This is a genomic window from Variovorax sp. DXTD-1 (assembly GCF_003984625.1).
Lineage (GTDB): Bacteria > Pseudomonadota > Gammaproteobacteria > Burkholderiales > Burkholderiaceae_C > Variovorax.
In genome coordinates this window covers 1-94,226 of record NZ_RWKH01000024.1, presented here as the reverse complement: position 1 = coordinate 94,226, position 94,226 = coordinate 1, and the positions used below count along the sequence as shown (strand labels likewise).

General features: G+C 65.8%; 92 protein-coding genes and 2 tRNA genes. 54 read left to right on the top strand and 40 right to left on the bottom strand.

The features are described 5' to 3' along the window. Nucleotide 1 precedes the first annotated feature (1 nt). The gene (locus tag EJI00_RS21100) at nucleotides 2–961 is read right to left on the bottom strand and encodes a 23S rRNA (adenine(2030)-N(6))-methyltransferase RlmJ (RefSeq protein WP_126749435.1); all 960 of its coding nucleotides are present in this window, start codon (nucleotides 959–961) and stop codon (nucleotides 2–4) included. 221 nt (nucleotides 962–1,182) lie between these two features. Between EJI00_RS21100 and rplM the strand changes: the two genes are divergently transcribed. The 3 genes from rplM (at nucleotide 1,183) to erpA (ending at nucleotide 2,563) form a co-directional block, all read left to right on the top strand. Next, a complete protein-coding gene (rplM, locus tag EJI00_RS21095) occupies nucleotides 1,183–1,614 on the top strand; it encodes a 50S ribosomal protein L13 (RefSeq protein ID WP_028259766.1) in 432 nt (143 codons plus the stop codon). 12 nt (nucleotides 1,615–1,626) lie between these two features. Beyond that, nucleotides 1,627–2,019: a 30S ribosomal protein S9 gene (rpsI, locus tag EJI00_RS21090; RefSeq protein WP_126749434.1), complete on the top strand. Its 393-nt coding sequence runs from the start codon at nucleotides 1,627–1,629 to the stop codon at nucleotides 2,017–2,019. Between the two features lie 178 nt (nucleotides 2,020–2,197). Further along, nucleotides 2,198–2,563 carry an iron-sulfur cluster insertion protein ErpA gene (erpA, locus tag EJI00_RS21085; protein ID WP_126749433.1) on the top strand — a complete coding sequence of 122 codons (366 nt, stop codon included), beginning with the start codon at nucleotides 2,198–2,200 and terminating at the stop codon, nucleotides 2,561–2,563. Between the two features lie 105 nt (nucleotides 2,564–2,668). On the opposite strand, the gene EJI00_RS21080 is transcribed toward erpA, so the two are convergent. Continuing rightward, nucleotides 2,669–3,796 carry an anhydro-N-acetylmuramic acid kinase gene (locus tag EJI00_RS21080; protein ID WP_126749432.1) on the bottom strand — a complete coding sequence of 376 codons (1,128 nt, stop codon included), beginning with the start codon at nucleotides 3,794–3,796 and terminating at the stop codon, nucleotides 2,669–2,671. 56 nt (nucleotides 3,797–3,852) lie between these two features. Further along, nucleotides 3,853–5,193 (bottom strand): peptidoglycan DD-metalloendopeptidase family protein, encoded by a 1,341-nt coding sequence (locus tag EJI00_RS21075; RefSeq protein ID WP_126749431.1) that lies wholly within the window; start codon nucleotides 5,191–5,193, stop codon nucleotides 3,853–3,855. A gap of 157 nt (nucleotides 5,194–5,350) precedes the next feature. On the opposite strand from EJI00_RS21075, the gene tyrS reads away from it, so the two are divergent. Next, entirely contained in the window at nucleotides 5,351–6,583 is a 1,233-nt protein-coding gene (tyrS, locus tag EJI00_RS21070) for a tyrosine--tRNA ligase (RefSeq protein WP_126749430.1), read from the top strand. 39 nt (nucleotides 6,584–6,622) lie between these two features. On the opposite strand, the gene EJI00_RS21065 is transcribed toward tyrS, so the two are convergent. Both EJI00_RS21065 and EJI00_RS21060 read right to left on the bottom strand, forming a co-directional pair. Beyond that, nucleotides 6,623–7,234 carry an OmpA family protein gene (locus EJI00_RS21065; RefSeq protein ID WP_409514037.1) on the bottom strand — a complete coding sequence of 204 codons (612 nt, stop codon included), beginning with the start codon at nucleotides 7,232–7,234 and terminating at the stop codon, nucleotides 6,623–6,625. A 2-nt stretch (nucleotides 7,235–7,236) separates the two neighbouring features. Next, the gene (locus EJI00_RS21060; RefSeq protein ID WP_126749429.1) at nucleotides 7,237–7,731 is read right to left on the bottom strand and encodes a FecR domain-containing protein; all 495 of its coding nucleotides are present in this window, start codon (nucleotides 7,729–7,731) and stop codon (nucleotides 7,237–7,239) included. A gap of 143 nt (nucleotides 7,732–7,874) precedes the next feature. On the opposite strand from EJI00_RS21060, the gene EJI00_RS21055 reads away from it, so the two are divergent. Then, on the top strand, nucleotides 7,875–8,786 hold the full coding sequence (locus EJI00_RS21055; RefSeq protein WP_126749428.1) for a cation diffusion facilitator family transporter: 912 nt from the start codon (nucleotides 7,875–7,877) through the stop codon (nucleotides 8,784–8,786). Then, complete coding sequence (dtd, locus tag EJI00_RS21050) at nucleotides 8,783–9,226, top strand: D-aminoacyl-tRNA deacylase (RefSeq protein WP_126749427.1); 444 nt, start codon at nucleotides 8,783–8,785, stop codon at nucleotides 9,224–9,226. The genes EJI00_RS21055 and dtd overlap by 4 nt, the downstream gene beginning before the upstream one ends. 10 nt (nucleotides 9,227–9,236) lie before the next feature. Here the strand turns inward: dtd and EJI00_RS21045 are convergent, their stop codons facing one another. Genes EJI00_RS21045 through EJI00_RS21035 form a run of 3 tightly spaced genes read right to left on the bottom strand, consistent with a single transcriptional unit; the run spans nucleotide 9,237 to nucleotide 11,250 of the window. Beyond that, nucleotides 9,237–9,836 carry a class I SAM-dependent methyltransferase gene (locus tag EJI00_RS21045; RefSeq protein ID WP_126749426.1) on the bottom strand — a complete coding sequence of 200 codons (600 nt, stop codon included), beginning with the start codon at nucleotides 9,834–9,836 and terminating at the stop codon, nucleotides 9,237–9,239. 3 nt (nucleotides 9,837–9,839) lie between these two features. Further along, complete coding sequence (ybeY, locus tag EJI00_RS21040; RefSeq protein ID WP_126749425.1) at nucleotides 9,840–10,301, bottom strand: rRNA maturation RNase YbeY; 462 nt, start codon at nucleotides 10,299–10,301, stop codon at nucleotides 9,840–9,842. A gap of 1 nt (nucleotide 10,302) precedes the next feature. Continuing rightward, nucleotides 10,303–11,250, bottom strand: a complete 948-nt coding sequence (locus EJI00_RS21035) for a PhoH family protein (RefSeq protein WP_126749424.1) — start codon at nucleotides 11,248–11,250, stop codon at nucleotides 10,303–10,305. Between the two features lie 169 nt (nucleotides 11,251–11,419). On the opposite strand from EJI00_RS21035, the gene ruvA reads away from it, so the two are divergent. Beyond that, entirely contained in the window at nucleotides 11,420–11,992 is a 573-nt protein-coding gene (gene ruvA / locus EJI00_RS21025; protein WP_126749423.1) for a Holliday junction branch migration protein RuvA, read from the top strand. An 18-nt stretch (nucleotides 11,993–12,010) separates the two neighbouring features. Here ruvA and EJI00_RS21020 read toward each other — a convergent pair whose 3' ends face one another. The 7 genes from EJI00_RS21020 to EJI00_RS20990 are packed head-to-tail and all read right to left on the bottom strand — an operon-like array spanning nucleotide 12,011 to nucleotide 18,505. Beyond that, a complete protein-coding gene (locus EJI00_RS21020; RefSeq protein WP_126749422.1) occupies nucleotides 12,011–12,631 on the bottom strand; it encodes a YdeI/OmpD-associated family protein in 621 nt (206 codons plus the stop codon). Further along, nucleotides 12,628–13,581 (bottom strand): phosphatidate cytidylyltransferase, encoded by a 954-nt coding sequence (locus EJI00_RS21015; RefSeq protein WP_126749421.1) that lies wholly within the window; start codon nucleotides 13,579–13,581, stop codon nucleotides 12,628–12,630. The genes EJI00_RS21020 and EJI00_RS21015 overlap by 4 nt, the downstream gene beginning before the upstream one ends. After that, the gene (locus EJI00_RS21010; protein ID WP_260590800.1) at nucleotides 13,578–14,294 is read right to left on the bottom strand and encodes a 1-acyl-sn-glycerol-3-phosphate acyltransferase; all 717 of its coding nucleotides are present in this window, start codon (nucleotides 14,292–14,294) and stop codon (nucleotides 13,578–13,580) included. The genes EJI00_RS21015 and EJI00_RS21010 overlap by 4 nt, the downstream gene beginning before the upstream one ends. Beyond that, nucleotides 14,291–14,731, bottom strand: coding sequence for a hypothetical protein (locus tag EJI00_RS21005; RefSeq protein WP_126749420.1), 441 nt, complete (start codon nucleotides 14,729–14,731; stop codon nucleotides 14,291–14,293). Before EJI00_RS21005 ends, EJI00_RS21010 begins: the two co-directional genes overlap by 4 nt. After that, entirely contained in the window at nucleotides 14,724–16,073 is a 1,350-nt protein-coding gene (locus EJI00_RS21000; protein WP_126749419.1) for a phosphatase PAP2/dual specificity phosphatase family protein, read from the bottom strand. The genes EJI00_RS21005 and EJI00_RS21000 overlap by 8 nt, the downstream gene beginning before the upstream one ends. A gap of 19 nt (nucleotides 16,074–16,092) precedes the next feature. Next, nucleotides 16,093–17,862: a bifunctional alpha/beta hydrolase/class I SAM-dependent methyltransferase gene (locus tag EJI00_RS20995; protein ID WP_126749418.1), complete on the bottom strand. Its 1,770-nt coding sequence runs from the start codon at nucleotides 17,860–17,862 to the stop codon at nucleotides 16,093–16,095. Nucleotides 17,863–17,902: 40 nt separating this feature from the next. Continuing rightward, on the bottom strand, nucleotides 17,903–18,505 hold the full coding sequence (locus EJI00_RS20990) for a CDP-alcohol phosphatidyltransferase family protein (RefSeq protein ID WP_126749417.1): 603 nt from the start codon (nucleotides 18,503–18,505) through the stop codon (nucleotides 17,903–17,905). Between the two features lie 85 nt (nucleotides 18,506–18,590). Here EJI00_RS20990 and ruvB point away from each other — a divergent pair, with 85 nt between their 5' ends. The 3 genes from ruvB (at nucleotide 18,591) to EJI00_RS20975 (ending at nucleotide 21,591) form a co-directional block, all read left to right on the top strand. Beyond that, nucleotides 18,591–19,655, top strand: a complete 1,065-nt coding sequence (ruvB, locus tag EJI00_RS20985; RefSeq protein ID WP_126749416.1) for a Holliday junction branch migration DNA helicase RuvB — start codon at nucleotides 18,591–18,593, stop codon at nucleotides 19,653–19,655. A 9-nt stretch (nucleotides 19,656–19,664) separates the two neighbouring features. After that, entirely contained in the window at nucleotides 19,665–20,627 is a 963-nt protein-coding gene (gene dmeF, locus EJI00_RS20980) for a CDF family Co(II)/Ni(II) efflux transporter DmeF (protein ID WP_126749415.1), read from the top strand. A gap of 94 nt (nucleotides 20,628–20,721) precedes the next feature. Further along, nucleotides 20,722–21,591: a UDP-2,3-diacylglucosamine diphosphatase gene (locus tag EJI00_RS20975; protein WP_126749414.1), complete on the top strand. Its 870-nt coding sequence runs from the start codon at nucleotides 20,722–20,724 to the stop codon at nucleotides 21,589–21,591. A gap of 59 nt (nucleotides 21,592–21,650) precedes the next feature. On the opposite strand, the gene EJI00_RS20970 is transcribed toward EJI00_RS20975, so the two are convergent. From EJI00_RS20970 to EJI00_RS20960, 3 genes are read right to left on the bottom strand one after another with little or no spacing between them, the layout of a single operon-like run. Beyond that, nucleotides 21,651–22,931: a cytochrome c gene (locus EJI00_RS20970; RefSeq protein ID WP_185868180.1), complete on the bottom strand. Its 1,281-nt coding sequence runs from the start codon at nucleotides 22,929–22,931 to the stop codon at nucleotides 21,651–21,653. 16 nt (nucleotides 22,932–22,947) lie between these two features. Next, entirely contained in the window at nucleotides 22,948–23,655 is a 708-nt protein-coding gene (locus EJI00_RS20965; RefSeq protein ID WP_126749440.1) for a c-type cytochrome, read from the bottom strand. After that, nucleotides 23,655–23,843, bottom strand: a complete 189-nt coding sequence (locus tag EJI00_RS20960; protein ID WP_126749412.1) for a DUF2970 domain-containing protein — start codon at nucleotides 23,841–23,843, stop codon at nucleotides 23,655–23,657. Before EJI00_RS20960 ends, EJI00_RS20965 begins: the two co-directional genes overlap by 1 nt. 97 nt (nucleotides 23,844–23,940) lie before the next feature. Here EJI00_RS20960 and EJI00_RS20955 point away from each other — a divergent pair, with 97 nt between their 5' ends. Both EJI00_RS20955 and alkB read left to right on the top strand, forming a co-directional pair. After that, complete coding sequence (locus tag EJI00_RS20955; RefSeq protein ID WP_126749411.1) at nucleotides 23,941–25,392, top strand: PLP-dependent aminotransferase family protein; 1,452 nt, start codon at nucleotides 23,941–23,943, stop codon at nucleotides 25,390–25,392. Then, on the top strand, nucleotides 25,389–26,048 hold the full coding sequence (gene alkB, locus EJI00_RS20950) for a DNA oxidative demethylase AlkB (RefSeq protein WP_126749410.1): 660 nt from the start codon (nucleotides 25,389–25,391) through the stop codon (nucleotides 26,046–26,048). Before EJI00_RS20955 ends, alkB begins: the two co-directional genes overlap by 4 nt. A 24-nt stretch (nucleotides 26,049–26,072) precedes the next feature. On the opposite strand, the gene EJI00_RS20945 is transcribed toward alkB, so the two are convergent. Continuing rightward, nucleotides 26,073–26,984, bottom strand: a complete 912-nt coding sequence (locus tag EJI00_RS20945; RefSeq protein ID WP_126749409.1) for a c-type cytochrome — start codon at nucleotides 26,982–26,984, stop codon at nucleotides 26,073–26,075. A 127-nt stretch (nucleotides 26,985–27,111) separates the two neighbouring features. Here EJI00_RS20945 and EJI00_RS20940 point away from each other — a divergent pair, with 127 nt between their 5' ends. Further along, entirely contained in the window at nucleotides 27,112–27,855 is a 744-nt protein-coding gene (locus EJI00_RS20940; RefSeq protein WP_126749408.1) for a TetR/AcrR family transcriptional regulator, read from the top strand. 210 nt (nucleotides 27,856–28,065) lie between these two features. Here EJI00_RS20940 and EJI00_RS20935 read toward each other — a convergent pair. Next, nucleotides 28,066–28,142 (bottom strand) — tRNA-Met (locus EJI00_RS20935). A 149-nt stretch (nucleotides 28,143–28,291) separates the two neighbouring features. Between EJI00_RS20935 and EJI00_RS20930 the strand changes: the two genes are divergently transcribed. Together EJI00_RS20930 and EJI00_RS25460 are read left to right on the top strand one after the other, a co-directional pair. After that, the gene (locus tag EJI00_RS20930; protein WP_126749407.1) at nucleotides 28,292–28,957 is read left to right on the top strand and encodes a sigma-70 family RNA polymerase sigma factor; all 666 of its coding nucleotides are present in this window, start codon (nucleotides 28,292–28,294) and stop codon (nucleotides 28,955–28,957) included. Next, nucleotides 28,954–30,315 (top strand): hypothetical protein, encoded by a 1,362-nt coding sequence (locus EJI00_RS25460; protein ID WP_260590799.1) that lies wholly within the window; start codon nucleotides 28,954–28,956, stop codon nucleotides 30,313–30,315. Before EJI00_RS20930 ends, EJI00_RS25460 begins: the two co-directional genes overlap by 4 nt. Before the next feature lie 25 nt (nucleotides 30,316–30,340). Here the strand turns inward: EJI00_RS25460 and EJI00_RS20915 are convergent, their stop codons facing one another. The 4 genes from EJI00_RS20915 to EJI00_RS20900 form a co-directional block, all read right to left on the bottom strand. Beyond that, on the bottom strand, nucleotides 30,341–31,120 hold the full coding sequence (locus tag EJI00_RS20915; protein ID WP_126749405.1) for an enoyl-CoA hydratase: 780 nt from the start codon (nucleotides 31,118–31,120) through the stop codon (nucleotides 30,341–30,343). Between the two features lie 111 nt (nucleotides 31,121–31,231). Further along, on the bottom strand, nucleotides 31,232–33,085 hold the full coding sequence (locus EJI00_RS20910; RefSeq protein ID WP_126749404.1) for a M61 family metallopeptidase: 1,854 nt from the start codon (nucleotides 33,083–33,085) through the stop codon (nucleotides 31,232–31,234). Continuing rightward, nucleotides 33,085–33,807, bottom strand: a complete 723-nt coding sequence (locus tag EJI00_RS20905) for a DsbC family protein (protein WP_126749403.1) — start codon at nucleotides 33,805–33,807, stop codon at nucleotides 33,085–33,087. Before EJI00_RS20905 ends, EJI00_RS20910 begins: the two co-directional genes overlap by 1 nt. Before the next feature lie 20 nt (nucleotides 33,808–33,827). Further along, on the bottom strand, nucleotides 33,828–34,979 hold the full coding sequence (locus EJI00_RS20900) for an FAD-dependent monooxygenase (RefSeq protein WP_126749402.1): 1,152 nt from the start codon (nucleotides 34,977–34,979) through the stop codon (nucleotides 33,828–33,830). Between the two features lie 90 nt (nucleotides 34,980–35,069). Here EJI00_RS20900 and EJI00_RS20895 point away from each other — a divergent pair, with 90 nt between their 5' ends. Both EJI00_RS20895 and EJI00_RS20890 read left to right on the top strand, forming a co-directional pair. Continuing rightward, entirely contained in the window at nucleotides 35,070–35,951 is an 882-nt protein-coding gene (locus EJI00_RS20895; RefSeq protein ID WP_126749401.1) for an MOSC domain-containing protein, read from the top strand. After that, on the top strand, nucleotides 35,948–36,961 hold the full coding sequence (locus EJI00_RS20890) for a glycerophosphodiester phosphodiesterase family protein (RefSeq protein WP_126749400.1): 1,014 nt from the start codon (nucleotides 35,948–35,950) through the stop codon (nucleotides 36,959–36,961). Before EJI00_RS20895 ends, EJI00_RS20890 begins: the two co-directional genes overlap by 4 nt. A gap of 13 nt (nucleotides 36,962–36,974) precedes the next feature. Here EJI00_RS20890 and rbsD read toward each other — a convergent pair whose 3' ends face one another. The 6 genes from rbsD to EJI00_RS20860 form a co-directional block, all read right to left on the bottom strand. Continuing rightward, nucleotides 36,975–37,367, bottom strand: coding sequence for a D-ribose pyranase (rbsD, locus tag EJI00_RS20885; protein ID WP_126749399.1), 393 nt, complete (start codon nucleotides 37,365–37,367; stop codon nucleotides 36,975–36,977). Continuing rightward, nucleotides 37,364–38,332: a ribokinase gene (gene rbsK, locus EJI00_RS20880; protein WP_126749398.1), complete on the bottom strand. Its 969-nt coding sequence runs from the start codon at nucleotides 38,330–38,332 to the stop codon at nucleotides 37,364–37,366. Before rbsK ends, rbsD begins: the two co-directional genes overlap by 4 nt. Next, a complete protein-coding gene (locus tag EJI00_RS20875) occupies nucleotides 38,329–39,420 on the bottom strand; it encodes a LacI family DNA-binding transcriptional regulator (RefSeq protein ID WP_126749397.1) in 1,092 nt (363 codons plus the stop codon). Before EJI00_RS20875 ends, rbsK begins: the two co-directional genes overlap by 4 nt. 27 nt (nucleotides 39,421–39,447) lie before the next feature. Beyond that, the gene (locus EJI00_RS20870; protein WP_126749396.1) at nucleotides 39,448–40,431 is read right to left on the bottom strand and encodes an ABC transporter permease; all 984 of its coding nucleotides are present in this window, start codon (nucleotides 40,429–40,431) and stop codon (nucleotides 39,448–39,450) included. Beyond that, a complete protein-coding gene (locus EJI00_RS20865) occupies nucleotides 40,428–42,059 on the bottom strand; it encodes a sugar ABC transporter ATP-binding protein (protein ID WP_126749395.1) in 1,632 nt (543 codons plus the stop codon). Before EJI00_RS20865 ends, EJI00_RS20870 begins: the two co-directional genes overlap by 4 nt. 108 nt (nucleotides 42,060–42,167) lie before the next feature. Then, entirely contained in the window at nucleotides 42,168–43,124 is a 957-nt protein-coding gene (locus tag EJI00_RS20860; protein ID WP_126749394.1) for a sugar ABC transporter substrate-binding protein, read from the bottom strand. A gap of 191 nt (nucleotides 43,125–43,315) precedes the next feature. Between EJI00_RS20860 and ychF the strand changes: the two genes are divergently transcribed. From ychF to EJI00_RS20840, 4 genes are all read left to right on the top strand, one after another. Then, complete coding sequence (gene ychF, locus EJI00_RS20855; protein WP_126749393.1) at nucleotides 43,316–44,407, top strand: redox-regulated ATPase YchF; 1,092 nt, start codon at nucleotides 43,316–43,318, stop codon at nucleotides 44,405–44,407. 65 nt (nucleotides 44,408–44,472) lie between these two features. Beyond that, nucleotides 44,473–47,307 carry a TrlF family AAA-like ATPase gene (locus EJI00_RS20850; RefSeq protein ID WP_126749392.1) on the top strand — a complete coding sequence of 945 codons (2,835 nt, stop codon included), beginning with the start codon at nucleotides 44,473–44,475 and terminating at the stop codon, nucleotides 47,305–47,307. A gap of 13 nt (nucleotides 47,308–47,320) precedes the next feature. Next, nucleotides 47,321–48,592, top strand: a complete 1,272-nt coding sequence (locus tag EJI00_RS20845; RefSeq protein ID WP_260590797.1) for an ATP-binding protein — start codon at nucleotides 47,321–47,323, stop codon at nucleotides 48,590–48,592. Between the two features lie 30 nt (nucleotides 48,593–48,622). Continuing rightward, nucleotides 48,623–49,297, top strand: a complete 675-nt coding sequence (locus tag EJI00_RS20840; protein ID WP_126749390.1) for a glutathione S-transferase — start codon at nucleotides 48,623–48,625, stop codon at nucleotides 49,295–49,297. A gap of 26 nt (nucleotides 49,298–49,323) precedes the next feature. On the opposite strand, the gene EJI00_RS20835 is transcribed toward EJI00_RS20840, so the two are convergent. Then, nucleotides 49,324–49,794 carry a YqaA family protein gene (locus EJI00_RS20835; RefSeq protein WP_126749389.1) on the bottom strand — a complete coding sequence of 157 codons (471 nt, stop codon included), beginning with the start codon at nucleotides 49,792–49,794 and terminating at the stop codon, nucleotides 49,324–49,326. 181 nt (nucleotides 49,795–49,975) lie between these two features. On the opposite strand from EJI00_RS20835, the gene dusB reads away from it, so the two are divergent. Genes dusB through purH form a run of 3 tightly spaced genes read left to right on the top strand, consistent with a single transcriptional unit; the run spans nucleotide 49,976 to nucleotide 52,918 of the window. Further along, a complete protein-coding gene (dusB, locus tag EJI00_RS20830; protein WP_126749388.1) occupies nucleotides 49,976–51,034 on the top strand; it encodes a tRNA dihydrouridine synthase DusB in 1,059 nt (352 codons plus the stop codon). Between the two features lie 23 nt (nucleotides 51,035–51,057). Beyond that, a complete protein-coding gene (locus EJI00_RS20825) occupies nucleotides 51,058–51,294 on the top strand; it encodes a Fis family transcriptional regulator (protein ID WP_007838304.1) in 237 nt (78 codons plus the stop codon). Between the two features lie 16 nt (nucleotides 51,295–51,310). Continuing rightward, nucleotides 51,311–52,918 carry a bifunctional phosphoribosylaminoimidazolecarboxamide formyltransferase/IMP cyclohydrolase gene (gene purH, locus EJI00_RS20820; RefSeq protein ID WP_126749387.1) on the top strand — a complete coding sequence of 536 codons (1,608 nt, stop codon included), beginning with the start codon at nucleotides 51,311–51,313 and terminating at the stop codon, nucleotides 52,916–52,918. A gap of 96 nt (nucleotides 52,919–53,014) precedes the next feature. Here the strand turns inward: purH and hemL are convergent, their stop codons facing one another. Then, nucleotides 53,015–54,310: a glutamate-1-semialdehyde 2,1-aminomutase gene (hemL, locus tag EJI00_RS20815; protein WP_126749386.1), complete on the bottom strand. Its 1,296-nt coding sequence runs from the start codon at nucleotides 54,308–54,310 to the stop codon at nucleotides 53,015–53,017. Next, a complete protein-coding gene (locus EJI00_RS20810; protein ID WP_126749385.1) occupies nucleotides 54,310–55,275 on the bottom strand; it encodes a hydroxymethylpyrimidine/phosphomethylpyrimidine kinase in 966 nt (321 codons plus the stop codon). The genes hemL and EJI00_RS20810 overlap by 1 nt, the downstream gene beginning before the upstream one ends. Before the next feature lie 111 nt (nucleotides 55,276–55,386). Between EJI00_RS20810 and EJI00_RS20805 the strand changes: the two genes are divergently transcribed. From EJI00_RS20805 to EJI00_RS20780, 6 genes are all read left to right on the top strand, one after another. Further along, nucleotides 55,387–55,557 carry a rubredoxin gene (locus EJI00_RS20805; RefSeq protein WP_007838397.1) on the top strand — a complete coding sequence of 57 codons (171 nt, stop codon included), beginning with the start codon at nucleotides 55,387–55,389 and terminating at the stop codon, nucleotides 55,555–55,557. 83 nt (nucleotides 55,558–55,640) lie between these two features. Further along, complete coding sequence (locus EJI00_RS20800) at nucleotides 55,641–56,039, top strand: PleD family two-component system response regulator (RefSeq protein WP_126749384.1); 399 nt, start codon at nucleotides 55,641–55,643, stop codon at nucleotides 56,037–56,039. Then, nucleotides 56,039–56,404 carry a PleD family two-component system response regulator gene (locus tag EJI00_RS20795; RefSeq protein ID WP_126749383.1) on the top strand — a complete coding sequence of 122 codons (366 nt, stop codon included), beginning with the start codon at nucleotides 56,039–56,041 and terminating at the stop codon, nucleotides 56,402–56,404. Before EJI00_RS20800 ends, EJI00_RS20795 begins: the two co-directional genes overlap by 1 nt. A gap of 19 nt (nucleotides 56,405–56,423) precedes the next feature. Beyond that, entirely contained in the window at nucleotides 56,424–56,957 is a 534-nt protein-coding gene (locus EJI00_RS20790; protein ID WP_126749382.1) for a chemotaxis protein CheW, read from the top strand. A gap of 43 nt (nucleotides 56,958–57,000) precedes the next feature. Next, nucleotides 57,001–59,322, top strand: a complete 2,322-nt coding sequence (locus EJI00_RS20785) for a methyl-accepting chemotaxis protein (protein ID WP_126749381.1) — start codon at nucleotides 57,001–57,003, stop codon at nucleotides 59,320–59,322. Between the two features lie 28 nt (nucleotides 59,323–59,350). Next, nucleotides 59,351–65,410: an Hpt domain-containing protein gene (locus tag EJI00_RS20780; protein WP_126749380.1), complete on the top strand. Its 6,060-nt coding sequence runs from the start codon at nucleotides 59,351–59,353 to the stop codon at nucleotides 65,408–65,410. A 43-nt stretch (nucleotides 65,411–65,453) separates the two neighbouring features. Here the strand turns inward: EJI00_RS20780 and EJI00_RS20775 are convergent, their stop codons facing one another. Next, entirely contained in the window at nucleotides 65,454–66,953 is a 1,500-nt protein-coding gene (locus tag EJI00_RS20775; RefSeq protein ID WP_126749379.1) for a cryptochrome/photolyase family protein, read from the bottom strand. Between EJI00_RS20775 and EJI00_RS20770 the strand changes: the two genes are divergently transcribed. The 7 genes from EJI00_RS20770 (at nucleotide 66,954) to EJI00_RS20740 (ending at nucleotide 72,504) form a co-directional block, all read left to right on the top strand. Beyond that, nucleotides 66,954–67,553 carry a YqgE/AlgH family protein gene (locus EJI00_RS20770; RefSeq protein ID WP_126749378.1) on the top strand — a complete coding sequence of 200 codons (600 nt, stop codon included), beginning with the start codon at nucleotides 66,954–66,956 and terminating at the stop codon, nucleotides 67,551–67,553. Next, nucleotides 67,553–68,005, top strand: coding sequence for a Holliday junction resolvase RuvX (ruvX, locus tag EJI00_RS20765; protein WP_126749377.1), 453 nt, complete (start codon nucleotides 67,553–67,555; stop codon nucleotides 68,003–68,005). Before EJI00_RS20770 ends, ruvX begins: the two co-directional genes overlap by 1 nt. Nucleotides 68,006–68,144: 139 nt before the next feature. Then, the gene (gene pyrR / locus EJI00_RS20760) at nucleotides 68,145–68,645 is read left to right on the top strand and encodes a bifunctional pyr operon transcriptional regulator/uracil phosphoribosyltransferase PyrR (RefSeq protein WP_126749376.1); all 501 of its coding nucleotides are present in this window, start codon (nucleotides 68,145–68,147) and stop codon (nucleotides 68,643–68,645) included. Beyond that, nucleotides 68,645–69,607 carry an aspartate carbamoyltransferase catalytic subunit gene (locus EJI00_RS20755; protein WP_126749375.1) on the top strand — a complete coding sequence of 321 codons (963 nt, stop codon included), beginning with the start codon at nucleotides 68,645–68,647 and terminating at the stop codon, nucleotides 69,605–69,607. Before pyrR ends, EJI00_RS20755 begins: the two co-directional genes overlap by 1 nt. After that, a complete protein-coding gene (locus tag EJI00_RS20750; RefSeq protein ID WP_126749374.1) occupies nucleotides 69,604–70,887 on the top strand; it encodes a dihydroorotase in 1,284 nt (427 codons plus the stop codon). Before EJI00_RS20755 ends, EJI00_RS20750 begins: the two co-directional genes overlap by 4 nt. A gap of 25 nt (nucleotides 70,888–70,912) precedes the next feature. After that, entirely contained in the window at nucleotides 70,913–71,659 is a 747-nt protein-coding gene (locus EJI00_RS20745) for a lysophospholipid acyltransferase family protein (RefSeq protein WP_126749373.1), read from the top strand. A 383-nt stretch (nucleotides 71,660–72,042) separates the two neighbouring features. Continuing rightward, complete coding sequence (locus EJI00_RS20740; protein ID WP_126749372.1) at nucleotides 72,043–72,504, top strand: hypothetical protein; 462 nt, start codon at nucleotides 72,043–72,045, stop codon at nucleotides 72,502–72,504. A gap of 430 nt (nucleotides 72,505–72,934) precedes the next feature. Here EJI00_RS20740 and EJI00_RS20730 read toward each other — a convergent pair whose 3' ends face one another. Then, nucleotides 72,935–73,852 carry a LysR family transcriptional regulator gene (locus EJI00_RS20730; RefSeq protein WP_221885058.1) on the bottom strand — a complete coding sequence of 306 codons (918 nt, stop codon included), beginning with the start codon at nucleotides 73,850–73,852 and terminating at the stop codon, nucleotides 72,935–72,937. Between the two features lie 110 nt (nucleotides 73,853–73,962). On the opposite strand from EJI00_RS20730, the gene EJI00_RS20725 reads away from it, so the two are divergent. Next, nucleotides 73,963–74,853, top strand: coding sequence for an NAD(P)H-binding protein (locus EJI00_RS20725; RefSeq protein ID WP_185868179.1), 891 nt, complete (start codon nucleotides 73,963–73,965; stop codon nucleotides 74,851–74,853). A 14-nt stretch (nucleotides 74,854–74,867) separates the two neighbouring features. Here EJI00_RS20725 and EJI00_RS20715 read toward each other — a convergent pair. Continuing rightward, nucleotides 74,868–74,942: transfer RNA gene (locus EJI00_RS20715), tRNA-Arg, on the bottom strand. A gap of 70 nt (nucleotides 74,943–75,012) precedes the next feature. Next, entirely contained in the window at nucleotides 75,013–75,252 is a 240-nt protein-coding gene (locus EJI00_RS20710; RefSeq protein WP_126749368.1) for a hypothetical protein, read from the bottom strand. A 292-nt stretch (nucleotides 75,253–75,544) separates the two neighbouring features. Between EJI00_RS20710 and EJI00_RS20705 the strand changes: the two genes are divergently transcribed. From EJI00_RS20705 to EJI00_RS20690, 4 genes are all read left to right on the top strand, one after another. Beyond that, the gene (locus EJI00_RS20705; RefSeq protein WP_409514036.1) at nucleotides 75,545–76,567 is read left to right on the top strand and encodes a Bug family tripartite tricarboxylate transporter substrate binding protein; all 1,023 of its coding nucleotides are present in this window, start codon (nucleotides 75,545–75,547) and stop codon (nucleotides 76,565–76,567) included. Nucleotides 76,568–76,689: 122 nt separating this feature from the next. Then, nucleotides 76,690–77,211, top strand: coding sequence for a tripartite tricarboxylate transporter TctB family protein (locus tag EJI00_RS20700; protein WP_126749366.1), 522 nt, complete (start codon nucleotides 76,690–76,692; stop codon nucleotides 77,209–77,211). Between the two features lie 21 nt (nucleotides 77,212–77,232). Further along, entirely contained in the window at nucleotides 77,233–78,762 is a 1,530-nt protein-coding gene (locus EJI00_RS20695; RefSeq protein ID WP_126749365.1) for a tripartite tricarboxylate transporter permease, read from the top strand. A 16-nt stretch (nucleotides 78,763–78,778) separates the two neighbouring features. Continuing rightward, nucleotides 78,779–79,615, top strand: a complete 837-nt coding sequence (locus tag EJI00_RS20690; protein ID WP_126749364.1) for a cytidylate kinase family protein — start codon at nucleotides 78,779–78,781, stop codon at nucleotides 79,613–79,615. A 25-nt stretch (nucleotides 79,616–79,640) separates the two neighbouring features. On the opposite strand, the gene EJI00_RS20685 is transcribed toward EJI00_RS20690, so the two are convergent. Continuing rightward, a complete protein-coding gene (locus EJI00_RS20685; RefSeq protein ID WP_015867259.1) occupies nucleotides 79,641–80,249 on the bottom strand; it encodes a Crp/Fnr family transcriptional regulator in 609 nt (202 codons plus the stop codon). 156 nt (nucleotides 80,250–80,405) lie between these two features. On the opposite strand from EJI00_RS20685, the gene oxc reads away from it, so the two are divergent. From oxc to EJI00_RS20630, 11 genes are all read left to right on the top strand, one after another. After that, nucleotides 80,406–82,226: an oxalyl-CoA decarboxylase gene (gene oxc, locus EJI00_RS20680; protein ID WP_126749363.1), complete on the top strand. Its 1,821-nt coding sequence runs from the start codon at nucleotides 80,406–80,408 to the stop codon at nucleotides 82,224–82,226. 26 nt (nucleotides 82,227–82,252) lie between these two features. Then, a complete protein-coding gene (gene frc / locus EJI00_RS20675) occupies nucleotides 82,253–83,524 on the top strand; it encodes a formyl-CoA transferase (protein ID WP_126749362.1) in 1,272 nt (423 codons plus the stop codon). A gap of 72 nt (nucleotides 83,525–83,596) precedes the next feature. Continuing rightward, entirely contained in the window at nucleotides 83,597–84,034 is a 438-nt protein-coding gene (locus tag EJI00_RS20670) for a PAS domain-containing protein (protein ID WP_126749438.1), read from the top strand. Continuing rightward, nucleotides 84,034–85,281, top strand: a complete 1,248-nt coding sequence (gene frc, locus EJI00_RS20665) for a formyl-CoA transferase (RefSeq protein ID WP_126749361.1) — start codon at nucleotides 84,034–84,036, stop codon at nucleotides 85,279–85,281. Before EJI00_RS20670 ends, frc (EJI00_RS20665) begins: the two co-directional genes overlap by 1 nt. Before the next feature lie 150 nt (nucleotides 85,282–85,431). Then, a complete protein-coding gene (locus EJI00_RS20660; protein ID WP_260590796.1) occupies nucleotides 85,432–85,815 on the top strand; it encodes a hypothetical protein in 384 nt (127 codons plus the stop codon). A gap of 7 nt (nucleotides 85,816–85,822) precedes the next feature. After that, nucleotides 85,823–86,995, top strand: a complete 1,173-nt coding sequence (sucC, locus tag EJI00_RS20655; protein ID WP_126749360.1) for an ADP-forming succinate--CoA ligase subunit beta — start codon at nucleotides 85,823–85,825, stop codon at nucleotides 86,993–86,995. A gap of 334 nt (nucleotides 86,996–87,329) precedes the next feature. Next, a complete protein-coding gene (gene sucD / locus EJI00_RS20650) occupies nucleotides 87,330–88,229 on the top strand; it encodes a succinate--CoA ligase subunit alpha (protein WP_126749359.1) in 900 nt (299 codons plus the stop codon). Between the two features lie 43 nt (nucleotides 88,230–88,272). After that, on the top strand, nucleotides 88,273–89,058 hold the full coding sequence (locus EJI00_RS20645; protein WP_126749358.1) for a fumarylacetoacetate hydrolase family protein: 786 nt from the start codon (nucleotides 88,273–88,275) through the stop codon (nucleotides 89,056–89,058). Nucleotides 89,059–89,099: 41 nt separating this feature from the next. Then, complete coding sequence (locus EJI00_RS20640; protein WP_126749357.1) at nucleotides 89,100–90,113, top strand: 2-dehydropantoate 2-reductase; 1,014 nt, start codon at nucleotides 89,100–89,102, stop codon at nucleotides 90,111–90,113. A 65-nt stretch (nucleotides 90,114–90,178) separates the two neighbouring features. Further along, nucleotides 90,179–91,594, top strand: a complete 1,416-nt coding sequence (pyk, locus tag EJI00_RS20635) for a pyruvate kinase (protein WP_126749436.1) — start codon at nucleotides 90,179–90,181, stop codon at nucleotides 91,592–91,594. A 68-nt stretch (nucleotides 91,595–91,662) separates the two neighbouring features. Next, entirely contained in the window at nucleotides 91,663–92,610 is a 948-nt protein-coding gene (locus EJI00_RS20630; protein WP_126749356.1) for a LysR family transcriptional regulator, read from the top strand. 21 nt (nucleotides 92,611–92,631) lie between these two features. Here EJI00_RS20630 and EJI00_RS20625 read toward each other — a convergent pair whose 3' ends face one another. Further along, entirely contained in the window at nucleotides 92,632–92,868 is a 237-nt protein-coding gene (locus tag EJI00_RS20625) for a hypothetical protein (RefSeq protein WP_126749355.1), read from the bottom strand. A 120-nt stretch (nucleotides 92,869–92,988) separates the two neighbouring features. On the opposite strand from EJI00_RS20625, the gene EJI00_RS20620 reads away from it, so the two are divergent. Beyond that, a complete protein-coding gene (locus EJI00_RS20620; protein ID WP_126749354.1) occupies nucleotides 92,989–93,849 on the top strand; it encodes a LysR family transcriptional regulator in 861 nt (286 codons plus the stop codon). Here EJI00_RS20620 and EJI00_RS20615 read toward each other — a convergent pair. After that, nucleotides 93,846–94,151, bottom strand: a complete 306-nt coding sequence (locus EJI00_RS20615; protein WP_126749353.1) for a hypothetical protein — start codon at nucleotides 94,149–94,151, stop codon at nucleotides 93,846–93,848. The two genes, EJI00_RS20620 and EJI00_RS20615, sit on opposite strands and share 4 nt — an antisense overlap. Nucleotides 94,152–94,226: the final 75 nt, after the last annotated feature.

The following is a 94,226-nucleotide window of genomic DNA, read 5'->3' as shown; positions in this document are numbered from 1 at the left end:
TCTAGCCGCCCGAATCGAGCGAGAAGGCTGCGTGCTTGTCCTGGGCCAGCCGCTCCACCAGCTGGGGCAAGGCGGCTGCCAGCAGCGGCTTCAGCGTATAGGGTGGGTTGATCAGGAACATGCCGCTGGCGGGCAGCCCCGGGCGCTGGGTTTCACCGGTGGTCGTGGTGATCAGCTTGCTCGACTTGACCGTGAGCGTGGCATGCAGCCACGACTTTCCGGCCTTGGTCGCCAGCGTTTTCAGCCGCCGCGGGAGGTCGTGCGCCTCGGGCCGCGGAATGATCGGGTACCAGATCGCATAGGTGCCGGTGGCAAAGCGCTTGAGCGCGTCGGCTGCGAAGTCGAGCACGCGGCCGTAGTCGCTCTTGATTTCGTAGCTCGGGTCCATCAGCACCAGCGCGCGACGCGACGGCGGCGGCAGGAACTTGGTGGCGCTGCCGAAGCCGTCTTCGCGCAACACGGCTATCTGGCGGCCCGCCTCGAGCTGCGCGATGTTGGCATCCAGCGTACGCGCGTCGGTCGGGTGCAGTTCGAACAGCTTGAGCTTGTCGTGGTCGCGCAGCAGGTGCTGCACGATGAACGGCGAACCCGGGTAGACGCGCGCGCCGCCCTTGGGGTTGAAGTCGTGAATCACGCTGAGGTAGCGCGCAATCGCGTCGGCCAGGGATGCTTCGGCTTCGGGCGCTAGCTTTTTGGTAGCGGACTTTGCAGCCGGAGCCGGTGGCGACGTGGGAGCCACAGCTTTCTTGTCCGAAAGCAGGCGCAATATGCCTTCGGCCGCTTCACCGCTGGTGCCGGCGTAGTCCCCGTCGAGACGGTACAGGCCGGCGCCGGCGTGGGTGTCGATGACGGTCAGGGCTGCTTCTTTTTCAAGCAGGTGGTCGAGCGTGGCAATCAGCACCGTGTGCTTGAGCACGTCGGCGTGGTTGCCGGCATGGAAGGCGTGGCGGTAACTGAACATAGGGTGAGGATGGTAACGTCTCGGGCCCTTCGGCAGGCTTCAATTTGCTTCGATGGCCCGATTCTTCGTATAATCGCGGGCTTCGCAGCGTTTTTGTAGTCCCGCGGCGAAGGCATGCAACCTGTTCTCCAGGACGCGTGAAACCCACCTAAGAGATTCCCGTCAGAGGAACGCCGACCGTGGAAAAGGGCTCGCCAAACCCTCTTTTCAAGAGAAAACTCATGACCAAAACGTTCAGCGCCAAGCCCGCTGACGTGACGCACGAGTGGTTTGTGATTGACGCGACCGACAAGGTCCTCGGACGAGTAGCCAGCGAAGTTGCTCTCCGTTTGCGCGGCAAACACAAGGCCATTTACACGCCTCACGTCGATACCGGTGACTTCATCGTCATCATCAACGCAGCCCAGTTGCGCGTCACCGGCGCCAAGTCGATCGACAAGGTGTACTACCGTCACTCGGGCTATCCGGGCGGTATCACGGCAACCAACTTCCGCGACATGCAATCCAAGCACCCGGGCCGCGCCCTGGAAAAGGCTGTCAAGGGCATGCTGCCCAAGGGCCCGCTGGGCTACGCGATGATCAAGAAACTCAAGGTGTACGGTGGCGCTGAGCACCCGCATACCGCCCAACAGCCCAAAGTGCTGGAACTGTAAGGAGCCTTGAGAATGATTGGTGAATGGAACAATGGCACCGGCCGTCGCAAATCGAGCGTCGCCCGTGTGTTTCTGAAAAAGGGCTCGGGCAAGATCACGGTCAACGGCAAGGACATTCAAGAGTTCTTCGGCCGCGAAACCTCGATCATGATCGCGAAGCAACCCCTCGTGCTGACCAACAACCTCGAAGCTTTCGATGTGATGGTCAACGTGAACGGCGGCGGTGAATCGGGCCAGGCCGGCGCAACGCGCCATGGCATCACCCGTGCGCTGATCGACTACGACGCAAGCCTGAAGCCGGTGCTGAGCCAGGCTGGCTTCGTTACCCGCGACGCGCGTGAAGTCGAGCGTAAGAAGGTCGGTTTGCACTCTGCTCGCCGCCGCAAGCAGTTCAGCAAGCGCTGATACTGTCCGCTGCAAGCAAGAGCCGCCTTCGGGCGGCTTTTTCATTGTGGCCCTTGGCGGGGACGGTTTTCGACCCCACTTGTGTTGGGTGCTCGCCAATGCCGCCCTGCCGAGAATGCCGCATTGCAGTAGCATTGGTTCATTGGCCGCCTGTTCGGCCCTCAAGGAGTTATCCCACATGAGCGTTGTTGCCGAAAACATCCAGACCCAGATGCCCGAACCGATCGTCTTCACGGACAGTGCGGCCGCCAAGGTGGCCGACCTGATCGCCGAGGAGGGCAATCCCGACCTCAAGCTGCGCGTGTTCGTGCAGGGCGGCGGCTGCTCGGGCTTTCAGTACGGCTTCACTTTCGACGAAATCACGAATGAAGACGATACGACCATGACCAAGAACGGCGTGTCGCTGCTGATCGATGCCATGAGCTACCAGTACCTGGTCGGCGCTGAAATCGACTACAAGGAAGACCTGCAGGGCGCGCAATTCGTGATCAAGAATCCGAATGCCACCAGCACCTGCGGCTGCGGATCCAGCTTTTCGGCTTGATTTCATTCTGTTGCTGACGGTAAAAGCCGCCTTCGGGCGGCTTTTTGTTGTCTGGCGCTATTAGTCTTGCCCGCAATCGACGAGCGTGCTCCGCTTGCGGCAGTCTCAAGCCGGGTAAACAGCGCCCAACACGCGGGGCCCGCGCGCACCGGTCACGCTGGCAAGGTTGCCTGCCTCGCGCCGCGCGGTGCTGCGCGCCAGCCATGCAAAGGCCGCAGCTTCGACCTGCAGCGGCGGCAGGCCGTGCTTCGTGGACGCGTCCACTTCCACACCCGGCAGCCACGCGCGCAAGCGCTTGAGCAGGTGGTCGTTCAAGGCGCCACCGCCGCAAACGATCAGCAGCTTGCTAGCGTTTCCATAGCGCAGCATGTCGGCTGCGGAAACGCTGGCGGTGAATTCGGTCAGGGTCGCTTGCACGTCAGCAGGCGCAGCGCCCGTAGCCGTGCCAAGGCGCGCTGAAAGCCAGGGCGGATTGAACAGGTCGCGACCCGTGCTTTTGGGCGGTGCCTTTGCGAAATAGGGCTCGGCCTGCAGCGTGGCAAGCAGCTCAGGCAGTACCTGCCCACTCGCGGCCCATTGCCCGCTGCGATCGAACGGCTGGCCTGTATGAAGCTGGCACCAGTAATCCATCAAGGCATTGCCTGGCCCACAGTCGAAACCCAGCACGGCGGGCTCTCCCGGTGCATCGGCGGCGGGCAGCAGGCTCAGGTTCGAAATGCCGCCGATGTTCAGCACCGCCACAGGTTCGCCGGCGCGCGCGAAGAGCGCACGGTGGAACGCCGGCACCAGTGGGGCGCCCTGACCGCCTGCGGCGAGGTCGCGGCTGCGAAAGTCCGCAACCACGTCGATACCGGTCAGTTCAGCCAGCAGCGAGGGGTTGTTGATCTGCAGCGTGTAGCCAACGGCGTCGAATTCGGTGGGGCGGTGGCGAACCGTCTGGCCATGAGAGCCGAGCGCTGTAACGGCACTGGCAGAAGTCCCGCTGTCGGCGAGGAGCTGGCCGACGACGCCTGCATAGATGCGGGCCAGGCCATTGCCGGCAAGCGCGGCGCGGTGCAGTTCGTTGTCGCCGGGCGTGTTGAGCCCCATCAGCTCCGCCCGCAGCTCGGCGGGGAAGGGGGCCGTAGCGTAGGCCAGTACCGCGATGCGGCCTTCGGAAAAGTCGGCCAGAACGCCATCGACGCCGTCGAGCGACGTGCCGGACATCAACCCGATGAACAGTTCGGCGGCCATTGCTGAACGGGGCGAACGGGGCGTTTGTTGTGCCGCCGCTATTGCCCCGCGGGTGCTCAGTCTGCGCTGGCCTGAATGACCGAGAACGCCGCGGCCAGTTCGGTGCGTGCACCGACGGCAACGCGTTCGAAGGCCGGACGCAGGGCTGCGGTGATCGGCGCGCCGCCTTCCTGGGCGATGGAGGCTGGGTCCTGGTATTCGCCGTTCACGCGAAACTCGAAGTGCAGGTGCGGCCCGGTGGCCCAGCCGGTGGACCCCACCGCGCCGATCGTCTGGCCCTGGCTGATGCTTTCGCCGGCCTTGACGTCCACGCGGCTCAGGTGGGCGTAGGCCGTCTGCTGGTTGTTGCGGTGCTTGATGATGACGATGTTGCCGTAGCCGCTTTGCGTGCCGGCGAAATCGACCGTGCCGTCGCCGACGCTGCGCACCGCTGTGCCCGTGGGGGCTGCGAAGTCGATACCGTTGTGCTGGCGCCAGCTGTTCAGGATCGGGTGCATGCGCATCGCGAAGCCGCTCGATACGCGCGAAAACTCCACCGGCGAGCTCAGGTAGGCCTTGCGCAGGCTGTCGCCGTTCGGGCGGTAGTAGCTGCCCTTTTGGCCCGGGGGCTGGAACCACACGGCTTGGTGCACCTTGCCGCCGCTCTCGAACTCGGCCGAGAGCACGCGGCCGCTGCGCAGCGCCTGGCCATCGGCTTCGAAGGTTTCGTACACCACGGCAAAGCGGTCGCCCTTTCGCAGGGAGCGCACGTCGACGTCGCCGGCGAAGATGTCGGCCAGCTGGCTCGCAACCGAGTCGGGAACGCGGGAGTCGTCGGTGGCTGCGAACAGCGAGGTGCGGATGGTGCCGCTGGCCAGGCGCGTGCCCGGTGTGAGCGTGTCGCGCTCGGTGAGCGCAACGAAGCCGACCGCCGTGCGTTCGATCACGAAGCGCTTGAAGCCGCCGTCGCCGTCGGGAATCCAGCGGGCGCTGAGCTTCTTGAGCTGGTTTTCCTGCGTGGCTTCGGCTGTGATGGTGCGTCCCGCGCGTGCGAACAGCGCATTGCGGGCTTCGCCGCTCGCGCGCACGAAGGCGGTGGCGGCGGGGTCGGAAATGCCCAGGCGCTTCAGCAGGGCCTCGGCCGTGTCGCTCGAGCGCGTGATGTCGGTTCGAAACAGCGTAAAGCTGAAGTTCTCGAGCGATTCGCTCTGTTCTGCAAAAGACAGGGGCGCGGTCGCTTCAAGCACCTGTTGGACCGGGAGGTCGGACGCATCGGGACCGAGGGAGGCCACGGCCAGGGTGCCAGCGCTCAGCAGGGCCGCCGCGATGGCCGCGGTGATCTGCTTGGGATAGGTCCGGAATGTAAAGGCCACGCGGGAAGCCAGGAGCTCCTCGGCGGCGAGAATGCCGTTGATCAAACTTTGAATTCCAGCTCAGGTTCTGCAAATCCGTGCTGCAAAGCCCAGAACGGAAAGGGCGGCAGAACGGTGCGGAAAAAAGCGCCGCTTAGAATCCGGCGCTTGAAAAGTCGGGCTGAGTATAGCTTCGGCAACCTGAAAATCAGCCCAAAAGCCTATGAATGCCGAATCTGTTACATCCAATGGCCTGCCCGATGGTGTAAGACGAGCGCTTGAAATCTCCCTCCGGGGCGCCGACGAGCTCCTGCCGCAGGACGAGTGGGTGCGCAAGCTGCAGCGCTCGGAGGCCAGTGGAACGCCGCTGCGCATCAAGTTGGGGCTCGATCCGACCGCCCCTGATATCCATATCGGCCATACGGTTGTGCTCAACAAGATGCGCCAGCTTCAGGACTTGGGGCATCGGGTGATTTTCCTGATCGGCGACTTCACGACCACGATCGGTGACCCTTCGGGCCGCAACAGCACCCGGCCGCCGCTCACGCGCGAGCAGATCGAGGCCAACGCCCAGACCTACTACCGGCAGGCCAGCCTGGTGCTGGACCCCGAAAAGACCGAGATTCGCTACAACTCCGAATGGAGCGACCCACTGGGCGCGCGCGGCATGATCCAGCTGGCCGCCAAGTACACCGTGGCCCGCATGATGGAGCGCGACGATTTCAACAAGCGCTTCAAGGCCGGCCAGTCGATCTCGGTGCACGAGTTCCTCTACCCGCTGATGCAGGGCTACGACTCGGTGGCGCTCAAGAGCGACCTCGAACTGGGCGGCACCGACCAGAAGTTCAATCTGCTGGTTGGCCGTCACCTCCAGCAGGAATACGGCCAAGAGCCGCAGTGCATACTCACTATGCCTCTGCTGGAAGGGCTCGACGGCGTCGAGAAGATGTCCAAGAGCAAGAACAACTACATCGGCATCAGCGAAGACGCCAACACCATGTTCGCCAAGGTGCTGTCGATTTCCGACGAGTTGATGTGGCGCTGGTACACCTTGCTGAGCTTCCAGTCGCTGGAGCAGATCGAGGCGCTCAAGGCCGAAATTGCGGGCGGCCGCAATCCCAAGGACGCGAAGGTGGCGCTGGCCAAGGAAATCACCGCGCGCTTCCACAGCGCGGCGGCGGCCGAGGCGGCGGAGCAGGATTTCATCAACCGCAGCAAAGGCGGCGTGCCGGACGACATTCCCGAGGTGTCGCTTGGCGGTGCGCCCCTGGGTATCGCGCAGCTGCTCAAGCAGGCCGGGCTGGCGCCTTCGAACTCCGAAGGCAACCGGCTGGTCGATGGCGGCGGCGTGCGCGTCGATTCGGTCGTGATCAGCGACAAGGCGCTGAAACTGCCGGCGGGCAGCTACGTGGTGCAGGTCGGCAAGCGCAAGTTTGCGCGCGTGACCGTCAGCTGATCAGATCAAAGAAGCGGCCGCGCTGGCCGCCAGCTGCCTTTACCGGACTTCGATGGTGACGCGCCGGTTGCGCGGCTCGTCCACCTCGTCGGCCGTGGACACGGCAAGTTCGCGCTCGCCGCGGCCTACGGCCTCGATGCGCTTGGCCGGAAACTGCCGATCGATGAAGAGTTGCACCACTTCCTGCGCCCGGCGCTGCGAAAGCATGTCGTTCTGCTCCAGCGCGCCCTTGGTGTCGGTGTGCCCGGTCACCACGATGTCGCTTCCGCTGCGGGTTTGAGCCGCAACCAGCGCCTCGTTCATGACCTGCTGCGACGCGGGCGTGAGCGTGGTGCCCCCCGCGTCGAAAAACACCGTGTAGCGCTGCGGCGGAGGCGGGCGCATGTCGAACAGTGCCTTGTTCTCGGCGCGCACCTTGGCCGAGTCGGCCTGGTCGACCACGGGGGCGCCCGAAGCGCCGACCGCTGCGGTTGCACGCTGATAGGGCCTGAAAAGAACTTCTTCGCCGTCCTTTGCGCGCACCACCACCGCCGAGGGCTTGTCGTCCGCCTGGGGCAGCAGCACCACGCGGGTACCCGGCGTGCTGCAGGCGGCAAGCAGCGCTGCGGTCAGGGCGGCAAGAAGGGTGGAGGCGTGAGGACGCAACTTCATCATCATGGCTGGCCGTCGGTCTGCACGATGAAGTCGGTTCCGCGGATTCCGATCGTGGCCGTTTGCGTTTCCACGCGGATCGCATCGGGGTTGCTCTTGCCGATCAGGCCCGTGATCATGCGCATGGAGCCGCGCAGCAGCGACACGAGCACGCCGCCTTCATGCGTGGTGGCGTTGAAGTGAAATTCCTTCAGGTCCAACCGCGACGAAGGTCCGACGACGAGCGTCGTGTCGTCGCGCAAGACCACGGCAGCGGAAGAGTCCGGGCCTGTCACGATACGGTCCACGGCGGTGAGCGCGTCGCCTGCGCTCGCGGCGCGCGGCGTACCGGCCGAGCTGAGCAGTTGCACGTTGCCGCGCACAGACTTCACGAAGCCTGCCTGGAGTTCGGCGACCGGCGCGGCTGCCGGTGCGGTGGAAGTTGTTTGTGCGTGGACCAGCGCCACTGCGCCCCAAAAGGCGAAGCCTCCCAGGGCGGTCAGGAATTTTTTCATCATCACTCTCTGCGAATGTCTCGCGGTGACACAAATATTAAATTGAACCTGTTACAAGCGGAGGCCGTATTTGTTACCTCGGCTAAAAAGATGCGGCCTTTTGCCGCACTTTTGTCGTTTTTCTTGCTCAACGTCTCTCGCCGCACATGATTCTTACGCCCAAGACGCTGCTTCGCGTTTCAGTCGCCGTTGCCCTCGTCACGATCCTGCTCAAGGGCCTGGCAGGCTACGTCACGAATTCGATGGGCCTGATCTCCGACGCCATGGAGTCTTTCGTCAATCTTGCCAGCGCGATGTTCGCCCTGGCCATGGTGACGGTAGCGGCCCGGCCCGCCGACGAGGACCATCCCTACGGCCACCACAAGGCCGAGTACTTTTCATCGGGCTTCGAAGGCATCCTGATCGTTGGTGCGGCGGCTGCCATTCTCTGGGTTTCCGTGCAGCGGCTGCTTTCTCCCCAGCCGCTCGAGCAACTGGGCTGGGGGCTTGCGCTTTCGGTGCTCAGTTCCGCCTTCAACGCCGGCCTGGCCTATGCGCTGTTTCGCGCGGCGCATACCCACCGGTCGATCGCGCTGGAGGCCGATGCGCGGCATCTCATGACCGACGTCTGGACCTCGGCCGCCGTCGTCATCGGCATTGTGGCCGTGCACTTCAGCGGATGGCTCTGGCTCGATCCGCTGCTGGCCATCGGCGTGGCGCTCAACATCGTGCGGGAGGGCGTGAAGCTCGTGTGGCGCTCGTCGCAGGGCCTGATGGACGAGGCGCTCGAGCCTGAAACCATCGCCACGCTGCGCACCACGCTCGACCAGTTCGCCGCACGCTTGCCCGAAGGTGGGCGGCTTCGCTTCGACGACATGGTCACGCGGCGCGCGGGCCAGCGCCGGTTTGCCGACCTGCACATGCACGTGCCGGGCGACTGGACACTGCAGCAGGCCGCCGCCATGCGCGACGAACTGGAGCAGGCACTGATGGACGCGGTGCCCGGCCTGCGCGTGACCATCCAGCTGCTGCCGCTGGGCATGGAAGCGCGCGCCACGCAGATGGAGGAAGAAGCATGAAAGCCGTGATTCAGCGCGTGGCAAGCGCGCGTGTCGAGATCGGCGGGCAGACCGCCGGTGCCATCGAGGCCGGCCTGCTCGTGCTGCTCTGCGCCGAGCGCGGCGATGTGGACGCGCTCGCCGACCGCATGCTCTTAAAGATACTGAAAATGCGCATCTTTTCAGATGACGCGGGCAAGATGAACCGCAGCCTGCAGGACATCGGCGGCGGCCTGCTCGTGGTGAGCCAGTTCACGCTGGCGGCCGATGTGAGCGGCGGCAACCGCCCCAGCTTCACGCAAGCAGCGGTACCCGACGAGGGGCGGCGGCTCTACGATTATTTCGTGGCGCAAGCCCGTGCTGCGCACCCCGTGGTTGCAACGGGCGAGTTCGGCGCCGACATGCAGGTGCACCTGGTCAACGACGGCCCGGTCACCATTCCCATGCAGATGACGGCCTAGCGCGCTGCCTTCATTCGCGTTCGAGCACGGCTTCCCAAAGCACCTTCGGCTGCTCGTAGCGCTCAACCGCGAGTTCCTCCAGGTGCAGCATGCGCCAGCTGTCGGCGAAGAGCCGCTCCACCGCCGCACGGTCGAAAAAGCGCTTGGGCACGCCGTCCACCAGATAGAAGGAATCTTCGCCGTCCGGTGGCGGGCCGCTGGCGCCGTGGTGAAAGTCGTTGACTGAATTCAACCGGCACAGCAGCACGCCGCCGGGGCGAAGCACGTCGTGAATCCGCCGTGCCAGGGCCAGTGTTTCATCCCAGGCAAAGTAGTGCAGCGAAAGACTCGCGAGCACCGCGCCCACGCTGCCGTCAGCCGTCGGAAAGGGCGCGCGGAAATCGCTGCAAAGAAACTCCGCGCCGTGCGGCACCCGTGCCCGCGCGGCCGCCACCGACTCGGTCGAGAGCTCGATGCCCACCACGCGCAGCCCCACGCCCGCCAACACCGCGCTGTCCCGGCCTGTTCCGCAGCCCAGCTCGAGCACCGGGTCCGTTCCGGCGCGCTCGGCAAGCAGAGGAAGCCAGCGCTGTAGCCACGGATCGGTGTTCGCACCGGGCGCTGCGGTCATATCTCACCGCCCGTAGGGATTGCGAATGCCGAGGCCGGCCAGAATTTCGATCTCGCGCGCTTCCATTTCCTCGGCGTCGGCTTCGCCGGTCTCGTGGTCCCAGCCCTGCGCGTGCAGCGCGCCGTGAACGAGCAGGTGCGCGTAGTGCGCGGCCAAGGTCTTGCGCTGTTCCTTCGCCTCGCTGGCGACCACCGGCGCGCATAGGACCAAGTCGGCCATCACCACGGGGCTTTGCGCATAGTCGAAGGTCAGTACGTTGGTTGCGTAGTCCTTGCCGCGGAACTCGCGGTTCAGGCGCTGGCCTTCCTCGGCATCGACGATGCGCACGGTGATCTCGCCGTCAGCGTCGAGCGCATGGCGGATCCAGCGGGCCACGCTGTGCCGCGGCAGCGCGGCGCGATGCCGCTCGATGCCCTTGAAGCGCGGTGCGAACTGCAGCGAAAGCGAAAGCTGGGCCAGCGCCATGTCAGTGCGACCCCGCGCGCTTGCGCTGGCCGTCGTAGGCATCGACGATCTTGGCGACCAGCGGATGCCGCACCACGTCGGCACTGGTGAAGTGCGTGATCGCGATGCCGCTCACGCGCCGCAGCACGCGCTCGGCGTCGATCAGCCCGCTCAGCTGCTGCTTGGGCAGGTCGATCTGGCTCACGTCGCCCGTCACCACCGCCTTGGCGCCGAAGCCGATGCGCGTGAGAAACATCTTCATCTGCTCGACCGTGGTGTTCTGCGCCTCGTCGAGGATGACGAAGGCATTGTTCAGCGTGCGCCCGCGCATGAAGGCCAGCGGCGCGATTTCGAGTGCGTTGCGCTCGAACGCCTTCTGTACCTTCTCATAACCCATCAGGTCATAGAGCGCGTCGTACAGCGGGCGCAGGTAAGGGTCGACCTTCTGCGTCAGGTCGCCCGGCAAGAAGCCGAGCCGCTCGCCGGCTTCCACCGCCGGGCGCGTGAGCACGATGCGCTGCACCGCGGCGCGTTCCAGCGCATCGACCGCGCAGGCCACGGCCAGGTAGGTCTTGCCGGTGCCGGCCGGACCGATGCCGAAGGTGATGTCGTGCTTGGCGATGTTGTCGAGGTACAGCGCCTGCGTGGGCGTGCGCGCGCGCAGGTCGGCGCGGCGGGTGACGAGCATGGCCGCGTCCTCGTCGCCGTCGATCATGGAACCGTCACCCGCCAGCGTGAGCTGCACCACGGCCGGGTCGATCGGGCGCTGGGCAATTTCGTACAGCGCCTGCAGCACATCCATCGCCCGCTGCGCGGAGGCCTTGGGGCCGTCGACCTTGAACTGCTCGTGGCGGTGCGCGATCTTCACGCCCAGGGCCTCTTCGATGCGGCGCAGGTGCGCGTCCAGCGGTCCGCACAAGTGGCCGAGGCGCGAGTTGTTGGGTGGGGCAAAAGTGTGTCGCAGAATCACGCGGTATCCATTTCCATCTTTTTGGCAGCCCTATGCAAGACCAGCCATGCTCGAAAAAACGCAGTTCAAAGCGGGGAACACCGCGGAACCGGCTTTGCCGGGCCGCCGGTGTTGCCCCCTTGAGGGGGGAGGCGGCTACACGAAGTGAGCAAGCAACGGGGGTGGGCCAATGATAGGCAAACTCACCGGCATCCTGGCCGAGCGCAACCCACCGCAAGTGGTGGTGGACTGCAATGGCGTCGGTTACGAGGTCGATGTGCCGATGAGCACGTTCTACAACCTGCCCGGCACCGGAGAGCGCGTTTCGCTGCTCACGCACTTCGTGGTGCGCGAGGATGCGCAGATTCTCTACGGTTTCGGCACCGCCGAGGAGCGTGCGGCTTTTCGGCAACTCATCAAGATCACCGGCGTGGGCCCGCGCACGGCGCTCGGCCTGCTGTCGGGCATGAGCGTGGGCGAGCTGTCGCAGGCCATCACCACGCAGGAGCTCGGCCGGCTGGTGAAAATTCCAGGCATCGGCAAGAAGACCGCCGAACGGCTGCTGCTGGAGCTCAAGGGCAAGCTGGGTGCCGACATCGGCCTGCCTGCGCATGCGGCCTCCGATGCGCAGGCCGACATTCTGCAAGCGCTGATCGCATTGGGCTACAGCGACAAGGAAGCCGCGCTGGCGCTCAAGGCGCTGCCGAAGGACGCGACGGTGAGCGAGGGCATCAAGCTGGCGCTGAAAGCACTGGCGAAGTAGGGCGCCACCCGATCTGGCTCAGGGATGGATCTTCTCGCTCTTCGCGAGCATTTCCACGAATTTCGCGATGCTCCGCGCCCGGGTCTCGGGCTTCTTCGCGCCTTGGGTGCGAAACAGCACTGCATAGCGGTTGCGCGAATCCAGCTTGGCGAAGAAGGCGGCGGCCTTGGGGTTTGCGTCGAGGGCGGCCTGCAGGTCGGGCGGCACGGTGGCGATGCTTTGGGCGTCGTGGGCCGCATCCCAGCGGCCATCGGCGCGAGCGCGCTCGACCTCGGCCAGGCCGGCCGGCTGCATGCGGCCTTCGTCGATCAGCCTCAGTGCCTTGGCGCGGTTGATCTTCGACCAGGTGCTGCGCAGAGTGCGCGGCGTGAAGCGCTGCAGAAAGTGCTTGTCGTCTTCTGCCTTGCGCTGCCCGTCGATCCAGCCGTAGCACAGCGCAACCTCGAGTGCCTCTGGGTGGTTGACCGACGCAATGCCGCTGTCCTTCTTGGCCATTCGCAGCCACACGCCGGCCGCGTCGGCATGGTGCCGCTTGAGCCAACGCTCCCATGCGGCGGCGGTGGTGCATTCGACGGGCGTGTCATGCGGTACGCGCTCGGCCACCGCCGCTTTCTTTGCGCTTGTGCGCCCCGTGCTCATGGCACCCACCAGTAGCGCAGCGCGTGAAAGTAGATCGGCGCTGCGAAGATCACCGAGTCGAGCCGGTCGAGCATGCCGCCGTGGCCCTCGATCATCGAGCCCCAATCCTTCACGCCGCGGTCGCGCTTGATGGCCGACATCACGAGCCCGCCGAAGAAACCCATGAGGCAGATGGTGAGCGCCATCAGCGCGGCCTGCCAGGGGTTGAACGGTGTTGCCCAATAGAGCGCCGCGCCCAGCGTGGTGGCGCTGACGACGCCGCCGACCAGGCCTTCCCAGGTCTTGGAGGGCGAAAGTTCGGGCGCCACCTTGCGCTTGCCGAAGAGCTTGCCCCAGACGTACTGCAGCACGTCGCTGCCCTGCACCACGATCACCAGAAAAGCAATCAGCAACAGGTTGCGGCCTTCGAAGCCGGGAATCTGCAAGGTGAGCAGCGCGGGCACATGGCTGATGCAGAACACGCAGATCATCAGGCCCCATTGGATCTTGGAGGTGCGCTCCAGAAAGCGCTGCGTATCGCCGCCCACGGCCGCGAGAATCGGCAGCACCAGAAAAGCGTAGACCGGAATGAAGATCGAATAGAGCCCGTACCATTCGATCCACACAAGAAAGTACTGCACCGGCAGCCCGATGTAGAACGCCGCGGCAATCGCATGGTGGTCGCCGCGCCGCGTGTAGGCCAGGCTGATGAACTCGCGCAGCGCATAGAAAGAGATCAGATAGAACAGCACGATCACGCCGCCCTTGCCGAATGCGAAGGCAATGCCGATCACCGCCACCATCACCCACCAGGCGTTGACGCGCGCGTTGAGGTTGTCGATCACAGAGCTCGGCTGGCCCTGCGCCACGCGCCACTTGAGCATTGCGCCGATGGCCGAGGCAAGAATCAGCACGCCGGCGACGCCGCCGAACAATTGCAGCGTGGTCTGGGTGGAGGGCGAGATGTTCATGGCGTCGTTGCTGTTTTTTCTTGTTCTGGCACGCGGTCGTATTCAGGGCGCAGGTCGAGCATGGCGGCGCGCGCGCGGGCGAGAAAGCCGGTTTTGTCTTCGCCTTCGGCCAATTGAATGGGCGCGCCGAAGCGGACCGTGCAGGCGAGCGGAATCGGCACCAGCGTGCCCTTGGGCAGCACGCGCTTCAGGTTCTCTATCCACACCGGCACCAGCCGCACGGTGGGGCAGGCGCGCGCCAGGTGATAGAGGCCGCTCTTGAGCGGCAGCAGGATCTCGTCGCCGGTGTTGCGCGTGCCCTCGGGAAACATGATGAGCGAGTCGCCGCCTTCCAGCGCTTCTTTCATCTGGTCGACGGGGTTGCCGCCCTGGCCCGAGCCGTCGCGGCGGATCATCAGCGCGTTGAACACATCCACGCCGATGAACTGGCGCACCTTCGACGCCATCCAGTAGTCCTGCCCCGCCACCGGCCGCGTCAGCGCGCGAAGGTCGGGCGGGAGCGTGGCCCACAGCAGCACGAAATCGCCGTGGCTCGTGTGGTTGGCGAAGTACAGCGTTTGCTCGGCCTTGGGCGTGGTGCCGCTCCAGATGGCGCGCACGCCTGTCAGCAACCCGGCCGCGCCGATGATCAGCTTGCCGGCAACAACGGCGAGGGCGCGGCGCAGCACCGTGCTTTGGGGCCGGTGGTCTTTGTTGTTGTCTTCTTCGGTCAAGAGAGGTCCTGTGTCATCAAGGCGAGGAGAAACATGGCGGTCTGGCAGGCAATCACGACGGCGTGGCGCTGCATGAGCTGGCGGGTTCCCTGGATGCGGTCGTCGAGCGGCCGGGCGACTTTCGTTGCCGGTGCATTGCGCAGGCCGAGCCGATCGAGCGCGGTGTCGAGCGCATCGAGCGATGCGATGGCACCGCGTGACAAGTCGGCGAACAGCGCCTGGTCGAGCCGCAGCCTGAATGCGAAGTAGCGTTCGAGCGTTCCCAGCACCACCACCGCGCCAAAGCCCATGGCAGCCGTGGTCGAGAGCGAGCGCATGGTGAGCGCGAGCACCAGCGCCGCAATGCACATGAGCGCGAAGCCCCAGACCGCCAGCACCGCTGCGGCGCGCAGCAATCCGGCCAGCGCCGCGCAGGTGGCGCGTTCGGTGTCAGTCATGGGGTGGCAGTCCCGGAGCAGTGGTGCCCAGAGGTTCGAGCGAAACCCGCCACCCGGCGCGCAGGACGATCTGCGGGCGGGCAAGTCGCACCGTGTCTTCGGCTTGTATCAAGCCGCCCGATCCGCCGTAGCGCCCCAGCCATGCGATGGCCGCCGCGGCGCTGCGCGAGAAACCCAGCGCGCAGCAGACCCATACCGGCGCGCCTTCGGCATGGAGGCGCTGCCCTTCGATGACCGCGGCCGCGCGCTGCAGCCGCACGGTGGGCGGCACGGTCAGGTCGAGCATCGGCACGCAACGCGCATGCGGAACGCCGGCCGGCGCCTGCAGCTCGGCGCACAGGCTCACGAGCTGCGGCCGCCCGGCGTCGATCCATTCGGCCTTCGTCGGCAAGCGCCCGAGGCGCAGGCCCGGCACCACTTCGACCGAAGCCGGCAGCTTGCGCGTCCAGAGCCACGCGTTGGCCGCCGCGCCAAGGCGATAGGGCGCGAACAGCCATTGCGCAGCCCAACTCATGCGACCCACCCCGTTCATCTGGAAGCCGCGCGCGCCAAAGCCGATGTAGTTGAGCGCCACCAGCGCCAGCGAAACCGCGGGCCAGGCGAGCCACAGCCACATGCCACCGCCATACAACGCGGCTGCAAGAAACAAGGCTGCGCCCACTGCGTAGAAGCCCCCGAGCTTCCAGCGCTGCGCATCGCGCGCGCATTGCCAGGCGTGCGGTATCGATACCGTGCGCTCCAGCGGCCACAGCCAAACGCAGAAGATTCCGAGCAGCGCACCCGTGGGAATGTCGATGAAGTGGTGCTGCCAGGTGGTGAGCACCGACGCGCAGATCGCGAACGCCCACACATGCAGAACCAGCCTTGCCCACGTGGCACGCAGGAACTGCCGGTACCAGTCCCACAGGATCACCGCCAGCGCAATGTGCAGAGAAGGCGCCTGGTTGTAGGGCTGATCGAAGCCGCGCAGCGCATTGAACAAAAAGGCCGGTGCGCCTTCGACTGCCGGCTGCCCGAAGCTGAAATGCAGCGGCCAGACGACGAAGCACGTGCAGGCGATGAGCGTTGCACTCACCAGCCGCAGCGCATGCCTGTCCAGCGTGTGCTTGCTGCGCGCCAGAAAGAGCGAGAGCGCGTAGAAGACGTTGATCGTCCAGTACGGAAAGATCGTCCAGGCCCAGAACGGCACCTGCCGCTCCCATTCGAAGGCCATCGAAGGCACCTGCGCGCGCGTGGTGGCCCACCAGTTGGCAAGGCCGTAGGTCGTGTAGAACAGCGGCCCCAGAAACACCAGCCATGCAGCGGCCCGCTTCCACGGTCGCTGTGCCAGCCAGTGCTTCATTTCGCGCCAACCCCGGGGGTCATGCCACCCGCACCGCAAGCGAGACGGTGAAGATGCCCCACTCGTCGATGCGCTGGTCGATCTTGCGGAAGCCCGCTTCCTCCGCCAGCTGGTCCATTTCGGCCTGCGTGCGGCGTCGCATCACCCAGGCTTCGCCCTGGCGGTGGCTGGTGAGCGCGCGCGCAATCATCTCGAGCTGCGGATGCCACGGCTGGCCGGTGTAGACCAGGTAGCCGCGGTCTTCCACCGCATCGCCCACGCCCGCGAGCGAGCGGCGCACCATTTCGTTGTCGGGAAAGAGTTCGTAGAGGCCCGACACCACGGCCAGCGTGGGTCGCGGCGTTACGGTGGCCAGGCTGATGCGGTCGAAGGCATCGGCCTGAACGAACTGCGCGACGTCTTCCAGGCCCTTTTCGGCGATGAGCGCGCGACCGTCGCGCACGTTGATGTCGCTGTAGTCGCGCAGCAGGATCGAGCTGGCCTTGACCGGGCTTGCGGTCACTGCGTCGAGCACGTAGCGGCCGTGGCCGGCCGCAATGTCCATCACGCGCACCTCGCGGTGCATTTCGGCCAGGCGTTCCATCGCGATGCGGATCAGTTCCTCGACATGGATCTTGCGCTGCCGAATGCCGCGCCAGCCGATCGAGTTCAGGTAGGTCTTGTCGATGGAGCGGCCGAGCGCCCCCTTGCCTTCCGGATGATTGCGGTAGACGTAGTCGAGCGTGCTGCCCGAATCGAAGCCGGTGTCGTGCCCCAGCTTCACGCCGCGCGAAAGGGTGCCGCCAAAGCGCAGCCCGGCGCGCGTCAGCCCCCAGTAGGCGCCGCGCGGAGACAGCGGTGCCAGCGGCTCGGCCAGCGCGCGCGATTCGTCGGCCGTGTTGCCGCTCAGGTGCGCCGCGCGCAGGTCGACCGGCGCCGGCGCCTCGTCGAACAGCCTCAGCACGAACTCGCGGATGGCCTGCACCGCCGGCGCGCGGTCCTTCTCGCCCAGCGTGTCGTGAAAGAAGCCCGGCAGTTCCATCTTGGTCTTGATGGCGCTGCCCAACCGCTCGAAGAACTGGTGCTGTGGCTTGTGGTGCACCACCCAGTCGGCGCCCGAGATCAGCAGTTGCACCGGCTGCGTGATGGCATTGGCGTCGGCCACCACGCGGTCGGCGGCTTCGTAGAGGCCCAGCAGGATGTTGACGGCGATGGGCCGCGAGATCAGCGGATCGCTCTCGTAGCTCGCAATGCGCTCGGGGTCGTGCGTGAGGAACTTCGCCTTCACGTAGCTGTTGACGAAGAACAGCCCGCGCAGCTTGTGCATCAGCCCCAGTCCGGCGCGCGCAAAAGGCACGTAGAGCTTGACCTTGAAGGCCGGCGAGGCCAGCGTGAGCCCGCGCACCTTGGGGGCGTAGTCGTGCGCCCAGGTGGAGACCAGCACGGCGCCCACGCTCTGCGCAACAACGTGGATGTCTTGCTCGGCCACGCCGTGCGCGCTGCCGATGTGCTGCACGAAGGTCTGCACGTCGCGCACCGAGGTGGCAAAGCTCGGGCTGTAGCCGCGCTGGCCCGGCGAGCGGCCATGGCCGCGCGCGTCCCAGGCGAAGAAGTCGAAGTCGGGCAGATCGAGCTCGTCGACCAGGTGCGCCATGCGCGCGCCGTGCTCGTGCCCGCGATGAAACAGCACGATGGCGCCGCGGCGCGTGGCACCCGTGGCCGGCCAGTGCCGGTAGAAGAGCGATTCGCCGTCGTGCGTGCGGAACTGGCGCTCTTGCACCATGCGTTGGTGGGTGTTGATATCGGTCATTGAATGCAGATCGCTGTTCTTTTGTTTGTTGTGCATGGGTTCATGCGGCTTCGGCCAGCGCACGCCGCACGCGGTTGGCCACCGTCCAAGCGACCAGCGCGGCGAGAAGCGGCATCAGCCAGGCCGTCCAGCCCGGCAGCGGCCAGCCTAGCGCCACGTAAAGGCCCAGCGCACTGAACACGAAGGCGCGGTCGCTCTTGCCGAGCGGGCCGTCGTAGCGGCGAGAGGCGCCCACCGTGGGGCCGAGTGCGCCGGCAAACTCGCTCAGGCCCGCGAGCATGATCACCATGCCGACCCAGAAGGGGCTGAACGGCTGCACCAGCGCAAACGGCAGGTACAGCGCAGCATCGGAGACCACGTCGGTCAATTCGTTGAGAAAAGCCCCGAGCTTGCTCTGCTGCCCATGCTCGCGCGCCAGCATGCCGTCGATGGCGTTGAAAGCCATGCGCACGAACATCCAGGCGGGGATGAGCGCGAAGGCCGAGAGGGACGGCGCCGCGAAGAACAGCCAGAGCCCGAGGGCGACTGAAACCACGCACGCAGCCAAGGTGACCTGGTTGGCGGTGATGCCCATGGCGTGCAGCCGGCCGACGAGCGGCCGCAGCAGCGCCTGGAACCGGGGCTTCAGTTCGTAGATCGACACCCTTGGCTTCCCCTCGTTTGTTATATGGCCGGAGCATTCTGCCAGTGTGGCAGGCACTAAACTTGCCATCGCAGCTCCTCATTTCATGACCATCCAAACCGACGATTTCGCCCCCGCACCGCCTCGCGTGGTGTCCGCCGCCCCTGCGTCGCCCCAGGAAGAGGCGATAGAGCGGGCATTGCGCCCCAAGCTGCTCGACGAATACGTCGGCCAGGCCAAGGTGCGCGAGCAGCTCGAAATCTTCATTGGCGCGGCGCGCAAGCGCAAGGAAGCCCTTGACCACGTGCTGCTGTTCGGCCCGCCCGGCCTCGGCAAGACCACGCTGTCGCACATCATCGCGGCCGAACTGGGCGTGAACCTGCGCCAGACCTCCGGGCCGGTACTCGAAAAGCCCAAGGACCTGGCGGCGCTGCTGACCAACCTGGAGCCCAACGATGTACTCTTCATCGACGAGATCCACCGCCTGAGCCCGGTGGTCGAGGAAATCCTCTACCCCGCGCTGGAGGACTACCAGATCGACATCATGATCGGCGAGGGCCCCGCGGCGCGCAGCATCAAGCTCGACCTGCAGCCCTTCACGCTGGTGGGCGCCACCACGCGTGCCGGCATGCTCACCAACCCGCTGCGCGACCGCTTCGGCATTGTGGCGCGGCTGGAGTTCTACACGCCCGAGGAACTGGCGCTCATCGTGCGGCGCAGCGCCGGGTTGCTCAAGGTCGAGACCGACGAAGCCGGCGGCTTCGAGATTGCGCGCCGTTCGCGCGGCACGCCTCGCATTGCCAACCGCCTGCTGCGCCGCGTGCGCGACTACGCTGAGGTGAAGGGCAACGGCCGCATCACCGAAGACATTGCGCACAAGGCGCTCGCCATGCTGGACGTCGATCCGCAGGGCTTCGACCTGATGGACCGCAAGCTGCTCGAGGCCGTGATCCACCGCTTCGACGGCGGCCCGGTGGGCCTGGACAACGTGGCGGCCAGCATCGGCGAGGAGCGCGACACCATCGAGGACGTGATCGAGCCGTACCTCATTCAACAGGGCTACCTGCAGCGCACTCCGCGCGGGCGCATCGCGACACTGGCCGCCTACCGCCACCTGGGCGTGACGCCGCCTTCGAGCCGCTCCGACGGACAAGACCTTTTCGGAATCTGATTTTTATCCATGCATACCCATGACCTGAGTGCCTGGCAGCACGACCATCATTTCGGCGCAGGCAACGAATCGGCCGAGCGCAGCACTCGTCTCGTGATGTGGATCACCGTCGCCGCGATGGTGGTGGAGATCGGCGCCGGCTGGTGGTTCAACTCCATGGCGCTCTTGGCCGACGGCTGGCACATGAGTTCGCATGCGCTAGCCATCGGCCTGAGCGCCTTTGCCTATGCGGCGGCACGGCGCTACGCGCACGATCCGCGCTTTGCGTTCGGCACCTGGAAGATCGAAGTGCTGGGCGGCTTTGCGAGCGCGCTGATGCTGCTCGGCGTTGCGGTGCTGATGGTGGTGGGCTCCATCGAACGGCTTCTCTCGCCTTCGGCCATCCACTATCGCGAAGCCGTGGCGGTGGCCGTGCTGGGGCTGGTGGTCAACCTGGTCTGTGCGCGGCTGCTCGGGTCGGCGCACCACCACGGGCATGGGCACGACCATGGCCACGGACATGCTCATCATGGCCATGCACAGGGCTCGCACGGCCATGACCTGAACCTGCGCTCCGCCTACCTGCACGTGGTGGCCGACGCCGCCACTTCCGTGCTCGCCATCGCAGCGCTGCTGGGCGGCTGGTTCTTCGGGTGGGCCTGGCTCGACCCGATGATGGGCATCGTCGGCGCGGTGCTGGTGTCGGTCTGGGCCAAGGGGCTGCTCAAGGAAACCGGTCGCGTGCTGCTCGACCGCGAAATGGACCATCCCGTCACGGCCGAAATCCGCGATGGCGTGGAGACCATGCTGGCCGATTCGGAAACGCGCGTGGTCGACCTGCATGTGTGGCGCGTGGGGCGCGAGGCCTACGCTTGTGCGCTTACTGTGGTGACCCATTCGCCCACGCTCTCGGCCGACGAGGTGCGTGCCTGCTTCTCGATGCACGAGGAAATCCGCCACTCGACTGTGGAAATCCAACGCTGCGCAGCTTGAGCTGACCGCGTGGCGTGGCGTTCTGGCCACGCGTCACTGGAGTGTCACGGGAACGCCATCGCGCCGTCACGCCGCGGTGGGAGCCTACCCGTCCATGCAACGCGACGACGCTTTCCTCCGCGCATGGCGCGACACCGCGACCCGGGCCCCTGAGCCGGAGGACGACGATCTTGCGCGCCCGCCGCTGCGCTATCGCACCCTCTGGATCTCCGATTTGCACCTGGGCACCCCCGGCTGCCAAGCCCGCGCGCTGCTCGACTTCCTGAAGCACACGGAGTGCGAAACCCTGTTCCTGGTCGGCGACATCATCGACGGCTGGCAGCTCAAGCGCCACTGGTACTGGCCGCAGGCGCACAACGACGTGATCCAGAAGCTGCTGCGCAAGGCGCGCAAGGGCACCCGCGTGATCTTCATCCCGGGCAACCACGACGAGTTCGCGCGCAAGTACCTGCACCACAACTTCGGCGGCATCGACGTGGCCGAGGAATGGATCCATGAGACGGCCGATGGCCGCAAGCTCTGGATCATTCATGGCGACCTGTTCGACGGCGTGATCCAGTGCGCCAAGTGGCTCGCACACGTGGGCGATTCGCTCTACGAGTTCACGCTCAAGCTCAACCGGCACCTCAACTCGCTGCGCGCGCGCATGGGGCTGCCGTACTGGTCGCTTTCCAAGTACCTCAAGGGCAAGGTCAAGCGCGCCGTGAGCTACGTGGGCGACTTCGAGAACGCGGTGGCGCGCGAAGCCCGCAAGCGCGGCGTGCAGGGCGTGGTCTGCGGCCACATCCACCACGCCGAAATGCGCGACATCGACGGCATCCTCTACTGCAACGACGGCGACTGGGTCGAAAGCCTCACCGCCCTGGCAGAGCATGCCGACGGCACCTTGGAGATCATCGACTGGGCGCAGCACATGCCGGTGCCCGCGAAGGCCGGCGCGCAGCGCGAGCCTGTGGCGGCCTGAACGAGGGGCGGCCCCCGCGCCAGGCATCGACGGATTCAGGGCGTTTTGCCCCGCCCCGCTCAGCGCCGCATGGTGTCGAGTTGCGTCACTGGCGGGCTGTCGTTGCCCCACGAGCCTCGAATGAAGGTGAGCACCGCAGCCACGTCGCCCGCGTCCAGCAGGTGGCCGAACGGCGGCATGCCGTAGGGGCGCGGATTGCCTGCGGTGGAGGGCAGGTAGCCGCCGTGCGCGATCACCTGGATCAGGTTTGCCGTCTGCGCCATGTTCACGGCGCGGTTGCCTGCCAGCGGCGGAAACGCCCCCGGCACTCCCTGGCCCTGGTCGCCGTGGCAATAGGCGCAGCGCTGGTCATAGATCTTTGCGCCGCGCACCATGGTGCCGGCGTCCCGGCGCACGGCGATGGCGGGGCGCGCGGGTGCGGCGGACGGAGCCGGCGCGCCGGGCAGGTCCTTCAAATAGCTCGCCATCGCGGCCAGATCGGCTTCGCTCAGGTACTGCGTGCTGCGAAACACGACGTCGGCCATCGGCCCCATGACGGAGCCGCGCGGTGCGACGCCGCTCTTGAGCAACGCGACCACTTCGGCCGTGGGCCAGTCGGCCACGCCCGCCTCGTGCGGGTCGGCAAGCGAAGGCGCATACCAGTTCTCCACCGCGATCAACCCGCCCGAAAGGCCGAGTTGGGTCTGCGTTGCGCCCAGCGAATCGCGCGGGCCATGGCAGGCGATGCAGTGGCCCAGCCCGCCGACCAGGTACGCGCCGCGGTTCCATTCGGCGGGCTTGCCGGCGTTCGCGACGAAGCTCTCGGGCTTGAAGGAAAGGGCCCGCCACACCGCCAGCGCGGCCTGCGTGTCGTAGGGAAAGCGCAGCCGGTGCGCCAGGTTTGGCGCCGGCGCGGGCGGCACGCTGCGCAGGTAGGCGTAGATGGCGTCCGAATCTTCACGCGTGACCTGCGTGAAGTTGGGATACGGGAACGCGGGATACAGCAGCCGGCCGTCCTTGCTGCGGCCGTTGTGCATGGCGCGCCAGAAGTGCGCGCTGCTCCAGCTGCCGATGCCGGACTTTTCGTCGGGCGTCAGGTTGCTCGAGTACACGGTGCCGAAGGGCGTTTCGATCGGCAGGCCACCCGCATAGGGCTGGCCGCCCCGCGTGGTGTGGCAGCCGGCGCAGTTGCCGGCCAGCGCAAGATAGCGCCCGCGCTCGACCTGCTGGGGCGTGGCGTTGAAGGCCTCGGCCTGCTCCGGCAGCGGGTCTTCGCCGCGCAGGTTCAGCGCCACGATGCCGCCGGCGGCGCCGCCGAGCAGCAGCACCACAACGAGCAATGTCCAGCCGAGGTATCGCATCTTCTTCATGGCCGTCTCACTTCGGCATGCCGCCGCAGGCGATCGGCAGGGGGGCGGGCAAAGATGACACGGGCTTCGGGTCGGCCGGCATGGGCTGCACCGCGAGCCAACTGGCCACGGCGTTGATGTCGGCGGTGGTCATGCGGCGGCCGATCTCGGCCATGCAGTCGGGCGCGAGCGCATGCCGCTCGCTGGTCAGCCAGGCGCCGAGCTGCGACGACACATAGAGGCGCGGCAGCCCGAGCAGCCCCGGAATGGCCGGCTGCACGCCGGTGAGTGCTGCGCCGTGGCATTGCACGCAGGCCGGAATGCGGCGGGCCGCATCGCCTTCGAGCGCCAGCTGCCGGCCGCGCGCCAACTGCGCGGGCGTTGCATCGCTCGCGGACGAGACGGGCGGGTAGGGCAGGTCCAGACCCGCAAAGTATTCGGCCATTTCCATCAGGTACGCATCGGAGAGGTGCTGCACCATGTAGGTCATATCGGCATTGAAGCGCCGGCCGTCGCGAAAGCTCCGCAACTGGTTGAACAGGTATCCGGCGGGTTTGCCCGAAAGGCGCGGAAAGTAGCCGGCGTTTGTCGTGGCGCCTTCGCGTCCGTGGCAGGCAATGCAGGCGGCCACGCGCTGCTCGATGCCGCCGGCCGCCATGGCAGCCCCGTGGCCGCCGAGCAGCAACAGCAATGCGATTCCTGCAAGGCCTCTGAAGAAGTGGCAAACGGCCTTCATCATGTGCCGGCCGCAAAGTGCGCAAGCGCCACCAGCCCCGCAATGAGCAGCAGCACCGTGACCAGCGCCACGCCGATCAGCGGCAGCACCCCGACCTGCTCGGTGCGCCGGTCGGCGTCCGCGCGGCGGCCGCCCAGCCCGATGAAACTCCAGAGAACGGCGCGTACCGCGCGCATGAGATTGACCATGCACCGACTGTGCCGCAACCGCAGGCAAAAAAACAGATGCAGTTCCGGGTCAAATCACCAGTGCAGATAAAGTCCCCCGGATGAAAGCAGCCCCGCGATGAAGCGCTACGAAGCCCTTGCCGCCGACATCGAGACATCGATCCGTCAGGGCACGCTGAAGACCGGCGACCGCCTGCCTTCGGTGCGGCAGACCGGCGAGAGCCGGGGCGTGAGCGCGTCCACCGTGTTCCAGGCGTATTACCTGCTGGAGGCGCGCGGGCTGGTGCGCGCGCGGGACCGTTCGGGCTACTACGTCACGGCCGGCGGGCTGCGCGATGCCCCGCCCGAGGCCAACCTCACGTCGCGCCCGGCCGAAGGGCCGAAATCGCTCGACGTGAGCGGCCACGTGTTCGACATTCTCGAAGCCAGCATGTCGCGCAAGGTGGTTCCTTTCGGCTCGGCGTTCCCGAGCCCGCTGCTGTTTCCGCTCGCGCGGCTGGGCCAGTTCATGGCTGCCAGCGCCAAGTCGCTCGACCCGTGGAGCACGGTGGACGACCTCACGCCCGGCAGCGCGGCGCTGCGCCGGCAGATTGCGCTGCGCTACCTGGGCGACGGCATGCAGGTTCCGGCCGATGAAATCGTCGTTACCAACGGCGCGCTGGAGGCGCTCAACCTGTGCCTTGCGGCGGTGACGCGGCCCGGCGATTCGGTGATCGTCGAATCGCCGACCTTCTATGCGGCCCTGCAGGCGCTGGAGCGCATGGGGTTGCGCGCCATCGAGGTGCCGACGCATCCCGGCGAAGGCATCGACCTGGGCGCGCTGGAGCTCGCCATTGCGGCCCACCGGCCCAAGGCCTGCTGGCTGATGACCACCTTCCAGAACCCGCTCGGCAGCCTGATGCACGACGCGAAGAAGAAGGCCGTGGTGGAGCTGCTCGCACTTCACGCGCTGCCGCTGATCGAAGACGACGTGTACGCAGAGCTCTATTTCGGCGACCGGCGCCCGCCTCCGGCCAAGGCCTTCGACACGCAGGGCCTCGTGCTGCATTGCTCTTCATTCTCCAAGTGCCTTGCGCCGGGCTACCGCATCGGGTGGGCATCGGCAGGGCGCTTTGCGCACTCGGTGGCGCGGCTGAAGCTGACCACCACGCTCAGCACCTCGGTGCCTGCGCAGCTTGCGTTGGCAAGCTATCTGGAGAAGGGCGGACTCGACAAGCACCTGCGCAAGCTGCGCCAGACGTTGGCTGTTCAGCAGGCGAGCTTTGCGCAAGCCGTCGGTCACTACTTTCCGGCGGGTACGCGTGCCACGCGGCCGCTCGGCGGGTACTTCATGTGGGTCGAGTTGCCGGCGCACGTGAATGCGCTCGATATTCATCGCCAGGCGCTGGAGCTCGGCATCAGCGTGGCGCCGGGGCCGATCTTTTCGGCGACGCGCGGCTTTGCGCATTGCCTGCGCCTGAACTACGGCCATGCGTGGGACGCGCAGGCCGAAAAGGCGATGCAAGCCTTGGGGCATTTGGTGGCCGAGGCAGCGGCCGGCAGCCCGGTGCGCGAGAAAATCGCGCCGTGACGCTCGATCTTTTTTCCGATGCTCCAGATGCCGACCTGCCGCGCGGCAGAGAGGCCATCGGCCCGGGGGCGTTCGTGCTGCGTGGCTTCGCGCTGCCCTTCGTGCACGAACTTCTTCCGGCATTGAACGAGGTCGAACAGCGCGCCGCATTCCGGCACCTCGTGACGCCGGGCGGCCTCACCATGTCCGTGGCAATGACCAACTGCGGTCGCCTCGGCTGGATCTCGGACCGGCGCGGCTACCGCTACGGCGAACTCGATCCCGAGACCGGCCGGCCTTGGCCGCCGATGCCCGCCGTGTTCGAGCGCCTGGCGCGAGCGGCCGCCGCCGAAGCGGGGTACGAAGGCTTCGCGCCCGACGCCTGCCTGGTCAACCGCTACGAGCCCGGCACGCGGCTGTCGCTGCACCAGGACAAGGACGAGCGCGACTACGGCGCGCCCATCGTTTCGGTTTCACTCGGCATGCCCGCCACGTTTCTTTTTGGCGGGCTCGCGCGCGGCGACAAGACCGTCCGAATTCCGCTCGGGCACGGCGATGTCGTCGTCTGGGGCGGGCCGGACCGGCTGCGCTACCACGGCGTGCTGCCGCTCGCAGACCGGCCGCATGCGCTGCTGGGCAGCCGGCGCGTCAACCTCACTTTCCGCAAGGCGGGCTGAGCAAGGTAACGAGCGGGCCGCTCGCTAGCCTTTGGGGCTTGCCGGCAGGCTTTTCAGGTACAGGTGCAGCGCTCGCACGTCGGTCTCGTTCATCTCGCGGAGCGATTCGAAGGGCATGACCTTCACCGCCGATCCGTCGGGCCGCTTGCCGGTCTTGAACAGCGCCAGCAGCGCGTCCGCATCCGGATAGCGCACCATGGCGCTTCCTTCGCCTGGCGTCAGGTTGGAGGCCGCAGGCCATTCCGGCGGACCACCGGGAATCTTGCCGCCGCCGAGCTTCGCGCCGTGGCAGCCGATGCACATGTTGGCCACATACGCGCCGTGCTTCACCGTCACGCTCTCGGGCACGGGCTGTTCGGGTGGCCGGGTATGGTCGATCTTTGCTGCGGCATCCTGCATCCAGCCAAATCCGTAGAGGGCCCGCACCGGCAACGGCAGTTCGACCACGGCGCCTGTGCCGCTCGCAGGTTCCTTGAAGCGCAGGTAGGCCACCAGTGACGCGAGGTCGTCGTCGGTCCAGCGGTTGTAGTCCTCGCTGGGCATCACCATGAGCGGCCGGCCACTGCGCGAGACGCCATGCCGGATGGCGCGCACCCAGTCCACGGGGGTGTAGCCCGCCACCACGCTGCCCGGCCCGGGGCTGATGTTCGGCCCCGCGATGCGCATCCCGTTGCCGTCGTCCAGGAACATGCGGCCATTGGCCGCTGCACCGTGGCAATCGACACAGCCGCGGGACGCATACAGGTAGCGCCCCCGCTCGAGCGCTGCGCTGTCGCTCGCACTGCGGAAGGCGACGGGCTGCGCCGCGACTTCGACCGTACGCCGCATCTTGCGCGTAGCAAGCTCGTTGCCGACCCACAGCGCCGCGGCGGCAACAGCAACCAGAATGGCCACGAGCACCGCCGCGCGCTTTGCCCATTTGACGCCGGCACTCATGCGAGCCTCCGGAGCGGGTGTGCGGAACGGCGCACTGCAAAGGCCGGCGGGCGACGGCGGGGATTGGATTGCATGGCAAACTCTCGTTATTGCATGAGTGAATCAAAAATGAACATTGCGTTCAAAAATGGATAGTACGATCGGCTTCATGGCGCCGTCCATACCACTTCCGGCCGCCCTGGCCGAAAGTCTTGTGGCGCCCCGGCCGGGCCTCTTGAAGCGCGAGCGCACGCGGCTGCAGCTGGTGCAGGCCGCCATCAAGGTATTCAGCGCACGCGGCTACGCGGCGGCCACCATGCTGGAGATTGCGGCGGTGGCTGGCATGACGACCGGCACCGTCTACAACCACTTCAAAACCAAGGAAGAGCTGGCCGGCGCCGTGGCGCTGTGGCTAGCGGACACGCTGTGCCAACGCATTTCGGGCAGCCAGGCCGGCGTGGCCGAAGGGGCGCAGCGCATGGCGATCGGTATCCAGCGCTACATCTGGCTAGCGCACGAAAGCCCCGCATGGGCGCTGCTGATGCTGGATGTCGCCGCGGCGGCGCCGTCGCTGCTGCTCGAGATCCAGCACTACGCGCTGGCCGACATGCGCCTTGGCATCAAGCAGAAGAGCTTTCGGGTGCCGAGCGAAGCGGCCGCCATGGACGTGTTGAACGGCGCCGTGACCCAGGCCATGCGCAGCGTGGCGATAGGGGGCTTGCCCGCCGCCCATGGGCGAGAAGTGGCAACCTGTCTGCTGCGGGCATTCGGCATGGAACCAACCGCCGCCAAGCAGGTGGCCTGCCGTCCCCTGCCGCCTTTTCCGGCGCTGGCCGATGCGCCGGTCAAGGCGCCGGGGCGCGCCAAGCAGCCGCGCAAGTCCAGCGGATGACTTGTCCCGCTTTTCTGTGCACAACTCTGTGGGTTGTCTGAGGACCCAGGTCGCCGGAGCAAGCACTGGCGCGGGTTTGCACCACATTGCCCGCTGAACGGGCACCGGGCCCGGCAGTGGAAAAAATAGGGTCGAAAGGGACGGAACCGGCACGCCGCGGAAAACAAAAAAGCCTTGCAAGTCGTTGACTTGCAAGGCTTTTAATGATCTTGGTGGCTCTTCACGGATTCGAACCGCGGACCTGTGGATTATGATTCCATCGCTCTAACCGACTGAGCTAAAGAGCCGTTCGGCGCAGTTTTGTGCCGAGCCCAAGATTATAGCGCAGGCTGCGGGCCTTCGATCAAGCTCCGGCAAGCCGAATGCGGTGTCTTTTTTGCGACGCCCAACCCCGAAGCCGGCTGCCGCCCGTACAAGCCCGGGTGAGAATCCTCCGATGTCCGCGCTCCCCCGCGCCCCTTCCGCCAAAGCCGCCACCGAGCGCGACGCCATGCCCGACGACCAGTTGATGCTGGCCTACGCGCGCGGCGACGGCGCCGCGTTCGACGTGCTCTACGCGCGCCACGAGGGCGGGCTGTTCCGCTTCGTCAAGCGGCTGCTGGGCGCGCGGCTGGCGGCGCAGGCCGACGAGGTGTTCCAGGACACCTGGGTGCGCATCATTTCCGCGCGCGACAGCTTTTCGCCGCAAGGCGCCGCCTGGAGAACCTGGGCTTTCACCATTGCGCACAACTTGGCCATGGACCGGCTGCGCGTGAGCGGCCGCGAGGTGGCGCTCGACGCCCATCCGGACGACGGCGACGATGCCATGCCTACGTTGGACCGTGGCGTGCGCGGCGCGGTCGATGCCGCGGCGCATCCTTCGGCCGAGGAGCTCGCGTTCTGGCGCGCCGCCGGCCGCCGGTTGTTGGCCTGCCTCGACGAACTGCCGCCTGAGCAGCGCGCCGCATTCCTGCTGCACCATGAAGACGGGTTGACGGTCGAGGCGCTCGCGGCCAGCCTGGAAATCGGTTTCGAAACCGTGCGCAGCCGCCTGCGCTACGGGCTGCAGAAACTGCGTGGCTGCATGGAGCGCTATCTGTCGGTGCTGGAGCAGCGCGCATGAGCAGCGGCGGCAAGAACAGCAGCGGTTTCGAGCGCGGCGACAACGACGGCGCGTTGCACGACCCGGTGCTGCGTCGCGCCCTCGACCATGCGCCCGACAGCGGCGCCGTGCCCGATCCGCGCATCCGGGATGCAATCAGGAAGATGGCGCACAACTTGGCGCCTATTTCCAATACGGCGCCGGCATCCGACAGCGAGGGCTCCGCACCGTGGTGGCGCCGTTTGTTCGGCGCAGGAGAAGCGCATTCCGGCATGCCGTGGAATGCGGCCTTTGCAACCGTGCTCGTAGCCACCTTCGTGACCGTGCTCTGGTACCGCGAGCCGATTCCCGATGCGCGGCTCGACGGAGAGGCGCAGGTTGGCGGAGTCGCGGCGCCGGCACCTGTGCAACCTTCGGCGCCCAGTCCCGCAGTTGCCGCACCGGTGCCGCAAGCACCGGCGACACGTGAAGCTGCGCCCGTCCATCCGGCCCCGCAAGCCGCCGAACCTGCGCGCAATGCAGCGAACGAGGAGTCGGCCAGGAGCCGGGCCGATGCGTTGCGCCGGCCCGCACCGGCGCCGTCCGGCAAGCAGGCCGCGGCCACGCCGGAGATGGACAGGAAGACATTGGAGGTGCCGCCGCCCGTGGCCGCCGCGGCGCCTCCAGCACCAGCACCAGCACCAGCACCAGCACCAGCACCAGCACCAGCACCAGCACCAGCACCAGCACCAGCACCAGCACTACCGCCTTCCGTTGCGGAGCAATCCACGGCTGAGCCCCGGGCGTTCCCGCGCACGGAGGATCGCCGTTCAACCGAACCGGAAAGTGACCGCGCCAGCGGGGCCATCGGTGGCTCGCCCGCGATTGCATCCGCTCCACCCGACGCGCCCATGGCCCTGCCAGGCCCGCCGTCAGTTCAGCGCGGATCTGCGGACAGCAGCGCGCCGGCGTTGTCCGCACAACGCAACGCCAATGCGGAGTCTTCCCCCGCCATGCGCCAGGCGCCCGCTCCGCGCGCAGCAGCCGCCGCCAAGGGTGCAAGCCCGCAGGGCGATACATCGCAGTTCTCGGCGCTGGACGGCTGGACGTCATTCAACTACGTGCGCGCCGGGCAAGCCGTGCGCCATGCGCGCGGCGACGTCGAAGGACTCGCGGCATCGGTGAATTCGGTGGCGCGTTCGGCCACGGTTCCCGGCGGCGACCTGGCCGCGCCGGTCGAGGCGCGCCTGGAGCTCTACCGCGGCGCGACCTTGCTCGCTGTGCTCGAGATCGCGGGCGACCAGGTGCGATGGACGCCGCAAACGGGCGGCCGTCCATCGGTCGGTACGCCGCCGGCATCGGCGCTCGCTGCGCTGCGGGTGCAGCTCGCGCGGCAATAGCAGGCAAGCTGGCGCCGCGGCGCCGTCAGGCGTTCTTGAAGTCGGGCTGGCGCTTGTTGAGGAAGGCGTCCATGCCTTCCTTCTGGTCGGCCGTGGCAAACAGCGCGTGGAACAGGCGGCGTTCGAACATCACGCCGTCGGAGAGGCCGCTTTCGAAGGCGCGGTTGACCGATTCCTTGGCCGCCATCACCGCGATCTGCGAGTAGCCCGCAATGACCAGCGCGGCGCCCAGCGCCTCGTCGGCCAGCTTTTCGTAAGGCACCACGCGGCTTACGAGGCCCGCGCGCTCGGCTTCGGCCGCGTCCATCATGCGGGCGGTGAGCGCCATGTCCATGGCCTTGCTCTTGCCCACCGCGCGCGGCAGGCGCTGTGTGCCGCCGGCGCCGGGGATCACGCCGATCTTGATTTCGGGCTGGCCGAACTTGGCGTTGTCGGCCGCAATGATGAAGTCGCACATCATCGCGAGCTCGCAGCCGCCGCCCAGCGCAAAGCCGCTCACGGCCGCGATCACCGGCTTGCGGATCGAGCGGATCGTTTCCCAGTTGCGCGTGATGTAGTCGCCCTTGTAGGTGTCGATGAAGCTGTACTTGGCCATGGCCGCGATGTCGGCGCCGGCCGCAAAGGCGCGCTCGCTGCCGGTCAGGATGATGCAGCCGATAGCGTCGTCGGCATCGAAGGCGTTGAGCGCGGTGCCCAGCTCGGTCATCAGTGCGTCGTTGAGCGCATTCAGTGCCTTGGGACGGTTGAGGGTGATGATGCCGACCTTGCCTGCTTCGGTCCGCACTTCGATGTTTTCGTAGCTCATGGTGTCTCCGGGAGAAAGAAAATGCCTCGCTTCACTATACCCAGCATCAGGCGCAGGCGCCTTTGCGGCCACGCTGGGCAAGACTTACTTGAGAATTTGAGCGTCTGTAGTTCAGCGCCGCACCGGCGCGAGCCAGGCCGCCACTTTGGCCGCGTCGTGCAGGAACAGCCGCCACGTGGTGGCACCCTCCGGCCGCACGAGAGGTAGCCTCAGCAGCTTGCGGTCGCGCGCCACCAGCGCGGTAAAGCGCGTGGCATCGCCCAGATACAGCGCCAGGTCGTCCAGCTTGGTAATGCGCCAGGCCTGCGCGGGCCGCTGCTGTCCCTTCTTGCCGGCTGCAGGCAGCTCGATGCCGATCCATTCGTCATTGGCCGAGAAGCCGGCCTTTTCAGCCGCGCCGCCGCGCAGCACCACCTTGACCTGAACACTGCCGTTGGCTTCGGCCACGCGCAGGCCCAGCGCCTGCGCCGGCTGCGAGGGGTCTTCGAGTGCGGCCACGCCATGCGCGCGCAGCAAGTCCGAAAGCGGCAGCTCGTCGGTGGAATGCACCCATTGCGCAATTTCCGCTGCATAAGAGCGGCCGCCCACGGCTTCGAGCGCAGCGGCCATGTCGGCTTCGCTGATCGGACCGCCGCCGCTTTGCATCCACAGGTGGCGCATCACGTCGTCGAGCGTGCCCTTGCCTTCGCGCCGGAGCGTGAGGTCGAAGCACAGCGCCACCAGCGCGCCCTTGGTGTAGTAGCTCACGGTGCTGTTGGGCGTCTGCTCGTCCTGCCGGTAGTACTTGATCCAGGCGTCGAAGCTTGCGTCGGCCACCGGCTGAACCAGCCGGCCGGGCGTCTGCAGCACCTGGTTGATGGTCTTGTTGAGCAGGCGCAAGTAGCCGGCGTCGTCGATGCGGCCCGCGCGGCGCAGCAGCAGGTCGTCGTAGTAGCTGGTAAAGCCTTCGAAGAACCAGAGCAGCTGCGTGTAGTTTTCGCGGCCGTAGTCGTAATGCGCGAACTCCGCCGGGCGCATGCGCTTGACGTTCCAGGTGTGGAAGTACTCGTGGCTGATCAGCCCCATCAGCGTGGTGTAGCCGTCGGGCTGCTTCTTGGCGTTGCGCTGCGGCAGGTCGCGCCGGTTGCAGATCAGCGCCGTGGAGTGCCGGTGCTCGAGGCCGCCGTAGCCGTCGTCCACCGCGTTGAGCATGAACACGTAGCGGTCGATGGGCAGCTTGGGCCCGCCGCGCTTGCCCGCCTTGTCGCCATGCCAGAAGCGGATCTCGGCTTCGCAGATGGCCTGCGTGTCGGCGATCAGCCGCTCGCCGTCGAACGAGGCCGCGGCGCCCGCGATGACGAAGCGGTGCGGCACGCCGCAGGCCTCGAACTCCGCGCTCCAGAAGGCGCCCATCTCGACCGGGCTGTCGGCCAGCTCGTCGTAGCCCGCTGCCAGGTAGCTGCCGAAGCCGTGCTTGTCGGTCTTCGACGGAACAAGGGCGGTGGCGCACGACCAGCGGGCGTTTTCAGGCAACAGCGCAGGCGCAACGATGTCCAGCGCATGCGGCGCATCGGTCTGGCCCTCGACCCGCAGGCACAGGCTCGTGCCATTGAAGAAGCCGCGCTCGGCATCGAGCCACGCGGTGCGCACTGAGTTGTCGTAGGCGCACACCTGGTAGTACAGCACCAGCGGCTGGTCCGGCACGCAATCGATCTGCCAGCTGCATTTGTCGAGCTGCGTCAGCACCGGCTTGCGGCGCCCCTGCACGGCGCGCAGGCCCTGCAGGTTCTTGGCGAACTCGCGCACCAGGTAGCTGCCCGGAATCCACACCGGCAGCGTCACACGCTGCTGCGCGGAAGGCGCCTCGATGGTCAAAGTCACGGCGAACAGGCGCGCATGCAGGTCCGCGCATTCGATGCGGTAGCGCACCGCGGCGGCCGGCGCAGCCGCTCGCGCGCGCCGAGAAGCGGTCGTCGGCGCGGCCATCAGTTGGTGGAAGCGGTGAGTTGCTTTTCGACCTGCTCTGCCGGAATGGCGCCCGGCGTGCGGGTGCCGTCGGCGAAGATCAGCGTGGGCGTGCCGGTGATGTTGTACTTGCGACCGAACTCCACATTGCGCTGCAGCGCCGTCACGTCGCAGCTGCTTGCCGCGGCGGTGGGCTTGACGTTGGCTTCCATCCAGTCGCCCCAGGCCTTGCCCTTGTCCTTGCTGCACCAGATGTCGCGCGACTTGGTGGCCGAATCGGGGCCGAGCACCGGGTAGAGGAACAGGTAGACGGTGACGTTGTCGACCGTCTTCATGTCCTTCTCGAAGCGCTTGCAGTAGCCGCAGTTCGGGTCCTCGAACACCGCGAGCTTGCGCTTGCCGTTGCCGCGCACGATCTTGATCGCGTCCTTCACGGGCAGCTTGTCGAACGACACCTGGCTGAGCTTCTCGATGCGCTCCTCGGTCAGGTTCTTGCGCGCATTCACGTCGATGAGGTTGCCCTGCAGCAGGTAGTTGCCCTGCTCGTCGGTGTAGTAGATCTGGAAGCCGTTCACGCGCACTTCATACAGGCCCGGCAGCGGCGACTTGGTGACTTCGTCGATGGCCGGAAACTGCGGAATGCGGGCCTGCAGGTTCTTGCGGATCTCGGCCTCGCCGGCAAGGGCTGTGACAGCCGCGCCCAGGGTGCAGGCGGCGAGAAGAAGGTGGCGTGCGAGTTTCATTGAAAGTCCGGTCGATGGATTCATGCCCTCAAGCCCATCGCCTGGTTGGCGATCCAGTGCTTGAGGAGGCGCGTGCGGTCGAAACCGCGCATGCCCCAGTTGCGCAGCGCGGGCAGGGGCCCCGTGCTGTGCGAAAAAAGTTGCTGCAGGCCGTCGGTGGCCAGGCTCATCTGGAACACGTCGGCGCGGCGGGCGCGCTCGTAGCGGCGCAAGAGGCGCGCATCGCCCACGCTGCGCCAGTACTCGCGCTGCTTGATCACCTCGGCCAGCATGGCCGCATCGGCCAGGCCCAGGTTGAGGCCCTGGCCCGCGAGCGGATGCACGGTGTGGGCGGCGTCGCCAGCCAATGCCCACGATTGCGCGGGTTGCAAAGAAGAAGCGCCCTGCGCCGGGTTGGGCATGGCGCCGGTCCAGCGGTCGGCAATGGCGCGCGCGAGCGGCCAGGCGGCGCGTTCGCTCGTGAGTTGCAGCGTGCCCAGCGCGCCATGGCTGGCCTCGGTCACGGCGGCGTTGAATTCTTCAGTGCTCTGCGCCAGCAGCGCGGGCGCGCGAAGCTGGTCGACCGACCACACCAGCGCGACCGAGCGGCCGTGCACGCCGCCCATCGGCAGCAGCGCCATCACCTCGCCCTTGTCGTTGAACCACTGGCGCGCCACGCCGTCGTGCGACTGCGCCGCTTCGAGCCGCGCGGCAATCGCATGCTGCGGATAGCGCGTGACCGCGTAGCTCACGCCGAGCGCCTCGCGCGTGGTGCTGGACTTGCCCTCGCACACCACCGTGAGCGGGGCCGGCACCGGGTCGGCCACCACTTCGACCTGGGGCTGGAAGCGGACCGCGTCTGCCAGTTGCCTTTCGAGCGCGGGCACATCGACGATCCAGGCCAGCGCCTCGACCTTCTGGCGCACGGCGTTGAACTCGACGCGGCCGCCCTCGTCGCCGTTCACGAGCATTTCTCGCACCGGCGTGGCATGGGCTGCATCGGGCCAGGCGCGCAGCGATTCGAGCAGCTTCTTCGATGCGGTGTTGAGCGCGTAGGCGCGGATGTCGTCCTTGCCCGCCGTGGCGGGCGGCGCCACCAGCGCAACGCGCACGCGTTCGCGCGCAAGCAACAGGGCCAACGTCCGGCCGACGATGCCGGCACCGCGTATGCAAACTTCAGGGGGGAGGGCCATCGGCCCATTGTAAGAACTATGCCCGGGCCCGGGGCTCGCCCCGGAATGGCCGATGCGGGAGAATCTGCGCCGAATTCCAAGGAACCCCACGTGCCACAGCCCGCTTTCGATCTTCAGGCCACCATTGCGCGCCTGTTCGTCTACCCCGTCAAATCATGCGCGGGGGTCGAGCTCCCCGAGGCGCTGCTGACCGAAACCGGGCTCGAGTTCGACCGCGCCTGGATGGTGGTCGATGCACAGGGCGAGTTCGTCACCCAGCGCCAGTTGCCGCGCATGGCGCTGATCAAGCCGCAGATGAAGCAGATGGAAGTGGTGCTGCGGGCGCCCGGCATGCTGGCCCTGCACCTCGCGTTCGACAAGGTCGAAAAGCCGGTGCGCGCGAAGGTCTGGAAGGACGAGGTCGCCGCCTACGACATGGGCGACATCGCCGCGCAATGGTTCAGCGACTTTCTCTCCGAGCCGGGCAAGCCGCAGACGCTGCGCCTGGTGCGCTTCGATCCTGAGCAAAAGCGCCTCTCAAGCCTGGATTGGACGGATGGCGTGGAGGCGACCAACGAGTTTGCCGACGGCTACCCGCTGCTGGTGGCCAGCGAGGGTTCGCTGGCCGAACTCAACGAGCGGCTGGCCGCCGCGGGGCACGATGCAGTCGGCATCGAACGCTTCCGCCCCAACATCGTGCTGGCCGGCATCGAGTCGCATGACGAAGACCGCGTCGACGCGCTGCACGTCGAAACAGCCGAGGGCGAGGCCGAGCTCAAGCCCGTGAAGCCCTGCACGCGCTGCCCAATTCCGGACATCGACCCGGCCACCGGCGTCAGCAGCCCCGAGGTCGGCGACATGCTGCGCACCTACCGGGCGGATGCGCGCGTCGACGGGCGGATCACCTTCGGCATGAACTGCATCGTGCTGCAGGGCGTGGAGCACATGCTCAAGGTGGGGCAGGCCGTGGGCGCGAACTATCGGTTCGAATGAAGGGCAGCCGGAAAGGCAGCCGCACGCTGCGCGGGCTGGCAGTGCTTTTGGCGGTCGTCGCGCTGGCGTCGGTGCTGCTTTTTGCCGGCAACCAGTCGCGATGGCTCCAGCCGCCTGCCGCGCGGCCCTTTTTGCTGTCCCACCGCGGCGTGCACCAGACTTTCGATGTGCGCGGCTTGCGCCGCGACACTTGCACCGCCGCTCAGATTCACACGCCGACGCATGCGTTGATCGAAAACACGCTGCCGTCGATGCGGGCAGCTTTCGACGCCGGCGCGGACATGGTGGAGTTCGATGTCCATCCCACCAAAGACGGCGCATTTGCGGTGTTCCACGACTGGACGCTCGAATGCCGAACCGAGGGGCGAGGCGTCGTGCGCGATCACACGCTGGCGCAACTGCAGGTGCTGGACGTCGGCTACGGCTATACCTCCGACGGAGGCAAGACCTATGCGTTGCGAGGTAAGGGCATCGGGTTGATGCCGAGCCTGTCGCAGGTACTGGGCGAGTTCCCGACGAGGCGCTTTCTCATTCACATGAAGAGCCGCGACGCGGAAGAAGGCCGGCTGCTTGCAGGCCGCCTCGCCGCTCTGGATGCCGTGCAGAGAAGCCGACTCGTGGTGTACGGCAGCGACGAGCCGGTCAGCGCGCTCAACCAGGCATTGCCGGACATTCGCGTCGCGCCGCGCAGTGCGCTGGTGCAGTGCCTGCTGCGCTACGCGGCGCTTGGCTGGTCGAGCTACATGCCCGAAGCATGTCGAAACGGCTTGATGCTGGTGCCGGTCAATGTGGCGCCATGGCTCTGGGGCTGGCCGCATCGGTTGCAGCGGCGGCTGGAGATGGCCGGCACCCGGCTGGTGGTGGTGGGGCCGTATGCGGGCGGCGACTTCAGCAGTGGCATCGACGACACCGAGACGCTTGCGGAGCTGCCCGCCGACTATCGCGGCGGGCTGTGGACCAATCGCATCGAGCGCATCGGTCCGGCCGTGCGCTCTCGCGTGCCGGACTGAAGCCGACGGCGGCTCAGAAGCTCACGCCGGCGATCAGCATGATGTTGGCGTAGGGCGTGCATTCGCCCGTGCGCACGATGGCGCGTGCAGCAGCGCTGCGGCGCTTGAACTCTTCGTGGGACACGGTCTGCGGCGCAATGCCAAGCGATTGCGGATACCAGGCGGGCAGGGCCTTGGCGCCGTTCAGGGCCTCGTCGGCCACCACCACGCTCTCGACTTGCATCTCCGACAGAACGGCTTGAAGCACATCGGTGAGCAGCGGCACACCGCGCGTCACCGCAAGATCGATGCGCCGCGGACCATCGGGAATCGGCAGGCCCGCATCGCCGATCACCAGCATGTCGCCGTGGCCCAGCGAGGCGATGACCTGGGAGAGTTCGGCGTTGAGCAGGGCGGTACGTTTCACAGCGCGGTCCAGTCGGGGGGCATCGGGCTCCGCAGCACGGCGTCGCGCTGCGGGATGGAAGGTTGGGCGCCGGGCTGCTGAATGCACAGCGCGGCGGCACGGATGCCCAGGCGCACGGCTTCGTCGAACGATTGGCCTTCGCCCAATGCAACCGCCAGCGCACCGAGGAAGGTGTCGCCGGCCGCGGTGGTGTCGACCGCCTGCACTTTGGGTGCGGGATGATGGCGCGCGCCGTTGGCGTCGACGGCCACAGCGCCGCGCGCACCGAGCGTGACGACCACGCGCGCGACGCCTCTGGCACGCAAGGCCTGGCCGGCCAGGGCGGCTTCCGGGGGGCTGTCGGCGACCTGTCCGCACAGCGCCTCGGCTTCGATTTCGTTGACGACCAGCGTATCGATGCGCGGCCACAGCGGCTCGGCGATGGGCTGCACCGGCGACGGGTTGAGCAGCACCTTGCAGCCTGCGTCGTGCGCCACCGTGATGGCACGGGCGACCTGGTCCATCGGTGTCTCGAACTGCGCCACCAGAAAGGCGGCGCCTTGCAGCTGTTGCCGCAGCGCCGCCTCGTCGATCTCTACCTTTGCGTTGGCGCCGGGGATCATCACGATGCGGTTCTGGCCGCTGTCCTCCACCAGGATCAGCGCCGTGCCGGTGGGCTGGCTGCCATCCGTGCGCAGTGCGGCGGTGTCGATGCCGTCTTGCGTGAGCGCGGCGCGCAATGCTTGGCCGTGCGCGTCGTTGCCGACGCAGCCGATCATGCTGACCCTGCCGCCTTCGCGCGCACAGCTCACGGCCTGGTTGGCGCCCTTGCCGCCGGGAATGTGGGCGATCGAGCGACCCAGCAGGGTTTCGCCGGCGGACGGCGCCTGCGGCACGCGCAGCACGATGTCCATGTTCAGGCTGCCGAGCACCACGATGCGCGGCTGCTGCTGCGCAGCGCTGGGAGAAGAAGGCTGGGAACTCACGGGGCGCGGGACTTTCGGTTTTCCGTTGGAGAAGAAGCAGGCGTGGTGGCAGGAGCGGGCGCGGCCGCCTCGCGGAAGCTGGCATGCCGCGCCGTCGAGGCGCGCACGCGCAGCTCGGGCTGCAGCACCACCTTGCGCGCATCGCGCCGCTTGCCGCCCACGCGCTCCAGCAGCATGTCGACCGCCAGTGCGCCGATGCGCTCCTTGGGTTGCGCCACGGTGGTGAGCGGCGGGCTGGTGTAGGCCGAGAGTTCGATGTCGTCGAAGCCGACGATCGACAGGTCGTCGGGCACATGCACGCCGCTTTCATGCGCCGCGCGCAGGGCGCCGATGGCCATCAGGTCGTTGCACACGAACACGGCCGAAAGCGCCTGCTCGGTACGCAGGATGGCGTGCATCGCCTCATAGCCGCCCTGGCTCGTGAAGCCGCCGCGCCACAGTAGCGCATCGGCGTTCGGCGTGGCGCCGTTCTCGGCCAGCGCCATGCGCCAGCCTTCGATGCGCTGCTCGCTCGGCATCACGCCCACCGGCCCGCCAATGCAGGCAATGCGCTTGTGACCGAGCGACAGCAGGTGCCGCACCGCGAGCAGGCCGCCCTGCATGTGGGCGGTTTCCACCAGGTCGCAGGCCGGGTCCGCAATCTCGCGGTCGACCAGCACCGTGGGAATGCGCAGGCCGTGCAGTTGGGTGACCAGCGAGTCGTCGTCGCCCGCGCCCGTGGACACCACGATCAGTCCGTCGATGCGGCGCTCGGCCAGCACCTGCAGGTACACGCTCTGGCGGCGGGGCTCGTCGTCGGTATTGCACAGCACCAGCGTGTAGCCGGCGCCAAAGCAGCGGTCTTCCACGATGCGCACGATCTCGGCAAAGTACGGATTCGAGCTGTTCGGAATCAGCATGCCCAGCGTCGACGTGGTGTTGCTCTTCAGGCTGCGCGCCATCGCGTTGGGCACGTAGCCCAGTTCGCGGATGGCCTGCTCCACGCGCTCGCGCCCCTTGGCGCTCACGTGGCGCGTGTCGTTGACCACATGCGAGACGGTGGTAACCGAAACTCCCGCGCGCAGCGCGACGTCCTTGATGGTGGCCATGGCGTGTTCCCTTTTTTCTTGAAGGCGTCAGGCCAGGCGGCGGTCGGCCCGGCGCTGGCGCAAGGTGTCGATGATCACCGCAACCACGATCACCGCGCCGGTGATGATGCGCTTGCTCGGCTCGCTCGCACCCACTTGTGCGAGCCCGGCTTCGAGCACCGCGATGATGAGCACGCCGAAGAAGGTGTTGACCACCGAGCCGCGTCCGCCCATGAGGCTGGTGCCGCCGATCACCACGGCCGCGATCACCTGCAGCTCGATGCCGACGCCGGCATTCGGGTCGGCCGCCTCGAGCCGTGCCGACTGCATCAGCCCCGCCAGCCCGGCCAGCAGGCCGGTGGCGGCAAACACGATGATGCGGATCGGCCGCGGGTCGATGCCGGCAAGCCGCATGGCTTCTTCATTGGTGCCGATGCCCACCACATGCCGGCCGAACACCGTGCGCGTGAGCACCAGCTGGCCCGCAACCACCAGCACCACCGCCAGCACGAAAGCCGCCGAAATGCCGCCGACCCAGGGCGCAGCCAAGCCGGAGATCGCGTCGCCCACGTACTGCGTGCGCGAATCGGTCACCAGGTACGCACCGCCGCGTACCGCTTCGAGCATGCCCAGCGAAACGATGAAGCTCGGAAGGCGCCATGCGACCGACACCGCGCCCGTGACCGTGCCGCATACCAGCCCGGTCGCCAGGCCCAGCGCGGCAGCCACGGGCACCGGGAGCTGCCACTGCAGGATGGCCGCGGCCGTGACCGCGGCGCTGAGTGCGAGCACCGAGCCCACCGAAAGATCGATGCCCGCGATGATCAGCACGAAGGTCATGCCGACGGCCATCACCGCCAACGCGGGAATTTCGTTGGCAATGGAAATGAAGGTTTCGCGGGTAAAGAAGTACTCGCTCAGCGAACCGAAAAGCACGACCATGCCCACGAGCACGACCGTGAGGCCAAGATAGGTGCCCAACTGGCCCTTGAGAGCGGAGGGTTGGGCGGATGTAGCGGCGGCTGCGTTCATGGTGTCTGGGAGGAGGCCGGTCGGGCCGTATTCGAATCGGAAATGGCGGCTCCCGCCATCGGAGCCGTCGGCGAGGTGGCGCGTCCTGCCGCGTCGCTGAATGCGGCGGCGAGCAGCGATTGTTCGCTCCATTGACCGCGCTCGAACACTGCGACCAATCGGCCGGCGCTCATCACGCCGATGCGGTCGCACATCGCCATCAGCTCGCGCAGGTCGCTCGACACCATCAGGAGCGCCTTGCCGGCCTCGGTCATGCGGTCGAGCTCGGCATAGAGATCGGCGCGCGCGCCCACGTCCACGCCGCGCGTGGGCTCGTCCAGAAGCAGCACCTTGCATTCGCGGTGCAGCCAGCGCGCGAAAACCACCTTCTGCTGATTGCCGCCGCTCAGCGTGGCAACGGGCTGCTCGATGCTGCGCGAGCGGATGCGCAGCAGGTCCACCAGCCGTTTGGCGATGCCACGCTCCTTGGCGCGCTGCAGCCAGCCGGCGTGCGAGATGGCGCCCAGGTCGCTCAATGTGGCGTTGACGCGAATCGGCTGCGTGAGCAACAGGCCTTGCGACTTGCGATCTTCAGTCACCAGGCCGATGCCCGCGCGAATGGCCTGCATCGGCGACCGCCAGCCCTTGGGCGCGCGCTGCACCGGCTGCGTGCTGGCGATGCCGTCGTAGAGAAGAATTTCGCCGCGGTCGGCACGGTCCGCGCCGAACAGCAGACGCACCAGCTCCGTCCGGCCCGAGCCGACCAAGCCGGCCAAGCCCATGACTTCGCCCGCATGCAGGTCGATGTCCACGCCCTGCACGACCTCAGCGCGGCCGATGCCGCGTGCGCTCAGCAAGACGGGGCCGGCCACGCGGCGGTCGCGCCCTTCGTGCTCGTGCACCGCGCGGCCCACCATGCGCTGCACCAGTTCGGATTCACGCACGCCGGCCATCGGGCGCACGTCGACCAGCCGGCCGTCGCGCAGCACCGCCACGCGGTCGGCAATGCGCTGCAATTCCTCCAGCCGGTGCGACACATAGACGATGGCCACACCGCGCGCCTTGAGCAGTTCGATCTGCTCGAAGAGGTGCGAGGTTTCGCGGGGCGTGAGCATGGCGGTGGGCTCGTCGAGCACCAGCACGCGCGTGTCGTCCTGCAGGTTGCGCGCAATCTCGACCATCTGCTGCTGGCCGATCCCGAGCCGCGCGACGGGCGTGGCCGGGGCGATGTTCTGCATGCCGATTTTCGCGAGCTGCTGCGCGGCCAGTTCGTGCAGCTTGCCGCGGCGGATCCAGCCCGTCTGGTTGGGCAACCGGTCGAGCAGCAGGTTCTCGGCCACCGACAGCGTGTTGACCAGCCCCAGTTCCTGCATGACCATTCGCACGCCCAGCCGCTCGGCGTCGCGGCGCGAGGCGGGCTGGAACGGTGCGCCGCCCAGCAGCATCTGGCCGCGCGTCGGCTGCACCAGGCCGCAGACGATTTTCGACAGCGTGCTTTTGCCGGCACCGTTCTCGCCCGTGAGCGCTAGAACCTCGCCGGCATTCAGCTCCAGCGAAACGTCGTCGAGCACCGGCGCCGCATAGTCCTTGCCAAGCGCGCTCAGCGAGAGCGCGGACGTATTGCGACGGGCGTCAGTCACGATGACCACCTCAGTCCAGAAACACCGAGGAACCGGCTTTGCCGGGCCTCAGGTGTTGCCCCCGGTAGGGGGTTGGCGAAGCGACACGAAGTGCGCGAAGACTGGGGGCGAGCAACATTACTTCGCGGACGACTTGGTGACCAGCACCACGTCGGTCTTCACTTCGGCCGGCATGCTCGACTGCGGCTTTTTCTCGGCCAGCGCCTTGAGCGCGGTCTCGATGCCGAACACCGCCTGCTTGGCCGCGAACTGGTCGGCGGTGGCAAGCACCCGGCCGTCCTTCAGCATCGGCTTGATGGCGCCGATGTTGTCGTAGCCCACCACCAGCACCTTGCCGGTCTTGCCCGCGGCCTTGACGGCAGCCACCGCGCCGAGCGCCATGCTGTCGTTGCCCGCGAGCAGCGCTTTCAGGTCGGGGTGCTCGCGCATCATGCCGGCGGCCACCGTGTTGCCCTTGTCGATTTCCCACTGGCCCGACTGCACACCCACCACCGTCACGCCGGCAGCCTTCATCGCGTCCTGGTAGCCGAGGGTGCGCTGCTGCGCATTGAAGGTGGTCGAAACGCCTTCGATGATGCCGACCTTGTCGCCCGCCTTCAGGCTCTTGGCCAGCTCGTCGCCGACCAGCTTGGCGCCGGCACGGTTGTCCGGGCCGACGAAGGGCACCTGGATGCCCTTTTCCTTCAGCGCGGCGGCGTCGAACTGGTTGTCGATGTTGACTACCAGGATGCCCCGGTCGATGGCCGCCTTGACCACCGGCACCAGCGCCTTCGAATCGGCTGGCGCAATGACCAGCGCATTGATCTTCTGCGCCATCATCTGCTCGACCATCTTGATCTGGGCGGCCGTGTCGGTCTCGTCCTTGATGCCGTTGGCCACCAGCGTGTATTGCGAGGCGTTGGCTTTCTGGTGCGCCTTGGCGCCGTCTTCCATGGTGCGGAAGAATTCGTTGGCCAGCGACTTCATGACCAGCGCCACCTTGGGTTTTTCCTGGGCGAGGGCGGGCGTGACGGCAAAGGCGCCCAGCAACGTCAGTGCGGCTGCGCTTTGCAGCGTACGGCGGGTGAACTTCATGGGATGTGTCTCCTGAGGTGGTTGAGCGGGCGCCGGTCTTGGCCGGGGGGTCCGATAATAACGAACGAAAACGTTTGCGCAAACGTTTGCTTCCTGGGTTTAACCCTGATCAGCCGGAGCCGTCTTGCAAACCCGGCAAGCAGCGCCCAAGCCGGGTCGCCTAAAATCGTGGGTTACCCAGAGGACCCCCCATGAGTTTGCAATGCGGCATCGTCGGCCTGCCCAACGTCGGTAAATCCACCCTTTTCAATGCGTTGACCAAGGCCGGTATCGCAGCGGAAAACTATCCGTTCTGCACCATCGAACCCAACGTGGGCGTGGTGGAAGTGCCCGATCCGCGGCTCGCGCAGCTCAGCGAGATCGTCAAGCCCGAGCGCGTGGTGCCCGCCATCGTCGAGTTCGTCGACATTGCCGGCCTGGTGGCCGGTGCCAGCACGGGCGAGGGCCTGGGCAACAAGTTTCTTGCGCACATCCGCGAAACCGACGCGACGGTGAACGTGGTGCGCTGCTTCGACGACGAGAACGTGATCCACGTGGCCGGCAAGGTCGACCCGATCTCCGACATCGAAGTGATCCAGACCGAGCTCTGCCTAGCCGACCTGGCCACGGTGGAGAAGGCGCTGCACCGCCACACCAAGGTGGCCCGCTCGGGCGACAAGGACGCGCAAAAGCTCGTCGGCCTGCTCGAGCGCTGCCAGGCCGCGCTGAACGAGAACACGCCGGTGCGCGCGCTAGAGTTCACCAAGGAAGAGCAGCCGCTGGTCAAGAGCTTCACGCTCATCACCGCCAAGCCCGCGATGTTCGTCGGCAACGTGGCCGAAGACGGCTTCGAGAACAACCCGTACCTCGACCGCCTGCGCGAGTACGCGGCCAAGCAGGGCGCACCCGTGGTCGCCATCTGCGCCAAGATCGAAGCCGACCTGGCCGAGATGGACGACGAAGACAAGAAGATGTTCCTCGCCGAAATCGGCCAGGACGAACCGGGCCTGAACCGCCTGATCCGCGCGGCGTTCAAGCTGCTGGGCCTGCAGACCTACTTCACCGCCGGCGTGAAGGAGGTGCGCGCCTGGACCATCCACATCGGCGACACCGGCCCGCAGGCGGCCGGCGTGATTCACGGCGACTTCGAAAAGGGCTACATCCGCGCCCAGACCATCGCGTTCGAGGACTACATCGCCTACAAGGGCGAGCAGGGCGCGAAGGACGCGGGCAAGATGCGTTCGGAAGGCAAGGAATACGTCGTGAAAGACGGCGACGTGATGAACTTCCTGTTTTCGAGCTGATTCGAGCGAACTCACAGCTGGATCAATTGTTCGGCTGTGTGTGTGCCCTGAGAGTGAGGAAAGTTATGAACCTGTGGAATAGATATCCTGGTGCGCGTTGGTGGAAGTTTGACTTCCACACGCACACGCCAGCATCCAAAGACACGGGTGCTTGGCAGACCGCTATGGGCACGCCACAGGAGTTGACGCCGGAAGCCTGGTTGCGGAGGTACATGGCCGCAGAGATCGACTGCATCGCCGTGACCGATCACAACAGCGGTGAATGGATCGACAAGCTGAAGACGGCCTACGCAACGATGAAGCAGGCCGACGCGGCCGGCACCTCGCTGGCGGGCTTTCGAGAGCTGCATTTGTTCCCTGGCGTCGAAATCTCCGTGCAAGGCGGGATCCACTTGCTGGCGATTTTTGACCCGACAGCCAACGCATCGACCATCGCGAGCGTGCTGGGAGGTGTGGGCTTCCCCGCGCATCTGCATGGAGAAACCGACGACAAAGAGGGTGCAGCAATCACCCGAGAATCTTTGCTGCAGGTGATTGAAGAGGTTCAACGGTGTGGCGGAATCGCCATTCCGGCTCACGTCGATGATGGTGGGAAAGGCTTGCTCCGACTCGCACCTGGCACTAGACGCTGCACCCTCGAGGCGGCCATGGTCAAGCAAGCGCTGCAAGCGCCCGGATTGTTGGCACTGGAATGGAAGACGGGCCGCCCCGCATACCCTTCGATCTGGGACGAGATAAAGCCAAATCTCGCCAGTGTGGTCGGCAGCGATTGCCACTCCTTTCAGGGCGTGGCTGTCCCTGGCTCGCGCTACACATGGATCAAGATGGCCGCCCCGCCCGATTTGGAAGGCTTGCGCCTCGCCTTGTTGGACGGTCAAGGTGTGTCGGTTCGTCGCAGTGACGACGGCGATGATTTCAAGCCATTCAGAACTCCGGAACATTTCATTGAATCCATCGAAATCACGGACGCTCGATTCATGGGACGGCGCACGCCCGCCGTACTAGCTTGCAATCCCTATTTCAATGCGTTGATTGGTGGCCGAGGAACAGGCAAATCGACCGTCGTGCACGCCTTGCGATTGGCATACCGGCGAGAGAAAGAACTCCCCGTGGGCTCGGAGGCTGGTCAGACCTTTGCCCGATTCAGCAAGGTGGCGAAGAGTCGTGTCGATGAGGGTGGGCTGCGCGCAGAGACAAAAATTTGTATCCAGGTCTGCAGGGATGGCATCAGCTACCGCCTGCTCTGGGCGCAAGACGGTCAAGGGTTCGTCGTCGAGGAGTGGGACGAGACAGCGAGGGCATTCAAACCATCGACCAGTCAGGCCATCAACGAACAGCGCTTCCCGATTCGGTTGTTCAGCCAGGGGCAAATCGCAGCGCTGGCGGGCGACAGCCAGCAAGCCCTGCTGAAGGTCATCGATGATGCTGCGGCTACTGGCACGCAGCAGGCAGCATTGGACGAGGCCAAGCAAGCCTTCTTCGCAACGCGTGCTCAGCGGCGTGAACTGGATGGAAAACTACGGGCCCGTGATGCACTGGTGGTGAGCCTGCAGGACGTTCATCGCAAACTCGCGCGCTTCGAAGAAGCTGACCATGCTGTGATTCTGAAGAACTATCAGCGGACCAGTCGGCAAAGCCGTGAGGTTGAGCGTCAGTTCGAGGGCGCGGCCAACTTGGCCAGCCGATTCAAAGCCTTTGCGCAGGAGTTGGTGGCGGAAGATTTGCCCGATGGACTTTTCGACCCCATCGCAGACGAGCCTGTGCTGCAATTGATCCATAAGCTTCAAGCTGCGATCACAACGGTGCGTTCAGAAGTCGAGCGGGCCGCCACAACCCTTGACGAGCGGAGTCGGGTACTTCAAGCGGAGTTCAACGGTTCTGGCTGGATGGCACAAGCGGTCGAAGCAAGGTCTGCCTACGACAGGCTGAAGGCCGACCTGCAGCAACAGGGCGTGGACGATCCAAGTGAGTACGGCCGGCTGGTTCAGGAGAAGCAGCGCTTGGACACCGAGATCAAGCGTCTGGATTCGCTGCAGAAGCAGCGTGACGGCCTCGAAGAAAAAGCAAAGGTACAAATTGCCGAGGTCCAGGCCGCGCGGCAAGCGATCAGCGCTCGCCGAGTCGAATTCCTGCAGCCCACGCTCGAAGGCAACCCGCATGTGCGGATGGCGCTAAAGCCATTTGACAGCCAGCCGAATGAAATCGAGCGCTCACTCAGAGAGCTACTGGACATCACCGACGGGCGGTTTGTGAAAGACATCTACCGCGAGGACGGTGCAATCGGACCGGAAGGGTTGGTCGCAGAAATTGCAGGCAGTCAAGACAAGCTGGCCGCAATTGAGAGCGTGCAGCACCAACTTCTGCAAGCTTGCAGCGGTGTCGGAGCGTTAGGCGCCGACATTCGCAACCGCCTACAGAGAGCGGTACTCTCAAAGCCAGAGTTGGTTGACCACATCCTTTGCTGGTTCCCAGAGGATGGGCTGCAAGTCGAATACAGCCGAAAGGGTGATGGCCGTGACTTCCAATCGATCGGACAGGCATCTGCCGGACAGCGCGCCGCAGCCATGCTCGCGTTTCTGTTAGCCCATGGCAACGAGCCCTTGGTGCTTGATCAACCTGAAGACGATCTGGATAACCATCTGATCTATGGCCTCGTCGTTCAGCAGATTCGCTCCAACAAATTGCGTCGTCAGCTCATCATCGTGACCCATAACCCGAACATCGTCGTAAATGGGGATGCCGAGATGATCTATGCACTGGAGTTTGACAAAGGCGAGTGTCGTGTCAAAGAGAAAGGCTCACTGCAAGACCAGAAGATGCGGGATGAAGTTTGCCAGGTGATGGAGGGCGGCAAAGAGGCATTCGAGCGCCGCTACCAACGGCTGGGAAGGGAGGTCTAAAGTGTTTGATAACGTGGCTGAACTGCTCGAAAAAATCCGCCTCGGCGAAGATTCATTCATCGAGTTCAAGGAGGTGCGATTTGCCGGGCAACGCGTAAATGCCCCGCATCGTGACTCGCTGGCCGATGAACTGGCGGCCTTTGCGAATGGCCGGGGCGGCGTTTGTGTGCTGGGCGTGGACGACGCGCGCGAGGTGATCGGTGTGCCCCTGGATCGTCTTGATCTGGTGGAGGACTTTGTCCGGCAATTGTGTTTGGACATCGTCAGTCCGCCGCTTGCACCAGTGATTGAGCGCTTGACCTTGCCCAGTAGCACTGGCGAGCAGATTCCGGTGCTGAAGGTCGATGTTTCGGGAAGCCTCTTTGTGCACAGAAGCCCCGGTGGCTATTTCCATCGTGTCGGTAGTGCCAAGCGCGAAATGGCACCTGACTACCTGGCGCGTTTGTTCCAGCAGCGCAGTCAGGCTCGCATCATCAGGTTCGACGAACAGCCGGTACCGAGAGCGACGCTCGACGACTTGGCTGCCCCGCTGTGGCAGCGCTTTGCCAGTACTCGCGTTCAGGACACGAGAGACGTGTTGCTTGACAAGCTCGCGATGGCCAGGCCCGACGCAGATGGCACAGCTCGACCGACCATTACCGGCGTTTTGATGGCGAGCCCTGACCCACGCCGTTGGTTGCCGAATGCCTTCATTCAAGCCGTGGCCTATCGCGGAACGGATGTGCTGCCTCAAGGAGATGCCGTCTACCAACTGGATGCTCAAGACATTTCCGGTCCGCTCGATGCCCAGGTGCTCGCGGCTTGCCACTTCGTCAAGAAGAACATGCGGGTCTTTGCCAGCAAGGAGATGGGGCGACACGATCTGCCGCAGTACGAGCTGTCGGCGGTTTTTGAGGCCTTGGTCAATGCGGTGGCACACCGGGACTACTCGATCCACGGTGCGAAGATCCGGTTGCGAATGTTTGCCGACAGACTGGAGCTCTATTCGCCAGGGACCATTCCCAACACCATGACGGTGGAAAGCTTGCCGTACAGGCAAGCAGCGCGAAACGAGGCCGTCACCAGCCTGCTGGCCAAGTGCGCAGTGCCTGACGGGGATCAAGAGTTCACTGGCCGTAGCGCCATGATGGACAAGCGCGGGGAGGGCGTTCAGATCATCCTGGACAGCAGCGAACGCTTGTCAGGCAAGCGCCCTGTTTTCAGCCTGGTAGATGAGTCAGAACTGCTGCTCGTGATTCCAGCCGCCCAACCGGCTGACGCCGTGCAGCAAGTGCTGCCGCGGTAATCCCCTTCATCCTCCTCGGCACCCCCGCCCATGCTCACCGTCCATCACCTCAACAACTCGCGCTCGCAGCGCGTGCTGTGGCTTCTCGAAGAACTCGGGCTGCCTTACGAGATCGTTCACTACCAGCGCGATCCGAAGACCATGTTGGCGCCCGCTTCGCTGCGGGCCGTTCATCCGCTGGGCAAGTCGCCGGTGGTCACGACGGACGACGGCCTTACGCTGGCGGAATCGGGCGCGATCATCGAGACGGTGATCGAGCGCTACGGCAACGGCCGGCTGGCACCGGCGCCGGGCACGCCCGAGGCGCTGCGCTACCGCTATTGGATGCATTTCGCGGAGGGCACGGCCATGTCGCCGCTGCTGCTCAAGCTGGTGTTCGACAAGATCGAGCGCAGCAAGATGCCTTTCTTCGTGAAGCCGATTGCAAAAATGATTTCGGGCAAGGCCAAGGCGGCCATCGTCATGCCCAACATCGAGAGCCACCTGAATTACATGGAAGCCGAGCTCGGCAAGAGCGAATGGTTTGCCGGCAATGAGTTCACGGGGGCCGACATCCAGATGAGCTTTCCCGTCGAAGCGTCGCAGGCACGCGGCGGCCTGGATGCAAAGCGGCCCAGGCTCATGGCCTACCTGGAGCGCATTTATGCGCGCCCGGCCTACCGGCGTGCGCTGGAACGCGGCGGCCCCTACGATCTGTTGAGCTGAACTTGACCGGGGAGCGCCGGCTCCGGCTACCCCGGAAAGATGTAGAGCAGCGCCACGGTCATGCACACGTAGCGCAAGAATTTGCCGATGAGCATGTAACCGAGGCATGGCCAGAACGGCAGCTTGAGCCAACCCGCCACCGCGCAGAGCGGATCGCCCACGATCGGCAGCCAGCTCAAGAGACACGCCTTGGGGCCGAGCCGCTCCAGCCAGCTCAATACGCGCACATGATGTTTCGAGTGCGAGTATTTGTCTGCGACCTTGTGCGCGCCGTAGCCTATCCACCAGTCGACCGCACCGCCCAGTGTGTTGCCCGCCGTCGCCACCAGCACTGCCGGCCAGAACAGTTCGGGGTTGAGCTTGAGCAAGCCGAACAGAATGGGCTCGGAGCCCACCGGCAGCAGCGTGGCCGAGACAAAGGCCGCGATGAACAGCGTGGAGAGTCCGAATTGCGGAAGCGCGAGTAGCGCCAGAAGAGCGTCGAGCCAGGCTTGCATAAGGTGAAATGAGTCGACGCAGTATAGGTAGCCCGCCTGCCTATACGGGTCGGAGAAAGCGCCGAAGCCGCCGGGTTTTATGCCCCTACCCCAGGCGCAAATCGTTTCAGTCGCCGAAATCCCGCGTGGCTACAATCGTGCCTCATTTTTCAGCAGCCGAACTCGCGACGCTTTCTCCTCCATGACCCTGCAGATCGGCACTCACACGCTGGAAAACCGCCTGTTCGCCGCGCCGATGGCCGGCGTGACGGACCGGCCTTTCCGCATGCTGTGCCGCCAGCTGGGTGCGGGCTATGCGGTCAGCGAGATGGTGACCTCGCGCAAGGACCTGTGGAACACGCTCAAGACATCGCGCCGCGCCAACCATGACGGCGAGCCCGGCCCCATCGCGGTGCAGATTGCCGGAACCGATGCGGCCATGATGGCCGAGGCCACGGTCTACAACATCGAGCGTGGCGCGCAGATCATCGACATCAACATGGGCTGCCCGGCCAAGAAAGTCTGCAACAAGTGGGCCGGGTCCGCGTTGATGCGCGACGAGCCGCTGGCGCGCGAGATCGTGCAGGCGGTGGTGAATGCGGCGCAGCCCTTCAACGTGCCGGTCACACTCAAGATGCGCACCGGCTGGAGCCAGGAGCACCGCAATGCGGTGAGGCTCGCGCGCGATTTCGAATCGGCGGGCGTGCAGATGCTCACCGTGCATGGCCGCACCCGCGAGCAAGGCTACAAGGGCAACGCCGAGTACGACACCATTGCCGCCGTGAAGGCCGCGGTGCGCATTCCCGTGGTGGCCAACGGCGACATCAATTCACCGGAGAAGGCGCGCGACGTGCTCGCGGCCACTGGCGCCGATGCGGTGATGATCGGCCGCGCAGCGCAAGGCCGGCCCTGGATCTTCCGCGAGATTTCTCACTTTCTTGCAACGGGTACGCATCTTGCGCCGCCGCTCGTCATCGAGGTTCGCCGCTTGCTGCTCGATCATCTGGTGGAGCACTATGCGCTGTACGGCGAGTTCAGCGGCGTGCGCACTGCGCGCAAGCACATCGGCTGGTATGTGCGTACGCTTGCGGACGGCGAAGCCTTCCGCGCGCAGATGAACACCATCGAAGATTCCGCCGCGCAGCTGCGTGCGGTCGGCGATTATTTCGACGGGTTGGCGGACCGCATGGACCGCATGCCCGTGCACCAGGCGGCCGAAGAGCTGTCCGGTGAAGAGGAGGCGGCCTGCGCCGCTGATTGAGAGAGAAGAAGAGAAGAAAAAACATGAGCAAGAAACACATCGAGGACTGCGTTCGTACCAGTCTGGACAGCTACTTTCGCGATTTGCGCGGCACCGAACCCGACGGCATGTACGAGATGCTCGTGCGCGTGGTCGAGAAACCCTTGCTCGATGTCGTGATGACGCGCGCCGAGGGTAACCAGTCGAAGGCTGCGCAATGGTTGGGCCTGAATCGCAACACGCTTCGCAAGAAGCTGGTTGAACACAAACTTTTGAAATAACTACACGGCATATTCCATGGCCCAGACCGCACTCATCTCCGTCTCCGACAAAACCGGCATCCTCGAATTCGCGCAAGCGCTGCATGGACTTGGCATCAAGCTCTTGTCCACCGGCGGCACCGCCAAGCTGCTGGCCGATGCCGGCCTGCCGGTCACCGAAGTGGCCGACCACACCGGTTTTCCCGAAATGCTCGATGGCCGCGTGAAGACGCTGCATCCCAAGATTCATGGCGGCCTGCTGGCGCGCCGCGACCTGCCCGCGCACGTGGCGGCCATCAAGGAACACGGCATCGACACCATCGACCTGCTGGTGGTCAATCTCTATCCGTTCGAAGCCACGGTGGCCAAGGCCGGCTGCACGCTCGAAGACGCAATCGAGAACATCGACATCGGCGGACCGGCGATGGTGCGCAGCGCGGCCAAGAACTGGAAAGACGTGGGCGTGCTGACCGACGCCTCGCAATACCCCGTGGCGCTGGCCGAGCTCCAGGCCGGTGGCAAGCTCAGCGACAAGACCAAGTTCGCGTTCTCGGTGGCCGCGTTCAACCGCATCGCCGACTACGACGGCGCCATCAGCGACTACCTTTCGGCCATCGACTTCGAGGCCAGCATCGGCCAGCCTTCGCCCACGCGCTCGCTGTTCCCTGCGCAAAGCAACGGCCGCTTCGTGAAGGTGCAGGACCTGCGCTATGGCGAGAACCCGCACCAGCAGGCCGCGTTCTACCGCGACCTGCATCCGGCGCCGGGCTCGCTCGTGTCGGCGAAGCAATTGCAGGGCAAGGAGCTCAGCTACAACAACATCGCCGATGCGGACGCCGCATGGGAATGCGTGAAGAGCTTCGACGTGCCGGCCTGCGTGATCGTGAAGCACGCCAACCCGTGCGGCGTGGCCGTGGGCGCGGACGCGCTCGAGGCCTACAGCAAGGCGTTCAAGACTGATCCGACCTCGGCCTTCGGCGGCATCATCGCCTTCAATCGCCCGGTGGACCTTGCCACTGCGCAGGCCGTCAACAAGCAGTTCGTCGAAGTGCTGATGGCGCCGGGCTATACGCCCGAGGCGCTCGAGGTGTTCCAGGCGACCAAGGCCAAGCTCAACGTGCGCGTGCTCGAAATCGCCCTGCCCAAGGGTGGAGCCACCGACTGGGACAACGGCCGCAACGCCATGGACGTGAAGCGCGTCGGTTCGGGCCTGTTGCTCCAGACCGCTGACAACCACGAGCTCGCGGCCAGCGACCTTAAGGTGGTCACCAAGAAGCAACCCACGCCAGAGCAGCTGCAAGACCTGCTGTTCGCATGGAAGGTTGCCAAGTACGTGAAGAGCAACGCCATCGTGTTCTGCGCCGGCGGCATGACCATGGGCGTGGGCGCGGGCCAGATGAGCCGCCTCGATTCGGCGCGCATCGCGAGCATCAAGGCCGAGCATGCGGGCCTGTCGCTCAAGGACACAGCGGTGGCGAGCGATGCGTTCTTCCCGTTCCGCGACGGCCTCGACGTGGTGGTCGACGCCGGCGCGAGCTGCGTCATTCAGCCCGGTGGTTCGATGCGCGACCAGGAAGTGATCGACGCGGCCGACGAGCGCGGCGTGGTCATGGTGCTTTCGGGCGTGCGCCACTTCCGCCACTGAGCGCCAACGCCCATGCGCCCGTCTGGGCGAAGGCCGGGCTGCTCGCCAGCGTTTCGCTGGCGGACAGCCCGGCTTTTTTATGGGCCGCAGGTTCGGCTAACGGGGCGCGGAGGCCTTGAAGATCTGCCTCGCGGCTTCGATCGTGGCGGCAATGTCGTCGTCGCTGTGCGCGGCGCTCACAAAGCCCGCTTCGTACAGCGCCGGTGCGATGTACACGCCGCGGTTGAGCAGGCCGTGGAACAGCGCGTTGAACTTTGCGTTGTCGGTGGTCATCACCGTGGCGTAGTTCTGCGGCAGCTCGTTCATCAGGAAGAAGCCGAACATGCCGCCTTCGCTGTCGGCGTTGAAGGGCTGGCCTTCGGCCGCGGCGGCAGTCTTGAGGCCTTCGACCAGCGACTGCGTTTTCTTCGACAGCGCTTCATAGAAGCCGGGCTTGGCAATTTCCTTCAGCGTGGCCAAACCGCAGGCCGTGGCGACGGGATTGCCCGAGAGCGTGCCCGCCTGGTAGACGGGGCCCAGCGGCGCAAGCTGTTCCATGATGGCGCGCGGGCCGCCGAAGGCCGCGAGCGGCATGCCGCCGCCGATGACCTTGCCGAGCACCGTGAGGTCGGGCGTGATGCCCAGCACGCCTTGCGCACCGTGCAGGCCGACGCGAAAACCGGTCATCACTTCGTCGAAGACCAGCAGCGCGCCGTGCTGCGTGCACAGGTCGCGGCAGCGCTTGGCAAATTCGGCCGTGGCGCGCACGAAGTTCATGTTGCCGGCAATCGCCTCGATCATCAGGCAGGCGATGTCGTTGCCGTGCAGCGCAAAGGCTTCTTCGAGTTGCGTGATGTTGTTGTACTCGAGCACCAGCGTGTGCTGCGTCACCTCGGGCGGCACGCCGGCCGAGGTGGGGTGGCCAAAAGTGGCCAGGCCCGAGCCGGCCTTGACCAGCAGCGCATCGGCATGGCCATGGTAGCAGCCTTCGAACTTGATGATGTGCTTGCGGCCCGTAGCGCCGCGCGCCAGGCGCAGCGCGCTCATCGCGGCTTCGGTGCCCGAGCTCACGAGCCGCACCATCTCCATCGACGGCACCAGCGCGAGGATGGCTTCGGCCAATTCGATCTCGCGCTCGGTAGGCGCGCCGTACGAGAAGCCCTCGAGCACGGCCTTCTGCACCGCCTCCACGACGACTGGGTGGCCATGGCCGAGGATCATCGGCCCCCACGATCCGATGTAGTCGATGTAGCGCTTGTCGTTGGCGTCCCAGAAGTAGGCGCCTTCGGCACGGCGGATGAAGCGCGGCGTGCCGCCTACGGCCTTGAAGGCGCGCACGGGCGAATTGACGCCGCCGGGAATGACGGCGCGGGCGCGGTCGAAAAAAATGTCGTTTTGGTCAGCGTTTGGCATCAATGTCTGGTGTCGTGAGGGGGCAGGGCAAAGTCTGGGGAGGCGTCGGGGTCTTCACCGTCGTCTTCGTCGTCTTCGGGCTCGGCCCAGAACAGGCGGTCGGGCAGCACATGGCCCATGCCGGGCCTGAAGCCCGCGTCGAGGCAGCGGTCCATGTAGGCCAGGGCTTCAGTGGTGGCGGCCACCAGGTCGGTGCCGCTCGCGAGCAGGGCAGCCAGTGCGGCCGACAAGGTGTCGCCGGCACCGGCAAAAACGGCTTCGAGCCGCTCGTATTTCTCGCTGGCGAGCACTGACTGCGGGGAGGCCAGCACGTTGTCGATGAACTGGTCGGGCAGCACCATGCCGGTTACCAGCGTGTAGGGCACGCCGAACTCCCCCGCCGCCTTGGCAATGTCGCGCGCGCCGGGCGGACGGTCGCCGCTCCAGTCGGGAAGCAGCCACCGCCACAGCGTGCTGTGGTTTCCAACCAACACTGTGGCCTGCGGCAAAAGTAACTCCCGGAAGGCATCCAGATAGGGCTCTATCAGGTTCTCGTCCCACCAGGAAAGGTTGGGCATATAGGCCACCAGCGGCACTTCCGGATAGTCGGAGGCGGTCTCGGCGATGGTGCTCAGTGTGTCGGGGCTGCCCACAAAGCCTACCTTGATGAGCTGGACTTCCACGTCCTCGAGGATGGCGCGCGCCTGTTCGGCCACGGCCTCCTCGTCGAAGGCGAAATGGTCGAATATCTCGGCCGTGTCGCGGGCGTACGCCCCTGTCACCACGGGAAGCATGTGGGCGCCCACCGACGCCATGGCCAGCGCATCGGCGCCCAGGCCGCCGGCGCCGCTCGGATCGCTGGCGTTGAAGACCAGCACGCAGGGCGGATTCAGGTCGCGTTCGGCAACCTCTTCGGCGTCCGCGGAGGGGTCGTTAAGATCGCCCGGTTTGCGGGCGTTGTCTGCTGGATGTAAGTAAATGGTCATACGCCGGGCAAAATCCCCTGGATGGTGGCATGGGCGCGACGTTTACCGTCCGCCAGTGAGATACGCATAGATACACTCGTTGCATTTAATGAACAAGGACTTTAAGCTCCGATGAATACGAAAACTTGGATGTGCCTGATTTGTGGGTGGATCTATGACGAAGCGGTTGGTGTGCCGGAGGACGGCATCGCGGCAGGCACGGCCTGGGCCGATGTCCCGATGAACTGGACCTGTCCTGAGTGCGGTGCGCGCAAGGAAGACTTCGAAATGGTTGAAATCTGAAGAGCATGGCATAGGGCTACGCGATTTGCGTCGATGTACGGCGCGGCGGGCATCCAAGTCTCATCTCAGCAGGAGTGTGTGCAATGGGGCCGAATGGATCAGGTTACAAGGTGCTTGTCATCGATGACAGCAATACGATCCGGCGCAGTGCCGAAATATTTCTGAAGCAGGGCGGGCACGAGGTTCTTCTGGCGGAAGACGGCTTTGACGCGCTCTCGAAAATCAACGATCACAAGCCGCATCTGATTTTCTGCGACATCCTGATGCCCCGCCTGGACGGTTATCAGACCTGCGCCATCATCAAGCGCAACGCTCAATTCTCCAATGTTCCGGTCGTGATGCTCTCTTCGAAAGACGGCGTCTTCGACAAGGCTCGCGGCCGCATGGTCGGGTCGCAGGACTACCTGACCAAACCTTTCACCAAAGACCAGCTGCTGCAGGCCGTGCAGCAGTTTGGCATTGTTCAACAGGAAGTGCAGTAATGCCCATTCGAAAAATCCTCGTCGTCGACGACTCCAAGACGGAACTGGTGTTCCTGTCAGACCTGCTCCGCAAGAACGGCTTTGCCGTCAAGACCGCCGAAAACGCCGACGACGCCATGCGCCGTCTCGAGGAAGAACAGCCCGACCTGATCCTCATGGACGTGGTCATGCCCGGCCAGAACGGCTTCCAGCTGACGCGCGCGATTGCCCGCGACCCGAAGTACGGCACCATCCCGATCATCCTGTGCACCAGCAAGAACCAGGAAACCGATCGCGTCTGGGGCATGCGCCAGGGCGCTCGCGACTACATCGTGAAGCCGGTCAACGAGGCCGACCTGATGTCGAAGATCACCGCGCTCGCCTGAGCTGGAGCCGACCGAGTCCATGGCGAATCGCGACGCTCTCCGAGCCTTCCAGTCCCGGCTAGCAAGCCGCCTGCAGGCCGCACGCACGACTGGCGTCGCCGCCACGTGGCTCGCGGTCGAGGCGGGAGAGGGCAAGTACCTCTTTCCTCTCGGCCACGCGGGCGAAATTTTTCCCTGGACGCCCCCGCAGCCCGTGCCTTACACGGCGCCCTGGTTCCTTGGCGTTGCCAACCTGCGCGGCGGCCTCTTCGGCGTGGTGCAGCTGTCGGCATTCGCCTCGGGCGTTCCAAGCGGACCGGCCGCCACCGAGGCGGCCCGCATGCAATCGCGGCTCGTTGCCCTCAACGAGCTGCTCGAAGTCAACTGCGCATTGCTGGTCGACCGACTGGCGGGGTTGCGCGGCGCCGAGGCCTTCACGGCCGCGGAGCCGCCAAGCGCAGAAGCACCCGCGTGGCTGGGGCATCTGTACACCGATGCGGCGGGTGAGCGCTGGCAGGAAATCAACCTGCAGGCGCTTTCGCAGCAACCCGAGTTTTTGAGTATTGGCGCCTAGTGCTTATGCACAGCCCAGAGACAACCACCCTGAAGGACCGACCGTGAGCTCGATCGCCGACAAGTTCAAGAAATTACTGCCCGCGAACAGCGGCAACGAAAAGGCCCGCGTCGACGGTTCAGGTTCCACCTTGTCGCTCGACGATGCCGATACGGTGCAGGCGCTGGACGAGAAGACCGTCCGCCTGGCCCGAAAACAAGGCCGCTCCGCCGCCGACCCCGCGCCTACCGGCTTTGCCGACGGCGGCGCGCTGCCTCCCAGCGAAGCAGCCAACGAGGCGGGCGCAGGCCCGCTCGACGAAGCACAGGCCGCAGCCGCCAAGGCAGACTCCAGGCCGGCGCGCCAGCAGCGGATCCTGGCGATCATGCTGGCCGTGGTGGTGCTGCTGCTGCTGCTGGTAGCCGGCTCCGCCATTCTTCGCGCCGAGCGCCTCGCGCAACAGGTGGCCGCCACCGGCCAGTCGCTGATGCAGTCGCAGCGTCTCGCCAAATCGATTTCCCAGGCTCTCGTGGGCAGCGCGCCCGCGTTCGTCGAAGTGAAGGACAGCGCCGACGACCTCACGCGCCGCGTGCAGGGCCTGACCAACGGCGACGATGCCCTGCGCCTCGAGCGCGTGGGCAACCAGTACGACGAGGACATGGCCAAGATCAACCCGCTGGTCGCCCGTGCGGATGCCAGCGCCAAGGTCGTGCTGTCCCAGCGCCAGATCCTGACCCAGGTGGGCGCCGCCTTGCGCGACATCAACCAGCAGTCGTCCGCGCTGCTCGAAATGACGGAAACCGTCGCTTCGCTGAAGATGCAGCAGAACGCCACGCTGCCTGAAATCTCGGCCGCCGGCCAACTCGTGATGCTGACCCAGCGCATCGGCAAGTCGACCAACGAATTCTTCACGGTCGAAGGCGTGAACCCCGACGCCGTGTTCCTGCTCGGCAAGGACCTGAACACCTTCCAGGAAACCACCCGCGGGCTGCTCGACGGCAATGCGCAGCAGCGTTTCCCCGGCTCGAAAGACCCGCAAACGCGCCAGCAGCTCGAAGCCATCCTGAAGACCTACGAGCAGATGCGCACGCAGGCCTCCGCCATTCTGGGCAACCTGCAGGGCCTGGTGGCCGCGCGCGAAGCGCAGGCTTCCATCCTGACCGACAGCGAACCGCTGCGCAAGTCGCTCGGCGAGCTGCAGGACAAACTCTCCGCACGCACCGGCCTGGGCGCCGGAACCATCGTGCTGCTGTTCGTGCTGTCGCTGGCCGCCCTGGCTCTTGCCGGCGCCATCGGTTTCGTGCAGGTGCGCGAAGGCCGCGAACGCGCCGCCATCGCCGAGCGCGAACGTCTTGCGGCCGAACAGGCCAGCGACGAGGCCGGCCGCATCAACAACGCCAACCAGGCCGCCATTCTTCGGCTGATGAACGAACTGCAGACAGTGGCCGAAGGCGACCTGACGCAGGAAGCGACCGTGACCGAGGACATCACCGGCGCCATTGCCGACTCGGTGAACTACACGGTGGAAGAACTGCGACTGCTGGTGGGCAACGTGCAGAACACGGCAACCCGCGTGGCACAGACGACGTCGCAGGTGGAAAGCACCTCGACCGAACTGCTCGCCGCCTCGACCGAACAGCTGCGCGAAATTCGCGAAACCGGCCAGTCGGTGCTGACCATGGCCGAGCGAATCAACGGCGTGTCGTCGCAAGCGCAAGAGTCCGCCACGGTGGCGCGCCAGTCGCTGCAAGCCGCATCGTCGGGCCTGCAGGCTGTGCAGAACGCCATCGGCGGTATGAACTCCATCCGCGACCAGATTCAGGAAACCTCCAAGCGGATCAAGCGCCTGGGCGAATCCTCGCAGGAGATCGGCGAAATCACCGAGCTGATCTCGGACATTACCGAACAGACGAACGTGCTGGCGCTGAACGCCGCCATTCAGGCCGCATCGGCCGGTGAAGCCGGTCGCGGCTTCTCGGTGGTGGCGGAAGAAGTGCAACGGCTGGCCGAACGCTCCGCAGACGCCACGCGCCAGATTTCGGCGCTGGTGAAGGCCATTCAGACCGACACGCAGGATGCGGTGGGCGCCATGGAGCGTTCCACGCAGGGTGTGGTCGAAGGGGCCAAGCTGTCCGACAATGCCGGTACCGCACTGACGGAGATTGACCGCGTGTCGCGCCGCCTTGCAGAACTGATTGAACAGATTTCGCAATCCGCCTCCCGCGAAGCCGATTCGGCCAACGTGGTGGCTGCCAACATCCAGCACATTTTTGCGGTGACCGAGCAGACCGGAGAAGGTACCCGTACCACCGCCCAGCAGGTGCGCGAGCTTTCGCAGATGGCCGAAGAACTGCGCCGCTCCGTCGCCCGTTTCAAAATTGCCTGACAAGAGATAAGAACGGCGAGCATCCAACGTGTCGATTCAAACCCCTGCCACGGCCCCCCTCGCTGGCAACGTGCCGGCCACCGAAGACCTTGGGCCGCTGGCCTGGGTTCTGGGAGAAATCCAGAAATCCCTCGACAGCGTTGCCAAGTCGCTGCGTCGCTTTGTGCGCGACGTGGGCAATACCTCGGAGCTCGAGAGCGGCCCGCTGCAAATGGCTCGCCAGCAACTGCACCAGTCCGTCGGTGCCTTGCAGATGGTGGGCAACACCGCTCCGGCGCTGGTGCTCGGCTCCATCGAATTCGCGGTCCAGGGCTTCATTGCCGAACCGCAGCGCTGCACCGAGAGCGCGGTCGTGAAGATCGAACGCGCCGGCTTTGCCGTCGTCGATTTCCTCAACGCGCTGCTGGCCGGCAAGCCCGTGTCGTCGGTGGCGCTGTTTCCGCAGTACCGCGATGTGCTCGAACTGGTCGGCAACGAGCGCGTTCACCCGGCGGACCTGTGGAGCATTGCCTGGCGCTGGGTCGAAGTCCGTCCCGCGCTCACCCAGGCCGCATTGGCCTATGACCCGGCGGTGCGTTCGCGGCTCGACCGCGAAGTGCTGCAGTTGGTCAAGACCGGCGACGCGCAGGCCGCTCGCCGGCTGCACGCCCTTTGCCTGGGGCTCGGACGCGGCGCGCTGCTGCCCCGCGTCGCGAGCTTCTGGACCCTGGCCGCGGGCTTCTTCGAGGCCCTGGCGCTCGAGCTGATTCCCGCCGATTCGTACGTCAAGCGCGCCGCCTCGCGCGTGCTGCTGCAATACGCCACGCTGGCACGCGGCGACAGCACCGTGTCCGACCGGCTCGGCCAGGACCTGCTGTTCTTCTGCGCGCAGGCCGTGCCTACCGGCTGCGACGACGCCGCCACGCTGCGCACCGTGCGCAGCGCCTGGGGCGTTGCGAGCGAGCCGTACATCAACTACAGCGTCGAGCAGTTCGGCCGCTTCGATCCGCTGGTGCTCACGCAAGCCCGCAAGCGCATCGAAACCGCCAAGGAAATGTGGTCGGCGCTTTCGGGCGGCGACATCACCCGCACGCGCCAGGTGGCCGACACCTTTGCGCAGCTGGGCGAATCGCTGCAGAAGCTGCATCCGCCGAGCCTGCCGATGGTGCAAGCGCTGACGCACGCGGTCGAAGCCTCCGTGCGCACCGGACAGGCGCCCGACACCGAACTCGCGATGGAAGTCGCCACCTCGGTGCTCTACCTGGAAGCCGCGCTCGAAGACCTGGACCCCAGCGATCCGCAGCTCACCTCCCGTACCCTGCAGCTGGCCGGCCGCATCGAGCGCGTGCGCGCGGGCGGCCATTCGGAGCCTCTCGAGCCCTGGATGGAAGACCTGTATCGCCGCGTGAGCGATCGCCAGACCATGGGCACCGTGGTCGACGAGCTGCGCAGCCACCTGAGCGAACTTGAAAAGTCGCTCGACCAGTACTTCCGCCGCCCGACCGAAAAGGCGCTGCTGCGCACCGTGCCGAGCCAGCTGCTGCAAATGCGCGGCGTGTTCTCGGTGCTGGGCCTCGAGCAGGCCGCGCACACCGTGCAGCGCATGCGCGACGACGTCGAGCAGATGCTCGTGGGCAACGCATCGCCCGTCGAGGAAATGCACAGCTTCGATGCGCTGGGCAACAACCTGGGCGCGCTCGGCTTCCTGATCGACATGCTGGGCTACCAGCCGGCGCTGGCCAAGCGCCTGTTCGTGTTCGACGCCGAAGCCGGCGAGCTCAAGCCGCTGATGGGCCGCCAGGCCGCGGACAGCGATGCCGCCGATGCCGCGGTGGCGGACGACAAGCCTGCCGGCGCTGAAGCCGTGCTCAGCATCGAGGAGGTCGATGCACAGATCGCCTCGAAGCTGGCCGCGCTGGCCACGCCCAACCGCAAGGCGAAGGTGTCGCCCATCGAGGAATTCAGCCGCAAGGCCGACAGCTGGACGAACAAGATCACCGGTCCCGCGGCGCTGCCCGACACCGAGGTGACCGAGCTCGAAGAAGACGACCTGCAGAACATCTTCCTCGACGAGGCCCGCGAAGTGGTGCAGAACGGCCTGGCCGCCATCGACGAGCTTGGCGGCCACCCCGACGACACCGAAGAACTCACCATCCTGCGCCGTGCGTTCCACACGCTCAAGGGCAGCTCGCGCATGGTCGGTCTCACCGACTTCGGCGACGCCGCCTGGTCCTTCGAGCAGGTGCTCAACACCTGGCTGGCCGACCAGCGCGACGCTACGCCCGAGCTGCTTTCCGCCACGCGCAATGCGCTCGGCGAATTCAGCGAATGGGTCGAAGCCATTGCGTCGGGCGCCCAGCACAGCTGGCAGTCGTCGCATTTCAGCCGCGTGGCCAACGCGTTGCTGGCCGGCGAACCCGTGCCGACCGCGCCGCCACGCATCGATGCGGACGCCCTTGCGGTGGCCGCGCGCCATATTGCCGCGGAGCCGCCCGTGGCCGCTCCCCTGCCGATGCCGGAACTGCCGGAGTTGCCCGAGCTTTCGGAACTGCGCGGCTTGCCAGATCTGGCGCTGTCACCCGTCGCATCGCCAGCCGCCGCGCCCGCCCCGGACTTCGAATTGCCGCCGCAGGTGCTGGAGCAATCCGCGAAGCACGAAACCGACGACGATTTCGCTTCGACCGACTTCCTCGACTTCGAAACCAAGCCGAGCCCGGAAGAGTCCTTCGAAGTGCTGACCGGCAGCGGAGATTTCGATTTCCTGGCGCCCGAAAAGGCAGAGCCCGCACCGTCCGCCGCTCAATTTGCCGCCGAACCCGCCGAAGAACCCGCGCCGGTCGCCACGCCTGAGCTGCTGCAAACGCCCGTGGCACTGCCCGACCTGGACTGGGCACCCGAGCCCTTGCAGGCCAAGGAGAGCGAGCCTGCGGCCGAGCCGGTGGAAGATGAGCCCGCGGTTACCGAACCGGCGTTCCTGCTGGCGCCGGAAGAACCCGTTGCAGCCGTGGACGAAACGCCTGCGGCAGCGCCTGGGCCGGTCGAGCCGCCGGTGGCGGTTGCGGACACGGTTACAGCTGCCGAAGAAGCGCATCAATCCGAACCCGGACCCGAGCCTGACGCCCAGGTGCAGGAACCCGCCGAAGCCGCTGCGTCCTCCGGCGCCGACGACCAGGTCAAGGTCATCGGACCGCTGCGCATCGGCATTGCGCTCTACAACGTCTACCTCAACGAAGCTGACGAATGGTCCAGGCAACTGGCCACCGAAGTTGGCGAGTGGGCGCTCGAATCGCACGAACGCTTGTCCGATTCGACCGTCGCGCTGGCGCATTCGCTGGCCGGCAGTTCGGCAACGGTCGGTTTCCACAGCCTGTCGGGCATGGCCCGCCTGCTCGAAGCCGCGCTGCAGCATCTGCAAATGCAGGGCAGCGGTACGCGCGAGCAGGGCGTGGTACTGGTTGCCGCGGCCGACGAGCTGCGCCGGCTGCTGCACCAGTTTGCCGTGGGCTTCCTGCGCGAGCCCTCCGAAGGAACGCTGCAGGCGCTGCGCGACATTGCCGCCGCACCGATGCCGGCCGAGGCTGCCGCCCGTGCCGACGTGCGGCCGCTGCAGCACATGGTGGCCACCGACAGCGTTGCCGACGTGGCGCTGGATGACTCCGAAGACGCGATCGACGTGGCCGATGCGGTCGACATCGACCTGTTCCCGATCTTCGAGGAAGAAGCCGCGGAACTGCTGCCGCAGCTCGGCCAGGCGCTGCGCCAGTGGGCGCACCACCCTGACGACAACGCGCCCCGCGCCTCGGTGCTGCGCACGCTGCACACGCTCAAGGGCAGTGCCCGGCTGGCCGGCGCCATGCGCCTTGGCGAGCGGGCGCACCGCATGGAGTCGGAGATCGAAATCCTGGGTACCCAGGGCGGTGCCGATCGGGCCGAGATCGAAAAACTGCTCACGCGACTCGATTCGCTGCAGTCGACCTTCGACGCGTTGCGCGCGGCGGACGATGCCACCCAGGCCGAAGTGGCCCAGCTCGTGGTGGCGGCAACCGCTGCCCAGCCGGGCGTTCAGCTGGTGCAGGTTGCCGCCGAAGCCGGCGTGCCTGCCAACGACGAGATTGCCGCTGGCGGCGACCAGAACACCGATGCCGTGGAAACGGCCGCCGTGCCGTCGCTCCTGCCACGTCCGGCTCCGGCGCTGCTCGCTCCTTTGCGCACCGCGTCTACCCAGGCCGTTCGCATCCGCACCCAGCTGCTCGACCGCCTGGTGGCGCAGACCGGCGAGGTCATCATCACGCGTTCGCGCCTCGAGGCCGAACTGGGCCAGCTACGCGGTTCGCTCTCCGACCTGACGGGCAACCTGGACCGCCTGCGCCAGCAGCTGCGCGACATCGAAGTGCAGGCCGAAAGCCAGATGCAGTCCCGCCTGGCGCAAGCCAAGGATTCGCAGCAGAGCTTCGACCCGCTCGAGTTCGACCGCTTCACCCGCGTGCAGGAACTCACGCGCATGATGGCCGAGTCGGTGAACGACGTGGCCACCGTGCAGCGCACGCTGCAAAAGACGGTGCAGGCCACGGAAGACGACCTGAGCGTGCAGGCACGCCAGACGCGCGAACTGCAGCGAGGCCTGCTGCGCACGCGCATGGTGGAGTTCGAAGGCATTTCCGACCGCCTCTACCGCGTGGTGCGCCAGGCGTCGAAAGACACCGGCAAGCAGGTGCGCCTGGACATCGTCGGCGGCTCCATCGAGATGGACCGCGGCGTGCTCGACCGCATGACGCCCGCCTTCGAGCACCTGCTGCGCAATTGCGTGGCGCACGGCATCGAAGACCCGGCCGCCCGCGAAAAGGCCGGCAAGGACGCCCACGGCCTGATCGTGATCGACCTGCACCACGAAGGCAACGACGTCTCGGTGAGCTTCCGCGACGACGGCGCCGGCCTGGACCACAAGCGCATTGCCGAGCGTGCCCGCACGCTGGGCCTGCTCGAGCCGGGCCAGGAACTCTCGCCCGAAGAAGCCACCGAGCTGATCTTCAAGCCCGGCTTCTCCACGGCGGGGCAGGTGTCCGAACTGGCGGGCCGCGGCATCGGCATGGACGTGGTGCGCGCGCAGATCGCGGCGCTCGGCGGCCGTATCGAAACGCACAGCACGGCCGGACGGGGCACCACCTTCAAGCTGGTGCTGCCGCTCACCACCGCGGTGACGCACGTGGTGATGCTGCGCGCCGGCGAGGTGTCGATCGGGGTGCCGTCCAACCTGGTAGAGCTGGTGCAGCGCGTGAGCAGCACCGAGCTCGAAGCCGCCTACCTGCACAACAGCCATCCGTTCGGCAGCGAACAGGTGCCGTTCTACTGGGCCGGCGCGCTGCTGCAGGCCTCGGCGCGCAGCGAGCATCCCACCAGCAAGAACAACACCGTCGTGATCGTGCGAAGCGCGGCACAGCGCGTGGGCCTGCACGTGGACGAAGTGCTGGGCAACCAGGAAGTCGTGGTCAAGAACCTCGGGCCGCAACTCGCGCGCCTGCCGGGTCTGGCCGGCATCTCGGTGCTGGCTTCCGGCGCGGTGGCGCTGATCTACAACCCGGTGGCGCTGGCCGCGGTCCACGGCGAACAGGCGCGCATGCGTCAGGCCGCCGCGCTGGCCGTGTCCGCGCAGGCCGGATCGGCCGAAGCCGACCAAGGCGCCCCGCAGGAGCCGTTGCCGATGCTGGCTCCGCCGGTGCCGCAGGTTCCGCTGGTGCTGGTGGTCGACGACTCGATTACCGTGCGCCGCGTGACGCAGCGCCTGCTGCAGCGCGAAGGCTATCGCGTGTCGCTCGCGGCCGACGGCCTGCAGGCGCTCGAGCGGCTGCAGCAGGAGCGGCCGGCGGTGGTGCTGTCCGACATCGAGATGCCGCGCATGGACGGCTTCGACCTGGCCCGCAACATCCGCGCGGACGAGTCGATGGCCGGCCTGCCGATCATCATGATCACCTCACGCATCGCCGAGAAGCACCGCGACTACGCGCGCACGCTGGGCGTGAACCACTACCTGGGCAAGCCCTACTCGGAAGACGAGCTGCTGCGCCTGGTGCGTGCGTACACGAGCGAGCCGGCATTGGCCGCAGCGGCTTGAAGCTCTCCGGAGCTCGACCGGTAAAGGGGCCCGCCGGGCCCCTTTACTTTTGCAGCGCCTTCGCCCGCGCCGCGCCGTAGCGCTGCAGCGTTTTCTCGCGCGCCTCGGCGTGGTCCACCACCGGCCTGGGATAGGTCTCGCCGAGCTTGATGCCCGCCGCTTCCAGCTCCACAGGCGAGGCCGTCCAGGGCGAGTGGATCGCGGCATTCGACAGCCCCGCCAGTTGCGGCAGGTAGCGGCGGATGAACTTGCCCTCGGGATCGAAGCGCTCGCTCTGCGTGACGGGGTTGAAGATGCGGAAGTAGGGCTGCGCATCGCAGCCGCTGGAGCTTGCCCACTGCCAGCCGCCGTTGTTCGAAGCCAACTCGAAGTCGTTCAGGTGCAGCGCAAAGTAGCGCTCGCCGCGCCGCCAGTCCAGCCCCAGGTCCTTGCAGAGAAAGCTTGCCGTCACCATGCGCAGGCGGTTGTGCATGTAGCCGCTCTGGTTGATCTGCAGCATGGCCGCGTCCACCAGCGGGTAGCCGGTGCGGCCCTGGCACCAGGCCTCGAACAGCTGGTCGGCGTGCTTGCCGTGGTGCCACTGGATCTTGTCGTACTCGGGGCGAAAGCTCTTCGATTCGCCGCCCGAATGCACGTGCGGGAAGTGCGCCAGGATCTGGAAGTAGAACTCCCGCCAGATCAGCTCGCTGAGCCAGGTCGCCGCGCCCGTATCGCCCTGCAGCGAAAGCTGGTGCGCCACCCCCGCCACCTGCCGGATCGACACCGTGCCGAAGCGCAGGTGCACGCCCAGGTAGCTCGGCCCCCGCACGGCCGGAAAATTGCGCGCCGCATCGTAGCGGTCGATGCGCTGGAAAAAGTCTTCGAACAGCGCCGCCGCCCCTTGGGTGCCCGTGGGAATCTCGAGCTCGGAAAGGTTGGTTTGCTGAAAGCCGATTTCCTCGAGCGAGGGCACCGGCGCGCGCCAGGCCTCGGGCGGGGCGGCCAGCGCGTCGGCATAGGCCCGAACCGGGTACGACTTGAGAAAGAACGAGTCCACCTTGGCCAGCCAGGCCCGCTTGTAGGGCGTGAACACCGTGTAGGGCTGGCCGGTCTTGGTCATCACCTCGTCGCGGTCGAAAACGGTCGAATCCTTGTAGGTGTGAAAAGCCACGCCCGCATTGGCCAGCGCGCCGAGCACCTGGGCATCCCGCGCGAGCGCGTCGGGCTCGTCGTCGCGGTTGGCGAACACAGCCTGCACGTCCAGTGCGTGCGCCAGCGCCGGAATTTCGTCGACCGCGGCGGCGTGGCGCACGATCAGCCCGCCACTCAGGTCCTGCAGCTCGGCATCGAGCTCCACGAGCGACTCGCGGATGAATTCCACCCGGCGGTCGGCGCGGGGCAGGGGGTCCAGAATGGCCCGGTCGAACACGAAAACGCACACCACCTGGCGGCAAGCCCGCAGGGCGTGGTAGAGCGCCGCGTTGTCGTCGACGCGCAGGTCGCGGCGAAACCACATGAGCCCTTTGGGATAGGTCTTGTCGACGGCCAGTAAAATCGGCGGCATATGGCTTCCGATTCTGCCCCGATGAACCTCACGCATCACTTTCTGATCGCGATGCCGGGGATGGAAGATAAAACTTTCAACCGCAGCGTCGTCTACCTCTGCGAGCACAGCGAACGCGGTGCGCTAGGGCTTGTGATCAACAAGCCCAGCGACATCAACCTCAAGGTGCTGTTCGAGAAGATCGAGCTCCACCTGGCGCGCCCCGAACTCGGCGACGCCCCGGTTTTCCAGGGTGGCCCGGTGCAAACCGAGCGAGGCTTCGTGCTGCACGAGCCGGTGTTCTCCCATGCCGAAAAGCCCGAGGAGTCGGTCTACGCCTCGACCATGACCATTCCCGGCGGCCTTGAAATGACCACCTCCAAGGACGTGCTGGAGGCCCTGGCCACCGGCGCCGGGCCGCGCAAGGTGCTGGTTTCGCTCGGCTACTCGGCCTGGGGCGAGGGCCAGCTCGAATCGGAACTGGCTGAAAACAGCTGGCTCACCGTGAGCGCCGATCCGGCCGTGATCTTCGACACGCCCATCGAGCAGCGCTACGACAAGGCGCTGATGCTGCTGGGCCTGGAGGCCTGGAAACTGTCGCCGGAAGCGGGACACGCGTGATGGCCGCTGCCATGCCAGACGCTCCCGTTCCCTCCGCTTCTCCTGTTTCCGTTGCCGTTCCCCCCCATTTCCAGAGCTTCCTGGCCTTCGACTTCGGCCTGAAGCGAACCGGCGTCGCAAGCGGCAACCGCCTGCTGGGCGCCGCCACCCCGCAGGCCACCATCAAGGCCGAGGGCGATGCGCGCTTTGCGCAGGTCGAGGCGCGCATCAAGGAATGGCAGCCCGACGCGCTGGTGGTCGGTGTGCCGTATCACCCCGACGGCGCCCCCCACGAGAACACCCGCCGCGCGCAGAAGTTTGCGCGCCAGCTGCGCGGCCGTTTCAACCTCCAGGTGTTCGAGGTCGACGAGCGATACAGCACCACAGAGGCGCTGGCTTCCGGCGCGCGCGATGCCGATGCTGCATCGGCCTGCATCATCCTGGAACAATTTTTGAGGAGTCTCCAACAATGAAGCTCTCCCCCAGGCTTCGCGCACTTCGTGTCGCTTCTCCCTCCCCCTCACCGGGGGCAACACCGGTGGCCCGGCAAAGCCGGTTCCACGGTGTTCCCCGCATTTGCCTTTCCCCTTGCCTTGTCCTGGAGCCATCATCGTGAGCCCTGTCGTTCCTGACGCCGAATTGCTATATCTGGATCTGCTGGCCGGCGTGAAAACGCTGATGCGCACAGAAACGAAACTGGTGGGCATTACCTCCGGCGGCGCCTGGCTGGTCGAGCGGCTGCAAAAAGACCTGGGCCTTGCCGGTGCGCCCGGCGTCATTTCGTCAGCCATGCACCGCGACGACTTCGCGCGCCGCGGCCTTTCGGCCAGCGCGCAGACCGCGCTTCCCTTCGACGTGAACGGCGCCGACGTGCTGCTGCTGGACGACGTGCTCTACACCGGCCGCACGATTCGCGCGGTGCTCAACGAGCTGTTCGACTTCGGCCGCCCGGCCTGCGTGCGGCTTGCGGTGCTGGTTGATCGCGGTGGACGCGAGCTGCCGGTGGCGGCCGATTTTGCCGCCGCGAAACTCACGCTGCCCGATACGCAGCTGCTCGCATTGGCCCGCGCAGACGACGGGGCGTTCAGCCTCAAGGTGGAGGAGAACCGCTGATGCTCTACAAGCGAAATCCGCAACTCAACAAGAACGGCGAACTGATTCACCTGCTGTCGATCGAGGGCCTGCCCAAAGACATCGTCACGCACATCCTGGACACCGCTGCCAACTTCACGAGCGTGAGCGACCGCGAGGTGAAGAAGGTGCCGCTCCTGCGCGGCAAGAGCGTGTTCAACCTGTTCTTCGAGAACTCGACGCGCACCCGCACCACCTTCGAGATCGCGGCCAAGCGCCTGTCGGCCGACGTCATCAACCTCGACATCGCGCGCTCCTCGGCCACCAAGGGCGAGTCGCTGCTCGACACCATTGCCAACCTGAGCGCAATGGCCGCGGACCTGTTCGTGGTGCGCCACAGCGAGTCGGGCGCGCCGTACCTCATTGCGCAGCACGTGGCACCGCATGTGCACGTGGTCAACGCCGGCGACGGGCGCCACGCGCACCCCACGCAGGGGCTGCTCGACATGTACACGATCCGCCATTACAAGAAGGACTTTGCGAACCTCACGGTCGCCATCGTCGGCGACGTGCTGCATTCGCGCGTGGCGCGCTCCGACATCCATGCGCTGACCACGCTGGGCTGCGCCGAAGTGCGCGTGGTTGGCCCCAAGACGCTCGTGCCGGGCGACATGGCGGGCATGGGCGTGCGCGTGTGCCACACGCTCGAAGAGGGCATCAAGGACTGCGACGTCATCATCATGCTGCGCCTGCAGAACGAACGCATGAGCGGCGCGCTGCTGCCCTCATCGCAGGAGTTCTTCAAGACCTACGGCCTCACGCCCGAGAAGCTGCAGCTGGCCAAGCCGGACGCCATCGTGATGCACCCGGGCCCCATCAACCGCGGCGTGGAAATCGATTCGGCCGTGGTCGACGGCAGACAGAGTGTGATCCTCCCGCAAGTCACCTTCGGCATTGCGGTCCGCATGGCCGTGATGAGCATCGTGGCAGGGAACGAAGCATGAACACTCTCATCACCAACGGCCGCGTGGTCGATCCCGCATCGGGCACCGACAAGAAAGCCGACATCGCCATTGCCGACGGCAAGATCGCCAGCATCGGCAGCGTGCCGGCCAGCTTCAAGGCCGAACGCACCATCGATGCCGCGGGCTGCGTCGTCGCGCCCGGCCTCGTCGACCTGGCCGCGCGCCTGCGCGAGCCCGGCTACGAGCACGAGGGCATGCTCGAAAGCGAAATGGCCGCCGCCATTGCGGGCGGCGTCACCAGCCTCGTGTGCCCGCCTGACACCGATCCGGTGCTCGACGAACCCGGCCTGGTCGAAATGCTCAAGTTCCGCGCCGAGAAGCTGCAGGGCGCGCGCCTGTTTCCGCTGGGTGCGCTCACGCGCAGCCTGGCCGGCGGCGTGCTCACCGAGATGGCCGAGCTCACCGAGGCCGGCTGCATCGGCTTCAGCCAGGCCGACGTGCCCCTTGCGGACACGCAGGTGCTGCAGCGTGCGCTGCTCTATGCAAGCACCTTCGGCTACACCGTGTGGCTGCGGCCGCAGGACCGCGACCTGGGCAAGGGCGTGGCGGCCAGCGGCCCGCTCGCCACGCGGCTCGGTCTTTCCGGGGTGCCGGTGTCGGCCGAGACCATTTCCATCTTCACCATCATCGAGCTCATGAAGAGCACGGGCGCGCGCGTGCACCTGTGCCGCATCTCCAGCGCCCGCGGCGCGGCGCTGGTGCGCGAAGCCAAGGCGCAAGGCCTGCCGCTCACCTGCGACGTGAGCATCAATTCGCTGCACCTGGCCGACACCGACATCGGCTTCTTCGACAGCCGCGCGCGCCTGAACCCGCCGCTGCGCCAGCAGGGCGACCGCGATGCGCTCTCGGCCGCGCTGGCCGACGGCACCATCGACGCGCTGGTGTCCGACCACACGCCGGTCGAGGCCGACGCCAAGACGCTGCCTTTTGCCGAAGCCGAACCGGGCGCAACCGGGCTCGAGCTGCTGCTGCCGCTGGCGCTTCAATGGGGCGAGCGCAGCGGGGCCGGCATTGCGCGCGCGCTGGAGGTGGTTACCTCCGCGCCCGCGCGGCTGCTGGCCGCCGCCGATGCGGGCACCGGCATCGGCCGCCTGGCCGAGGGCGGCGTGGCCGACCTGTGCGTGTTCGATCCGGCCCTCGAATGGCAGGTGCAGCCCGATGCGCTCAAGAGCCAGGGCAAGCACACGCCTTTCGCGGGCTACCCGCTGCAGGGGCGTGCCCGCCACACGCTGGTTGCGGGCCGCGTGGTCCACGGCTGAAGAGAAGAAGAGGGCGCACGTCTCGATGGTTCATTCGCTGAAGGCCTGCTGGCGCCTGCTGCATGCGGTTGGGCACGCGCTGGGCGGCTGGTGGACGATCCGCTTCACCTTTCCGCGGCTGTCGCAGGAGGAGCGCAACCTGCGGGTGCAGCAGTGGTCGCGGCGCCTGCTCGAGATCATGGGCGTCATGCTCAAGGTGCAGGGCACGCCGCCCGCCAAGGGGCCGGTGCTGCTCATCTGCAACCATCTGTCCTGGCTCGACATCACCGCCATTCATGCCGCCTGCCATGTGCGCTTTGTCTCCAAGGCGGGCGTAAAGCACTGGCCGCTGATCGGCACACTGTCCACGGGCGCCGGTTCGCTCTACATCGAGCGTGAACGGCGGCGCGATGCGTTGCGGGTGGTGCACCACATGACCGAGGCCCTGCAGGGCGGCGACCGCATCGGCGTGTTCCCCGAAGGCACCACCAGCGACGGCAGGGGGCTGCTGCCCTTTCACGCCAACCTGCTGCAGGCCGCCATCTCGTCGGGCGCGCCGGTGCTGCCCGCCGCGCTGCGCTTTGCCGATGCGGCCACCGGCGAAACCAGCCAGGCGCCGCGCTACATCGACGACGACAACCTGCTGACCTCGCTCTGGAACACGCTGCGCGCACCGCCCCTCCTGGCCATCGTGCGCTTCGGCGAGCCGCAGTCCTCGCTGGGCCGCGAGCGCCGCGCCTGGGCGCAGTCGCTGCATGAAGACGTGCAGCAATTGCGCCGCGAAACATACTGAATGAAACACGGCTCCTAAAAAAAGCGCTCCCGAAGGAGCGCTTAACGACGCACGAATGCGCCGTGAGGAGGAACCGCAATGTGAAGCCGCACAAGGGCGGGTGGCGGGTGCCCTTGCGAGCTTGATTGCAGGTTGAACGCTGCTGCGGCGGCGGCTTGCGGGAGAAGTCAGTTCATGCGCGTGGGCAAGTGCCTACACACGTAGGCCGGGCGTCCACGGTCCCGGCGCACGGCCGCGCCGGCGGTCAGCCGGCCGATTCCTGGCCTTTGCCCTTGCTGCGCTCGCTCTGCTCCACACAGTGACTGCCAAGAAACATGCGTGTGCACGCGTTTCAGGGAAGTGACTCCGGCCGTCCGAAGCCTCGTCAGGCCAATGGCAGTAGCATGCGCAACTTCAAGCCGGTGGATCGCCCGCCGGTGCTGCTCACCACCAGCGCAATGAACTCCCTTTCGGAATCGAATGCCGTGAACAAGAAAATGCATGAGCGAAGCACGCAGAGGCGCCCGAGACCGCCTGTGCGCATCACCGTCCAGGACGCAATGATGAAGCGCGACAGCGATGTCGATACAGCGACATCAGCGCTGAGAGCAGCCGCCGACGAGGTGACCGCCTGCGTCGCCGAACTGATGCACCTCGTTGCTCCGAAAGGAGCCTCGGCGCCTGTGGACTGGCGCGCCGCCGCCGCCGATCGCATCGACGCCTGCAAGCAATTCGGCCTCGTCGGCGAAATTCACGATGTCACCTTTCAGCTGCGGGCGCTGCAACGGGCCACTGAGCTGGTCATGCGGCGTGCGCGCCGCCGCGCCGCAGAAGAGAGTGCCCGGCGCGAAGGCTCCGGCAGCTGAGAAAACACAGCAACACTACTGCCCGCGTGGCTGTAGTGGCGTGCCGGCGCAGTGCGCCCATAATGCGCCTCCTGCGACCACGCCAGAGGCCGCTGAAACCTGAAGCTGCGCTCCGATCACTGCGAGCCAGCCACATTCTTTTTCTGGCCTCACGGGATGACATCATGAGCGTATTGCAGATGTTTCTACCGGTGTCGGAACCAGCGCGCAGCGAGGCGCTGGAGCAGTTGAGAAGAACCCACCACCTGCCGCGCCACCTCGTACGAGGCATTAGGCGCAGGACGCAAGGCGAGCCCGGACCGGTCTCGTTCGTCGGCCCGGTGCAGAGCCAGCAACAGGCATCGTCGCCGGCCTTGCGGACGTCGGCTGCGCCGGAATAGGCGCTCGGCATCTCGAAGGCAAGTAGCGCCCCAAGCTGACGGGAGAACTGTCAGGACTCTTGTCCTTTGCTGCGAGATCGCACCGCTTCCTTCGCAAGGTCGATGAACGCGCGCGTCTTTGCGGGAGGAGCGATGTTGCCCGGATAGGCCGCGTACAGAAACATGCGACCCGATGCCCAGCCAGGAAAAAGTCGAACAAGGCGCCCGGCTTCCACCTCGGCGCGGACGTTTGCCGTACTGGGAAAAAAAGAAATGCCCGCGCCCTGGCGCACCAGTTGCAGCACGGCGTCCGTGCTCGCCGCAGAGATTGATCCGCGCAGCTTCACACGCACCTTTCGTCCGCCGCGCTCAAGGTCGATCGACCACGGAGCCGGCAGCAGCGACAGCGCAATCCACTCGTGCCCCGCGAGATCCGCAGGTTTGCGCGGCGTGCCATGGCGGGCGAGATAGCTGGGCGCCGCGACAGTCCAAAGCCCGAGTTCCTCGAGCACCACCGCGCGAAGACCGGAATCGGCCATTGGCCCGACGCGGATCGTGAGGTCGAAGTGCTCGGCAATCACATCGAGCTTGCGGTCCGTGGGCACATAGTCCACGCGCATTGCCGGATAGCGTTCGCTATACGCCGCGATCCAGCTCGCGACCATGCCGGTGGATGCTTGCGGGCTGGTGAGCCTCAACGTACCCGAAGGTTGGGCGTGCCCGGTGCGTGCCCGCTCCATTGCGGCCTCTGCGCCGGCCAGCAGCTCACGGCAATCAGCGAGAAACGAAGCCCCTGCTTCGGTGATGGCGAGCTTGCGCGTGGATCGCTGCAACAGCTGCGTGCCCAACTCCCGCTCGAGCAACGCCACCGCCTGGCTCACCGCGGACTTGGTCGTGTTCAGGCGGCCTGCGGCGGCGGTGAAGGTGCCGGCCTCGGCGACCGCGACGAAGGCCGCCAGGCGGCCGAAGGAGATGGCGGGAGCCTTCATGCGATTGTTCTCCACAGCTGGACAATGAATTCTCTCGCAGGCGCTTTCTGGAAACAACCGCAACGCGCACCATGGCACCCATCGCAACCTCACCCATGAAGGGAACCGCCATGTATGTACTTCTCGGCTCCAACGGCAACATCACCTCCAAAGCCGCGGCACTGCTGCTCGCACAAGGCACGGCCGTACGCGTCGTCGGCCGCAATGCGGGATCGCTCGCTTCCCTGAAGGCTGCGGGCGCGGACATTGCGGCCGGCGACATCGGCGATGCGGGCTTCCTGGCCCGCGCATTCGCCGGCGCCACGGCCGTGTACACGATGATCCCTACCGACTACGCAGCGGGCGATTTGCTTGCCGAGCAAGATCGACTGGGCGATGCCATCACGCGCGCAATCGCCGCGGCCGAGGTGAAACGCGTCGTGAATCTCAGCAGCGTCGGCGCGCATGTGAGCTCGGGAACCGGACCGATCGCGGGCCTGCATCGGCAGGAGCAGCGCCTCAACCAACTCGCTGGCGTGAATGTTCTGCACGTGCGGCCCGGCTACTTCTTCGAGAACCACTTGGCCGCGATAGAGATGATCCGCAGCATCGGCGCGTATGCGGACATGACCGCGCCCGATTCACCGCTGCCGATGGTGGCAACAGCCGACATCGCGCAAGTCATCGCGCGCGAGTTGCGCACGCCTTCGGGCAAGGGCAAGCGTGTTCTCCATTTGCGCGCGCCAAGCCTCTACACGATGAAGGAAGCGACGGCGCTGCTCGGCAAGGCCATCGGCAGGCCGGACCTCGCGTATGTTCAATCCGATCCGGAGCAAGCCAAGGCGGCGCTGATGCAACAGGGCTTCTCGGCGAGCGCCGCCGCGCAGCTGGAGGAAATGAGCGCGGCCTTCTCTTTGGGGCGCTTGGACGGCGAGTACGACAAGGGCCCTACCGAGATCACCCCGACGACGCTCGCGGATTTCGCGGCGGGGGTTTTCAGGCCGGCGTTCGAGGCGACCTGAACTTCGCGGTGCGGTGGTGCCTTCGACAGGAATCGAACCTGTATCTGAGTCTTAGGAGGACCCCGTTCTATCCATTGAACTACGAAGACGCGGTGGACGGCCCGAACTTTACCAGTTCGCTTGCGGCTCGAACTGCCCCCTGCTTGGGGGCGGCAGCGCTCAGCGCAGGCCGACGCGCGAGGCGTGCCAGCGCAGCACGGCTGCGCGCGCCGGGTCGGAGGCTTCGATGCGGTCGGCGCGCGTTTGCAGGGCGCGCATTTCTTCGACCTCGCTGATGATCTTGCCTGGGCTCAGCAAGGCCTGAACGAGCACGCTTGCTTCTTCCGCAAGCGCCTTGAGCGCGCCAGCCAAGCCACTGCCGAATGTGCTCGCGCTGGACGATCGGTCAAGGGTAGACATAAAGGGGACTCCTGGATCTGGTGAGTGGGTAGACCCCTCTATTCTAGGGTTTACCCGAATACACGCTGGAGCCGGGGGAATGGGCACCGCGGGCACCAGGAGTGGGCTCCGCGCGCCTCGCTTGCGCAGCCCGTCCAACCACACGGCGCGGGCTAACCCCAAGACAAAATCTTTGAAAAGTTGACCATGGTCAAGCAAGCGATGTTCGTGCTGCGCGCACCATCTGCCCTGTTCGCATCTCGGCTCAGATTCTTTAAAAAATAGAGCGCACCCTTACACAGGAGACAACATGATGAAGAACTTCTTTTCGCGTGCCCACGCTTGCCGGGCCAAAGTCTTTACCGCTGCCATGCTGGCACTCGCGGCCACCGCACCAGCTGCAGCATGGGAGCCTGCCAAGCCGGTGGAGTTCGTGATTCCAGCGGGCACCGGCGGAGGCGCCGACCAGATGGGCCGGCTGCTGCAGGGCATCGTCATCAAGTACAAGCTCATGAAAGAGCCGCTCATCGTCGTCAACAAGTCGGGCGGCGCGGGCGCCGAGGGCTTTCTGGCGGTGAAGGAAGCCAAGGGCGATCCGCACAAGATCATCATCTCGCTGTCGAATCTGTTCACCACGCCCATGGCCACCGGCGTGCCCTTCAACTGGAAGGACATGACGCCTGTCGCGATGCTGGCGCTCGACCAGTTCGTGCTGTGGACCAATGCCGAGCAGCCGTACAAGAGCGCCGCGGAGTACATCGCGGCAGCCAAGGCGGCGGGCCCGAGCAAGTTCAAGATGGCCGGCACCGGCTCCAAGCAGGAAGACCAGATCATCACCGTGGCTCTCGAGAAGGCCACCGGCACCAAGTTCATCTACGTGCCGTTCAAGGGCGGCGGCGAGGTGGCGGTGCAGCTGGTGGGCGGCCATGTGCAGTCGACCGTCAACAACCCGATCGAGGCAGTGGCCCAGTGGCGTGCGGGCAAGCTGCGCGCGCTGTGCGTGTTCGACGACGAGCGCATGCCGTTCAAGGCCAAGGTGACCGAGACGCAGTCGTGGAACGACATTCCCACCTGCAAGGAAGCCGGCGTTCCCACCAAGTACACGATGCTGCGCGGCATCTTCATGGCCCCGGGCGTCACGCCAGAGCAGCGCGCTTTCTACGTCGACCTCTTGACCAAGATCGCGGCCACGCCCGACTGGAAGGAATACATGGAGAAGGGCGCGTTCAACCCGACGTTCATGACGGGCGAACCCTTCACCAAGTGGCTGACCGAAGCGGAAGCCACGCACCGCACGCTGATGAGCGAAGCCGGTTTCCTGGCCAGCAGCAAGTAGCAGCAATCGAGCGCCCTGCAGCGCTCCCTGCCTGACGACGCGGCCGCCGGCTCAAGGGCGGCGGGCGGGGCGCTGCTCTCTCGTTTCTTTCCCGGTACATACACACGAACGATGAGGTCTCCATGGAGCACGACGAGAATTCCGAAGGCGCGGCACGCACCGGCGTAGCGACCAACGTGGTCGAGGCGGTGGTTGCGGCGGTTCTGCTGGCAATAGGCCTTGTAGTCATCGTCGAGAGCCAGAGGCTGGGCTCTGGCTGGACCAGCGACGGCCCCGGCTCGGGCTACTTTCCCTTCTACATTGGCGCGATCATCGCGATCTCCGGCGCCGGCATCCTGTACCAGGCGCTGCTCGGCAAAGAGAAGAAGACCGAGATCTTCGTCGACTCGGTGCAGCTCAAGCGCGTGCTCTCGGTGCTGTTGCCGGCCATCGTCTACGTGCTTGCCATCTCGTTGCTCGGGCTGTACCTGGCGTCGGCGATCTACATCGCGCTCTTCATGGTGTTGCTCGGCAAGTACTCGTGGGTGAAGAGCGTCATCGCGGCACTGGTCGTCAACACGATTTTCTTCTTCATGTTCGAGGTGTGGTTCAAGGTGCCGCTGTTCAAGGGCGCCCTCGATCCCCTCCGATTCCTCGGCTACTGAATTTCACGGAGCAAACGCGAAATGGAAGAAATCAGCGCCCTGCTGCAGGGCTTCTCGGTGATCCTCACCCCCATGAACATCGGCCTGATGTTCGTCGGCATCATCCTGGGGGTACTGATCGGCGTGCTCCCGGGGCTCGGCGGCGCCAACGGCGTGGCCATTCTGCTGCCCCTCACGTTCACGATGTCGCCCACCTCGGCGATCATCATGCTGTCGTGCATCTACTGGGGGGCGCTGTTCGGCGGTGCCATCACCTCCATTCTGTTCAACATACCGGGCGAGCCGTGGTCGGTGGCCACCACCTTCGACGGCTACCCGATGGCGCAGCAGGGCAATGCGGGCGCGGCGCTCACCACGGCGTTCACCTCGTCGTTCATCGGCGCGCTGCTGGCGGTGATCATGATCACCTTCCTCGCGCCGCTGGTGGCCAAGTTCGCGCTGAAGTTCGGCTCGCCCGAATTCTTTGCGGTGTACCTGCTTACCTTCTGCAGCTTCGTGGGAATGGGCAAGGGGTCGCCGTTCAAGATCCTGGCGTCGATGGCGCTCGGCTTTGCGTTGGCGAGCGTGGGCATGGACACGGTCACGGGCCAGCTGCGGCTCACGTTCGGCCAGCCCGAGCTGATGCGCGGCTTCGACTTCCTGATTGCGGTGATCGGCCTGTTCGGCATCGGCGAAATCCTGCTGTCGATGGAAGAGGGCCTCAAGTTCTCCGGCAAGAGCGCGAAGATCGATCCGAAGGTGGTGCTGCAGACCTGGAAGCAGCTGCCGCAATACTGGGTCACGTCGCTGCGCAGTTCGCTCATCGGCATCTGGATGGGCATCACGCCCGGCGGCGCCACCCCGGCTTCGTTCATGGCCTACGGCCTGGCCAAGAAAATGTCCAAGCGCGGCTCCAAGTTTGGCACCGGGCAAATGGAAGGCGTGGTTGCGCCCGAGACCGCGGCCCACGCCGCCGGCACCAGCGCATTGCTGCCGATGCTGGCGCTCGGCATTCCGGGTTCTCCCACGGCCGCGGTGCTGCTGGGCGGCTTGCTGATCTGGGGCCTGCAGCCCGGGCCGCTGCTGTTCGTCGAGCAGAAGGACTTCGTCTGGGGCCTCATCGCCAGCATGTACCTGGGCAACATCGTCGGCCTCATCGTGGTGCTGAGCACGGTGCCGCTGTTCGCCTCGATCCTGCGCATTCCGTTCTCGATCATTGCGCCGGTGATCATCGTGATCTGCGCCATTGGCGCCTACACGGTGCACAACGCGATGCTCGACATCTGGTTCATGCTCGGCTTCGGCGTGGTGGGGTATCTGTTCAAGAAGCTCGACTTCCCGCTGGCGCCGCTGGTGTTGGCACTGGTGCTCGGCGACAAGGCCGAAGACTCGTTCCGCCAGGCCATGCTGGTCTCGCAGGGCGACGTGATGATCATGTTCTCGAACCCGCTGGTCGGTGGCATCACCACCCTGGCGCTGGTGCTGCTGTTCTGGCCGCTGATCTCCAAGGTGCTGGCCTTCATCAAGCCGAAGAAGCCGGACGAGTTTGCCGTCGAGCGGCCCGTGGATTGATCGGAGAACAACCAACATGCCAGTGATTGCACTCACCCAGGAGATGGGCTCCCTCGCCAAGGACGTGTCGCAGCGCCTTGCCGAGCAGCTCGGCCTCGAGATCATGCGCCACGAGACCATCGAGCGCGTGGCCGACCGCATGCAGGTACCGACCAGCTTCATCGGCCGCCTGCGCGACGGCAAGGCCGGCTTTGTCGAACGGCTCACCGCCGACAAGCGCAGCCTTGCGCTCTACACGGCCGAAGAACTCTTTGCACTGGCGGACCGCGGCAACGTGGTGCTGCGCGGCTGGGGCGCCACCTGCCTGCTGCGGCCTGTGCCGCACGTGGTGTGCGTGCGCATCACCCGCTCGATGAAGAAGCGCGTCGAATGGCTGATGGCGCACCTGGAAACCGACGACGCCGAGTTTGCCGAGGCCGAGATCCGGCGCAGCGACGACGCGCACGCCGCGCGCATGCACGCGCAGTTCGGCGTGACATGGGGCGACCCGGTGCTCTACGACCTGGTGCTCAACACCGATCGCATCTCGGTGGACAGCTGCGTGGCGCAGATCCGCTCGCTGGTGGAGCGCCCGGAGTTTGCCGAAACACCGGCCTCGCGCGCGTTGCTGGCCAACATGACGCTTGCGGCGCGCGTGAAGTCGGCGCTGAAGGACAACGAGGCGACCAGCGACATCCGCGTGACCGTCGAGGCCGACCAGGGCGAGGTAAAGCTGAGCGGCATCGTTCTCAATGCGGAAGAACGCGCGCTTACGGAGGACGTGGCCTCCAAGGTGGGCGGCGTAAGCAGCGTGGACAACGCGCTGCGCCTCATGACCGTTCCACGCCGCTTCGCATCGTCCAAGCAGACCTGAATACCGCGCGCGACTGCGCGCCTGCCTAGATCTTCCCGCGCTTGCGCAGGCGGCTAAGGGTCTCTGCGGAGAGGTTGAGATACGACGCAAGCTCCTTGCTGGGAATGCGGTCTTCCAACTCGGGGTGCTTGCGCATGAATCGGTGCACGCGCCCGGGTGCATCGAGCAGATGCAGCGTGATGGTGTGCGCCATGATTTCGCTCATGCCACGCATCACGCAGTATTCGAACAGCTCCTTGGTCTCGGGGTGGCGGTCCAGGAACGCGATCCACTCCTTCAGCGGCAGACTGGCCACCCGGGCCTTGGTGACGCACACGATGCCGTAGGGCGTGGGCGTCCCCAGCCGCAGGGCCGCATAGCTCGTTTCCATGTCGTGCGCATCGGCAAAGCGCAGGATCATTTCCTTGCCCTCGGGGTTGCTCACCACCCGCTTGAGGATGCCGTCGAGGATGAAGTACTGCTCCATCTCGCGCACGCCCTGGTGCAGCAGAAAGTCGCCCTTGTTGCCGTCCACGATGACGAGATGGGTTTCCAGCTCGGCGCGTTCGCTTTCGCTCAGGTCCTTGAGAAGGATGTTCTGCCGCAGCTGCGCGCGAATGATGTTTTTCTCCGGATGGTTTTCCAACAAAGTCATGGGTCCCGTCTTGCTCGAATTCGCAACAACAACTTCTGGTTCATCTGGCTGGTGCCGTTTTCCGGAAAGTTGACCGAGGTCAACGCCCGAAAGACATGCCCCGAATCATAGTCCCGGCTCGGGCCTCGGCCATTCACCCAAGCAAGAAGGAGAGACATGTCTTCAGTAAGAACGGATAAAGAGGCATCCACGACCCTCGACGACGCCCTCAAGCCAAAGAACAAGGCTGCCGAAGGCGACGCGGTCGTGCTCGCACTCAAGCAACCCCCGGAAGAGGCGCACGACACCACGATCGACGGCTTCCACCTGGTCATCGATGCGCTGAAGCTGAACGATATCGACACCATCTTCGGCCTTCCGGGCATCCCGATCACCGACCTGACCCGCATGGCACAGGCAGAAGGCCTGCGCGTCATCTCGTTCCGCCACGAGCAGCATGCGGGCAACGCTGCCGCCGCCGCCGGTTTTCTCACCCAGAAACCGGGCATCTGCCTGACGGTGTCGGCGCCCGGTTTCCTGAACGGCCTGACGGCGCTGGCGAACGCCACCACCAACTGCTTCCCGATGATTCTCATCAGCGGCTCGAGCGAGCGCGAGATCGTCGATCTGCAGCAGGGCGACTACGAAGAGATGGACCAGCTCGCAATCGCCAAGCCGCTGTGCAAGGCCGCCTTCCGCGTGCTGCATGCCGAAGACATCGGCGTGGGCATTGCGCGGGCCATCCGCTCGGCCCTGTCGGGCCGCCCGGGCGGCGTGTACCTGGACCTGCCGGCCAAGCTGTTCGCGCAGACCATGGACGCCGAAGCCGGCCGCAGGTCGCTCATCAAGGTGGTCGACCCGGCACCGCGCCAGATTCCGGCGCCTGACGCAGTCAAGCGCGCGCTCGACCTGCTCAAGGGTGCGAAGAAGCCGCTGATCCTGCTCGGCAAGGGCGCAGCCTACGCACAGGCCGATGTCGACATCCGCGCATTGATCGAGAAGACCGGCATTCCCTACCTGCCGATGTCGATGGCCAAGGGCCTGCTGCCCGACACGCACGAGCAGTCGGCCGCGGCCGCGCGCTCCTACGTGCTGCAGGAGGCCGACGTGGTCATGCTGGTCGGTGCGCGCCTCAACTGGCTGCTCTCGCATGGCAAGGGCAAGACCTGGGGACAGGAGAAGGGTGCCAAGCAGTTCATCCAGATCGACATTGCGCCGACCGAAATCGACAGCAACGTGGCGATTGCCGCGCCGGTGATCGGCGACATCGGCTCCTGCGTGGCGGCACTGCTCGCGGGCGTCGATGCCAAGTGGGCCAAGCCGCCGGCCGAATGGACCGGTGCCATCGCCGAGCGCAAGGACAAGAACCTGTCGAAGATGGCCGCCACGCTGGCCGCGCGTCCGTCGCCGATGAACTTCCACAGCGCGCTGAGCGTGATTCGCGACCAGGTGAAGACTCGGCCCGACGCCATTGTGGTGAACGAAGGCGCCAACACGCTCGACTTCGCGCGCAGCATCGTCGACATGTACGAGCCGCGCAAGCGCCTCGACGTGGGCACCTGGGGAATCATGGGCATCGGCATGGGCTTTGCCGTTGCGGCCGCGGTGGTCACCGACAAGCCGGTGATCGCCATCGAGGGCGACAGCGCCTTCGGCTTCAGCGGCATGGAGGTGGAAACCATCTGCCGCTACAACCTGCCGATCTGCATCATCGTGTTCAACAACAACGGCGTCTACCGCGGCACCGACGTGAACGTGAGCGGCACGCCCGACGTGGCGCCCACCGTGTTCGTGAAGAACGCGCGCTACGACAAGCTGATGGAAGCCTTCGGCGGCGTGGGCGTCAATGCCACCACCGCGGATGAACTGCAGAAGGCCCTGGCCGAAGCCGTCGCCTCGCGCCGTCCGACCCTGATCAACGCCGTGATCGACGAGACCGCCGGCACCGAAAGCGGCCGCATCACCAGTCTGAACCCCAGCACGGCGAAGAAGAAGTAACCCAGCATCATCAAGGAGAACCTCATATGAGCAACAAACCCCTCAACGGCATCAAGATCATCGACTTCACGCACGTGCAAGCCGGTCCGGCCTGTACGCAGATGCTGGCCTGGTTCGGTGCCGACGTCATCAAGGTCGAGCGCCCGGGCGCCGGCGACGTCACCCGCAGCCAACTGCGCGACATCCCGAACGTCGACGCGCTGTACTTCACCATGCTGAACAGCAACAAGCGCTCGATCACGCTGGACACCAAGAAGCCCGAGGGCAAGGCGGTGCTGGAAAAGATGATCCGCGAATCCGACGTGCTGGTCGAGAACTTCGGTCCCGGCGCGTTGGACCGCATGGGCTTCACCTGGGCGCGCATCCAGGAACTGAACCCCAAGATGATCGTCGCCTCGGTCAAGGGCTTCAGCGACGGCCACCACTACGAGGACCTGAAGGTGTACGAGAACGTGGCGCAGTGCGCTGGCGGCGCCGCCTCCACCACCGGCTGGTGGAAGGGCGAAAACTCCGCCCCGACGATCTCGGCGGCCGCACTGGGCGACTCCAACACCGGCATGCACCTGGCCATCGGCATCCTGACGGCCATCATCGGTCGCCAGCAGACCGGCAAGGGCCAGAAGGTGGCCTGCTCGATGCAGGATGCCGTGCTCAACCTGTGCCGCGTGAAGATGCGCGACCAGCAGCGCCTGGACAGCGTGGGCTACCTGGAGGAATACCCGCAGTACCCGCACGAGATGGACGCCTTCAAGGACAAGGTGGTGCCGCGCGGCGGCAATGCCGGCGGCGGCGGCCAACCGGGCTGGATCCTGAAGTGCAAGGGCTGGCAGACCGACCCCAACGCCTACATCTACTTCACCGTGCAGGGCCACGCCTGGGACCCGATCTGCGACGCGCTCGGCAAGCCCGAGTGGAAGACCGACCCGGACTACATGACCCCCAAGGCCCGCCAGCCGCACATCGACCAGATCTTCGCGACCATCGAGGACTTCATCAAGGACAAGACCAAGTTCGAGGCGGTGGACATCTTCCGCAAACACGACATTCCTTGCGCCCCGGTGCTGTCGATGAAGGAACTGCTGCACGACGAGTCGCTGCGCAAGAGCGGCTCGATCGTCGAAGTGCCGCACAAGGAGCGCGGCAGCTACTGGACCATCGGCAGCCCGATCAAGTTCTCGGACCTCCAGCCCGAGGTCACCGCCTCGCCGCTGCTGGGCGAGCACACTGACGAGGTGCTGGCGGAACTGGGCTACACCAAGCAACAGATCGACAACCTGAAAGAAGCAAAAGCCGTGTAGCGGACCCACCCCAGCCTCGCCCGTTTGACGACGGGCGGGCTGGAAAGTCGACATGAAGCGCCAGAGGTAAACATGCAAGCGAACGTGGATTTGAAACAGCTCGTCGAAGGCGCCGGCGACGCGATCATGGTGTGCGATGCGAAAGGGGCGATCACGCTCTGGAACCGCGCCGCCGAGCGGATCTTCGGCTTTACCGAAGCCGAGGCACTGGGCCAGTCGCTCGACATGATCATTCCCCAGCGGCAGCGCCAGCGCCACTGGGACGGTTACCACAAGACCATGGAAACCGGCATCACCAAGTACGGAGCCGACCTGCTGCGCGTACCGGCGCTGCACAAGGACGGGCACACGCTGTCGATCGCCTTCACGGTGTCGATGCTGTTCTCGGAGGATCGCGAGGTCACGGGCATCGTTGCCATCGTGCGAGACGAAACCGCCCGCTTTGCCGAAGAGCGTAAATTGCGCGCTCGACTGCAAGAAGCAGAGACCACGATCAAAGGAGACAGCTGATGAGCAAGGCACTTGAGGGCGTTCGCATTCTCGACTTCACCCATGTCCAGTCCGGCCCCACCTGCACCCAGCTGCTGGCGTGGTTCGGCGCCGACGTGATCAAGGTGGAGCGTGCCGGCGAAGGCGACGCAACACGCGCGCAGCTGCGTGACATCCCCGGTGTGGACAGCCTCTACTTCACGATGCTGAACCACAACAAGCGCTCGATCACGCTGGACACCAAGAAGCCCAAGGGCAAGCAGGTGCTCGACTCGCTGATCAAGACCTGCGACGTGCTGGTGGAAAACTTCGCGCCCGGCGCGCTCGACCGCATGGGCATTACCTGGGCCCACATCCAGGAGCTCAACCCGCGCATGATCGTGGCCTCCGTCAAGGGCTTTGGCCCCGGCAAGTACGAACATTGCAAGGTGTACGAAAACGTGGCGCAATGCGCGGGCGGCGCGGCGTCGACCACGGGTTTCGAAGACGGACCGCCGGTGGTCACGGGCGCGCAGATCGGCGACAGCGGGACCGGCCTGCACCTGGCGCTGGGCATCGTGGCGGCGCTCTACCAGCGCAACAGCACGGGCCGCGGCCAGCAGGTGCTTGCGCCCATGCAGGACGCGGTGCTGAACCTCTGCCGCGTGAAGATGCGCGACCAGCAGCGCCTGGAGCGCACCGGCACCATGCACGAGTACCCGCAGTACCCCGACGGCAAATTCGGCGACGCGGTGCCGCGCGCGGGCAACGCCTCGGGCGGCGGCCAGCCGGGCTCCATTCTCAAGTGCAAGGGCTGGGAGACCGACCCCAACGCGTACATCTACTTCATCACTCAAGGGGCAGTGTGGCCCGCGGTGTGCAAGGTCATCGGCGAAGAAGGCTGGATCAACGACGAGGCCTATGCCACGCCGGCGGCGCGCCTGCTGCACCTGAAGCCGATCTTCGCGCGCATCGAGCAATGGACCATGACCAAGACCAAGTTCGAGGCCATGGACATCCTCAACCAGTACGACATTCCGTGCGGGCCGATTCTTTCAATGAAGGAAATTGCCGCCGACGAGTCGCTGCGCGAGACCGGAACCATCGTCGAGGTGGACCACCCCACTCGCGGCAAGTATCTGACGGTGGGCAACCCGATCAAGATGTCCGACAGCCCGACCGAAGTGACGCGTTCGCCGCTTCTCGGCGAGCACACCGAAGAAGTGCTGACGCAGCTCGGCTACACGGCGGGCGACGTTGCGGCGCTGCGCGCCGAGGGCGTGATCTGAGCTGAAACGCTGCTTTTGAAGGCTGAGGAACCGCGGATGCGAATTCTTTCGCAATGGAAATTCGCACCAATTTATATATAACTTATCGTGAATGCATTCAATAAAATAGTTTAACTATTATTTATCGATCATTGAATCTACATTTTGATCATGCCGACACGCAAGACATTTGCCGCACGGCGTTCAATTTCTAGGAGAAATTTCATGATCGATGATTTGCCGATTCAATATTGGAGCAGTGAAACGGAACGCAATGCCTACAACGCGGCGTTCTATGAATTGGGGTTCCGCTGGCATTGGGACCGCGAAATCTACTGCCAGTTGCTGCGCCAGAGCCAAGACGGCATCGAGCGCGTGTGCAATTACCTGGCCGACCACCAGCCGCATCTTCTGCGCGCCTACGACGCCAAATTTTTGGCTGAAGTGATCGAGCAGAAGAAGGAAGAGCATCAAAAGCGGGAGCTCGAAGCCGGCGCCATGAAAAAGCGCTATTTCAATTGGGCCGAAAGCCGCGGCGCCGAACTCGGCGCCTGAAATTGCCATGAATATCCACGAATACCAAGGCAAAGACGTATTGCGCAAATACGGCGTGCCCACGCCGCGTGGATATGCATGCTTTTCGCCCGACGAGGCAGCCGATGCCGCCACGCGGCTCGGTGGCCGGGCCTGGGTGGTCAAGGCGCAGATTCATGCCGGCGGCCGCGGCAAGGGCGGCGGTGTCCGGCTCGCATGGTCACCGGCCGAAGTGCGGCGCCATGCGAACGAGCTGTTGGGCATGACATTGAAAACGCATCAGACCGGCCCGCAAGGCCGTGTGGTGAGGCGCCTGCTGGTCGAGGAGAGCGTCGAGGTCGAGAAGGAGTTCTATCTCGGCATGGTGGTCGACCGGGAATCGCGCCGCGTCGCGCTGATGGCGTCGAGCGAAGGCGGCATGGACATCGAAGAGGTAGCGGCGCGCACCCCGGAAAAAATCCGCAAGCTGTTCATCGACCCCGCCACGGGCGTGAAGGCCACCGAAGCCGACAGCCTGGCGCGCGACATCGGCTTTTCCGGAAAGTCGATGCTGCAGGTGCGCACGCTGGTGCAAAGCCTCTACCAGGCCTTCGATGCCTGCGACGCATCGCTGGCAGAGATCAACCCGCTGGTGCTGACGCGCGACGGCCGCGTGATGGCGCTGGACGCCAAGTTCAACTTCGATCCCAACGCGCTCTTCCGCCAACCGGAGATCGCCGCGATGCGCGACTTCGACGAGGAAGACCCGGCCGAGGTGGAAGCTTCGAAGTTCGACCTTTCCTACATTCAGCTCGAGGGCGACATCGGTTGCCTGGTGAATGGCGCAGGGCTGGCAATGGCCACGATGGACGCGATCAAGCTCTACGGCGGATCGCCGGCCAATTTTCTCGACGTGGGCGGCGGCGCCACGGCCGCGAAGGTGACCGAAGCCTTCAAGCTCATGCTGCGCAACCCGAACCTGCGGGCCATCCTGGTCAACATCTTCGGCGGCATCATGAAATGCGACGTGATTGCGCGCGGCATCGTCGCCGCGGCGCGCGAGGTCGAGCTGTCGGTGCCGCTCGTGGTGCGCATGAAGGGCACCAACGAAACCTTGGGGCGAACCATCCTCGGGCAATCGGGGCTTCCGATCATTTCTGCCAACGACATGGCGGATGCGGCTCAGACGGTTGTGGCTGCGGCTCGTCGGGGGGCTCGATGAAGGGTCACTGCTTGATTTGCCGGGTCGTGCGTTCAGGGCGGCGCACCCGCCGACGGGGTACCTTTCTCCGCGAATGTCCCCCGGGGCTGCGCCCCTCCTCCTTTATTTCGCTGCGCAAGGCACCCCGCCAGCGGGTGCGTTGCAAAGAGCGGTCGTTGATCAGCGGTGCACCAGCAGCGTGCCCCAGTGCACAGGGCATCGGGTGCTCCGCGCAGCGAAATAAAGGAGGAGCCGAAGGCGGGGGACATTCGCGGAGGGGAGTACCCGGTGGCCTTTGCACACGCCCTGAACAGCAGCGCCAAGAACACAAGCAACGCAAGGTGGAGAGCTGAAGATGTCGATCCTCGTCAACAAGCACACCCGCGTGATTACCCAAGGCATCACCGGCAAGACAGGACAGTTCCACACCGCCATGTGCCGTGACTACGGCCACGGCCAGAAATGCTTCGTCGCCGGAGTCAACCCCAACAAGGCCGGCAAGACCTTCGACGGCATTCCCGTGTTCGGCACCGTGAAAGAAGCCAAGGCCGAAACCGGCGCAACCGTTTCCGTCATCTACGTGCCGCCGCCCTTCGCCGCCGCTGCCATCGACGAGGCTGTCGATGCCGGGCTCGATCTTGTCGTGTGCATTACCGAAGGCATTCCGGTGCGCGACATGATCCGCACACGGCGCCGCATGGAGGGTAGCAAGACCCTCCTGCTCGGCCCCAATTGCCCCGGCCTCATCACGCCCGACGAGATCAAGATCGGGATCATGCCCGGCCACATCCACCAGAAGGGCCGCATCGGCGTGGTGTCCCGCTCGGGCACGCTGACCTACGAGGCCGCGAGCCAGCTTGCGAGCTTCGGCATCGGGCAGTCGACCGTGGTCGGCATCGGCGGCGACCCCGTCGGCGGGCTGCGGCACATCGACGTGCTCAAGATGTTCAACGACGATCCTCGCACCGACGCCGTGATCATGGTCGGCGAAATCGGCGGCAACGACGAAGAGATCTGCGCGCGCTGGATCAAGGACCACATGCAAAAGCCCGTGGTCGGCTTCATTGCCGGTGCCAGCGCACCGCCCGGCAAGCGCATGGGCCATGCGGGCGCCATCGTGTCCGGGGGCAAGGGCACCGCGCAGGAAAAGCTCGCGGTCATGAAGGAGTGCGGCATTCACGTGACCGACAACCCCGCCGAAATGGGAAAGCTCCTCGCGTCGCTCGTGGTTCCCGACTACCTGCCTTTCGACTGAGCCCTGAAGAAACCATTCCAACAGATATCAAGGAAGGCACGACATGCAGCAGCAAGCACAGCAACAGCAGCGATGGGTCCGTTTCGAACACGGCGGTGAAACCGGCTTCGGCACGCTCGAAGGCGACACCGTGCACGAGCACCGCGGCAACATGTTCGACCGCCCCGAGCCCACCGGCCGTGTGTTCGTGCTTTCCGGCGTGCGGCTCCTCACGCCCACCGAGCCCACCAAGGTCATCGCGCTGTGGAACAACTTTCACGCGCTCGGCGAAAAGCTCCAGCTGCCGGTGCCGGCGGAGCCACTGTATTTGCTGAAGGCTCCCAACTCCTATCTCGCACCCGGCGCGGACATCCGCAAGCCCCTGTGCGACGGCAAGGTGGTGTTCGAAGGCGAACTCGGCATCGTCATCGGCAAGACCTGTACCGCCGTGCCCGAGGCCGAGGCGCTTGGCCATGTGTTCGGCTACACCTGCGCCAACGATGTGACGGTGGCCGACATACTGAATCGCGACGCTTCCTTCGCGCAGTGGGTGCGCGCCAAGGGCTTCGACACCTTCTGCCCGATGGGCCCGGTGGTCGCCACCGGCCTCGACCCCGCCACGCTGACCGTGACCACGCTGCTCAACGGCGAGGTGCGCCAGAACTATCCGATCAGCGACATGCGCTTTTCGGTCCAGCAACTCGTGAGCCTGATCTCCCTCGACATGACGCTGTACCCCGGCGACGTGATCCTGTGCGGCACTTCCATCGGCGTCGGTTCGATGAAGCCCGGCAGCCTTGTCGAGGTGGAGATCGGCGGCATCGGCAGGCTCGGCAACCGCTTCGGCTGATGTCTGCCCGCGCGCAAAGAATCAACAACTTGGGGATCGACATGAAGATAGCAGTCATCGGAGCGGGCGCCATTGGCGGCCTGGTGGGCGCAAAGCTCGCCCTGGCCGGCGAGGACGTGACGTTCATCGTGCGCGGAAAGAATCTCGACGCCATTGCCACCAACGGCTTCAAGCTCATCGGGGCCGATGGCACCGAGCAGGTGGCGCTCAATGCAAAGGCCACCGACCGCTACGACCAGGCGGGTCCGCAGGACATCGTCATCCTGGCGATGAAGGCGCACCAGGTCGAGGCCGTGGCGAACGATGTGCCCAAGCTCTTCGGGCCCGAGACCGTCGTCGTCACCATGCAGAACGGCATTCCCTTCTGGTACTTCCACAACCATGGCGGGGCATTGGCGGGCACGCCCGTGCGCAGTGTCGACCCCACGGGCGTGGTGGCCGCAAGGATTCCGGCCGAGCGCGTGATCGGCTGCGTGGTGTACCCGGCCTCGGAGCTGATGGCGCCTGGCGTGGTGAAGCACATCGAAGGCGACCGCTTTCCCGTCGGCGAGCTCGACGGCTCTTCGAGCGAGCGTGTGAACCGCGTCTCGGCCTGCTTCACCGCGGCCGGATTCAAGGCGCCGGTGCTCGACAACATCCGCTCTGAAATCTGGCTCAAGCTCTGGGGCAACCTGACCTTCAACCCGATCAGCAGCCTCTCGCACTCCACGCTGGTCGACATCTGCCAGTACCCGCCGTCGCGCGAGCTGGCCGCCGCAATGATGCAGGAGGCGCAGGCCGTGGCCCACAAGCTCGGCATCGAGTTTCGCGTGACGCTCGACAAGCGAATTGCCGGCGCCGAGAAAGTGGGCAAGCACAAGACCTCGATGCTGCAGGACGTCGAGGCAGGGCGCGCGCCCGAGATCGATGCGCTGGTGGGCGCCGTGGTCGAACTGGCGCGGCTCACCGAAACCCCCACGCCGCACATCGACACCGTGTATGCGCTCGTCAAATTGCTGGCGCGTACCATGGAAGAGCAGCGCGGCCGGGTTTGCCTTCAAGAGATGGCCGGCTAGCACCACTCGGGCTGGGCGATTTTGCGCAGCATGTGTGCGCTGTGATCAATGAAATGGAACGGATGATGCGACGTACACGCAGCGCGAAGATCGTGGCCACCCTGGGCCCCGCCACCACCGACGAGCCGGCCATTCGTGCCCTGTTCGAACGCGGTGTGGATGTGTTCCGGCTCAACTTCAGCCACGGCACGCAACACGACCATGCGCGCCGGCTCGACACCATCCGCCGGCTCGAGGCGGAGTTCGGCCGGCCCATCGGCGTGCTGCTCGACCTGCAAGGGCCCAAGCTGCGGCTGGGCACTTTCGAAGGCGGGCGCACGCAGCTCGACGCGGGCGCGCGCTTCCGGCTCGACATGGACAAGACGAGTGGCAATGCGCGCCGCGCACCGCTGCTGCATTCCGAGATCTTCGCGGCGCTGCAGGTCGGCACCGAGCTGCTGCTCGACGACGGCAAGCTGCGGCTGCGCGTGGACAGCTACGGCGCCGACTTCGCCGAAACCACGGTGCTCGTCGGCGGACCCATCTCGGACCGCAAGGGCGTCAACGTGCCGAGCGTGCTGCTGCCGATTTCGCCGCTCACGCCCAAGGACCTGGACGACCTGGCCTGCGGCCTGGCAATGGGCGTGGACTGGGTGGCGCTTTCGTTCGTGCAGCGCCCCGAAGACATCGAAGAGGCGCGCGCCATCATCGGCAACCGCGCATGGATCATGGCCAAGCTCGAGAAGCCCGCGGCCATCGACCATCTGGACGCCATCGTGGACCTGTGCGACGGCGTCATGGTGGCGCGCGGCGACCTGGGCGTGGAGCTGCCGCCCGAGCGCGTGCCCGAGCTGCAGCGCCTCATCGTGCGCGCCTGCCGCAAGCGCGGCAAGCCGGTGGTGGTGGCCACGCAAATGCTCGAGTCGATGATTGCCGCGCCGGTGCCCACGCGCGCCGAAGTGTCCGACGTTGCAACCGCTGTCTACGACGGTGTGGACGCGGTGATGCTCTCCGCCGAATCCGCCTCCGGCAAGTACCCGCTCGAGGCCGTGGCCATGATGGACCGCATCATCTCGCGCGTGGAAGCCGACGCGTCCTACCGCATCGGCATCGATGCCACGCACGAGGCCTCGCTCTCGACCACGGCCGATGCGGTGTGCGCTTCGATGCGCCAGGTGGCCGCGCTGCTGGCGCCCGCTGCCACCGTCACCTACACATCGTCAGGCTTTACCAGCATGCGTGCCGCGCGCGAGCGGCCGGCGGTTCCCATCCTGAGCCTGACGCCCGACATTGCGACCGCCCGGCGCATGGCCATGGTGTGGGGCACGCATGCGGTGCAGGTCGAGGACGTGCACGACGTGGCCGAGATGATCGAGTGCGCCTGCCGCGTGGCGTGCGCCGAAGGGTTTGCAAGCACGGGCAGCGATGTCGTGGTGGTGGCCGGCCTTCCGTTCGGACTTTCGGGAACGACGAACCTGCTGCACGTCGCGCGAATACCCTAGGCCTTTCTCCAGGGCGGCCTGGTGCGAAGTACGATGCCCGCTCGTTTGCAGCAGCCACCTTTTTCCGAATGAAGCACGCGACCCTGCGCCAGTTGAAAGTCTTCGAAGCGGTGGCGCGCCTGCTGAGCTTCTCGCGCGCGGCGGAAGAGCTTCACCTCACGCAGCCGGCCGTTTCCACGCAGGTGCGCAAGCTCGAGGAACACGCGGGCAATGCGCTCTTCGAGCAGTTCGGCAAGAAGATCTACCTGACCCCCGCGGGCACCGAGCTGCTGCAGATCAGCCGCGCGATCATCCAGCAGTTCGAGGCCGCCGAGAACGCCATGCTGCAGTTCAACGGTGTCTCGGGCGGCAAGCTCAACGTGGGCGTGATCAGCGCGGGCGACTATTTCTTTCCGCGCCTCCTGGTGGAGTTCGCGAGCCGGCATCGCGGCGTGACGCTGAATTTCACGGTGCACAACCGCGAAGGGCTCATGACCCACATCGCGGAGAACCTCACCGACCTGGCGATCATGGTGCGGCCCCCGACCGATCTGGACACGGTCAACCAGCCCTTCGCGCCGCACCCCTATGTGATCGTTGCGGCGCCCAACCATCCGCTGGTGGGCGTGCCGAGAATCCCGCTGAACCGGCTGATGCGCGAGCCCTTTGTGGTGCGCGAAAAGGCCTCTGACACCTGGCATTCGATGGAAGAGGGCTTCGGCGGCGACCTGAGCGGCATCAACATCGCGATGGAGATCCGCAGCACCGAAACGATCAAGCAGGCCGTCATCGCGGGCATGGGCGTGAGCTTTGTCTCGGCCCACACCATCAGCCAGGAAACCCGCGCGGGCAGCCTGCGCGTGCTCGACGTGCAGGGCTTTCCGCTGATGCTGAACTGGTACGTGGTGCACCGGCGCGCCAAGCGCCTGCCACCAGTGGCGCAAGCCTTCAAGGACTTTCTGCTCGCCGATGGCCCGACGCTCATTTCGCAGATCGTGCCGTTCGAGTCGGCCTCGCAGGGCACGCCGCAGTCTTGACGCCGCGAGGGCGCCAGTGGCTCAGCGCAGGCCGATGCGCGAGGCGCGCGAGCGCAGCACCTCGGCTTGCGCCGGATCGGTGGCTTCGATGTTGTCCGCCGCAACCTGCAGCGAACGCATCTGCTCCACCTCGCTGATGATCTTGTTCGGGCTCAGCAGGGCCTCGCCGAGCATCAGCGCTTCGTCGACAAGCGCCTTGAACGCATCGGCAAAGCTCTCGGTAGAAGCGGCATGGAACGGTTGGCGAAGAGTCGGCATTCGGAAGCTCCTTGGTTGCTTTTTGGATGCCCCGATCTTCCGGCTGCGTTCGGATCAAGTAAAACGATATTAATTGCCATTTGAATGCAAAAATAATGCATTGAAACTGGAGGCGCCGAGATGGACATCAACCTGGCCCGGACCTTTCTCGCAATCGTGGATACGCGCAGCTTCCAGCGAGCCGCCGAGCGGCTGCACGTGACGCAGACCTCGGTGAGCGCGCGTGTGCGCACGCTCGAAGAACTGCTGGGCCGGCCGCTCTTCGTGCGCAACAAGGCGGGGGCGGTGCTCACCGCGGCAGGCGAGCAGTTCTTGCCGCATGCCACCACGCTGGTGCAGGTATGGGAGCGTGCGCGCCATCAAGTCGCGGTGCCAAGCGGCAGCCGCGCGGTGCTCGCCATCGGCTGCGAGATCAGCTTGTGGGACCCGCTGCTGCTGCAATGGCTGCTGTGGATGCGCACCGCCGCGCCGCAGTTGGCTATTCGCACGGAAGTCGGCTTTCCGCACGACCTGCTCGACAAGGTGGCGGCCGGCGTGCTCGACATTGCCATTGCCTATGCGCCGCAGCAGCGGCCCGGCCTGCGCGTGGAGCTGCTCATCGAAGAAAAGCTCGTCATGGTCACCACCGCGCAACGCCCGCGCGTTCCCAAACCTGCAGACTATGTGTACGTGGACTGGGGCCCGGAGTTCGCGGCGCAGCACGGCCTCGCGTTTCCGGAGCTCTCGAATGCGGCGGTGATGGCAGGGCTGGGGCCGCTCGGCCGCGAATATCTGCTGGCCGCGGGCGGCACAGGCTACTTCAGGCACGACGTGGTGCGCAGCCATCTCGAATCGGGCCGGCTGCGCAGGGTGCCCAATACGCCGGAGTTTCTGTACCCGGCCTATGCGGTGTATGCGGTGGGCGCGGACGTCGCCATTGTCGAACCCGCGTTGCAGGGCCTCAGGCAGGTGGTGAAGACCAAGCCTGCCAACGCAGACTAGGTGGGCGTGAGCGTGTGCCTTGCGTGCTCCACGCGCTCTTCGTGCGACTGGAGCAGCGACTCGTAGTAAAGGCACAGCGGCATGGCGATGAACACCATGCCGGCCACGTAGACGATCAGGCCCATCAGCGGAAAGTCATCGCCGCCCCAGTAGGGGATGGACGCCACCGCGGCGCCCGCCGCAATGGCGGCAATCACGCAGCGAAGTGCGTTGCGCAAGAACGTGGTTCGCGAGTACCCAGGGGGGTCGTACTTCTGACGGTCCAGCCGGGAACACTCGCCCTTGTCTCCATCATCGTGCATCGTCGTTCCTTGTATTGGAGGGCGCAGATGATTCTTATCCCTGGCGATTGCCGCGGTCAAGGCGGCAGACCCGGA

What these genes read in the sequence shown, in the direction of transcription:
- EJI00_RS20620 (WP_126749354.1), top strand. Translation starts at nt 92,989, where the DNA reads ATGGACATCAACCTGGCCCGGACCTTTCTCGCAATCGTGGATACGCGC.
- EJI00_RS21100 (WP_126749435.1), bottom strand. Translation starts at nt 961, where the DNA reads ATGTTCAGTTACCGCCACGCCTTCCATGCCGGCAACCACGCCGACGTG.
- EJI00_RS21060 (WP_126749429.1), bottom strand. Translation starts at nt 7,731, where the DNA reads ATGATGAAAAAATTCCTGACCGCCCTGGGAGGCTTCGCCTTTTGGGGC.
- frc (WP_126749362.1), top strand. Translation starts at nt 82,253, where the DNA reads ATGAGCAACAAACCCCTCAACGGCATCAAGATCATCGACTTCACGCAC.
- EJI00_RS20900 (WP_126749402.1), bottom strand. Translation starts at nt 34,979, where the DNA reads ATGGCCCTCCCCCCTGAAGTTTGCATACGCGGTGCCGGCATCGTCGGC.
- EJI00_RS20870 (WP_126749396.1), bottom strand. Translation starts at nt 40,431, where the DNA reads ATGAACGCAGCCGCCGCTACATCCGCCCAACCCTCCGCTCTCAAGGGC.
- EJI00_RS20750 (WP_126749374.1), top strand. Translation starts at nt 69,604, where the DNA reads ATGAACACTCTCATCACCAACGGCCGCGTGGTCGATCCCGCATCGGGC.
- EJI00_RS21015 (WP_126749421.1), bottom strand. Translation starts at nt 13,581, where the DNA reads ATGAACATCTCGCCCTCCACCCAGACCACGCTGCAATTGTTCGGCGGC.
- purH (WP_126749387.1), top strand. Translation starts at nt 51,311, where the DNA reads ATGGCCCAGACCGCACTCATCTCCGTCTCCGACAAAACCGGCATCCTC.
- EJI00_RS21020 (WP_126749422.1), bottom strand. Translation starts at nt 12,631, where the DNA reads ATGAGCACGGGGCGCACAAGCGCAAAGAAAGCGGCGGTGGCCGAGCGC.
- EJI00_RS20850 (WP_126749392.1), top strand. Translation starts at nt 44,473, where the DNA reads ATGAACCTGTGGAATAGATATCCTGGTGCGCGTTGGTGGAAGTTTGAC.
- EJI00_RS21005 (WP_126749420.1), bottom strand. Translation starts at nt 14,731, where the DNA reads ATGACTGACACCGAACGCGCCACCTGCGCGGCGCTGGCCGGATTGCTG.
- EJI00_RS21000 (WP_126749419.1), bottom strand. Translation starts at nt 16,073, where the DNA reads ATGAAGCACTGGCTGGCACAGCGACCGTGGAAGCGGGCCGCTGCATGG.
- EJI00_RS20915 (WP_126749405.1), bottom strand. Translation starts at nt 31,120, where the DNA reads ATGAGCTACGAAAACATCGAAGTGCGGACCGAAGCAGGCAAGGTCGGC.
- frc (WP_126749361.1), top strand. Translation starts at nt 84,034, where the DNA reads ATGAGCAAGGCACTTGAGGGCGTTCGCATTCTCGACTTCACCCATGTC.
- EJI00_RS20670 (WP_126749438.1), top strand. Translation starts at nt 83,597, where the DNA reads ATGCAAGCGAACGTGGATTTGAAACAGCTCGTCGAAGGCGCCGGCGAC.
- dmeF (WP_126749415.1), top strand. Translation starts at nt 19,665, where the DNA reads ATGCATACCCATGACCTGAGTGCCTGGCAGCACGACCATCATTTCGGC.
- EJI00_RS20775 (WP_126749379.1), bottom strand. Translation starts at nt 66,953, where the DNA reads ATGCCGCCGATTTTACTGGCCGTCGACAAGACCTATCCCAAAGGGCTC.
- EJI00_RS20740 (WP_126749372.1), top strand. Translation starts at nt 72,043, where the DNA reads ATGCGCAACTTCAAGCCGGTGGATCGCCCGCCGGTGCTGCTCACCACC.
- EJI00_RS20840 (WP_126749390.1), top strand. Translation starts at nt 48,623, where the DNA reads ATGCTCACCGTCCATCACCTCAACAACTCGCGCTCGCAGCGCGTGCTG.
- EJI00_RS20630 (WP_126749356.1), top strand. Translation starts at nt 91,663, where the DNA reads ATGAAGCACGCGACCCTGCGCCAGTTGAAAGTCTTCGAAGCGGTGGCG.
- EJI00_RS25460 (WP_260590799.1), top strand. Translation starts at nt 28,954, where the DNA reads ATGAGCAGCGGCGGCAAGAACAGCAGCGGTTTCGAGCGCGGCGACAAC.
- EJI00_RS20795 (WP_126749383.1), top strand. Translation starts at nt 56,039, where the DNA reads ATGCCCATTCGAAAAATCCTCGTCGTCGACGACTCCAAGACGGAACTG.
- EJI00_RS20810 (WP_126749385.1), bottom strand. Translation starts at nt 55,275, where the DNA reads ATGACCATTTACTTACATCCAGCAGACAACGCCCGCAAACCGGGCGAT.
- EJI00_RS21065 (WP_409514037.1), bottom strand. Translation starts at nt 7,234, where the DNA reads ATGAAGTTGCGTCCTCACGCCTCCACCCTTCTTGCCGCCCTGACCGCA.
- EJI00_RS21055 (WP_126749428.1), top strand. Translation starts at nt 7,875, where the DNA reads ATGATTCTTACGCCCAAGACGCTGCTTCGCGTTTCAGTCGCCGTTGCC.
- EJI00_RS20705 (WP_409514036.1), top strand. Translation starts at nt 75,545, where the DNA reads ATGAAGAACTTCTTTTCGCGTGCCCACGCTTGCCGGGCCAAAGTCTTT.
- EJI00_RS20695 (WP_126749365.1), top strand. Translation starts at nt 77,233, where the DNA reads ATGGAAGAAATCAGCGCCCTGCTGCAGGGCTTCTCGGTGATCCTCACC.
- ybeY (WP_126749425.1), bottom strand. Translation starts at nt 10,301, where the DNA reads ATGGCGCTGGCCCAGCTTTCGCTTTCGCTGCAGTTCGCACCGCGCTTC.
- EJI00_RS20860 (WP_126749394.1), bottom strand. Translation starts at nt 43,124, where the DNA reads ATGAAGTTCACCCGCCGTACGCTGCAAAGCGCAGCCGCACTGACGTTG.
- EJI00_RS20975 (WP_126749414.1), top strand. Translation starts at nt 20,722, where the DNA reads ATGCAACGCGACGACGCTTTCCTCCGCGCATGGCGCGACACCGCGACC.
- EJI00_RS20910 (WP_126749404.1), bottom strand. Translation starts at nt 33,085, where the DNA reads ATGGCCGCGCCGACGACCGCTTCTCGGCGCGCGCGAGCGGCTGCGCCG.
- EJI00_RS20875 (WP_126749397.1), bottom strand. Translation starts at nt 39,420, where the DNA reads ATGGCCACCATCAAGGACGTCGCGCTGCGCGCGGGAGTTTCGGTTACC.
- EJI00_RS20960 (WP_126749412.1), bottom strand. Translation starts at nt 23,843, where the DNA reads ATGGTCAATCTCATGCGCGCGGTACGCGCCGTTCTCTGGAGTTTCATC.
- EJI00_RS20725 (WP_185868179.1), top strand. Translation starts at nt 73,963, where the DNA reads ATGTATGTACTTCTCGGCTCCAACGGCAACATCACCTCCAAAGCCGCG.
- EJI00_RS20835 (WP_126749389.1), bottom strand. Translation starts at nt 49,794, where the DNA reads ATGCAAGCCTGGCTCGACGCTCTTCTGGCGCTACTCGCGCTTCCGCAA.
- erpA (WP_126749433.1), top strand. Translation starts at nt 2,198, where the DNA reads ATGAGCGTTGTTGCCGAAAACATCCAGACCCAGATGCCCGAACCGATC.
- EJI00_RS20970 (WP_185868180.1), bottom strand. Translation starts at nt 22,931, where the DNA reads ATGCGATACCTCGGCTGGACATTGCTCGTTGTGGTGCTGCTGCTCGGC.
- EJI00_RS20745 (WP_126749373.1), top strand. Translation starts at nt 70,913, where the DNA reads ATGGTTCATTCGCTGAAGGCCTGCTGGCGCCTGCTGCATGCGGTTGGG.
- EJI00_RS20790 (WP_126749382.1), top strand. Translation starts at nt 56,424, where the DNA reads ATGGCGAATCGCGACGCTCTCCGAGCCTTCCAGTCCCGGCTAGCAAGC.
- hemL (WP_126749386.1), bottom strand. Translation starts at nt 54,310, where the DNA reads ATGCCAAACGCTGACCAAAACGACATTTTTTTCGACCGCGCCCGCGCC.
- EJI00_RS20940 (WP_126749408.1), top strand. Translation starts at nt 27,112, where the DNA reads ATGGATAGTACGATCGGCTTCATGGCGCCGTCCATACCACTTCCGGCC.
- EJI00_RS20730 (WP_221885058.1), bottom strand. Translation starts at nt 73,852, where the DNA reads ATGAAGGCTCCCGCCATCTCCTTCGGCCGCCTGGCGGCCTTCGTCGCG.
- EJI00_RS20825 (WP_007838304.1), top strand. Translation starts at nt 51,058, where the DNA reads ATGAGCAAGAAACACATCGAGGACTGCGTTCGTACCAGTCTGGACAGC.
- EJI00_RS20755 (WP_126749375.1), top strand. Translation starts at nt 68,645, where the DNA reads ATGCTCTACAAGCGAAATCCGCAACTCAACAAGAACGGCGAACTGATT.
- EJI00_RS20625 (WP_126749355.1), bottom strand. Translation starts at nt 92,868, where the DNA reads ATGCCGACTCTTCGCCAACCGTTCCATGCCGCTTCTACCGAGAGCTTT.
- EJI00_RS20995 (WP_126749418.1), bottom strand. Translation starts at nt 17,862, where the DNA reads ATGACCGATATCAACACCCACCAACGCATGGTGCAAGAGCGCCAGTTC.
- EJI00_RS20700 (WP_126749366.1), top strand. Translation starts at nt 76,690, where the DNA reads ATGGAGCACGACGAGAATTCCGAAGGCGCGGCACGCACCGGCGTAGCG.
- EJI00_RS20640 (WP_126749357.1), top strand. Translation starts at nt 89,100, where the DNA reads ATGAAGATAGCAGTCATCGGAGCGGGCGCCATTGGCGGCCTGGTGGGC.
- EJI00_RS20770 (WP_126749378.1), top strand. Translation starts at nt 66,954, where the DNA reads ATGGCTTCCGATTCTGCCCCGATGAACCTCACGCATCACTTTCTGATC.
- EJI00_RS20965 (WP_126749440.1), bottom strand. Translation starts at nt 23,655, where the DNA reads ATGAAGGCCGTTTGCCACTTCTTCAGAGGCCTTGCAGGAATCGCATTG.
- EJI00_RS20890 (WP_126749400.1), top strand. Translation starts at nt 35,948, where the DNA reads ATGAAGGGCAGCCGGAAAGGCAGCCGCACGCTGCGCGGGCTGGCAGTG.
- EJI00_RS20660 (WP_260590796.1), top strand. Translation starts at nt 85,432, where the DNA reads ATGCCGACACGCAAGACATTTGCCGCACGGCGTTCAATTTCTAGGAGA.
- EJI00_RS20955 (WP_126749411.1), top strand. Translation starts at nt 23,941, where the DNA reads ATGAAGCGCTACGAAGCCCTTGCCGCCGACATCGAGACATCGATCCGT.
- EJI00_RS20930 (WP_126749407.1), top strand. Translation starts at nt 28,292, where the DNA reads ATGTCCGCGCTCCCCCGCGCCCCTTCCGCCAAAGCCGCCACCGAGCGC.
- EJI00_RS20710 (WP_126749368.1), bottom strand. Translation starts at nt 75,252, where the DNA reads ATGTCTACCCTTGACCGATCGTCCAGCGCGAGCACATTCGGCAGTGGC.
- rpsI (WP_126749434.1), top strand. Translation starts at nt 1,627, where the DNA reads ATGATTGGTGAATGGAACAATGGCACCGGCCGTCGCAAATCGAGCGTC.
- EJI00_RS20690 (WP_126749364.1), top strand. Translation starts at nt 78,779, where the DNA reads ATGCCAGTGATTGCACTCACCCAGGAGATGGGCTCCCTCGCCAAGGAC.
- sucD (WP_126749359.1), top strand. Translation starts at nt 87,330, where the DNA reads ATGTCGATCCTCGTCAACAAGCACACCCGCGTGATTACCCAAGGCATC.
- ruvB (WP_126749416.1), top strand. Translation starts at nt 18,591, where the DNA reads ATGACCATCCAAACCGACGATTTCGCCCCCGCACCGCCTCGCGTGGTG.
- pyk (WP_126749436.1), top strand. Translation starts at nt 90,179, where the DNA reads ATGCGACGTACACGCAGCGCGAAGATCGTGGCCACCCTGGGCCCCGCC.
- tyrS (WP_126749430.1), top strand. Translation starts at nt 5,351, where the DNA reads ATGAATGCCGAATCTGTTACATCCAATGGCCTGCCCGATGGTGTAAGA.
- EJI00_RS20800 (WP_126749384.1), top strand. Translation starts at nt 55,641, where the DNA reads ATGGGGCCGAATGGATCAGGTTACAAGGTGCTTGTCATCGATGACAGC.
- dusB (WP_126749388.1), top strand. Translation starts at nt 49,976, where the DNA reads ATGACCCTGCAGATCGGCACTCACACGCTGGAAAACCGCCTGTTCGCC.
- EJI00_RS21045 (WP_126749426.1), bottom strand. Translation starts at nt 9,836, where the DNA reads ATGACCGCAGCGCCCGGTGCGAACACCGATCCGTGGCTACAGCGCTGG.
- oxc (WP_126749363.1), top strand. Translation starts at nt 80,406, where the DNA reads ATGTCTTCAGTAAGAACGGATAAAGAGGCATCCACGACCCTCGACGAC.
- EJI00_RS20805 (WP_007838397.1), top strand. Translation starts at nt 55,387, where the DNA reads ATGAATACGAAAACTTGGATGTGCCTGATTTGTGGGTGGATCTATGAC.
- EJI00_RS20905 (WP_126749403.1), bottom strand. Translation starts at nt 33,807, where the DNA reads ATGAAACTCGCACGCCACCTTCTTCTCGCCGCCTGCACCCTGGGCGCG.
- EJI00_RS20685 (WP_015867259.1), bottom strand. Translation starts at nt 80,249, where the DNA reads ATGACTTTGTTGGAAAACCATCCGGAGAAAAACATCATTCGCGCGCAG.
- EJI00_RS20615 (WP_126749353.1), bottom strand. Translation starts at nt 94,151, where the DNA reads ATGCACGATGATGGAGACAAGGGCGAGTGTTCCCGGCTGGACCGTCAG.
- sucC (WP_126749360.1), top strand. Translation starts at nt 85,823, where the DNA reads ATGAATATCCACGAATACCAAGGCAAAGACGTATTGCGCAAATACGGC.
- EJI00_RS21080 (WP_126749432.1), bottom strand. Translation starts at nt 3,796, where the DNA reads ATGGCCGCCGAACTGTTCATCGGGTTGATGTCCGGCACGTCGCTCGAC.
- ychF (WP_126749393.1), top strand. Translation starts at nt 43,316, where the DNA reads ATGAGTTTGCAATGCGGCATCGTCGGCCTGCCCAACGTCGGTAAATCC.
- EJI00_RS20645 (WP_126749358.1), top strand. Translation starts at nt 88,273, where the DNA reads ATGCAGCAGCAAGCACAGCAACAGCAGCGATGGGTCCGTTTCGAACAC.
- EJI00_RS20945 (WP_126749409.1), bottom strand. Translation starts at nt 26,984, where the DNA reads ATGAGTGCCGGCGTCAAATGGGCAAAGCGCGCGGCGGTGCTCGTGGCC.
- ruvA (WP_126749423.1), top strand. Translation starts at nt 11,420, where the DNA reads ATGATAGGCAAACTCACCGGCATCCTGGCCGAGCGCAACCCACCGCAA.
- dtd (WP_126749427.1), top strand. Translation starts at nt 8,783, where the DNA reads ATGAAAGCCGTGATTCAGCGCGTGGCAAGCGCGCGTGTCGAGATCGGC.
- rplM (WP_028259766.1), top strand. Translation starts at nt 1,183, where the DNA reads ATGACCAAAACGTTCAGCGCCAAGCCCGCTGACGTGACGCACGAGTGG.
- ruvX (WP_126749377.1), top strand. Translation starts at nt 67,553, where the DNA reads ATGGCCGCTGCCATGCCAGACGCTCCCGTTCCCTCCGCTTCTCCTGTT.